Annotated in this window: 116 protein-coding genes, 2 tRNA genes, 1 pseudogene and 1 riboswitch (2 of these 120 cut by a window edge); of the genes and pseudogenes, 26 read left to right on the top strand and 93 right to left on the bottom strand. The window is 58.6% G+C overall.

What is annotated here, in order from left to right; all coding sequences use genetic code 11:
- Window positions 1–1187: the 3' portion of a M24 family metallopeptidase gene (locus LGT41_RS07225; RefSeq protein ID WP_274129443.1), read on the top strand. 4 nt of this gene lie to the left of the window's left edge; 1187 of the gene's 1191 nt are visible here — the last part of the coding sequence; its start codon lies beyond the left edge, outside the window; it ends in the stop codon at window positions 1185–1187.
- Window positions 1184–1942, top strand: a complete 759-nt coding sequence (locus tag LGT41_RS07220; RefSeq protein WP_274129442.1) for a maleate cis-trans isomerase family protein — start codon at window positions 1184–1186, stop codon at window positions 1940–1942. The genes LGT41_RS07225 and LGT41_RS07220 overlap by 4 nt, the downstream gene beginning before the upstream one ends.
- A gap of 29 nt (window positions 1943–1971) precedes the next feature.
- Here the strand turns inward: LGT41_RS07220 and LGT41_RS07215 are convergent.
- The 4 genes from LGT41_RS07215 to LGT41_RS07200 all read right to left on the bottom strand — a co-directional run bounded on the left by LGT41_RS07215 (window position 1972) and on the right by LGT41_RS07200 (window position 5663).
- Window positions 1972–2048: transfer RNA gene (locus LGT41_RS07215), tRNA-Arg, on the bottom strand.
- A 43-nt stretch (window positions 2049–2091) separates the two neighbouring features.
- The gene (locus LGT41_RS07210) at window positions 2092–3462 is read right to left on the bottom strand and encodes a sensor histidine kinase (protein ID WP_337993030.1); all 1371 of its coding nucleotides are present in this window, start codon (window positions 3460–3462) and stop codon (window positions 2092–2094) included.
- 114 nt (window positions 3463–3576) lie between these two features.
- Complete coding sequence (locus LGT41_RS07205) at window positions 3577–4944, bottom strand: dihydrolipoyl dehydrogenase family protein (protein WP_274129440.1); 1368 nt, start codon at window positions 4942–4944, stop codon at window positions 3577–3579.
- Window positions 4941–5663, bottom strand: a complete 723-nt coding sequence (locus tag LGT41_RS07200; protein WP_274129439.1) for a TVP38/TMEM64 family protein — start codon at window positions 5661–5663, stop codon at window positions 4941–4943. The genes LGT41_RS07205 and LGT41_RS07200 overlap by 4 nt, the downstream gene beginning before the upstream one ends.
- A 323-nt stretch (window positions 5664–5986) precedes the next feature.
- Between LGT41_RS07200 and rpmH the strand changes: the two genes are divergently transcribed.
- The 11 genes from rpmH to LGT41_RS07145 all read left to right on the top strand — a co-directional run bounded on the left by rpmH (window position 5987) and on the right by LGT41_RS07145 (window position 13911).
- Window positions 5987–6121 (top strand): 50S ribosomal protein L34, encoded by a 135-nt coding sequence (rpmH, locus tag LGT41_RS07195; protein WP_274129438.1) that lies wholly within the window; start codon window positions 5987–5989, stop codon window positions 6119–6121.
- 122 nt (window positions 6122–6243) lie between these two features.
- Window positions 6244–6606: a ribonuclease P protein component gene (rnpA, locus tag LGT41_RS07190; RefSeq protein ID WP_337993029.1), complete on the top strand. Its 363-nt coding sequence runs from the start codon at window positions 6244–6246 to the stop codon at window positions 6604–6606.
- On the top strand, window positions 6603–6857 hold the full coding sequence (gene yidD, locus LGT41_RS07185) for a membrane protein insertion efficiency factor YidD (RefSeq protein WP_274129436.1): 255 nt from the start codon (window positions 6603–6605) through the stop codon (window positions 6855–6857). Before rnpA ends, yidD begins: the two co-directional genes overlap by 4 nt.
- Entirely contained in the window at window positions 6850–7725 is an 876-nt protein-coding gene (gene ttcA, locus LGT41_RS07180) for a tRNA 2-thiocytidine(32) synthetase TtcA (RefSeq protein ID WP_274129435.1), read from the top strand. Before yidD ends, ttcA begins: the two co-directional genes overlap by 8 nt.
- A gap of 70 nt (window positions 7726–7795) precedes the next feature.
- Window positions 7796–9637: a membrane protein insertase YidC gene (gene yidC, locus LGT41_RS07175; protein ID WP_274129434.1), complete on the top strand. Its 1842-nt coding sequence runs from the start codon at window positions 7796–7798 to the stop codon at window positions 9635–9637.
- A 2-nt stretch (window positions 9638–9639) separates the two neighbouring features.
- Window positions 9640–10392 (top strand): MOSC domain-containing protein, encoded by a 753-nt coding sequence (locus LGT41_RS07170; protein WP_274129433.1) that lies wholly within the window; start codon window positions 9640–9642, stop codon window positions 10390–10392.
- Window positions 10389–11036, top strand: a complete 648-nt coding sequence (gene yihA, locus LGT41_RS07165) for a ribosome biogenesis GTP-binding protein YihA/YsxC (RefSeq protein WP_274129432.1) — start codon at window positions 10389–10391, stop codon at window positions 11034–11036. The genes LGT41_RS07170 and yihA overlap by 4 nt, the downstream gene beginning before the upstream one ends.
- Window positions 11037–11089: 53 nt before the next feature.
- Window positions 11090–11953, top strand: coding sequence for an acetylglutamate kinase (gene argB / locus LGT41_RS07160; RefSeq protein WP_274129431.1), 864 nt, complete (start codon window positions 11090–11092; stop codon window positions 11951–11953).
- A gap of 43 nt (window positions 11954–11996) precedes the next feature.
- Entirely contained in the window at window positions 11997–12782 is a 786-nt protein-coding gene (locus LGT41_RS07155) for a sterol desaturase family protein (protein WP_274129430.1), read from the top strand.
- Complete coding sequence (locus LGT41_RS07150) at window positions 12779–13408, top strand: ferredoxin (RefSeq protein ID WP_274129429.1); 630 nt, start codon at window positions 12779–12781, stop codon at window positions 13406–13408. The genes LGT41_RS07155 and LGT41_RS07150 overlap by 4 nt, the downstream gene beginning before the upstream one ends.
- Window positions 13405–13911, top strand: coding sequence for a SixA phosphatase family protein (locus LGT41_RS07145; RefSeq protein WP_274129428.1), 507 nt, complete (start codon window positions 13405–13407; stop codon window positions 13909–13911). Before LGT41_RS07150 ends, LGT41_RS07145 begins: the two co-directional genes overlap by 4 nt.
- Window positions 13912–14027: 116 nt before the next feature.
- Here LGT41_RS07145 and LGT41_RS07140 read toward each other — a convergent pair whose 3' ends face one another.
- From LGT41_RS07140 to secE, 49 genes are all read right to left on the bottom strand, one after another.
- A complete protein-coding gene (locus tag LGT41_RS07140; RefSeq protein ID WP_274129427.1) occupies window positions 14028–14807 on the bottom strand; it encodes an amino acid ABC transporter ATP-binding protein in 780 nt (259 codons plus the stop codon).
- Between the two features lie 15 nt (window positions 14808–14822).
- On the bottom strand, window positions 14823–16097 hold the full coding sequence (locus LGT41_RS07135) for an amino acid ABC transporter permease (RefSeq protein ID WP_274129425.1): 1275 nt from the start codon (window positions 16095–16097) through the stop codon (window positions 14823–14825).
- 1 nt (window position 16098) lies between these two features.
- Window positions 16099–17349, bottom strand: a complete 1251-nt coding sequence (locus LGT41_RS07130; RefSeq protein WP_274129424.1) for an amino acid ABC transporter permease — start codon at window positions 17347–17349, stop codon at window positions 16099–16101.
- Window positions 17350–17480: 131 nt separating this feature from the next.
- Window positions 17481–18497: an amino acid ABC transporter substrate-binding protein gene (locus tag LGT41_RS07125; protein ID WP_274129423.1), complete on the bottom strand. Its 1017-nt coding sequence runs from the start codon at window positions 18495–18497 to the stop codon at window positions 17481–17483.
- 446 nt (window positions 18498–18943) lie between these two features.
- The gene (locus tag LGT41_RS07120) at window positions 18944–19420 is read right to left on the bottom strand and encodes a PaaI family thioesterase (RefSeq protein WP_274129422.1); all 477 of its coding nucleotides are present in this window, start codon (window positions 19418–19420) and stop codon (window positions 18944–18946) included.
- A complete protein-coding gene (locus LGT41_RS07115) occupies window positions 19420–20130 on the bottom strand; it encodes an ATP12 family chaperone protein (RefSeq protein ID WP_274129421.1) in 711 nt (236 codons plus the stop codon). The genes LGT41_RS07120 and LGT41_RS07115 overlap by 1 nt, the downstream gene beginning before the upstream one ends.
- 2 nt (window positions 20131–20132) lie before the next feature.
- On the bottom strand, window positions 20133–20804 hold the full coding sequence (locus LGT41_RS07110) for an HAD-IA family hydrolase (RefSeq protein ID WP_274129420.1): 672 nt from the start codon (window positions 20802–20804) through the stop codon (window positions 20133–20135).
- Window positions 20801–21832, bottom strand: a complete 1032-nt coding sequence (locus tag LGT41_RS07105) for an RluA family pseudouridine synthase (protein WP_274129419.1) — start codon at window positions 21830–21832, stop codon at window positions 20801–20803. Before LGT41_RS07105 ends, LGT41_RS07110 begins: the two co-directional genes overlap by 4 nt.
- On the bottom strand, window positions 21829–22203 hold the full coding sequence (gene crcB / locus LGT41_RS07100) for a fluoride efflux transporter CrcB (RefSeq protein ID WP_274129418.1): 375 nt from the start codon (window positions 22201–22203) through the stop codon (window positions 21829–21831). Before crcB ends, LGT41_RS07105 begins: the two co-directional genes overlap by 4 nt.
- A 65-nt stretch (window positions 22204–22268) precedes the next feature.
- The gene (locus tag LGT41_RS07095) at window positions 22269–23570 is read right to left on the bottom strand and encodes a replication-associated recombination protein A (protein WP_274129417.1); all 1302 of its coding nucleotides are present in this window, start codon (window positions 23568–23570) and stop codon (window positions 22269–22271) included.
- 125 nt (window positions 23571–23695) lie between these two features.
- The gene (gene rplQ, locus LGT41_RS07090; protein WP_274129416.1) at window positions 23696–24121 is read right to left on the bottom strand and encodes a 50S ribosomal protein L17; all 426 of its coding nucleotides are present in this window, start codon (window positions 24119–24121) and stop codon (window positions 23696–23698) included.
- 116 nt (window positions 24122–24237) lie between these two features.
- Window positions 24238–25254: a DNA-directed RNA polymerase subunit alpha gene (locus LGT41_RS07085; RefSeq protein ID WP_274129415.1), complete on the bottom strand. Its 1017-nt coding sequence runs from the start codon at window positions 25252–25254 to the stop codon at window positions 24238–24240.
- Window positions 25255–25360: 106 nt separating this feature from the next.
- Complete coding sequence (gene rpsK / locus LGT41_RS07080) at window positions 25361–25750, bottom strand: 30S ribosomal protein S11 (RefSeq protein WP_274129414.1); 390 nt, start codon at window positions 25748–25750, stop codon at window positions 25361–25363.
- A gap of 12 nt (window positions 25751–25762) precedes the next feature.
- Window positions 25763–26131 (bottom strand): 30S ribosomal protein S13, encoded by a 369-nt coding sequence (gene rpsM, locus LGT41_RS07075; RefSeq protein WP_274129413.1) that lies wholly within the window; start codon window positions 26129–26131, stop codon window positions 25763–25765.
- 213 nt (window positions 26132–26344) lie between these two features.
- On the bottom strand, window positions 26345–26998 hold the full coding sequence (locus LGT41_RS07070; RefSeq protein WP_274129412.1) for an adenylate kinase: 654 nt from the start codon (window positions 26996–26998) through the stop codon (window positions 26345–26347).
- Window positions 26995–28347, bottom strand: coding sequence for a preprotein translocase subunit SecY (gene secY / locus LGT41_RS07065; RefSeq protein WP_274129411.1), 1353 nt, complete (start codon window positions 28345–28347; stop codon window positions 26995–26997). The genes LGT41_RS07070 and secY overlap by 4 nt, the downstream gene beginning before the upstream one ends.
- 114 nt (window positions 28348–28461) lie before the next feature.
- Entirely contained in the window at window positions 28462–28923 is a 462-nt protein-coding gene (gene rplO, locus LGT41_RS07060) for a 50S ribosomal protein L15 (RefSeq protein WP_274129410.1), read from the bottom strand.
- Window positions 28924–29081: 158 nt separating this feature from the next.
- The gene (gene rpmD / locus LGT41_RS07055) at window positions 29082–29282 is read right to left on the bottom strand and encodes a 50S ribosomal protein L30 (RefSeq protein ID WP_274129409.1); all 201 of its coding nucleotides are present in this window, start codon (window positions 29280–29282) and stop codon (window positions 29082–29084) included.
- Window positions 29283–29285: 3 nt separating this feature from the next.
- The gene (gene rpsE, locus LGT41_RS07050) at window positions 29286–29867 is read right to left on the bottom strand and encodes a 30S ribosomal protein S5 (RefSeq protein WP_274129408.1); all 582 of its coding nucleotides are present in this window, start codon (window positions 29865–29867) and stop codon (window positions 29286–29288) included.
- Between the two features lie 13 nt (window positions 29868–29880).
- Window positions 29881–30240: a 50S ribosomal protein L18 gene (gene rplR, locus LGT41_RS07045; protein ID WP_274129407.1), complete on the bottom strand. Its 360-nt coding sequence runs from the start codon at window positions 30238–30240 to the stop codon at window positions 29881–29883.
- A gap of 11 nt (window positions 30241–30251) precedes the next feature.
- Window positions 30252–30785 carry a 50S ribosomal protein L6 gene (gene rplF / locus LGT41_RS07040; protein WP_274129406.1) on the bottom strand — a complete coding sequence of 178 codons (534 nt, stop codon included), beginning with the start codon at window positions 30783–30785 and terminating at the stop codon, window positions 30252–30254.
- 10 nt (window positions 30786–30795) lie between these two features.
- Window positions 30796–31188, bottom strand: coding sequence for a 30S ribosomal protein S8 (rpsH, locus tag LGT41_RS07035; RefSeq protein ID WP_274129681.1), 393 nt, complete (start codon window positions 31186–31188; stop codon window positions 30796–30798).
- Between the two features lie 22 nt (window positions 31189–31210).
- Window positions 31211–31516, bottom strand: a complete 306-nt coding sequence (gene rpsN / locus LGT41_RS07030; RefSeq protein ID WP_274129405.1) for a 30S ribosomal protein S14 — start codon at window positions 31514–31516, stop codon at window positions 31211–31213.
- A gap of 16 nt (window positions 31517–31532) precedes the next feature.
- On the bottom strand, window positions 31533–32084 hold the full coding sequence (rplE, locus tag LGT41_RS07025; protein WP_274129404.1) for a 50S ribosomal protein L5: 552 nt from the start codon (window positions 32082–32084) through the stop codon (window positions 31533–31535).
- Complete coding sequence (gene rplX, locus LGT41_RS07020; protein WP_274129403.1) at window positions 32077–32391, bottom strand: 50S ribosomal protein L24; 315 nt, start codon at window positions 32389–32391, stop codon at window positions 32077–32079. Before rplX ends, rplE begins: the two co-directional genes overlap by 8 nt.
- Window positions 32391–32759 carry a 50S ribosomal protein L14 gene (gene rplN, locus LGT41_RS07015; RefSeq protein ID WP_274129402.1) on the bottom strand — a complete coding sequence of 123 codons (369 nt, stop codon included), beginning with the start codon at window positions 32757–32759 and terminating at the stop codon, window positions 32391–32393. The genes rplX and rplN overlap by 1 nt, the downstream gene beginning before the upstream one ends.
- Before the next feature lie 73 nt (window positions 32760–32832).
- Entirely contained in the window at window positions 32833–33063 is a 231-nt protein-coding gene (gene rpsQ / locus LGT41_RS07010; protein WP_274129401.1) for a 30S ribosomal protein S17, read from the bottom strand.
- A gap of 11 nt (window positions 33064–33074) precedes the next feature.
- Entirely contained in the window at window positions 33075–33278 is a 204-nt protein-coding gene (gene rpmC, locus LGT41_RS07005) for a 50S ribosomal protein L29 (RefSeq protein ID WP_274129400.1), read from the bottom strand.
- Window positions 33279–33509: 231 nt separating this feature from the next.
- Window positions 33510–33923: a 50S ribosomal protein L16 gene (rplP, locus tag LGT41_RS07000; RefSeq protein WP_274129399.1), complete on the bottom strand. Its 414-nt coding sequence runs from the start codon at window positions 33921–33923 to the stop codon at window positions 33510–33512.
- Between the two features lie 28 nt (window positions 33924–33951).
- Entirely contained in the window at window positions 33952–34653 is a 702-nt protein-coding gene (gene rpsC / locus LGT41_RS06995; protein ID WP_274129398.1) for a 30S ribosomal protein S3, read from the bottom strand.
- Complete coding sequence (gene rplV / locus LGT41_RS06990) at window positions 34653–35039, bottom strand: 50S ribosomal protein L22 (RefSeq protein ID WP_274129397.1); 387 nt, start codon at window positions 35037–35039, stop codon at window positions 34653–34655. Before rplV ends, rpsC begins: the two co-directional genes overlap by 1 nt.
- A 3-nt stretch (window positions 35040–35042) precedes the next feature.
- Window positions 35043–35321, bottom strand: coding sequence for a 30S ribosomal protein S19 (rpsS, locus tag LGT41_RS06985; protein WP_274129396.1), 279 nt, complete (start codon window positions 35319–35321; stop codon window positions 35043–35045).
- A 2-nt stretch (window positions 35322–35323) separates the two neighbouring features.
- Window positions 35324–36160, bottom strand: coding sequence for a 50S ribosomal protein L2 (rplB, locus tag LGT41_RS06980; protein ID WP_274129395.1), 837 nt, complete (start codon window positions 36158–36160; stop codon window positions 35324–35326).
- Between the two features lie 94 nt (window positions 36161–36254).
- Window positions 36255–36551: a 50S ribosomal protein L23 gene (locus LGT41_RS06975; protein ID WP_274129394.1), complete on the bottom strand. Its 297-nt coding sequence runs from the start codon at window positions 36549–36551 to the stop codon at window positions 36255–36257.
- Window positions 36548–37168 (bottom strand): 50S ribosomal protein L4, encoded by a 621-nt coding sequence (rplD, locus tag LGT41_RS06970; protein WP_274129393.1) that lies wholly within the window; start codon window positions 37166–37168, stop codon window positions 36548–36550. The genes LGT41_RS06975 and rplD overlap by 4 nt, the downstream gene beginning before the upstream one ends.
- Window positions 37165–38001: a 50S ribosomal protein L3 gene (gene rplC, locus LGT41_RS06965; RefSeq protein ID WP_274129392.1), complete on the bottom strand. Its 837-nt coding sequence runs from the start codon at window positions 37999–38001 to the stop codon at window positions 37165–37167. Before rplC ends, rplD begins: the two co-directional genes overlap by 4 nt.
- A 12-nt stretch (window positions 38002–38013) precedes the next feature.
- On the bottom strand, window positions 38014–38322 hold the full coding sequence (gene rpsJ, locus LGT41_RS06960; protein WP_274129391.1) for a 30S ribosomal protein S10: 309 nt from the start codon (window positions 38320–38322) through the stop codon (window positions 38014–38016).
- A gap of 77 nt (window positions 38323–38399) precedes the next feature.
- Window positions 38400–39575, bottom strand: coding sequence for an elongation factor Tu (tuf, locus tag LGT41_RS06955; protein ID WP_274129365.1), 1176 nt, complete (start codon window positions 39573–39575; stop codon window positions 38400–38402).
- 46 nt (window positions 39576–39621) lie between these two features.
- A complete protein-coding gene (fusA, locus tag LGT41_RS06950) occupies window positions 39622–41745 on the bottom strand; it encodes an elongation factor G (protein ID WP_274129390.1) in 2124 nt (707 codons plus the stop codon).
- A 21-nt stretch (window positions 41746–41766) separates the two neighbouring features.
- Window positions 41767–42237 carry a 30S ribosomal protein S7 gene (gene rpsG, locus LGT41_RS06945; RefSeq protein WP_274129389.1) on the bottom strand — a complete coding sequence of 157 codons (471 nt, stop codon included), beginning with the start codon at window positions 42235–42237 and terminating at the stop codon, window positions 41767–41769.
- A gap of 12 nt (window positions 42238–42249) precedes the next feature.
- The gene (gene rpsL / locus LGT41_RS06940) at window positions 42250–42621 is read right to left on the bottom strand and encodes a 30S ribosomal protein S12 (RefSeq protein ID WP_274129680.1); all 372 of its coding nucleotides are present in this window, start codon (window positions 42619–42621) and stop codon (window positions 42250–42252) included.
- Between the two features lie 430 nt (window positions 42622–43051).
- Entirely contained in the window at window positions 43052–47269 is a 4218-nt protein-coding gene (gene rpoC / locus LGT41_RS06935; RefSeq protein ID WP_274129388.1) for a DNA-directed RNA polymerase subunit beta', read from the bottom strand.
- A gap of 45 nt (window positions 47270–47314) precedes the next feature.
- Window positions 47315–51448, bottom strand: coding sequence for a DNA-directed RNA polymerase subunit beta (gene rpoB, locus LGT41_RS06930; RefSeq protein WP_274129387.1), 4134 nt, complete (start codon window positions 51446–51448; stop codon window positions 47315–47317).
- Window positions 51449–51687: 239 nt separating this feature from the next.
- Complete coding sequence (rplL, locus tag LGT41_RS06925; protein WP_274129386.1) at window positions 51688–52062, bottom strand: 50S ribosomal protein L7/L12; 375 nt, start codon at window positions 52060–52062, stop codon at window positions 51688–51690.
- A gap of 76 nt (window positions 52063–52138) precedes the next feature.
- Window positions 52139–52654, bottom strand: a complete 516-nt coding sequence (rplJ, locus tag LGT41_RS06920) for a 50S ribosomal protein L10 (RefSeq protein WP_274129385.1) — start codon at window positions 52652–52654, stop codon at window positions 52139–52141.
- A gap of 230 nt (window positions 52655–52884) precedes the next feature.
- Window positions 52885–53583 (bottom strand): 50S ribosomal protein L1, encoded by a 699-nt coding sequence (rplA, locus tag LGT41_RS06915; protein ID WP_274129384.1) that lies wholly within the window; start codon window positions 53581–53583, stop codon window positions 52885–52887.
- 2 nt (window positions 53584–53585) lie between these two features.
- A complete protein-coding gene (gene rplK / locus LGT41_RS06910; RefSeq protein WP_274129383.1) occupies window positions 53586–54014 on the bottom strand; it encodes a 50S ribosomal protein L11 in 429 nt (142 codons plus the stop codon).
- Window positions 54015–54117: 103 nt separating this feature from the next.
- Window positions 54118–54651: a transcription termination/antitermination protein NusG gene (gene nusG / locus LGT41_RS06905; RefSeq protein ID WP_274129382.1), complete on the bottom strand. Its 534-nt coding sequence runs from the start codon at window positions 54649–54651 to the stop codon at window positions 54118–54120.
- Between the two features lie 161 nt (window positions 54652–54812).
- Window positions 54813–55031, bottom strand: a complete 219-nt coding sequence (gene secE, locus LGT41_RS06900; protein ID WP_420720203.1) for a preprotein translocase subunit SecE — start codon at window positions 55029–55031, stop codon at window positions 54813–54815.
- Between the two features lie 136 nt (window positions 55032–55167).
- On the opposite strand from secE, the gene LGT41_RS06895 reads away from it, so the two are divergent.
- Window positions 55168–56304 (top strand): aminotransferase class V-fold PLP-dependent enzyme, encoded by a 1137-nt coding sequence (locus LGT41_RS06895; protein WP_274129381.1) that lies wholly within the window; start codon window positions 55168–55170, stop codon window positions 56302–56304.
- 54 nt (window positions 56305–56358) lie between these two features.
- Here the strand turns inward: LGT41_RS06895 and LGT41_RS06890 are convergent, their stop codons facing one another.
- From LGT41_RS06890 to LGT41_RS06855, 6 genes are all read right to left on the bottom strand, one after another.
- Entirely contained in the window at window positions 56359–57966 is a 1608-nt protein-coding gene (locus LGT41_RS06890; RefSeq protein ID WP_274129380.1) for a glycoside hydrolase family 43 protein, read from the bottom strand.
- Window positions 57967–57975: 9 nt separating this feature from the next.
- The gene (mgrA, locus tag LGT41_RS06885; protein WP_274129379.1) at window positions 57976–59001 is read right to left on the bottom strand and encodes an L-glyceraldehyde 3-phosphate reductase; all 1026 of its coding nucleotides are present in this window, start codon (window positions 58999–59001) and stop codon (window positions 57976–57978) included.
- Between the two features lie 157 nt (window positions 59002–59158).
- Window positions 59159–59234, bottom strand: a tRNA-Trp gene (locus tag LGT41_RS06880).
- 39 nt (window positions 59235–59273) lie between these two features.
- The gene (locus LGT41_RS06875) at window positions 59274–61802 is read right to left on the bottom strand and encodes a glycosyltransferase (RefSeq protein ID WP_274129378.1); all 2529 of its coding nucleotides are present in this window, start codon (window positions 61800–61802) and stop codon (window positions 59274–59276) included.
- A complete protein-coding gene (locus LGT41_RS06870; RefSeq protein WP_274129377.1) occupies window positions 61799–62872 on the bottom strand; it encodes a DUF6212 domain-containing protein in 1074 nt (357 codons plus the stop codon). The genes LGT41_RS06875 and LGT41_RS06870 overlap by 4 nt, the downstream gene beginning before the upstream one ends.
- A gap of 644 nt (window positions 62873–63516) precedes the next feature.
- A complete protein-coding gene (locus LGT41_RS06855) occupies window positions 63517–64611 on the bottom strand; it encodes an IS630 family transposase (protein WP_274129376.1) in 1095 nt (364 codons plus the stop codon).
- 64 nt (window positions 64612–64675) lie between these two features.
- Here LGT41_RS06855 and LGT41_RS06850 point away from each other — a divergent pair.
- Window positions 64676–65772: pseudogene (locus LGT41_RS06850) on the top strand (IS3 family transposase).
- Window positions 65773–65870: 98 nt separating this feature from the next.
- On the opposite strand, the gene LGT41_RS06845 reads toward LGT41_RS06850, so the two are convergent.
- From LGT41_RS06845 to LGT41_RS06825, 5 genes are all read right to left on the bottom strand, one after another.
- Window positions 65871–66958 (bottom strand): IS3 family transposase gene (locus LGT41_RS06845; RefSeq protein ID WP_274129375.1). Its coding sequence is split into 2 segments (ribosomal slippage): window positions 65871–66697 and window positions 66697–66958, totalling 1089 coding nucleotides; the frame shifts between segments, so codons are not numbered across the junction.
- Window positions 66959–67237: 279 nt separating this feature from the next.
- Window positions 67238–68389 carry a polysaccharide pyruvyl transferase family protein gene (locus tag LGT41_RS06840; protein WP_274129374.1) on the bottom strand — a complete coding sequence of 384 codons (1152 nt, stop codon included), beginning with the start codon at window positions 68387–68389 and terminating at the stop codon, window positions 67238–67240.
- 34 nt (window positions 68390–68423) lie between these two features.
- Window positions 68424–69665: a glycosyltransferase gene (locus LGT41_RS06835; RefSeq protein ID WP_274129373.1), complete on the bottom strand. Its 1242-nt coding sequence runs from the start codon at window positions 69663–69665 to the stop codon at window positions 68424–68426.
- Window positions 69658–71259, bottom strand: coding sequence for a hypothetical protein (locus LGT41_RS06830; protein ID WP_274129372.1), 1602 nt, complete (start codon window positions 71257–71259; stop codon window positions 69658–69660). Before LGT41_RS06830 ends, LGT41_RS06835 begins: the two co-directional genes overlap by 8 nt.
- A gap of 132 nt (window positions 71260–71391) precedes the next feature.
- The gene (locus tag LGT41_RS06825; RefSeq protein WP_274129371.1) at window positions 71392–71940 is read right to left on the bottom strand and encodes a hypothetical protein; all 549 of its coding nucleotides are present in this window, start codon (window positions 71938–71940) and stop codon (window positions 71392–71394) included.
- 126 nt (window positions 71941–72066) lie between these two features.
- Here LGT41_RS06825 and LGT41_RS06820 point away from each other — a divergent pair, with 126 nt between their 5' ends.
- Both LGT41_RS06820 and LGT41_RS06815 read left to right on the top strand, forming a co-directional pair.
- Window positions 72067–74340 carry a glycosyltransferase family protein gene (locus LGT41_RS06820; RefSeq protein WP_274129370.1) on the top strand — a complete coding sequence of 758 codons (2274 nt, stop codon included), beginning with the start codon at window positions 72067–72069 and terminating at the stop codon, window positions 74338–74340.
- A 67-nt stretch (window positions 74341–74407) separates the two neighbouring features.
- Window positions 74408–75757 carry a tetratricopeptide repeat protein gene (locus tag LGT41_RS06815; protein ID WP_274129369.1) on the top strand — a complete coding sequence of 450 codons (1350 nt, stop codon included), beginning with the start codon at window positions 74408–74410 and terminating at the stop codon, window positions 75755–75757.
- 3 nt (window positions 75758–75760) lie between these two features.
- Here LGT41_RS06815 and LGT41_RS06810 read toward each other — a convergent pair whose 3' ends face one another.
- The 4 genes from LGT41_RS06810 to tuf (LGT41_RS06795) all read right to left on the bottom strand — a co-directional run bounded on the left by LGT41_RS06810 (window position 75761) and on the right by tuf (LGT41_RS06795) (window position 79747).
- Entirely contained in the window at window positions 75761–76465 is a 705-nt protein-coding gene (locus LGT41_RS06810) for a hypothetical protein (protein WP_274129368.1), read from the bottom strand.
- A 29-nt stretch (window positions 76466–76494) separates the two neighbouring features.
- Window positions 76495–78204 (bottom strand): hypothetical protein, encoded by a 1710-nt coding sequence (locus LGT41_RS06805; protein WP_274129367.1) that lies wholly within the window; start codon window positions 78202–78204, stop codon window positions 76495–76497.
- Between the two features lie 39 nt (window positions 78205–78243).
- Entirely contained in the window at window positions 78244–78420 is a 177-nt protein-coding gene (locus LGT41_RS06800) for a hypothetical protein (protein ID WP_274129366.1), read from the bottom strand.
- A gap of 151 nt (window positions 78421–78571) precedes the next feature.
- Window positions 78572–79747: an elongation factor Tu gene (tuf, locus tag LGT41_RS06795; protein WP_274129365.1), complete on the bottom strand. Its 1176-nt coding sequence runs from the start codon at window positions 79745–79747 to the stop codon at window positions 78572–78574.
- Window positions 79748–79896: 149 nt separating this feature from the next.
- On the opposite strand from tuf (LGT41_RS06795), the gene LGT41_RS06790 reads away from it, so the two are divergent.
- Window positions 79897–81108, top strand: a complete 1212-nt coding sequence (locus LGT41_RS06790) for an MFS transporter (protein ID WP_337993028.1) — start codon at window positions 79897–79899, stop codon at window positions 81106–81108.
- A gap of 55 nt (window positions 81109–81163) precedes the next feature.
- Window positions 81164–82879 (top strand): methionine--tRNA ligase, encoded by a 1716-nt coding sequence (gene metG / locus LGT41_RS06785; protein WP_274129363.1) that lies wholly within the window; start codon window positions 81164–81166, stop codon window positions 82877–82879.
- On the opposite strand, the gene trpA is transcribed toward metG, so the two are convergent.
- Both trpA and LGT41_RS06775 read right to left on the bottom strand, forming a co-directional pair.
- Window positions 82876–83667 (bottom strand): tryptophan synthase subunit alpha, encoded by a 792-nt coding sequence (gene trpA, locus LGT41_RS06780; protein WP_274129362.1) that lies wholly within the window; start codon window positions 83665–83667, stop codon window positions 82876–82878. The genes metG and trpA overlap by 4 nt on opposite strands.
- A gap of 108 nt (window positions 83668–83775) precedes the next feature.
- Complete coding sequence (locus tag LGT41_RS06775; protein WP_274129361.1) at window positions 83776–83982, bottom strand: hypothetical protein; 207 nt, start codon at window positions 83980–83982, stop codon at window positions 83776–83778.
- Between the two features lie 145 nt (window positions 83983–84127).
- On the opposite strand from LGT41_RS06775, the gene LGT41_RS06770 reads away from it, so the two are divergent.
- The 4 genes from LGT41_RS06770 (at window position 84128) to LGT41_RS06755 (ending at window position 88329) form a co-directional block, all read left to right on the top strand.
- A complete protein-coding gene (locus tag LGT41_RS06770) occupies window positions 84128–84397 on the top strand; it encodes a MoaD/ThiS family protein (RefSeq protein ID WP_274129360.1) in 270 nt (89 codons plus the stop codon).
- A 1-nt stretch (window position 84398) separates the two neighbouring features.
- A complete protein-coding gene (locus LGT41_RS06765) occupies window positions 84399–85478 on the top strand; it encodes a WD40/YVTN/BNR-like repeat-containing protein (RefSeq protein ID WP_274129359.1) in 1080 nt (359 codons plus the stop codon).
- Between the two features lie 177 nt (window positions 85479–85655).
- The gene (gene ychF / locus LGT41_RS06760) at window positions 85656–86753 is read left to right on the top strand and encodes a redox-regulated ATPase YchF (RefSeq protein ID WP_274129358.1); all 1098 of its coding nucleotides are present in this window, start codon (window positions 85656–85658) and stop codon (window positions 86751–86753) included.
- Window positions 86754–86847: 94 nt separating this feature from the next.
- A complete protein-coding gene (locus LGT41_RS06755) occupies window positions 86848–88329 on the top strand; it encodes a calcium-binding protein (protein ID WP_274129357.1) in 1482 nt (493 codons plus the stop codon).
- On the opposite strand, the gene LGT41_RS06750 is transcribed toward LGT41_RS06755, so the two are convergent.
- Window positions 88330–89505, bottom strand: a complete 1176-nt coding sequence (locus LGT41_RS06750; protein ID WP_274129356.1) for an alpha-hydroxy acid oxidase — start codon at window positions 89503–89505, stop codon at window positions 88330–88332. It abuts the gene before it with no gap.
- 164 nt (window positions 89506–89669) lie between these two features.
- Between LGT41_RS06750 and LGT41_RS06745 the strand changes: the two genes are divergently transcribed.
- The 3 genes from LGT41_RS06745 to LGT41_RS06735 all read left to right on the top strand — a co-directional run bounded on the left by LGT41_RS06745 (window position 89670) and on the right by LGT41_RS06735 (window position 92133).
- The gene (locus LGT41_RS06745; RefSeq protein WP_274129355.1) at window positions 89670–90302 is read left to right on the top strand and encodes a 50S ribosomal protein L25/general stress protein Ctc; all 633 of its coding nucleotides are present in this window, start codon (window positions 89670–89672) and stop codon (window positions 90300–90302) included.
- A 98-nt stretch (window positions 90303–90400) separates the two neighbouring features.
- Entirely contained in the window at window positions 90401–91090 is a 690-nt protein-coding gene (pth, locus tag LGT41_RS06740; protein ID WP_274129354.1) for an aminoacyl-tRNA hydrolase, read from the top strand.
- Window positions 91087–92133, top strand: a complete 1047-nt coding sequence (locus tag LGT41_RS06735; RefSeq protein WP_274129353.1) for a DUF2332 domain-containing protein — start codon at window positions 91087–91089, stop codon at window positions 92131–92133. The genes pth and LGT41_RS06735 overlap by 4 nt, the downstream gene beginning before the upstream one ends.
- Here the strand turns inward: LGT41_RS06735 and LGT41_RS06730 are convergent.
- The 22 genes from LGT41_RS06730 to LGT41_RS06625 form a co-directional block, all read right to left on the bottom strand.
- On the bottom strand, window positions 92130–92963 hold the full coding sequence (locus LGT41_RS06730; protein ID WP_274129352.1) for a sulfotransferase: 834 nt from the start codon (window positions 92961–92963) through the stop codon (window positions 92130–92132). The genes LGT41_RS06735 and LGT41_RS06730 overlap by 4 nt on opposite strands.
- 78 nt (window positions 92964–93041) lie before the next feature.
- Window positions 93042–93386: a YodC family protein gene (locus LGT41_RS06725; protein ID WP_274129351.1), complete on the bottom strand. Its 345-nt coding sequence runs from the start codon at window positions 93384–93386 to the stop codon at window positions 93042–93044.
- 89 nt (window positions 93387–93475) lie between these two features.
- Window positions 93476–94021: a helix-turn-helix transcriptional regulator gene (locus LGT41_RS06720; protein ID WP_274129350.1), complete on the bottom strand. Its 546-nt coding sequence runs from the start codon at window positions 94019–94021 to the stop codon at window positions 93476–93478.
- Between the two features lie 53 nt (window positions 94022–94074).
- A complete protein-coding gene (locus LGT41_RS06715; RefSeq protein ID WP_274129349.1) occupies window positions 94075–94575 on the bottom strand; it encodes a hypothetical protein in 501 nt (166 codons plus the stop codon).
- Between the two features lie 163 nt (window positions 94576–94738).
- Window positions 94739–95959: a tryptophan synthase subunit beta gene (gene trpB / locus LGT41_RS06710; RefSeq protein WP_274129348.1), complete on the bottom strand. Its 1221-nt coding sequence runs from the start codon at window positions 95957–95959 to the stop codon at window positions 94739–94741.
- Window positions 95960–95980: 21 nt separating this feature from the next.
- A complete protein-coding gene (locus LGT41_RS06705) occupies window positions 95981–96421 on the bottom strand; it encodes a GNAT family N-acetyltransferase (protein ID WP_274129347.1) in 441 nt (146 codons plus the stop codon).
- Window positions 96418–97050, bottom strand: a complete 633-nt coding sequence (locus LGT41_RS06700; protein WP_274129346.1) for a phosphoribosylanthranilate isomerase — start codon at window positions 97048–97050, stop codon at window positions 96418–96420. Before LGT41_RS06700 ends, LGT41_RS06705 begins: the two co-directional genes overlap by 4 nt.
- The gene (locus LGT41_RS06695) at window positions 97051–97389 is read right to left on the bottom strand and encodes a lipopolysaccharide assembly protein LapA domain-containing protein (RefSeq protein WP_274129345.1); all 339 of its coding nucleotides are present in this window, start codon (window positions 97387–97389) and stop codon (window positions 97051–97053) included.
- 19 nt (window positions 97390–97408) lie between these two features.
- A complete protein-coding gene (ihfB, locus tag LGT41_RS06690) occupies window positions 97409–97690 on the bottom strand; it encodes an integration host factor subunit beta (RefSeq protein WP_274129344.1) in 282 nt (93 codons plus the stop codon).
- Window positions 97691–98010: 320 nt separating this feature from the next.
- A complete protein-coding gene (rpsA, locus tag LGT41_RS06685; RefSeq protein WP_274129678.1) occupies window positions 98011–99678 on the bottom strand; it encodes a 30S ribosomal protein S1 in 1668 nt (555 codons plus the stop codon).
- A 234-nt stretch (window positions 99679–99912) separates the two neighbouring features.
- Complete coding sequence (cmk, locus tag LGT41_RS06680) at window positions 99913–100542, bottom strand: (d)CMP kinase (protein WP_274129343.1); 630 nt, start codon at window positions 100540–100542, stop codon at window positions 99913–99915.
- A gap of 85 nt (window positions 100543–100627) precedes the next feature.
- Window positions 100628–101977, bottom strand: coding sequence for a 3-phosphoshikimate 1-carboxyvinyltransferase (gene aroA, locus LGT41_RS06675; protein WP_274129342.1), 1350 nt, complete (start codon window positions 101975–101977; stop codon window positions 100628–100630).
- Between the two features lie 16 nt (window positions 101978–101993).
- Window positions 101994–102446, bottom strand: coding sequence for an NUDIX hydrolase (locus tag LGT41_RS06670; protein WP_274129341.1), 453 nt, complete (start codon window positions 102444–102446; stop codon window positions 101994–101996).
- Window positions 102439–103176: a tRNA (guanine(46)-N(7))-methyltransferase TrmB gene (trmB, locus tag LGT41_RS06665; protein WP_274129340.1), complete on the bottom strand. Its 738-nt coding sequence runs from the start codon at window positions 103174–103176 to the stop codon at window positions 102439–102441. The genes LGT41_RS06670 and trmB overlap by 8 nt, the downstream gene beginning before the upstream one ends.
- Before the next feature lie 136 nt (window positions 103177–103312).
- On the bottom strand, window positions 103313–104479 hold the full coding sequence (gene metK, locus LGT41_RS06660; RefSeq protein ID WP_274129339.1) for a methionine adenosyltransferase: 1167 nt from the start codon (window positions 104477–104479) through the stop codon (window positions 103313–103315).
- 3 nt (window positions 104480–104482) lie between these two features.
- Window positions 104483–104530, bottom strand: a riboswitch (SAM-SAH riboswitch).
- A gap of 86 nt (window positions 104531–104616) precedes the next feature.
- Window positions 104617–106101, bottom strand: a complete 1485-nt coding sequence (gene lnt, locus LGT41_RS06655; RefSeq protein ID WP_274129338.1) for an apolipoprotein N-acyltransferase — start codon at window positions 106099–106101, stop codon at window positions 104617–104619.
- Complete coding sequence (locus LGT41_RS06650) at window positions 106098–106988, bottom strand: hemolysin family protein (RefSeq protein WP_274129337.1); 891 nt, start codon at window positions 106986–106988, stop codon at window positions 106098–106100. Before LGT41_RS06650 ends, lnt begins: the two co-directional genes overlap by 4 nt.
- A 41-nt stretch (window positions 106989–107029) precedes the next feature.
- Window positions 107030–107515 (bottom strand): rRNA maturation RNase YbeY, encoded by a 486-nt coding sequence (gene ybeY / locus LGT41_RS06645; RefSeq protein ID WP_274129336.1) that lies wholly within the window; start codon window positions 107513–107515, stop codon window positions 107030–107032.
- Complete coding sequence (locus LGT41_RS06640) at window positions 107508–108524, bottom strand: PhoH family protein (RefSeq protein ID WP_274129335.1); 1017 nt, start codon at window positions 108522–108524, stop codon at window positions 107508–107510. The genes ybeY and LGT41_RS06640 overlap by 8 nt, the downstream gene beginning before the upstream one ends.
- Before the next feature lie 84 nt (window positions 108525–108608).
- Window positions 108609–109931 carry a tRNA (N6-isopentenyl adenosine(37)-C2)-methylthiotransferase MiaB gene (miaB, locus tag LGT41_RS06635; RefSeq protein WP_274129334.1) on the bottom strand — a complete coding sequence of 441 codons (1323 nt, stop codon included), beginning with the start codon at window positions 109929–109931 and terminating at the stop codon, window positions 108609–108611.
- 80 nt (window positions 109932–110011) lie between these two features.
- Entirely contained in the window at window positions 110012–110452 is a 441-nt protein-coding gene (locus LGT41_RS06630) for a Ros/MucR family transcriptional regulator (protein ID WP_274129333.1), read from the bottom strand.
- Window positions 110453–110658: 206 nt separating this feature from the next.
- A protein-coding gene (locus LGT41_RS06625) for a M3 family metallopeptidase (protein ID WP_274129331.1) crosses the window boundary here: on the bottom strand, window positions 110659–111807 show its 3' portion. The gene runs 873 nt beyond the window's last position; 1149 of the gene's 2022 nt are visible here — the last part of the coding sequence; its start codon lies off the right edge, out of view — the gene reads right to left on this strand; the stop codon is at window positions 110659–110661.

The following is a 111807-nucleotide window of genomic DNA, read 5'->3' as shown; positions in this document are numbered from 1 at the left end:
CCCCGCCGCGCGGCTTTGCATATCAGGAGTTCGAGGCGCGCACCGCCCGCGCCCAGGCGGCAATGGCCAGGCGCGGCGTCGAGGGTGTTTTGCTGACATCCGAGGCCGAAATCCGCTATTTCAGCGGTTTTCACACGCTGTTCTGGCAAAGCCCGACCCGGCCCTGGTTTCTTTATCTGCCCGCCAGCGGCAAGCCCATTGCCATCATCCCCGAAATTGGCGCAGCCCTCATGCGGCGCGGCTGGCTAAAGGATATTCGCACATGGGCCGCCCCCTGCCCGAAAGATGACGGCATTTCGCTGCTGGTCGACCTGCTGGCGCCACTGGCGGCGCGCGGTGCAACGCTGGGGCTGATGATGGGGCATGAAACGCATTTGCACATGCCGCTGGCGGATTATCAGCGCCTGCTTGAAGCCCTGCCGGGGCTGAAACTGGCCGATGTTACGGGCGAGGTTCAGGCGCTGCGCTGGGTCAAATCGCCCGCCGAAATTGCCAAAATCGCGCATATTTGCGGCATTGCCGGGCAGGCCTTTGCGCAGGCCGATGCGCTGTTTCATGAAGGCCAGCCGCTGGATGAGGCCTTTGCCGCCTTTCGCATTGCCTGCCTGAAGTTGGGGGCCGATGATGTGCCCTATCTTGTGGGCGGTGCGGCACAGGGCGGCTATGATGATGTGATCTCGCCACCCACCGCCGCCCCGCTGCGGGCCGGCGATGTGCTGATGCTCGACACGGGCGCCACATTCGATGGCTATTTTTGCGATTTTGACCGCAATTTCGCGATGGCCCGCGCCGATGATGCCAGCCGCCGCGCCTATGATGTGCTGTTTGCGGCAACCGAGGCGGGGCTCGATGCCGCCCGCCCCGGTGCAACCTGTGCGGCGGTTTTTGCCGCCATGCAGCGCGTGATTACCCGCCACAGCCCCGATGCAGGCGCGGTCGGGCGGTTGGGCCACGGGCTGGGTATGCAGCTGACCGAACAGCCCTCGCTTGCCGGGTTTGATACCGGCATTTTGCAGGAAAACATGGTCATCACGCTCGAACCCTCGCTCAGCTATGGCGCTGGCAGGATGATGGTGCATGAGGAAAATATTGTCGTGCAGAACGGCGCGCCCCGGCTGCTGAGCCCGCGCGCGCCCGCCGCGCTACCAATAATCGGGGGGCGGGCAATAATCGGGGGGCGGTCATGAAGCTGGCCTTTTCGCTGGACAAGGGCAGCGGCGCGCGCGCCCGTTTCGGGCTGATCGTGCTGCAGGCCGATGAGACGATCGAGCCGGAATTTGCCCGCATGTTGGGCGCACCGGGCGTGGCCCTGCACCATACGCGCATTCGCATGGCCCCGAATATCACGACAGAGTCGCTGATCACCATGCAGGCTGAAATTCCGCTGGCGGCAGCCATGCTGCCGGCCACGCGCTTTGATGCGGTCGGCTATGCCTGCACATCGGGCGCCACGGTCATTGGCCCCGAAAACGTGGAAACAGCGGTTAAGGCAGGCTGCGATTGCGCGCATGTTTCCGACCCGCTCAGCGCCAGCATCGCCGCGCTGCACCACATTGGAGCGCGCAAGATTGCCTATATCAGCCCCTATGTCGAAACGGTCACGGCACTGATGCGCGCGCGGCTGTCTGCGGCCGGACTTGAGGTTGCGACCTTTGCCTCGTTCGAGGAAAGCGATGATCGCATCGTCTCGCATATCAGCCAGGCCGATCTGCTGCAGGCCATTGTGCAGATCACGGCAAAAGCCCGTGTGGATGCGGTGTTTGTCTCCTGCACCAACCTGCGCGTTCTGGACATTCTGGCCGAGGCCGAGGCGCTGACCGGCAAGCCGGTCGTTTCCTCCAACACCGCGCTGGCATGGCATATGTGCAGGCTTGCAGGGCTTGGCGCCATGCCCATCGGGCCGGGGCGGCTGTTGCAGCGCCGCGCAAAAGAAAAGGGCTAAACGCGGTTGCGTCTAGCCCGGAATTCGAGTGGCGGACTGGGGAGGATTCGAACCCCCGACCCCTTGATTCGTAGTCAAGTGCTCTATCCAACTGAGCTACCAATCCACTGTGTGGGGTATTTAGCGAGGCGACGGGCGGAGTGCAAGGGTCAATTTCCGCCCTTGGCCATTGAATCGGCGGGCAGGCTCAGGCGGAAGGTGGTGCCGCTTGCGCCGGTCTCGATCAGTTCAAGCGTGCCGCCATGATTGCGGCTCAATTCTGCGGCGATGGCCAGGCCAAGCCCGGTGCCGCCCTTGCGCGCCGAACCCTCGAACGGGCGAAAAAGCTTGTCCCGCGTGCGCAGCGGCAGGCCGGGGCCGGTATCGGTCAGAAAAATTTCGGTCATCGCGCCGTTTTGCGCGGCTTTGATGGTAATGCGCCCCGGCTGGCCGGCATTGACAATCGCTTCGCAGGCATTGCGCACAAGGTTGGACAGGATGCGGAAAAGCTGCTCGGAATCTGCATTCACCCGCAAACCTTCATCAATTTCGGCGCTGATAACCAGATTATCCGGCGCGTGCAGCGATTCTGAGGAAACAACCTCGTCCACCAACGGCGCGAGCGCGACCAGCCTGAGCCTGGGGGCGGGCTCTTCGGCGCGGCCATAGGTAAGCGTGTGTTCGCACAGGTTGATGGCGCGGCTGAGCGAGGCCAGCAGCTTGGGGCTGACACGGGCAACGGTCGGGTCTGCGCTCTGCTCCAGCCTGTCGGCAAGAAGCTGTGTGGTGGTCAGGATATTGCGCAGATCATGGCTGACGCGGGCCACCGCCCCGCCAAGCTGAGCCAGCCGCTCTTTCTGGCGCAGCAACTGGCTGAGCTGGGTTTGCAGCTCGCACAGGCTTGACTCAGCCTCGCGCAGCTCGATCACTGTCGAGCTTGGCGAAATCAGCAGGCTTTGGTCTTCGGGGTTTTCGCGATAGGCGCGCATATTTGCCACGACACGGCGGATGGGCCGCACCATCAGGCTGCGCACGGCCCAGAACAGCAGGCCCGCCGTCATCAGCGAAATGGCGAGCGACAGCAGGAACACGTTCCAGCCATAGGTCAGCATGGCGGCGCGCAGGGGCGCTTCGCGCAGGGTTGTTTCAATCTCGTAGCCCGCATTCTTGACGGGCTGGCCGATGATGCGGATTGTCCGGTCCTGCCCGATGAACATTATGCGCATGGCATCGCGGATCAGGGTAATCGCGCCCGGATCGCGAATATCGAAGGTTTCGTCGATCGGGTCGGTCATCGGCGAGGACAGGATGAGTTCGCGCAGATCATTGCGCCGCAGCACGATATTCATCACCTCGGCATTGGCGAGCAACTCATCGGCCAGTTCGGGCGCGACCATTTCATCGGGCGTGGCGAGCAGCGCAAGCGTGGCAAGCTGGGCAAGTTCAAGCCGGCCCTGCAGGTAGGTCAGGCGAAATCGCGCGACCGATGGCACGAAAATAAAGACCTCGGCCAGCATGACAAAGCCGATTGTCAACAGCAAGAAACGGCCTGTAAGCGTGCGGAACAAATGGCTAACCCGGATTATTTCGCACCAAGCGTAAAGCGCACAGCCCATGCGCACAAGACATGGCTGAAAGCCGACCCTGTGTTTGGCTTAAAACCGCTGCACAAGGCGCACGATGCGCTTGACCCATTTGCTTTCAAACAGGCGGGGGGTAAAATACGCCCCGGCTGCGCGCTTGTTCAATTCGCCCAGCGTTGGATAGGGTGAAACCATGCCCGCAACCGCCGACAGCTTGAGCTTGGCAGACATGGCCAGCGCCCAGACATTGATAAGCTCGCCCGCTTGCGCCCCGGCCACCGCCGCCCCGACCGGCCGGCCCTTATAGGCGAAAACCTTCAGCAGCCCTGCCGTCTGGCCCGTGGCGCGGGCGCGGTCATTCTCGGCATATGGCGCACGCAATATTTCAAGTTTGTCGCCATATTTTTCGCGCGCCTCATCCTCGCTCAGCCCGACGGAAGCCAATTCGGGCGAAGTATATGTCGCTTTGGGGATATGCGCCGTGCTGGCGCGCACCGGCAGGCCAAACAGCGCCGCACGGATGACAAGCCCGGCATGATAGTTCGCCACATGGGTGAATTGCAGCCCGCCCGCCACATCGCCAATGGCAAAAACGCGGCGGTTGGTGCTGCGCAGCCCCGTATTGACCACGATCGCGCCGCTGGCGGTGTCTATGCCCGCCGCCGCAAGGTTCAGCCGGTCGATATTGGCGCGGCGCCCGACGGCCACCAAAAGCTGGTCGCCCTGAAAGCTGCGGCCGTCTTCAAGCCTCAGCGTGATCGCGCCCGCCTTGCCCGACACTTCGGCGACCTTGGCATCTTCAATAATGTCGATACCTTCGTCTTTCAGCGCGCCAAGCACGATGGCGGCCAGTTCGCGGTCATCCCGGCCCAGTGCCTTCAGCCCTTCAAGCACGGTCACCTTGCTGCCAAGGCGGCGATGCGCCTGTGCCATTTCCATGCCGATCGGCCCGGCCCCGATGATCAGCAGGTGCCTGGGCTGGGTTCTGTCCTTGAAAAGCGTTTCATTGGTATGGTGGGGCACATTTTCCAGCCCCTTGATCGGCGGCACAAAGGGTGAAGACCCCGTGGCCAGCACGAAGCGACGCGCGCGGATGGTGTAGCCACCCGCCTGCATTTCGCGCGGGCCGGTAAAGGCGGCATAATCCTCGATCACCTGCACGCCCAGCCCTTGAAAGCGTTCTACCGAATCATGCGGGGCAATGCTGGCGATGACCTTTGCAACATGGTCCTTGGCGGCGGCGAAACCCATGCCCGGCCGCGCGGCGGCAGATAGCAGCGCCTTGGAGGGCACGCAGCCGTAGTTCAGGCAGTCTCCCCCCATTTTATGGCCCTCGACCAGCACAACCGATGCCCCCATCTGCACCGCCCCCGCCGCAACCGAAAGCCCGCCCGAGCCACCGCCGACAACGCAGATATCTGGCGTCAGAAGTTTGCTCATAGCGGCGCCTCTTTGCTGCGGAAACCGCGCAATATGGCCGGCAGTGCCGCCAGCGCCGCCAGCGCCAGAAGCGGGCCCAGCACCGGCCAATCAAAGATGATCCCCAGATTTGGTGTTTCGCCACGGGCAAACACTTCGCCCAGACCCACGCCCACCGAGGTGTAGACCGCCGTGCCGGGGATGATACCCAAAAAGGTGGTGATGAAATAGTTGCGATAGCCTACGCCTAGCAGCGCCGGGGTCAGATTGGCCACAAAGAAAGGCACAATGGGCACAAGGCGCATGATGAACAGGAATGAGATTTCGTTCTGGCGCAGACCCTTTTCAAACCTTGCAATCATGCCATCATTTCCGGACAGCCGCGCATGAAACGCATCGCCAAACCCAAGCCTGACGGCAAAATAGATGGCCGAAGCCCCGAGCGTTGCGCCAAGCACCGTAAGCGCAGTGCCGGCAACCAGCCCAAACAGGAACCCGCCCGCAAGCGTTATGAACACACCGCCCGGAATGGAAAAGCCGACCACCAGAATATAGAGCCCGATATAGACCAATGCCGCGACCAGATAGTTCTGGTCGCGCCAGCCGATCAGTGATTCGCGGTTGTCGGCAAGCGTTTGAAAGCTGAGATAGCCGCCAAACTGCCACCAGGCGAAAACCGCGCCTGCAAGCAAAAGCAGCAAGGGCAGCACGCGCTTTGGAAATCCAGACTTGGGGGCCATTTTCATCCTTGAAATCGTGTTTGGGCAATCTTGTTTGGGCAATCTTGTTTGTCATGTCGGCGTGTTTGGCATGTCGGGCCTAGATTGCCGATATTTCGGGCGAATACAAAGGGGTCTCACGCCGGGTTGATCGGCAGTGCGCAAATGTTTCAGTTTGGCACGGGCAGGCGCAGAAACTTTGGCCGGGGCGAAAGAATTCGCGCGCAATCCGTTGACTTCATGCGCCAGCGCGCCTAAAGACCGGGTTCTGAATTTCTGGTTGCGAATCCCAAGGTTTGGCAGCCCGCCGCGCGTGTTGTGTGGCACGATCTGGAGATACGAGTATGAAACGCACTTTTCAGCCGAGCAACCTTGTTCGCAAACGTCGCCACGGTTTCCGTTCGCGCATGGCCACAAAGAATGGCCGTATCATCCTGGCCCGTCGCCGTGCGCGCGGCCGCAAATCGCTGTCGGCTTAAGGCCGAACCGTCGATCTGACATGACAGAACCGGCGCGGCGGAGGGCTGACCTGCAAGGGGCGGCTGCATCCGCGGCGCCGGTTTTCGCTTGCCCAAAAAACCCAAAACCCCAAAAACCCAGCGTGCTTAAAAAGCGCGCCGATTTTCTGGCCGCATCGCGCGCCCGCCGCCAGGCCAGCCGCGCCTTCGTGCTGCAGGCCCGCAAGCGCGGCCTTGATGACACATCCCCGCAAGATGCGCTGCGCATCGGCTATACCTGTTCCAAAAAGGTTGGCAATGCCGTGGCGCGCAACCGCGCCAAGCGCCGCCTGCGCGCGGCCGCCCAGGCGGTTCTGGCCTGTCACGCCCAGCCGGGTTGGGATTATGTGCTGGTGGGCCGACGCGATGAGACCGCCGCGATTGAATTTGCGCAGCTTTGCGACGATCTGCGCACAGCCCTTGGCAAAATCCACGCGCCGCGCCCGCAAAAGCCGCAAAACGCATGAGCCCGCTGGCCTATATCATCAGCCTGCCGGTGCGCGCTTACCGGCTTGTCGGCAGCCCCTGGGTGGGGCGCAACTGCCGCTACCAGCCCACATGTTCGGCCTATGCACTGGAAGCACTGGCCCGGCATGGTGGCCTTAAGGGCAGCTACCTTGCCGCGCGCCGCATTGGCCGCTGTCACCCCTGGGGCGGGCATGGATATGACCCTGTGCCGGGCAGCGATGAAGACCATGAAAGGGAAAGCGATGCTTGATGACGAGTTTGAGGACGGATCGGAAACCGGCGCCGCCATCCACCCGCTTTTCGCCAATGCCCCCGCCAGCACCGAATTCAGGAAACTGCGCAAACGCATCATCCGCCAGGTGCGCGAGGCGGTGGACAGCTACGGTATGGTCGAGCGCGGCGCGCGCTGGCTGGTCTGCCTGTCGGGCGGCAAAGACAGCTACACCCTGCTGGCAGCCCTGACCGAATTGCAATGGCGCGGCCTTTTGCCGGTCGAAATTCTGGCCTGCAACCTTGATCAGGGCCAACCGGGCTTTCCGGCCACGGTTCTGCCGGAATTCCTGAACAAAATGGGCGTGCCGCACCGGATCGAGTATCAGGATACCTATTCGATCGTGATGGATAAGATCCCCGCCGGGCGCACGTTTTGTGCGCTATGTTCGCGGCTACGGCGCGGCAATCTTTACCGTATCGCGCGCGAGGAAGGCTGCTCTGCCGTTGTGCTTGGCCACCACCGCGACGACGCTTTGGAAACCTTTTTCATGAACCTGTTTCACGGTGGCAAGCTTGCCTCGATGCCGCCAAAACTGGTGAATGACGAGGGTGATCTTTATGTCTATCGCCCGCTGGCCCATGTGGCCGAGGTGGATTGCGAGAAGTTCGCAACCGCGCTGAACTACCCGATTATCCCCTGTGATTTATGCGGCAGCCAGGATGGCTTGCAGCGCCAGCAGGTCAAAGCCCTGCTTGATGAATGGGAGGCGCGCAGCCCCGGGCGGCGGCAGGTCATGTTCAAGGCGCTGACCAATGGCAACCCCAGCCACCTGCTCGATGTGAATATGTTCGATTTTGCCGGATTAACCCGGCCAAATCCGCCCGAAAACCCCAAAACAGCTTGACCTTTCGCGCCCACACCTGTTGAACCAGCCCCAGCAATTTAGACATGCGCACGCCCGTTTGGAGACGAAAATGGAAGACCAGAGCCAGACCCGAAATATGATCCTTGCCGCAGTGCTTAGCCTTGCGGTTATCATTGTCTGGACCATCATGTTCCCCCCGGTTCCTGCTGAAGCTCCGCCCGCGCCCACAGCCTCTGTTGCCGCCGATGGCACGCCGGTTGTGCCGGGGGCCACGGGCACGGCCACAGCACCTGTGATTGCCGCCGACCCCGAAGCCACGCGCGATGTGGCGCTGGCACGTTCCGAACGTTTGCCGATTGTGACCGCCAAGCTGAACGGCTCGATCTCGCTCACCGGCGGACGGATTGATGATTTGCACATGACCGATTACCGCGAAACGCTCGACCCGGGGTCGGATACGGTGACGCTGTTCTCGCCCGCAGGTTCGCCCCGGCCTTACTATGCGGTTTATGGCTGGGCGCCCGGTGCAGGCACCACCCAGCCCCTGCCCGATGCCAACACGGTCTGGAGCGTGGAAAGCGGCGAAACCCTGAGCGAAGATAGCCCGGTGACGCTGGTTTGGGACAATGGCAGCGGCCTTATTTTCCGCCGTGTGATGTCGGTTGACGAAAACTATATGTTCGACGTGGTGCAAACCGTGGAAAACACCACCGATACCGCCGTTCGGATGATGCCCTATGGCATTATTGCCCGCACCGGCACGCCGGAAACCATTGGCTTTTACATTCTGCACGAGGGCGTTGTGCGCGCCCAGGATGGCACGATTGAAGAAATCAACTATTCCGATATGCCCGATTTTACGCAGGTGCCGGGCGATGGCGCTGTCGACCGCGTTGAAGTGGCCGAGAACGGCTGGATCGGCTTTACCGATAAATACTGGATGGCCGCGCTGATCGCCGCCCCCGGCCAGGGCTTTTCCTCGGTCGCCAAATACACCGCCGGCAACGACACCTACCAGACCGATATGCGCCTGCCGGTCATGGAAGTCGCCCCCGGTGCCACGCTGTCCAGCGCCAGTTCGCTGTTTGCCGGCGCCAAGGTCGCCAACACGATCCGCGATTACCAGAATGACCGTGGCATCGCCAATTTCTACGATTCGATCGACTGGGGCTGGTTCTACTTCCTGACCAAGCCGATGTTCTGGCTGCTGACCCAGATTCACAACCTCGTGGGCAATATGGGCCTGGCCATTATCGGCCTGACCTTCGTGATCAAATCGCTGGTCTTCCCGCTGGCCTATAAATCCTATGTTTCCATGTCGCGCATGAAAAAGCTCCAGCCTGAAATGGAAAAGCTGAAAGAGCGTGTGGGCGATGACCGTCAGGCGATGCAAAAGGAAATGATGGCGCTTTACAAGCGCGAAAAGGTGAACCCCGCCTCGGGCTGTTTGCCGATATTGGTGCAGATCCCTATCTTTTTCTCGCTCTACAAGGTGCTGTTCGTCACCATCGAAATGCGCCATGCGCCCTTCTTCGGCTGGATCAAGGACCTGTCCGCGCCCGACCCGAGCAGCTGGCTGAACCTGTTTGGCCTTCTGCCCTATGATGTGGCCTGGGCGCCAACGATCATTTCCATCGGTGTGTTCCCCATCCTGATGGGTGTGACCATGTGGATGCAGCAAAAGCTGAACCCCGCCCCCACCGATAAAACCCAGGCCACGATTTTTGCCTGGATGCCCTGGGTCTTCATGTTCATGCTGGGCACATTCGCCTCGGGCCTTGTGATTTACTGGGTGGCCAACAACACGCTGACCTTCCTGCAGCAGTATTTCATCATGCGCAGCCAGGGCGTGAAGCCCGATATCTGGGGCAATATCCGCAAAAAACCGGCCACGGCAGCAGCAAACTCGCCCGCCAAACCGAAAGAGCGCAAACCCACGGTGCGCAAGTAACAATGGCAAAGCTGGCCCATATCTGGCGCCACCCGATCAAAAGCCACGGGCATGAGGCGGTTGAACGCGCCAGCCTGAAGCCGGGCCAGGGCCTGCCGATGGACCGCGTCTGGGCGGTTATCCACGCCAGTTCGGCTGTGGATGCCGCCGCGCCTGTCTGGGCCTCTTGCCGCAACTTCGTCATCGGGGCGGATGTGGCGGGGCTTGGCGCGATTTCGGCTGCAACCGGCACAGATGGGCGCATCACACTGCGCCACCCGTCGCTGGCTGCCATCACGCTTGATCTGGATGATGCCGCCGACCAGGCCCGCCTGCTGGACTGGAGCCAGCCGCTTATCCCCGCCGCGCGGCCCAAAGCCACCAATGTTGTGCGCCTGCAAACGCATGGCGTTTTCGACACCGACTTCGCCTCGATTTCGCTCAACAACCTTGCCTCGCTAGCAGCCCTGTCTGCAAAGGCTGGGCAGATGATGGATATGCGGCGTTTTCGTGGCAATCTGTGGATTGAGGGTTTGGAGCCCTGGGCCGAACATGGCTGGCCTGGGCGCCAGTTGCGCATTGGCGCGGCCAGCTTTGAAGTGGTGGAACCCATCGCGCGCTGTGCGGCCACAACCGTGAACCCCGAAACCGCGCTGGCCGATGTTGAAACCCCCTATCTTTTGCGCAAGCATTGGGGGCATCGCGATTTTGGCGTTTACCTGCGCGTGATTGCTGCGGGCGATATTGCCCTGAACGATGAACTGGTGCTGCTATGAGCCTGCCCTTCCCGCTTTCCACCGTATCGCCCGCCGATACCGAAGCCGGCCGCCTGCTTTTTGCCGGCGAGGTTGAATTCCTGAAAGGCGTGGTCGCCATGTCGGGCCTGCCCGCCGCCGACCGGCTGGAAGTGTGCTTTGCAGGCCGCTCGAATGTGGGCAAATCCAGCCTGATCAACGCGCTGACCGGGCGCAAGGCGCTGGCGCGGGCCTCCAACACACCGGGGCGCACGCAAGAGATCAACTATTTCACCCTGGGCGATTTTTGCTATCTGGTCGACCTGCCGGGCTATGGCTATGCCAAGGCACCTGTTGCCGTGGTTGCCAAATGGCAGGCGCTGTTGAAAGACTATCTTTCCGGCCGCCCCACGCTGCGCCGCGTTTTCCTGCTGATAGACGGGCGCCACGGTGCCAAGGCCGTGGATGAGGAGATCATGACCATGCTCGGCCGAGCCGCTGTCAACTTTCAGGTGGTCATCACCAAGGCCGACAAACCCGGTGCCGCCGATCTGGCGCGCGCGCTGGATGCCACACGCGCCGTGCTGGCCCGCCACCCCGCCGCCTATCCGGAAATGATCCTGACATCGTCGGATAATGGCGAAGGGCTGGATGTGCTGCGCGCCACGATTGCCGCCATCCGCTAGGCATGGGCGCGTATTTGCCCTAAACCGGATAATGCCGTTTTCTGGAGAGACCAATGGAGAAATCATCGAGCATGAATCGTGACTGGATCGCCACCGCGCGCACATTGTCAGAGGCCCTGCCCTATTTGCAGCGCTATGATGGCGCGACGATTGTCATCAAATTCGGCGGCCATGCCATGAGCGATGCCAAGGCTATGGCCAATTTTGCGCGCGATATCGTGCTGATGCGCCAATGCAATATCAACCCGATCGTCGTGCATGGCGGCGGCCCGCAGATCAACGAAATGCTCGAACGGCTCAGCATCAAAAGCGAGTTTGTGCGCGGCAAGCGTGTGACCGATGCCGCCACGGTTGAAGTGGTTGAAATGGTGCTGGCGGGCAAGATCAACAACCAGATCGTGCAGGCCATCAACGATATGGGCGGCAAGGCTGTCGGCCTGTCGGGCAAGGATGCCAAGCTGATGATCTGCGATGCCGCCAACCCCGAGCTTGGCTTTGTGGGCGATCCGGTCGAGATCAACCCCGGCGTTCTGCAATCGCTTGCCGCATCGGGCTATATTCCGGTTGTGGCCCCCATCGGCATGGGGCGCGGCGGGGAAACCTACAATATCAACGGCGATAATGCCGCCGGCGCAATCGCGGCCGGCATGAAGGCCGACCGGCTGATGCTGCTGACCGATGTGTCCGGCGTAAAGGATGCGGCGGGCGATGTGATTACCCAGCTCAGCCCCGACGATATTGAACGGCTGACCGCCGAGGGTGTGATTGCTGGTGGCATGATTCCCAAGACCGAAACCGCGCTGGCTGCGGTGCGTGGTGGCGTGCGCGCCGTGGTCATCATGGACGGGCGGCGCGCCCATGCGCTTCTGCTGGAGCTTTTCACCGCCCACGGTGCCGGTAGCCTGATCCGCGCCTGATTGCCGCGCTTGCACCCGCGCGCGCGGCACGGCACCATGCGGCATGGAGAATGAAAGCACGATTCGTCTGGCCATATTCCTGGGCCTGTTCGCAGCACTTGCGCTGGCCGAATGGGCATGGCCACAGCGCCATCGGGTTGAAAGCCAGCCTCGCCGCTGGCTGACCAACTGGGCCATGTCGCTGCTCAACACCGGATTGTTGCGCCTGCTGGCCTTCATATTGCCCGCGCTGGCCGTGGGTGCGGCGGTGGATGCGCAATCGCTTGGCATCGGGCTGTTCAACTGGCTTGACTGGCCGCTCTGGCTGGAAGGTCTGGTGGCGGTTCTGGCGCTCGATTTCGCCATCTGGCTGCAACATCTGATTACCCATAAGGTGCCGCTACTGTGGCGGCTGCACCGGGTGCATCATGCTGACCGCGACCTCGATGTAACAACCGCCATCCGCTTTCATCCCGTTGAAATCGGCCTGTCGATGCTGCTGAAAATCGGGCTGGTCTATGCGCTCGGCCCGCATTTCGTGGCGGTGATCGTGTTTGAAATCCTGCTCAACGGCACCGCGCTGTTCACCCATGCCAATCTGCGCCTGCCCAAGCGGGTGGATGCAGCATTGCGGCTGGTGCTGGTCACGCCTGATATGCATCTCATCCATCATTCCACCAAACGCGCCGAGCATGACAGCAATTACGGCTTTGCCCTGTCGGTTTGGGACCGGATTTTTACCACCTACCGCGCGCATCCGGCACCCGATTTCACGACCGGGCTGCAATGGCAAGACGCGCGCCCGGCCAAACTGGGTTTCAGCCTGCTCCTGCCATTCTTGCGAAAATGACGGCGCTGGCGGCCGGGCTTGCGGCGCAAAAGCTGGTGGTTCTGGGCGGGTTTCACCTCACACCCAAAGACAATTTGCCGGGGCAAACCCTGCTTTTGATCGGCCCAGGCGCCGGATTCTGGCCATATTTCACCAAAAGCCCGGAATGGGCCGATGGCGCGGACAACCCGATAGACCGCTGGTCGTCGCGCATTCTGGGCGGAATCGCGGCGGCGCATGGTGGCGCGGCGCTGTTTCCCTTTGGCGGGCCGCCCTATCATCCCTTCTATCAATGGGCCTTGCGCTCGGGCCAGGCCTGGGCTTCACCCGTGGCATTGCTGGTTCACGCCACACAGGGGCTGTTCGTGTCTTACCGTGGGGCGCTGCTGCTGCCCGAAGCTCTGCCGCTGCCCGCGCCCGCCGCGCCCCCCTGTGACACATGCGCAAAGCCCTGCCTTGCGGCCTGCCCTGCTGCCGCACTGACCAAAAAAGGCTATGATGTGCCGCGCTGTCATGACCACCTGAACACGCCCCAGGGCCGTGACTGTATGGAACGGGGCTGCGCGGTGCGTCGCGCCTGCCCTGTTGGGGCAGAGCTGCGCAGCACCGCAAAATCCGCCTATCATATGCAAAGGTTTCATACATGAGTGTTGCGCTGATCCTGACCCGCCATGCCAAATCCGATTGGGACGACCCTGCCGCGACCGACCATCTGCGCGCCCTGAATGCACGCGGGCGCGCGGCGGCCACGGCTTTGGGGCGCTGGCTGCGGATGAAGGGCTGGCAGCCGGATGAAGCCCTGGTGTCGGATGCCACGCGCACGGCAGAAACCTGGATGCTGATGGCGTCTGAATGGGACAGCCCGCCGCAGGCACGTTTCATGCGCAAGCTCTATCTGGCCTCGCCCGAAACCCTGCTTGGCGCGCTGCATCATGCCAAGGCGGCGCGGCTGCAAATGCTCGCCCATAATCCGGGCATTGCCATGCTCGCCGAAATGCTTTGCGCAACGCCGCCGCAACATGCGCGGTTTACGGATTATCCGACCGGCGCAAGCCTTGTGCTGCGCTTTGATGTTGCCCGTTGGGCCGATGTCAGGCCTGGCACCGGGATTGTGCAGGACTTTGTCACCCCGGCAGATTTGCAGGCATGAAAAAGGGCGCGTTCTGCAACGCGCCCTTGGTATATTTCTGCGCCGCCCCGGACTTGATCCGGGGCCTCGACCAGCATGGCAAGCGGCCCCGGATCAAGTCCGGGGCGGCGCAGCGCCTAATGCCCGAGAATCTGGCTCAGGAACAGTTTGGTGCGCTCGTTCTGCGGATTCTTGAAGAACTCTTTGGGTTCGTTCTGCTCGACAATCTGGCCCGCATCCATGAAGATCACGCGGTTGGCCACGGCCTGGGCAAAGCCCATTTCGTGGGTGACGCAGATCATCGTCATGCCTTCTTCGGCGAGCTGGATCATGGTGTCCAGCACCTCTTTGATCATCTCCGGGTCCAGCGCCGAGGTCGGCTCGTCAAACAGCATGATGCGCGGCTTCATGCACAGCGAGCGGGCAATCGCCACACGCTGCTGCTGACCGCCTGAAAGCTGGCCGGGATATTTATGGGCCTGCTCGGGGATTTTTACCTTTTCAAGGAAATGCATGGCAATTTCATCGGCTTCCTTTTTGGGCGTTTTACGCACCCAGATCGGGGCCAATGTGCAGTTTTCAAGAATGGTCAGATGCGGGAACAGGTTGAAATGCTGAAACACCATGCCCACTTCGCGCCGCACCTTGTCGATGTTCTTGAGGTCCGAGGTCAGCTCGGTGCCATCAACAATGATCTGGCCTTTCTGATGCTCTTCCAGGCGGTTCACGCAGCGGATGAGCGTGGATTTGCCTGAACCCGAAGGACCGCAGACCACGATCCGCTCGCCCCGGTTCACTGTCAGGTTGATATCGCGCAGCACATGGAACTCGCCATACCATTTGTTCATATTGCTGATCTGGATGGCGATCTCGTCGCTGACCTGCATTTTTGAAGTGTCGATTGCAGCTTCACTCATTGGATAGCTCCTAACTTAGTGTCCGGTCTGGAGCTTGCGCTCGAGATACATGGAATAACGGGACATGGAGAAACAGAAGATAAAGAAGACCAGGGCGATAAAGCCGTAGAGCTCCCAAATGATGCCGTTCCAGGCTTGGTTGGCGCGAATGGCCGAGCTGAGGCCCAACGGGTCGAGCAGGCCGATGATGGACACAAGCGTGGTATCCTTGAACAGGCCGATGAAGGTTGAAACGATACCCGGAATCGAGATCTTCAGCGCCTGTGGCATGATGATCAGCCGCTGCGCCTGCCAGTAGTTCAGGCCAAGCGCATCTGCCGCCTCGTATTGGCCGCGCGGCAGGGCCGCCAGACCGCCGCGAATAACCTCGGCCATATAGGCAGAGGCAAACAGCGTCACCATGATCATCACGCGCAGCACAATGTCAAAGGTGGTGCCTTTGGGCAGGAAATAGCCCAGCAGCAGCGATGCGGTGAACAGCAGGGTGATCAGCGGCACACCGCGAATGAACTCGATGAAGCCCACGCACATGATCTTCACAATCGGCATATCCGACTGGCGGCCAAGCGCCAGCACAATGCCGATGGGGAAAGACAGCGCGATGCCGGTCATCCCGATGATGATGGACAGCATGAAGCCGCCAAGCTGGTTCGAAGTCACCTCGACAAAGCCGATATCGGCAATGCTGATGAACACATCAGACACCGGGACCACCGCGTAAAGCCACCAGAACAGCGCGGCAAGCACGGCGATGATGATGGCGGCAAGCGTGCCGGCCAGCTTGTCGACAACGCTAAAGACAACGGCGCTAACCACAAACCCGGCAAGCACGAATATCGGCGGCCAGATCGACCCGCCCCAGATGAGCAGATACATGATGGCCGGATAGACCGCCGTTAACAGCAGCAGTTTTTTGGGCACCGTGTCGATCAACACGGGTGCCAGCGCAATGAGCAAAAGCACGAAGGCCAGGACAGGCCGCCAGTAAAGCTCGGACGGGTAAAAGCCGAACATCAGCTGGTTGAAACGCTCGTTGATCACCGCAAAACATGCCCCATCGGCAATTTCACGGCATTCGCTCAGGCTGCTGGCATTCCAAATGGAATTGGTGAACCAGGGCAGAATTTCATAGGCAAGAAAGATGATTACCGCCGCTGAAACAATGGTCAGGATCGTATTGAACGGGCCGGAAAACAGGTTCTGGCGCAGCCAACCCACCACACCAACCTCGCCGGGGGGCGGGGCTTGCTGGGGCAGCATCTCGGTGCGGACATATGTGATGTTGGTCATATCAGCGCTCCTTCAGGGAAACTGATGAATTGTAGATATTCATCGCGAGCGAGATCAGCAGGCTGATCACCAGATAGATGAACATCATCAACAGCATACTTTCGAGTTCACGCCCGGTCTGGTTCATCGTGATACCGCCGATCGTGCCCTTGATATCCATATAGCCCACCGCAATCGCCAGTGACGAGTTTTTGGTCAGGTTCAGATATTGCGAGATCAACGGCGGAATGATGACCCGCAGCGCCTGTGGCAGAATAACCAGCTTCATCACCCGACCGGGGCGAATGCCCAGCGCGGCTGCGGCCTCGCTCTGGCCCTTGGAAATGGCCATGATGCCTGCACGCACGTTTTCCGCGATGAAGGCGCCGGTATAGAGCGCCAGCGCCAGCCATAGCGCGATGAGTGAGTTCAGAAGATGAACGCCACCCTGAAAGTTGAACCCCTTAAGCTCGGGCTTGCCCAGATACAGGCCCAGAATGAACATCAGCGCGACTATCGGCAGAATGGAGACGGCCAGGCGTTGCAGAAACGTTGCGGGGCGCACCCCGGTAGCATTTTGCACCTTGTCCGCATGGCGCTTGATGCGCGCGCTGATCCATGCGCTGGCGAACAGCACCGCAAGAATGGCCAGCAGATCATTGCTGATCTTGAAATAGTAAAGGTCAAGATTGCCAAGCGAGCGCGCGAAAAGCGGCTCGGGGAAATAGGTGCCGCGGTTGGTAACGGCCATCGAATCCCAAAGGAACATGCTGGCCGTGGGATTGTCGCCGCGAAAGGCGTTGGGGGCGGGGGTAAGCTCGGTCAACACGGCAAAGAAGGCGATGATCCACAGCAAGACCGGCACGTTACGAAAGCCTTCGATGTAAACGGTCATCAGGCGCGCGACGAGCCAGTTTTTCGACAGGCGTAACACGCCGACAAGCACACCGATAACCGTGGCCAGCAAACAGCCAAGCGACGCGACGAGCAGTGTATTCAGAATGCCAACCACCGTGGCGCGCCCATGCGTGCTGTCATTGGTATATTCGATCAGCACCTGGCTGATATCATAGCCCGCGCGGCTGGAAAGAAAGCTGAAGTTGAAGTCCTTGCCGGCTATGGCAAGATTTTCGACCGTGTTGTTGACGAGCCAGGCGACCAGCGCCAGAAATCCCAACAATGCAAAAACCTGAATTGTCATCGAGCGATAGCGTGTATCGTAGATGAGCATACTCAGGCGGAACGCCCGCGGCTCTTCCGTCAGGGTGGTCATGCCACGCCTCCTTCAACCTGTTGTGAGCTGCACATGTGATGCGACACGGTTTTTCCGGCCTGCTTGCGCACTCTGTTTATGGGTAGAGTCAATCAGGGCGCGGAAATCCGCGCCCTGATCATGAACAGTTCTTAACGGAACGGCGGTGTGTAGATCAGACCACCCTGGGTCCACTGTGCGTTCAGACCGCGCGCAATACCGATCGGGGTGCCTTCACCAATGTTGGTGGCGAAGATTTCGCCGTAGTTACCACCAGCGGCAATGGCACGTTTGGCCCATTCAGCGTCGAGGCCGAACATTGCGCCAAGATCACCTTCGTTGCCCAGAAGACGGTTGATTTCCGGGTTGTTGGTGCCCGCAGCCATTTCTTCGAGATTGGCCGAAGTGATGCCCAGCTCTTCAGCGGCGATCAGCGCATTCAGCGTCCAACGGGCGATATCGGCCCACTGGTCGTCGCCCTGGCGCACAAGCGGACCAAGCGGCTCTTTGGAGATGATTTCCGGCAGCAGCATATGTGCGTCGGCATCTTCAAAAGTGGCGCGGGTCGAAGCAAGGCCCGAAGCGTCGGTGGTGTAAACGTCGCAAGCGCCGGCCAGATACTGGGCCTGGGCTTCGGCGTTGGTTTCAATCGGCACCGGCTGATACGACATGTTGTTGGCTTTGAAATAGTCAGCCAGGTTCAACTCGGTCGTGGTGCCGGTCTGGATGCAAACGGTCGCGCCATCAAGTTCGGTCGCCGAGCTGATGCCCATATCCTTGCGGATCATGAAGCCCTGACCGTCATAGTAGTTCACGCCAACAAAGGTGAACTTCAGGTCAACGTCACGGCTGAACGTCCAGGTGGTGTTACGCGCCAGCAGGTCGATCTCGCCCGAAGCCAATGCGCTGAAACGGGTCTGGCCCGTGGTCGGCACAAAGGTTACGGCGTTGGAATCGCCCAGAACGGCAGCGGCGACCGCGCGGCAAACTGCCACGTCAAAGCCCTGCCACTGGCCGTTTGCGTCGGGTGCTGCAAAGCCGGCCAGGCCGGTGGTCACGCCGCAACGCAACGTGCCTGCAGCCTGGACATCTTCCAGCGTCGCCGCAGCAGCGGCGCCAGCCATCAAGCCAGCGGCTGTCAGCGTCCCAAAAAACAATGATTTTTTCATTTGAACCTCTTCCCTATGGTCTCAGCCCGCTCATCGCGTTTCGCGGCGAACTGGCACACTTGTTTTGCAGCCCCTTGAGGGAGTGCTGCGCGTATCTTGAAATATATGAGTAGCATAGGTCAAGACACCTATTCCAAGCGGAGAATGGTCCTATCACGGATTTTATGACAGTATTTATTACCTATATCGGCGATTTGCGCGCATGGCGTGTAAAATATCGCCCTTTTCACATTTACCGCTGGGTTGCGCCGCGCCCGTGGCAACGGATTTATCCCTTGCGACACAGGGTTGGATTTGTGCAAAGCGGGTGCTGGAATACACTGTGTATTATGCGCTTGCGAAGTGTGGATTATACACATTAAAAGGTCATTAACTGCGACCTATATGCAGATATGGCGCAGAAAATCATTCCGCCGTTTGCGTAAAAAAAACCTGCAAAATTTCCGTCAGACGCCGGGTATCGCGAATATCGAGCAGGTTGTGGTGCCAATGGCATAGGTCTTGCCGTCGTCGATGCCGCACAGCACCGATTCTGCCACACCCGTTGTGCGGCCGACATGAAGCGCACGGCCGGTTGCGCGCATCTGTTTGCCATTGGGCTGCAAGGGGCGAATGATGTTAATCTTGTATTCCAGGGTGGTATACATCTGCCCGGCCTTCAGGCGTGACTGCACCGCGCAGCCAAGGGCCGAATCAAGGATCGCCCCAAACCAGCCGCCATGCGCAAAGCCGAACGGGTTCAGCGCGCTTTCCGGCACCTGGCCTTCAAAAACAACCTCTCCCGGTTCGGCGCGCACCAGCCCAAAGCCAAGCGTTCCGGCTATGCTGGGGCCGGGGAAAGTGCCGTCGATTATTCCGTGCAAGAAGCGAATACCGTCCATTTGCGCGGCATCTGCATGGGTCAGTTTCAGATCATTCGGCATCAGGCTTCTTTCAACAGGTCCAGCATATGTGCGGCGGCGCGCATGTCGCGGCGGTGGTTGGCGGCAGCGCGCTGCGCCTCGTCATCCTCGCCCCACAAATTTGCCTGCCATGCCGCATCGAGCCGCGACAGATCAAACGCCTCATCCGCGTTCAGCCGCCCGCGCAAAACCGCAAGACCAAGCACAAGCGAGCCCGAAATCGTCACCAGATCGTGCAGCGCCGTCAGATGAAACGCATCACAGGCCGCCACGGCAGCGCCAAGCCGGACAACACTGTCGGGCGGCTGCTCGATAGGCATAACCCCGGCTTGAACGCGCAGCCTTGCGCCAAATTCCTGCGCCGCCCAGTGCAAATGCGCATCCCAATGGGCCGCCTGATGCGCGATCAGATCTTCGGGCTGCGCGGCACGATAGCACAAAAGATCGGTCGCGCCATATTCGGCCAGCATATCGGCCACGGCCTTGTGCTGCGGCGTAACCTTGTCTATGGCAGAGTTTGCCGCGCGGGTCAGCGGCATATCGGCCGGGTTCACCTTTTCAGCAACCGCGTCCCATTCCGCCGCAATGCCCTGCGCCAGAGCCTTTGTTGGCAATAGCAAGGGCGCGCGGCCCGGGGTCATCAGCCCGCGTTTGTCGAGATATACGGCAAAGCCCGCATCTTCCGGCTGCACAAAGACCGAGGTCCAGACACGTTTGTTGAACTGCGCCATGCCTAGCCCCAAAGCCGTTGCAGGGCATCATCGAGGCCCGCAAAATCATCGATCAGAAAATCGGGTTGCGCGGCTTCAAGCCGGGCGCGGCCATGATAGCCCCAAAGCACGCCGATTGTCGCAAATCCGGCATTTCGGCCCATCATAATGTCAAACTCGGTATCGCCAACAATCACACCGCGCGGCACCCCGCATTCCACCGCCGCGCTGTGCAGCATGGAAGGGTGGGGCTTGGAGGGGTGATTATCGGCGCATTGCAGCGTGGTGAAATACGCGCCAAGGTCGTGATGGTGCAGCGCATGGTCCAACCCGCGCCGCGCCTTGCCGGTGGCCACACCCAGCAGCACGCAAGGGTCGGCCGACAGCCGGTCTAGTGCTGCGCGCGCGCCGGGGTAAAGCGGGGCCGCGGCCTCGCCGCCAGCCTGTGCCCGTTGCAATACAAAAGCATCGCGGTAAGCATCAACCAGCGCGTTCAGGGCTGGCACGGCAAGCCTGGGGCGCAGCGTTTGCATCGCCTCAAAAAGCGAAAGGCCGACAATAGACAGTGCCTCGGCGGGGGGCGGGGCGGGCAGTTCGCAGGCGGCAAACGCATGGTTCATGGCAGCAAGAATGGCGGCCTGGCTGTCAATCAGCGTGCCGTCCATATCGAACACAACCAGGCGGTTTTCGCTCATTCGAACACCTTGAACGGGTCTTTCGGCGCCCATTTCAGGTTCCAGCCGAAATAGTCAAAGCTCTTTTGCATATGGTCGGGCAAGGGCGCTTCAAAAAACATCTGCTTGCCCGAAAACGGGTGCGTAAATTCGATTGAACGCGCATGAAGGTGCATTTTCCGGCTGATATCGCCGCCCAGAATGGCGCCCCAGCCATCGCCCATATTTTCCTGACCGCGCCCGCCATATTTGCCGTCACCCACGATCGGGCAGCCGATTTCGGCCAGATGCGCGCGCAATTGGTGTGTGCGCCCCGTGATGGGCGACAGGCCCAGCCAGGCGGCGCGGGTGCCGATTTTCTCGATGGTCGCAAAATCGGTGGTGGCGCGTTTGGCGCCGGGGGTTGCATCCACCTCATCGGGGTGGATGCAGGTCATCCGCTCAACCCCGATTCCGCCCTGTTTTACAAGCCCGTAGCGGATGGTGCCTGCCGCATCGACCGGGCAACCGGCCACAAGCGCCCAGTAAATTTTGCGGGTTTCCTTGGCCTGAAACGCCTTGGTCAGCAGGGCCGCAGCGCGCCCCGAGCGCGCTAAAAGCAACACGCCCGATGTATCGCGGTCGAGCCGATGCACAAGGCGCGGCTTTTCCTCAAGCTCGAATTTCAGCGCATTGGAAAGCATGTCGATATGCCGCGTTTGCCCGGTGCCACCTTGCGTGGCCACGCCCGCGGGCTTGTTCAGCACGATCAGGTGTTCGTCTTTGTAGATCACCGAATCCTGCATCAGCCTGATGTCGTCATCGCTCAGAACAACCTCGCGCGGGGTGGTTTGCGCTTCGGGCTCCGGCAGCGGTGGAATGCGGATGGTCTGGCCCGCTTCAAGCCGCGTGGCTGGCTTCACCCGCCCGCCATCGACACGGATTTCGCCCTTGCGGCACAGTTTTTCGATGCGGATTTGCGTGACATGCGGGAAATTGTTGCGAAACCAGCGGTCAAGCCGCATGTCCTGCCCATCGTCACCGACATCGCGCATCTGCACACCGCTCATGCCATTGCCCGCATCATCAGCGCCCCCAGAACCAAAGCCATGATCGACAGGATGACCGAACCGCCGATATAGCCGCCCGCCGCCAGAATGCGGCCGCGCTCGATCAGTGCAACCGCATCCAGCGAGAAGGCAGAAAACGTGGTGAAGCCGCCCAGAATGCCGGTCAGCAGGAACAGGGCGGCGCGCGGCGATTGCCCGGCCCGCTGGCTGAGCGCCACGGCCAGAGCGCCCATAAGAAAGCTGCCAATCACGTTGACGGCCAGCGTGCCCCAGGGGAAGCCCGCGCCAAACCAGCGCGCCACGGCCAGGCCGGTGCCATAGCGCCCGGCTGCCCCCAGCGCCCCACCGGCTGCGACAATCAGAAAATTCATTGCATGTTCCTTTGTTGCCGCCTGCATCGCCAATTCAGCAGCAAAAGGCAAGCCCCGGCGCCATTTTAGCCCTTGTTGCGCTGGCTGCGCAGCTTGGCAAAATAGTCGAGCCGCTTTTTAAGCTCGCGCTCGTGGCCACGCTCGACCGGCAAATAGTAAATGCCGCGCTTCATGGTTTCGGGAAAGTAGTTCTGCCCCGAAAACCCGGCCTCGGCATCATGGTCATATTCATAGCCCGCACCAAAGCCTTGGTCCCTCATCATGCCGGTTGGGGCATTCAGAATATGTTTGGGCGGTGGTTCCGAGCCGAATTTCCTGGCCGCCGCCAGTGCATTCTTGTAGGCGGCATAGGCGGCGTTCGACTTGGGCGCGAGCGCCAGATACAGCACAGCCTGAGCCAAAGCCAGCTCACCCTCGGGGCTGCCAAGCCGTTCATAGGTTTCCCAGGCATCAAGGCATTGGCGCTGTGCAGCAGGGTCGGCAAGGCCGATATCTTCAACCGCCATGCGGGTGATGCGCCGTGCGAGATAACGCGGGTCTTCGCCCCCCGTAAGCATCCGGGCGAGCCAGTAAAGTGCTGCATCCGGGTCGGACCCGCGCACCGATTTATGCAATGCCGAGATCAGGTTGTAATGCTCATCGCCCGATTTATCGTATTTTGCAGCACGGCGCGCCAGCCGCTTGGCCATCTCCTCGGGGCTGGCCACGTCTTTCCAGGTGAAGATCTGCTCCATCAGGTTCAGCAGCGCGCGGCCGTCGCCATCGGCCATGTCCAGCAACTGGCTGCGCGCCTCAGGCTTCAGTGGCAAGGCGCGGCCCATATCCTTTTCGGCGCGGGCTGCAAGCTGCTCAAGCGCCTTTGGCTCCAGCCGGTTCAGCACCAGAACCTGCGCGCGCGACAGCAGCGCGGCATTCAGCTCGAAGCTCGGGTTTTCGGTGGTCGCGCCGACGAGCAGAATCGTGCCATCTTCCATATGCGGCAGAAACCCGTCTTGCTGGGCCTTGTTGAACCGGTGGATCTCATCAACAAACAGCAGCGTGCCCTTGCCATTCTGGCGGCGGATGCGCGCCGCCTCGAACACCTTGCGCAACTCCGGCACGCCGGTGAATATCGCGCTGATCTGCACGAAATGCAGGTCGGTTTCATCGGCCAGCAGCCGCGCAATGGTGGTTTTACCCACGCCCGGCGGCCCCCAGAACACCAACGATGGCAGGTTGCCGCCATCCAGCATGGTGCGCAAGCTGCCTCCCTTGCCCAATAAATGCGCCTGCCCGATGACATCCGCCAGCTTGGCGGGGCGCAGCCGGTCGGCCAGCGGGCGTGGCGCTGAACTTGAAGCGCCGGGTTGGTCAAACAGGTCAGCCATTGATGCGCCAAACAGAGATTGGGGGGGCAGACATTGGCCCACGATTTGCGCCAAGTCTAGCACGGCGCCAAAAACAAAAAACCCCGGATCGATGACCCGGGGTTTTCCTGTGCAACCGGGGTTGCCTATTCGTCGTCGTCCATTGTCATTTCTTCGGCAAGACGAGCCTTGTCGGCGGCACCCTTGGCGGCCGGATCACGGTCGACCAGTTCGATGATCGCCATCGGCGCCATATCGCCATAGCGGAAACCGGCTTTCATCACGCGGCAATAACCGCCCGAACGTTCGGCATAGCGCGGGCCGAGTGTGCCAAACAGTTTGGCAACGGGCGCTTCTTGCTTGAGCTGTGCGAAAGCCTGACGGCGGGCGTGCAGATCGCCACGTTTGCCAAGGGTGATCAGCTTGTCGATGATGCGCTGCATCTCTTTGGCTTTGGGCAGGGTCGTCTTGATCTGCTCATGCTCGATCAGCGAATTTGCCATATTGGAGAACATCGCCTTGCGGTGTTCGTGGGTGCGGTTGAGGCGGCGGTAGCCGTTTCCGTGGTTCATTTTGCGTTTCCTTACAGTGCTTTATACTTTGTCCGGCGATGCTGCGTGTGCGTCGCTCTCCTTGGGGCGGAATGCCCGGTCGTTTGGGGGCGGTTGCCCGCCCCCGTTCTGAAAACCTAGAAATGGTCTTCGAATTTCTTGGCCAGATCTTCGATATTCTCGGGCGGCCAATCAACAATATCCATACCCAAATGCAGGCCCATTGCCGACAGGACTTCCTTGATCTCGTTCAAGGATTTGCGGCCAAAGTTGGGGGTGCGCAGCATTTCGGCTTCGGTTTTCTGAATCAGATCGCCAATATACACGATATTGTCGTTCTTGAGGCAGTTTGCCGAACGCACGGAAAGTTCCAGCTCGTCGACCTTCTTGAGCAGGAGCGGGTTGAATTCCAACTCGTCCTCATCATCGGCACGGCCAGCGGCTTCGGGCTCGTCGAAGTTCACAAAGACCGAAAGCTGGTCTTGCAGAATGCGCGCGCCATAGGCGATTGCGTCTTCCGGCGTGATCGACCCATCGGTTTCAACGGTCAGGGTCAGCTTGTCATAGTCAAGCACCTGGCCTTCGCGGGTCGGTTCAACCTTGTAGGAGCATTTCTTGACGGGAGAAAACAGCGCATCAACCGAAATCAGGCCAATCGGCGCATCTTCGGGGCGCAGTTTTTCGGCGGCCACATAGCCCTTGCCGGTGTTCACGGTCAGCTCCATGAACAGGCTTGCGCCATCATCGAGGTGGCAGATCACATGGTCACGGTTCAGCACTTCAATACCGTTGGTTTCGGCAATGTCGCCAGCGGTGACAACGCCGGGGCCGGTTGCGTTGATCGCAACGCGCTTCGGGCCTTCGACTTCCATTTTAAGCGACACGCCCTTGAGGTTCAGCACGATGTCGGTCACGTCTTCGCGCACACCGGCAACCGAGGAAAACTCGTGCAGCACATTGTCGATCTGCACCGAAGTAATCGCTGCACCTTGCAACGAGGACATCAGCACACGGCGCAGGGCGTTGCCCAGCGTCAGGCCAAAGCCACGCTCCAGTGGTTCGGCAATGGCGGTTGCAATGCGCTTGGGGTCTGCGCCGGCTTTAATGTCCAACTGCTGTGGACGAATAAGTGTCTGCCAATTCTTGTGGATCATCTTTGGCCTCCATTCTTGTCAGCGCCCGATCCGGAAGGGTGCCAACGCCCGAGGTAAACGACCATCCGGCGCACAAACTGCGCACCGGATGGCAAATCAGAATTGCTTAAACGCGGCGGCGTTTCGGCGGACGGCAGCCGTTATGGGCCATCGGCGTAACATCGCGGATGGAGCTGATCGTCAGACCAACCGCAGCCAAAGCGCGCAGCGCGCTTTCACGGCCCGAACCGGGGCCCTGCACTTCAACTTCCAGCGTCTTCATGCCGTGTTCCTGTGCCTTTTTGCCTGCATCTTCAGCCGCCATCTGCGCCGCATAGGGCGTGGATTTACGCGAGCCCTTGAAGCCCATCGTGCCTGCCGAAGACCAGGAAATCGCGTTGCCCTGGGCATCGGAGATCAGGATCTTGGTGTTGTTGAAGCTGGAGTTGATATGCGCAACACCAGAGGAGATATTTTTGCGTTCTTTACGCTTCGTCCGAACTTTTTCGCGTGCCATATGCCCTACCCCTTATTTCTTCTTGCCGGCAATGGCGACAGCTTTACCCTTGCGGGTGCGCGCATTGGTATGCGTGCGCTGGCCACGAACAGGCAGACGGCGGCGGTGGCGCAGGCCGCGATAGCAACCAAGGTCCATCAGGCGCTTGATGTTCATCTGGGTGTCGCGGCGCAGGTCGCCTTCCACCATCAGGTTGCCATCGATATGCTCGCGGATGGACAGCACTTCGGCATCCGACAGATCATTCACGCGGCGGTCCTGGGCAATGCCAACAGCCTCGCAAATGTCTTGGGCGGATTTCAGGCCAATGCCGTGAATATAGGTCAGTGCGATATGCACCCGTTTATTGGTGGGGATGTTGACCCCGGCGATACGTGCCAAATCGGCTCTCCGTTCTTTCGTTTGCGGTTCCGTAGTGCCGGAACCTTTTTTCACAATAGAACCCGCCGGGCCAAAGGCCGTGGCGGGCCGCCCCGCTACCGGGGCCGAAAGGATAGCAACCAGATTTGGGCGCAACCTTTGATTCTCTGCCATGCAGAAGAAGCGCGGAGTATAGAAACCCGCGCGCGATCGTCAAGGCCGAAATATTCGGGCTTAACGGGTGAGTATTTCGTCTATTTCACCGGCAACAGCGTCGATGCTGCCCAGCCCGTCAACCCGGTCCAACAGGCCCTTGGCATAGTAATAACCGATCAGCGGAGAGGTATCGCGGTAATAGGCCAGCAGGCGCGTGCGCAGGCTGTCTTCGTTATCGTCCTTGCGGCGGGTGAACTGCTCGACCGCGCCGCAATTGTCGCAGACATTGTGCTTCTTTGTCGGCTTGGTTTCGTCATGATAGACCGCGCCGCAATTGCTGCAGGTAAAGCGCCCGGTGATGCGGGCCACCAGCGCATCGTCATCAACGCGCATTTCGATGACATGGTGCAGCTTCAAACCCTTGCTGTCGAGCAATGCGCCCAAAGCATCGGCCTGGGCCAGCGTGCGGGGAAAGCCATCAAAGATGAAGCCCTTGCCATCGAGCGCGGGGTTGGAAAGCTGCTCGTCAATCAAGCCAATGACGATTTCATCGGTCACCAGATTGCCGGCATCCATGACCGCGGCCACGCGCTTGCCCATTGCCGTGCCGGAACTGCGCGCCGCGCGCAGCATGTCACCGGTCGACAATTGAATCATATCACGCTCGGCCACCAGACGATGCGATTGCGTGCCTTTTCCGGCACCCGGTGGTCCTAGCAGTATGATATTCATTGACGCGTTGTCCTTGCCTTGTTGCGGCTCTTGCCACGCAGTTTCGACTTTTCGATCAGCCCTTCATACTGATGCGCCAGCAGGTGCGACTGAATCTGTGTGATCGTATCCATTGTGACAGAAACCACAATCAGCAACGACGTGCCGCCAAAATAGAACGGAATTGCGAATTGTGAACGCAAAATCTCGGGCAAAAGGCTTACCGCAGCAAGATAGGTCGAGCCCAGAACCAGAATGCGCGTAACGACGTAATCCAGATATTGCGCGGTTTTTGCACCGGGGCGAATACCGGGCACAAAGCCGCCCTGCTTCTTGAGATTGTCGGCCACGTCTTCGGTTTTGAACGCCACATTTGCGGTATAGAAATAGGCGAAGAAAATGATCATCACCGCGTAGAACAGCAAATAAAGCGGCTGGCCCGGCCCCATATAGGCGGCAAGCGTTGCCCAGAAGCCCGTGCCGGATTCCGCGAAAGTGGTGGCGGTGGTAGGCAGCAGCAGCAACGAGGTTGCAAAAATTGCCGGAATAACGCCTGACGGGTTGATCTTGATCGGCAGGTGGCTCGATTCCCCGCCATACATTTTCTGCCCGACCTGGCGGCGCGGATACTGGATATGGATCTTGCGCAAGGCGCGCTCGACAAACACCACAAGCGCCATGACCGCAACGACCATGACAATCACCGCCAGTATGACCGGGGTGGAAATCTGGCCCGAGCGGCCCGAGGCCAGGAATTGCGCGATTGCGGCGGGCAGTTCGGCCACGATGCCGACAAAGATGATCAGCGAAATGCCATTGCCGATGCCGCGCGCGGTAATCTGCTCGCCCAGCCACATCAGGAACAGGGTGCCGCCGACCAGCGTGATCATGCAGGCGGCCTGAAAATACAGGCCCGGATCAACCGCAAGCCCCTGGCTCTCAATCCCTCGGGCAATGGCGTAAGATTGGAATATTGCCAGCAATACCGTGCCGAAACGGGTGTATTGGTTCAGCTTCTTGCGGCCCTGCTCGCCCTCTTTCTTCAACTGTTCCCAGGCGGGGATCATCGAGGCCAGAAGCTGCACGATGATCGAGGCCGAGATATAGGGCATGATGCCGAGCGCGAAAATCGCCATACGCGACACCGCACCGCCGGTAAACATGTTGAGAATGCCGCCAATGCCCGATTGCTGGCTTTCAAAGAAGGTCTTGAGTTGCACCGCGTCGATGCCGGGCACCGGAATGAATGTGCCGATGCGATAAACGATCAGCAATCCAATCGCAAAAAGAATGCGCTGCTGCAATTCCTTGGCCTTGCCAAAGGTGCCCCAGCTCATGTTTGCGGCCATTTGTTCAGCTACCGATGCCATTCAGGCTCTCCCATGATTGCGCCGCCAAACCCCGGTTGGGATGTGACGGCGCATAAATGCTTCTCACGATGTAAGCCTTGCAGGCCCGGCCTGCAAGGCATGGCGCGCCGTATGTTAGGCGGCAGGCAGGTTCACCTTGCCGCCAGCCTTCTCGACAGCCTCGACCGCAGCCTTGGAGGCGCCGGTCACTGTAATGTCGAGTTTCGCCTTGATCTCGCCCTTGGCAAGCAGGCGGATGCCGTCGAGCTTGCGGCGCACAAGGCCGCTTTCCACCAGCAGATCTTCGGTGATCGCCGCTTTGGCGTCAATCTTGCCAGCGTCGATGAATTTCTGCAGGATCGACAGGTTCACCACCGCGAAATGCTTGGCATTGGGCTTGTTGAAGCCACGCTTGGGCAGACGCTGGTAAAGCGGCATCTGGCCACCCTCGTAGCCACCAATCGCCACACCCGAACGGGATTTCTGGCCCTTGATGCCACGACCGGCGGTTTTACCCTTGCCCGAACCGGGGCCACGGGCTTTGCGCTTCTTGGATTTGGATGCACCGTCATTGTCGTGCAATTCGTGAAGTTTCATGTCGCTTCTCCTCTGCCGGAACTACCCTCCAGCGACGGAGCGGGCAAACACGGCGTTAAAACTGAATCTGGCGGGCCATAATGGCCCAAAACAGGTGGTGGCGGGCCATGATGGCCCAAAAAAGTGGTGGCGGGCCATGATGGCCCGCCGGGCGGGCCTTAGCCCTGTTCTTCGATGATTTCAACCAGATGCGGGATCTTGTTGACCATGCCGCGCACGGAAGCTGTGTCTTCCAGAATGCGGGTTTTGTGCATCTTGTTCAGACCAAGACCAACCAGCGTTGCGCGCTGATCGGCGGGGCGGCGGATTGGCGAGCCAATCTGCTTGACCGTGATGGTTTTTGCTTTCGCTTTTGCCATGATTTAGGCCTCCGCAACTTCGGGCGCAACTTCAGGCGCAGATGCCCCCTGCTGACCACGGGTCAGGATATCGGCCACCTTTTTGCCGCGACGCTGCGCAACCAAACGGGGGCTGGTTTCCTTTTCCAGGCCATCGATCGTGGCGCGGATCATGTTATACGGGTTCTGCGAACCGGTTGATTTCGCAACCACATCCTGCAGGCCCAGCATTTCAAAAACCGCACGCATCGGACCACCGGCGATGATGCCGGTCCCCGCCGGGGCGGTGCGCATGACCACTTTACCGGCGCCGTGACGGCCCTCGCTATCGTGGTGCAATGTGCGACCCTCGCGCAGCGGCACGCGGATCATCTTGCGTTTGGCCTGCTCGGTGGCCTTGCGGATAGCTTCGGGCACTTCTTTCGCCTTGCCCTTGCCATAGCCGACGCGGCCCTTCTGATCGCCAACAACCACCAGTGCCGCAAAACCAAAGCGTTTACCGCCTTTTACCGTTTTGCTGACGCGGTTGATCGCCACAAGGCGGTCTGCGAATTCCGGTGTTTCCTCGCGGTCGCGACGATCCCGGCGATTATCTTCTCTTGCCATTATCGTGCTCCTCTTAGAATTTCAGGCCGCCTTCACGGGCAGCATCGGCCAAAGCCTTTACCTTCCCGTGAAAGAGAAACCCACCACGGTCGAAATAGACCACTTCGACGCCCTTGGCTTTGGCGCGTTCGGCAATCGCGGCGCCAATTTTCGTGGCCGCCTCGATGTTGTTCTTGCCAACCACACCCAGCTCTTTTTCGAGTGTCGAGGCCGAAGCCAGGGTAACACCCTGGGCATCGTCGATCAGTTGCACCGAAATGTTCTTGGAAGAACGATGCACCGACAGGCGCGGCCGGCCATCGGCCGACTTGCGCAGTTTGTTCCGGACGCGCAGGCGGCGTTTCAGGAACAAGTCTCTTTTGTTGTTCGCCATCTATCGCATCCTTACTTTTTCTTGCCTTCCTTGCGGAAGATATACTCGTCTTTGTATTTGATACCCTTGCCTTTATAGGGCTCGGGCTTACGCCATTCGCGGATATTCGCCGCAACCTGGCCGACAAGCTGTTGATCAATCCCTTCAACGGTAATTTCCGTCGGCTTCGGGACAGTTACGGTCACACCTTCGGGAATGTCGAAATCCACGTCATGGCTGTAGCCAAGCGCAAGTTTCAGGGTCTTTCCCTGCAGGGCGGCACGATAACCAACACCGTTGATTTCAAGCTCTTTCTTGAAACCGGTGGTAACGCCGGTCACCAGATTTTCGATCTGGCTGCGTGACATGCCCCATTGCTGGCGGGCGCGCTTGGATGTGCCGCGAGGCTTCACCGTGACCGCACCACCATCAACGGTGATTGTTACATCGTCAGTCGCCTGAAAATGCCGGGTGCCCTTCGGCCCCTTCACTTCAACCTTCTGGCCGCTCAGCGAAGCGGAAACACCGCTTGGCAGTGGAACGGGCTTTTTGCCGATACGTGACATCAGAACCCTCCTAGAAAATTGTGCACAGGACTTCGCCGCCAATATTGGCTTGGCGCGCCTGCGCATCAGACATGACACCTTGCGATGTCGACACAATCGCCAACCCCAGGCCCTGACGGACCAGCGGGATATCGGCCGCACCCGCGTAAACGCGACGGCCGGGCTTTGATACGCGCTTGAGTTCCTTGATCACGGGAACGCCATCAAAGTATTTCAGCGACACTTCAAATTCGGGGCGACCTTCGGCCGAGGAGACTTCCTCATAGCCGCGGATATAGCCCTCGGACAGCAGCACATCCAAAACCCATTTGCGGAGTTTGGAGGCCGGGGTCCGGGTGGTCGAGCGATTGCGCATCTGCGCGTTGCGGATACGTGTCAGCATATCGCCGAGAGGATCGTTCATCATGGACATTTTCTTCCCTCCCTTACCAGCTGGACTTGACCATGCCCGGAATCTCACCGCGCGATGCAAGATCGCGAAGCGCAATGCGGGACATTTTCAGTTTACGGTAATAGGCTTTCGGGCGACCCGACACCTGGCACCGGTTGTGCAGGCGCGTGGCCGAAGAGTTGCGCGGCAGGTCGGCCAGTTTCAGACGCGCCTTGAAACGCTCTTCCATCGGCAGGTCCTGGTTTGCAGCAATCGCTTTCAACTCGGCACGCTTGGCGGCATATTTTTCCACCAAAGCCTGACGACGCTTTTCGCGATTGATCATAGATACTTTTGCCATCTTGTCTCTCCCGCGATCAGTTGATGAAAGGCATGTTGAATTGCTTCAACAGGGCTTTTGCTTCGGCGTCTGTCTTGGCGGTCGTCGCCATGACAATATCCATCCCGCGCATGTCTTCAACTTTGTCAAAGTCGATTTCGGGGAAGACGAGATGCTCTTTCAGACCCATTGCATAGTTGCCGCGGCCATCAAAAGCATTGCCCTTTACACCGCGAAAGTCGCGAATACGCGGCATGGCGATGTTGATCAGACGGTCGAGGAATTCATACATGCGCGCACCGCGCAGGGTCACCTTGACACCCAGGGGCATATCTTCACGCACCTTGAACCCGGCGATCGACTTGCGGGCCTTGGTCACAACCGGCTTCTGGCCGGCAATGGCCATCATGTCGGCTTCAGCCGCACGAATTTTCTTGCTGTCGGCAACAGCCGCGCCAACGCCCATATTCAGGACGATCTTTTCAAGGCGCGGAATCTGCATATCGTTCTTGTAGCCGAACTCTTCTTTCAGAGCGGCGCGCACCGTTTTCATGTAATGCGCTTTAAGACGTGGTGTGTAATCAGCCATTGATCACTTCCCCCGATTTCTTGGCAAAGCGCACTTTCTTGTCGCCTTCCATACGGAAACCTACGCGGGTCGGGCCACCGTCTTTGGGGTCGATCAGCGCGATATTGGACAAGTCGATCGGCGCTTCTTTACGAAGGCGACCGCCCTGGCTTGTCTGGCTTTGTTTGGTGTGGCGCACAACTTCGTTGATGCCGGTCACGATGGCCTTGCCATCTTTGGGCATCACAGCGGCGATCTCACCCTCACGGCCCTTGTCCTTGCCTGCAAGCACAACAACCTTGTCACCTTTGCGGAGTTTGGCAGCCATTACAGCACCTCCGGCGCAAGCGAGATGATTTTCATGAAGTTTTTGGCCCGCAATTCGCGCACAACCGGCCCGAAAATACGTGTGCCAACCGGCTCACCCTGATTGTTCAGGATGACGGCGGCATTGCCATCAAAACGAATGGAGGTGCCGTCTTCACGACGGACTTCCTTGGCGGTGCGAACAACAACGGCTTTACGCACGTCGCCCTTCTTCACCTTGCCGCGCGGAATGGCTTCCTTGACCGACACCACAATGATGTCGCCCACGGAGGCATACCGACGGTGTGAACCGCCCAAAACCTTGATGCACTGAACACGGCGCGCGCCGCTATTGTCAGCCACATCCAGATTGGTCTGCATCTGGATCATAATGTTACTCCCGACCTGTGGAGACCCTTTGCAGATCTGGCCCCACGGTTTCGATTAAGCTGGAAAAGCCCGATTACTCGGCGAAAACTTCCCAACGTTTCGTCTTCGAAATCGGCGCGCATTCGCGGATGCGAACCTGATCGCCAATCTTGAATTCGTTCTTCGGATCATGCGCATGATATTTTTTCGACTTGCGCACAACTTTCTTGAATAGCGGGTGGGTGAAGCGGCTTTCGACCAGAACCGTGATGGTCTGCTCGGATTTATCGCTGGTCACTGTGCCCTGAAGGATACGACGCGGCATCTAGTTCACCCCTATTCAGCAGCCGCAGCAGCGGCTTTTTCGTTCAAAACGGTTTTGACGCGCGCAGCGTCACGGCGCACGGTTTTCACGCGTGCTGTGTTTTCCATCTGGCCGGTGGCCTTCTGGAAGCGCAGGTTAAACGACTCTTTTTTCAGCGTCTCAAGCTGCTCGCGCAGTTGGTCCGGTGTTTTGTCGCGCAGTTCGGCGGCTTTCATTTCACATCAGTCCTTTTCAACATCACCGGAGGGCCACGAGGTCACCCTGATTCCCGATGGAGTATGTGGTGAAGCTGGCCGTATAGGCGTCACGCCCCTATTTGGCAAGCTCTAAATTGGTATTGGCCGCCCTGCCCCCGGCTCACACAGGGTGAGTTGGCGCAGCTTGGCCTTTGGTCGTAGAAAAACCCCGCCGTTTAACGGGCGGGGTTTGTCGATAGGTTTGCCGAATTACCAGTCTTCGCGGGTAATGAAGCGGCATTTGATGGGCATCTTCATGGCCGCAAGGCGCAGGGCCTCACGGGCAACCTCTTCGGTCACACCATCAATTTCGAACATCACACGGCCGGGTTTGACCTTGGCGACCCAACGGTCGACCGAGCCCTTGCCCTTACCCATACGCACTTCGATGGGTTTGGCGGTTACCGGCACATCCGGGAAAATCCGGATCCAGACACGGCCCTGGCGTTTCATGTGGCGCGTCAGGGCACGACGTGCAGATTCGATCTGGCGCGCGGTTACACGCTCGGGTTCTGTCGCTTTCAGCCCGTAATGGCCAAAGTTCAATTCGGACCCGCCCTTGGCTTCACCGTGGATACGGCCCTTGAACTGCTTACGGAATTTTGTGCGCTTCGGTTGGAGCATCTTTTCTCTCCTTCAAGAGATTCGGTTCTCAGCGACGCTGCTGAGAACGCGAACCACCTTCTTGCATTTCGGACTGGCGACGATCACGTGCCTGCGGGTCGTGCTCCATGATCTCGCCTTTGAAGATCCAGACCTTGACACCGATGATGCCATAAGCGGTCAGGCTTTCAGCCAGCGCATAATCAATATCGGCACGCAGCGTGTGGCGCGGAACGCGGCCTTCGGCGGCCCATTCGGTGCGGGCAATCTCGGCGCCGCCCAAACGGCCAGCCACTTCAACACGAATCCCAAGGGCACCCATGCGCATTGCATTCTGGATCGAGCGTTTCACCGCACGGCGGAACGACACACGGCGCTCCAACTGCTGGGCGATATTCTCGGCGACCAGGGCGGCATCGATCTCGGGCTTGCGCACTTCAACGATGTTGAGATGCAGTTCCGAGCTGGTGAACTCCGAAAGTTGCTTGCGCAGCGTTTCGATGTCGGCACCTTTTTTGCCGATGATCACGCCGGGGCGCGCTGCATGGATCGACACGCGGCACTTGCGGTGCGGACGCTCGATGATCACGCGCGAAATACCAGCCTGTGCGCAGGTTTTCTTGACGAAAGCGCGAATGGCCAGGTCTTCGTGCAGCAGGTTGCCGAAATCTTTGGTATCGGCAAACCAGCGGCTGTCCCAGGTGCGGTTGATCTGCAGGCGCAGACCGATCGGGTTGATCTTGTGTCCCATTACGCTTGCTCCTCGGCTGCATTCTGGCGAACTTTGATGGTGAGCTGGCTGAACGGCTTCAGAATCTTGCCGTAGCGACCACGGGCACGCGGACGGCCACGTTTCATCACCAGGTTTTTGCCGACATAGGCTTCGGCAACGACCAGTTCATCAACATCCAGACCGTGGTTGTTTTCCGCATTGGCAATCGCCGACTGCAGGCACTTTTTCACGTCAATCGCGATACGGCGCTTGGAGAAGGTCAGATCGGCCAAAGCCTTGTCAACCGGCTTGTTGCGGATCATCTGAGCCACTTCATTCAGCTTCTGGCCGGAACCGCGCAACATTCGCAGGGTTGCAATTGCTTCATTATCCGCGGCGCGGCGGGGGTTTTTTTCTTGTCCCATGATCTACTTCCGCTTCGCTTTTTTGTCCGCGGCGTGCCCGTAATAGGTGCGCGTTGGGGAATATTCACCGAATTTCTGGCCGATCATGTCCTCGGTCACATTGACCGGGATATGTTTCTTGCCGTTGTAAACACCGAAGGTCAGGCCAACGAATTGCGGCAGAATGGTCGAACGGCGCGACCAGATCTTGATCACTTCGTTGCGGCCGGATTCGCGCGTTTTCTCGGCTTTCTTCAGAATATGGGCCTCGACGAACGGGCCTTTCCAGATAGAGCGTGCCATGATTACCGACCCTTCTTCGCATTGCGCGAGCGCAAGATATACTTGTCGGTCGCTTTGTTGGTGCGGGTTTTGTTGCCCTTGGTGCCTTTACCCCAGGGGGTAACGGGGTGGCGGCCACCGGATGTGCGGCCTTCACCACCACCATGCGGGTGGTCGATCGGGTTCATGGCAACACCGCGCACCGAGGGGCGGATGCCTTTATGGCGGTTACGACCGGCTTTACCAAGGTTCTGGTTGCCGTGGTCGGGGTTGGAGACTGCGCCAACCGTTGCCATGCATTCCTGGCGCACAAGGCGCAGCTCGCCCGAGGCCAGACGGATCTGCGCATAGCCGCCATCGCGGCCGACAAACTGTGCATATGTGCCGGCAGCGCGGGCCAACTGGCCACCCTTGCCCTGCTTCAACTCGATGTTATGCACGATCGTGCCAATCGGCATCCCGGTGAAGGGCATGGCGTTGCCGGGCTTCACATCGGCCTTGGCCGAGGCAATTACCGTATCACCAAGCGCAAGGCGCTGGGGTGCAAGGATATAGGTGGCGACACCGTCCTCATAGCGGATCAGCGCGATGAACGCGGTCCGGTTCGGGTCATACTCAATGCGCTCGACGATTGCGGGCATGTCAAACTTCGTGCGTTTGAAATCCACAATACGATACAAGCGTTTCGCGCCGCCGCCTTTGCGACGCATGGTGATCCGCCCGGTATTGTTCCGTCCGCCATTCTTGGACAAACCCTCGGTGAGGGATTTGACCGGGCGGCCTTTCCAAAGCTCCGAACGGTCGATCAGAACCAGTCCGCGCTGGCCAGGCGTTGTCGGTTTATACGACTTCAATGCCATCTTGCTGTCTTCCGTGTGCTTAGGGCTCTATGCGAGCCCGGTTTAGTAAATGCAACACGGCCCCGTTGTCGGGGCCGTGATTCGTGGTCTTCTATCAAAGGCCGGTGGAAACGTCGATGGTGTTCCCGGCTTCCAGCGTCACATAGGCTTTCTTGACATCCTTGCGGGTGCCGAGCTTGCCTTTGAAGCGCTTGACCTTGCCTTTGGTCACGGCAGTATTCACCGCCTTGACCTTGACGTTGAACAGCGTTTCAACCGCTTCCTTGATCATCGGTTTGTTCGCATCCATCGCAACTTCGAACACAACGGCGTTGTATTCCGATGCCATAGTCGCTTTTTCCGTGATGATCGGCTTGCGGATCACGTCGTAAAGTTCGGCTTTCGTGGTCATTTCAGACGTGCCTCCAGAGCTTCCACACCGGCCTTGGTCAGCACCAGCGTGTTGGATTTCAGAATGTCATAGACATTCGCACCCATCGACGGCAGCACATTCACGCCGTCAATATTGCGGGCCGCCTGCACAAAACCCTGATCGAGATCGGCGCCGTCAATGAACAGAACCTTGCTCCAGCCCATCGACTTGATGATGGTGGCCAGATCCTTGGTTTTGCCCGAAGCCAGCGTCGCTGCATCCAGAACCACCAGCTCGCCGGCGCCGGCTTTGGCCGAAAGCGCGTGCTTCAGGCCCATAGCGCGGATCTTCTTGGGAAGATCGATGGCGTGGCTGCGCGGGGTCGGGCCCTTATAGACACCACCCTTGCGGAAGATCGGCGCCTTGCGCGAGCCGTGGCGTGCGCCACCGGTGCCTTTCTGGCGGTAGATCTTCTTGGTCGAATAGCTGACCTCCGAGCGGCCAAGCACCGAATGGGTGCCCGCCTGGCGTTTGGCCAGCTGATAGCGCACGACGCGGTGCAGAATGTCTGCACGCGGCTCAAGCGCGAAGATGTCGTCAGACAGGTCGATCGACCCGGCTTTCTTGGCATCTAGTTTGATGACATCGGCTTTCATTCTTCAGCGCCTCCCTTGGGGGCTTCATTCGATGCGGCCTCTTCACTGGCAGCCTCGATTGCGGCCTGCTCAGCTGCGGCTGCGGCTTCGGCTGCGGCGGCTTCTTCGGCGGCAAGCGCCGCTGCTGCGGCTGCGGCGGCGGCCTCATCGGCCTTGGCTGTAGAGCGCAGTGCCGCTGGCAAAATCACATCTTCGGGCGCAGCTTTCTTGACCGCATCCTTGATTGTGACCCAGCCGCCCTTGGTGCCGGGCACAGCGCCCTTGACCATGACAAGGCCGCGCTCGGCATCGGTGCGCACGATCTGCAGGTTCTGCGTGGTCACCCGCACAGCCCCCATATGACCGGCCATCTTCTTGCCCTTGAACACTTTGCCAGGCTCCTGGCACTGACCGGTCGAACCATGCGAACGGTGCGAAACCGACACACCATGCGATGCACGAAGCCCGCCGAAGTTGTGACGCTTCATCGCACCGGCAAAGCCTTTACCGGTCGAGGTGCCAGCGATGTCCACGAACTGACCGGGCAAGTAATGATTGGCGGTGATCTCTTCACCAACGTCAATCATGTTGTCCGGGCTGACGCGGAACTCGGCAACCTTGCGCTTGGGCGCAACATTGGCGGCGGCAAAATGCCCACGCATAGCTTGGCTTGTGCGTTTGGCCTTGGCATTGCCCGCGCCAAGCTGAACAGCCGAATAGCCATCCTTCTCGGCGGTGCGCTGCGCGACAACCTGCACGTTTTCCATTTGAAGCACGGTCACCGGAACCTGGCGGCCATCCTCCATGAACAACCGGGTCATGCCCAGTTTTTTCGCGATTACTCCAGAACGCATGTTTCTTGCCCCTTAGAGTTTGATTTCGACATCGACACCGGCGGCGAGGTCGAGCTTCATGAGCGCGTCCACGGTCTGGGGTGTCGGATCGACGATATCGAGAAGACGCTTATGCGTCCGGATTTCGAACTGTTCCCGCGACTTCTTGTCGATGTGCGGGCCACGCAGAACGGTGAATTTTTCGATCTTGTTGGGCAGCGGAATGGGCCCGCGCACGGTGGCGCCGGTCCGTTTAGCTGTCGAAACAATTTCCGCAGTGCTTGCATCAAGCACGCGGTAATCGAAGGCTTTCAGCCGGATGCGGATATTCTGACTCTGCATTTGAATGCGCCTCTTGGGCTGGCAGGTTTCAAACAATCGTGGCCGGGGGGAATACCCCGACCACGCTTACACGGCCCTTAGGCGTGAATTTTCGATACGACGCCTGCGCCGACGGTGCGGCCGCCTTCGCGGATGGCGAAGCGCAGGTTGTCTTCCATTGCGATCGGGGCGATCAGTTCAACGTCGAACTTCAGGTTGTCGCCCGGCATCACCATTTCCGTGCCTGCCGGAAGAATGACCGTGCCGGTCACATCCGTCGTGCGGAAGTAGAATTGCGGGCGGTAATTCGCAAAGAACGGCGTATGGCGGCCACCCTCTTCCTTGGTCAGGATATAGGCCTGAGCCTCGAATTTGGTGTGCGGCATGACCGATTTCGGCTTGCACAGAACCTGCCCGCGCTCAACGCCCTCGCGGTCAATCCCGCGCAGCAACACGCCGACATTGTCGCCAGCCTCACCACGATCCAGCAGTTTGCGGAACATTTCCACGCCCGTGCAGGTGGTTTTCTTGGTGTCGCGGATGCCGACGATTTCAATCTCGTCGCCAACATTCAGCACGCCACGCTCGATACGGCCGGTGGCAACCGTGCCGCGACCGGAAATCGAGAACACATCCTCGATCGGCATCAGGAAGGGCTGGTCAACCGGGCGCTCGGGCTGCGGAATATAGTCATCAACCGCCTTCATCAGCGCGCGGATCTGGTTCTCGCCAATCTCCGGATCACGGTCTTCAAGCGCGGCAAGGGCCGAGCCTGCGATGATCGGGATATCGTCGCCGGGGAATTCGTAGCTGGACAGCAGCTCGCGGATTTCCATTTCAACCAGCTCAAGCAATTCGGCATCGTCAACCTGGTCAACCTTGTTCAGGAAAACCACCATCGCCGGAACGCCAACCTGCTTGGCCAGAAGAATATGCTCGCGGGTCTGCGGCATCGGGCCATCGGCGGCGTTCACCACCAGAATGGCACCGTCCATCTGCGCCGCGCCGGTGATCATGTTCTTCACATAGTCGGCATGGCCGGGGCAATCCACATGCGCATAGTGGCGCTTCTCGGTCTCATATTCGACATGCGCGGTCGAAATCGTGATCCCGCGCGCCTTCTCTTCCGGGGCCGCGTCAATCTGGTCATAGGCGCGGTAGTCACCAAAATATTTGGTGATCGCCGCCGTCAATGACGTCTTGCCGTGGTCAACGTGACCGATCGTTCCAATGTTGCAATGCGGCTTATTCCGCTCAAACTTTGCCTTCGCCATCTTGGCCTCCATTCAATTTTGGTCAGGCACCTGACCTGGTTACAGATCAGGCGAATTTCGCCTGAATTTCATCCGAGATATTCGACGGCACTGTATCGTAGTGGTCGAACTGCATTGAGAACTGCGCGCGGCCCGAAGACATTGAACGCAGGGTATTGATATAGCCGAACATGTTGGCCAGCGGCACCATCGCGTCGATCACGTTGGCATTGCCGCGGCTGTCCTGGCCCTGAACCATGCCACGACGGCTGGTCAAGTCACCGATCACACCACCGGTATATTCTTCCGGGGTCACAACCTCGACCTTCATGATCGGTTCGAGCAGTTTCGCACCGGCCTTTTTCAGACCTTCGCGCATGGCGGCACGGGCCGCAATTTCGAAGGCCAGAACCGAAGAGTCGACATCGTGGTAGGCACCGTCGATCAGCTGCACCTTGAAGTCGATCACGGGGAAGCCGGCCAGCGGGCCGCTATCCATAACCGATTTGATGCCCTTTTCAACGCCCGGGATATATTCCTTGGGCACCGAACCACCAACGATTTTCGATTCAAACGAGTAACCCTCGCCCGGCTCGGTTGGCATGATAACCATTTTGACGCGCGCAAACTGACCCGAACCACCCGACTGTTTCTTGTGGGTGTAGTCAATTTCCGCATCGCGGCTGATGGTTTCGCGGTAAGCCACCTGGGGTGCGCCGATATTCGCCTCGACCTTGAATTCGCGCTTCATGCGGTCAACCAGAATATCGAGGTGAAGTTCACCCATGCCCTTCATGATGGTCTGGCCCGATTCAAAATCGGTTTCAACGCGGAAGGACGGGTCTTCGGCGGCCAGACGGGCCAGCGCAATACCCATTTTTTCCTGGTCAGCCTTGGTCTTCGGCTCGACGGCGATTTCGATCACCGGATCGGGGAAGGTCATGGTTTCCAGAACGACCTGATTGTTCGGGTCGGACAGGGTGTCACCGGTCGTGGTTTCCTTCAGACCGGCCAGCGCGATGATGTCGCCCGCAAAGGCTTCTTCGATCTCTTCGCGGTTGATGGCGTGCATCATCATCATACGGCCAACGCGCTCTTTGCGCCCCTTGGTCGTGTTCATCATCTGATCGCCCTTCTTCAGCACGCCCGAATAGATGCGTGTGAAGGTCAGCGACCCGACGAAGGGATCGTTCATGATTTTGAAAGCCAAAGCCGAGAAGGGCTGCTTGTCATCGGCCGAACGGGGCTGGTCACGGGTCTCTGTCTCGTCGCCAGCCTTGAAGCCCATATAGGCGGGCACATCAAGCGGCGATGGCAGATAATCGATAACCGAGTTCAACAGCGGTTGAACACCCTTGTTCTTGAATGCCGAACCGGCCGTTACCGGAACGAAGGTCAGCGACAGGGTGCCTTTGCGGATGAGCTTGCGCAGGGTCGCCTCATCGGGCTCGTTGCCCTCCAGATAGGCTTCCATAACCGCATCATCGAGTTCGACAACGATCTCAAGCAGATTGTGGCGCCATTCTTTGGCCAGTTCCTGCAAATCGGCACGGATCGGCTTGCGCACCCAGGCTGCGCCCAGGTCTTCGCCTTCCCAAACCCATTCTTCCATCTTGATCAGGTCGACGATGCCTTCCAGCTTGTCCTCGGCCCCAATCGGCAAGGCGATCGGCAGCGGGGTCGCGCCGGTGCGGTCCTTGATCATTTTGACGCAGTTGTAAAAATCGGCGCCGATCTTGTCCATTTTGTTCACGAACACGATGCGCGGAACTTTGTAGCGGTCGGCCTGGCGCCAAACGGTTTCGGTCTGCGGCTCTACACCGGCATTGGCGTCGAGCAGACAGATTGCGCCATCAAGCACAGCCAGCGAACGCTCAACTTCAATGGTGAAGTCAACGTGGCCCGGCGTGTCGATGATGTTGAACCGGTATTTGGTGTCCGAAGTGCCTTCGGTGGTCGGGTCTTCCTGACGCTGCCAGAATGTCGTGGTTGCAGCCGAGGTGATCGTGATGCCACGCTCCTGCTCTTGCTCCATCCAGTCCATCGTGGCGGCACCGTCATGCACTTCGCCGATTTTGTGCGACTTGCCCGTGTAGAACAGAATCCGCTCGGTCGTCGTGGTTTTACCCGCGTCGATATGGGCCATGATCCCGATATTGCGGTATCTGTTCAGTTGATATTCGCGCGCCATTTTCTCGTCCTGACCTGTAACTTACCAGCGGTAATGGCCGAACGCTTTGTTCGCGTCTGCCATTTTGTGGGTGTCTTCGCGTTTCTTCACGGCAGAGCCGCGCGAGTTGACTGCATCGACCAGTTCACCGGCCAGACGCTCTTCCATCGTTTTTTCGTTGCGCGCACGGCTGGCATTGATCAACCAGCGGATTGCAAGTGCTTCGCGGCGCTCGGGGCGCACTTCAACAGGCACCTGATAGGTGGCGCCGCCAACGCGGCGCGAGCGCACTTCAAGCGAGGGCTTGATATTCTCGAGCGCTTCATGGAAGGCCTCGATCGGGGCACGCTTCAACTTGCCTTCGACACGATCAAGCGCGCCGTAGACAATACCTTCAGCGATGGATTTCTTGCCATCGAACATCAGGTTGTTCATGAATTTTGTCAGCACGGTATCGCCATATTTGGCGTCCGGCAGAATTTCGCGTTTCTCGGCGCGGTGACGACGGGACATCTCTGTCTCTCCTTATTTCGGACGCTTGGCGCCGTATTTCGAACGACGCTGGCGACGATCTTTCACGCCCGTGGTATCCAGCACACCGCGCAGGATGTGGTAGCGCACACCGGGAAGGTCTTTTACGCGACCGCCGCGGATGAGGACTACGGAGTGTTCCTGCAGGTTGTGGCTTTCACCAGGGATATAGGAAATGACCTCAAAACCATTGGTCAGGCGCACTTTGGCAACCTTACGCATGGCCGAGTTCGGCTTTTTCGGCGTCGTTGTATAGACGCGCGTGCAAACGCCGCGCTTCTGCGGGCAACCCTGCATATGCTGCGACTTCGAGCGCTGGACTTTAGGCTGCCGCGGTTTGCGGATCAGCTGTTGGATCGTTGGCATGCGGCAATAACCCCGTTCAACCCGTTTCATTCGTCAAGCATCCGCGCGATTCGCGGAATGCCAAAAGTGCCGCCCTCGGCCCGAAGACGGGGCCGGCGCGGCTAAATTCCAGAGGATCGGGGCCTTCGCCCGGATCATGACCACCAGTATGTGGCTATAAGCCCAAGGTCACATACCGACCCCAAGCGGGCGGAACCTAGGAGGAGTCGGCCCCATTGTCAACAGCCAAAAACCTGGCCACGAACAGCACGTTTTCGTGCAATTTTTTGACGCGATCAGGCTGTTTTCCGCAATATTCGGCACACAGACTTTCCAACCGATCGGCCGCGTCCTGCTTTCGCAAAAATATACACGGCGCCGCCGGTCGATCCGGCAGCGCCGCGTGTTTTTTTGAGTCGGCACACGGAATGGCGCGCGCCGATTCGTCAGATCAATCGAAATCGGCCTCGCCGGTTTCGACTGTTTCGGCTTCGCCGACGCTCATCGCATCGCTGACAAGCTGCGCTTCGGCGCGGCGGTCGGCAATGACCTTGGCGTCGCGGGTTTGCGCCACACGCTTGATCTCGTGTGTCGCACGGCCCGTGCCTGCCGGAATGAGGCGGCCGACGATGACGTTCTCCTTCAGGCCCACCAGCTTGTCGCGCTTGCCTTGCGTTGCCGCTTCGGTCAGCACGCGGGTGGTTTCCTGGAAGGAGGCCGCCGAGATGAAGCTGCGGGTCTGCAGGCTGGCCTTGGTGATGCCCAGCAGGATCGGGCCGCCTTTGGCAGGTTCGCGCCCCGCGGCAACAGCCTTTTCGCATTCGGCATCAAACTCGGCCTTGTCAACCTGCTCGCCTTTCAGCAGAACGGTGCCGCCGCTTTCGGAAACCTCCCATTTCTGCAGCATCTGGCGCACGATCACTTCGATATGCTTGTCGTTGATCTTCACGCCCTGCAGACGATACACCTCTTGCACCTCGTCGATCATGTAGTCAGCCAAGGCCTCGACACCCAGAATTTGCAGGATGTCATGCGGCGCGGGGTTGCCGTCCATGATGTATTCGCCCTTGCCGACAAAATCACCTTCCTGAACAGGAATATGCTTGCCCTTGGGCACGAGGTATTCGACCGGGTCCAGACCCTCTTCGACGGGCTCGATGGTGATGCGGCGCTTGTTCTTGTAGTCTTTGCCAAAGCGCACGTAACCGTCGATTTCGCAGATCAGCGCGTGGTCTTTCGGGCGGCGGGCTTCGAACAATTCGGCCACGCGGGGCAGACCCCCGGTAATGTCCTTGATCTTGGCACCTTCGCGCGGAATACGCGCCAGCACATCGCCCGCCTTCACGTCCTGCCCGTCTTCGACCGACAGAATCGCGTCAACCGACATGGGGTGAACTTCGGGGTTGCCATTGTCCAGACGCATCGGCTCGCCGGTTTTCGGGTCCATCACGATGATTTCGGGCTTGATCTCGTTGGCCTTGGGGGCCGAACGCCAATCCGAAACGATCTTCTGGGCGATACCGGTCGCATCGTCTGTTTCCTCACGCACCGACAGGCCGGAGGTGAGGTCGACAAACTTCGCCTGCCCGTCACGCTCGGCAATGATCGGCAGTGTATACGGGTCCCACTCGAACAGCTTCGCGCCACGCTCGACCTGCTGGCCGTCTTTGACGATCAGCTTGGTTGCGTAGGTCAGCTTGTGATGCGCGCGTTCAACGCCATGCTCATCGATGATCGCCAGTTCCATGTTCCGGCTCAGAACGATCTGCTCACCTGCGGAGTTGGTCAGAATGTTCGGATTGCGGAATTCAACACGACCTTTCTGGCTTGCCTCCATGAAGGATTGCTGACCACCCTGCGCGATACCACCAATGTGGAAGGTCCGCATGGTAAGCTGCGTGCCGGGTTCACCGATGGACTGCGCGGCAATGATGCCGACAGCCTCGCCGGGGTTCACGCGGGTGCCACGGGCCAGGTCGCGGCCATAGCACTGCGCACAGATCCCGTCTTCGGCTTCACAGGTCAGTGGCGAGCGCACCTGAACCTGCAACAGGCCAGCGGCCTCCAGCTCTTCGGATGCACGTTCGTCAAGCAGCTGGTCGCGATGCGCCAGCACTTCGCCGGTGGCCGGGTCAAGCACGTCTTCGGCCACAACGCGGCCAAGAACACGCTCGGCCAGCGAGGCAACCACCTCACCATCATTGATGGCTGGGCGCACGGTGATCGAGCGATCGGTGCCGCAATCGTCGATCTTGACAATGCAGTCCTGCGCCACGTCAACCAAACGCCGTGTCAGGTAGCCCGAGTTCGCGGTTTTCATCGCGGTATCGGCCAGACCTTTACGCGCACCGTGGGTCGAGTTGAAATACTCAAGCACGGTCAGGCCTTCCTTGAAGTTCGAGATGATCGGCGTTTCGATGATCTCACCCGACGGTTTGGCCATAAGGCCGCGCATACCGCCAAGCTGCTTCATCTGCGCGGGCGAACCACGCGCACCGGAATGGCTCATCATGTAAACCGAGTTCGGCTCTTCCTGAACGCCGGCATCCGAGGTCCGCATCGCCGAGATATCCGCCATCATGGCATCGGCCACACGGTCGGAACATTTCGACCAGGCATCAACCACCTTGTTGTATTTCTCACCGGTGGTGATCAGACCATCCATGTATTGCTGTTCGTATTCCTTCACCTGATTGCGGGTGTCGTTCACCAAATCCCATTTGGTATCGGGAATGACCATGTCATCCTTCCCAAAGGAAATACCGGCTTTGAACGCTTCGCGGAATCCCAGCGTCATGATCTGGTCGCAGAAGATGACCGATTCTTTTTGCCCGCAATGGCGGTAAACGGTGTCGATGACCTCGCCCACTTCCTTTTTGCGCAGCAGGCGGTTCACAATGTCAAACGGTGCCTTGAAGTTCTTCGGCAGCATCGAGCCAAGGCGCATCCGGCCCGGCGTGGTTTCAAACCGCTTCAGAACCGTGTTGCCCTCTTCGTCGATCTGTTCGATACGCGCCTGGATCTTGCTGTGCAAATGCACAATGCCGGCATCCAGCGCATGTTCAACCTCTTCGAGCGAGCCAAAGACCATGCCTTCGCCCTTCAGGCCCTCACGCATCAGCGACACGTAATAGAGGCCCAAAATCATGTCCTGCGAAGGCACGATGATCGGCTTGCCGTTGGCCGGTGACAGCACGTTGTTGGTCGACATCATAAGCACGCGGGCTTCCAACTGGGCTTCCAGCGAAAGCGGCACGTGAACGGCCATCTGGTCGCCATCAAAGTCGGCGTTGAAGGCCGAACAGACGAGCGGGTGAAGCTGGATGGCCTTACCCTCGATCAGCACGGGCTCAAATGCCTGAATGCCCAAACGGTGCAAGGTCGGCGCACGGTTCAGCAGCACGGGATGTTCGCGGATCACTTCGTCCAGAATATCCCACACTTCGGGGCGCTCTTTTTCCACCAGCTTCTTGGCCTGCTTCACGGTCGAGGACAGGCCCTTGGCTTCAAGGCGGCTATAGATAAACGGCTTGAACAGTTCGAGCGCCATTTTCTTGGGCAGCCCGCACTGGTGCAGCTTCAACTCCGGCCCGGTCACAATTACCGAACGGCCCGAAAAGTCGACGCGTTTCCCCAGAAGGTTCTGGCGGAAACGGCCCTGCTTGCCTTTGAGCATGTCCGAAAGCGATTTCAGCGGGCGCTTGTTGGCACCGGTGATCACGCGGCCACGGCGACCATTGTCAAACAGCGCATCGACCGATTCCTGCAACATACGCTTTTCGTTGCGGATGATGATATCGGGCGCGCGCAGCTCGATCAGCCGTTTCAAACGGTTGTTCCGGTTGATCACGCGGCGATACAGGTCGTTGAGGTCGGATGTCGCGAAGCGGCCACCATCCAGCGGCACCAGCGGGCGCAGCTCGGGCGGAATAACCGGAATCACGGTCAAAATCATCCATTCCGGGCGGTTGCCCGATTCACGGAATGATTCAACCAGCTTCAGGCGCTTGATGATCTTCTTGGGCTTCAATTCGCCAGTGGCGACAGCCAGATCGGCGCGCAACTGCTCAACTTCGGCTTCAAGGTCGATCGCGGCCAGCATTTCACGAATGGCTTCAGCACCGATACCGGCGGTGAAGGCATCTGCGCCATACTGGTCTTCCGCGTCGAGGAATTCTTCCTCGGTCATCAGCTGGCCATGCTTGAGGTCGGTCAGGCCGGGCTCGATCACCACATACTGCTCGAAATACAGAATGCGTTCCAGATCGCGCAGCGTCATGTCCAGCATCAGGCCGATCCGGGACGGAAGCGACTTCAAAAACCAGATATGCGCCACGGGCGCGGCAAGCTCGATATGGCCCATACGCTCGCGGCGGACCTTTTGCAGCGTGACTTCCACACCACATTTTTCGCAGGTCACACCGCGGTATTTCATGCGCTTATACTTGCCGCACAGGCACTCATAATCCTTGACCGGCCCGAAGATACGGGCGCAGAAAAGACCGTCACGTTCCGGTTTGAACGTGCGATAGTTGATGGTTTCGGGCTTTTTGATTTCCCCGAAGGACCACGACAAAATCCGCTCCGGCGAGGCGAGCGAGATTCGAATCTCGTCAAACGCCTTGACTGGCTGGACCGGATTGAACGGGTTCATGACTTCCTGGTTCATTGGATGTTCCTTGATCTCGTTTCTGGGGGAGTGGGCGCGGACGCCCTACTCCTGCTCCGAATCCTGCAGCTCGATATTCAAGCCGAGCGAGCGGATTTCTTTAATCAACACGTTGAACGATTCGGGAATTCCGGCTTCGAAATTATCCTCGCCCTTCACGATGCTCTCATAGACCTTGGTGCGGCCGGCCACGTCATCCGATTTCACGGTCAACATTTCCTGCAAGGTGTAGGCGGCGCCATAGGCTTCAAGCGCCCAGACCTCCATCTCACCAAAGCGCTGGCCACCGAACTGCGCCTTACCACCCAGCGGCTGCTGGGTAACCAGGCTGTAAGGCCCGGTCGAACGCGCGTGGATCTTGTCATCCACAAGATGGTGCAGTTTGAGGATGTATTTCACACCAACGGTGACCTTACGGGCAAACTGCTCGCCGGTGCGGCCGTCATAAACGGTCGACTGGCCCGACGTATCAAGCCCGGCGCGGGTCAGCGCATCGTTCACGTCCACTTCGCGCGCACCGTCAAAGACGGGGGTTGCGATGGGAACGCCGCGGGTGACGTTTTCCGAAGCCTCAAGCAGTTGCTCGGTGGTCATGGAGCGGAAGGCCGATTCATAGACCTCTTCGCCGTAAGCCAGTTTCAATGAATCATTGAGCGGGGTCATATCGCCCGAACGGCGGTATTCCTTCAAGGATTCATCAATCGCGCCACCAAGGCTGCGTGCCGCCCAGCCCATATGGGTTTCAAGGATCTGCCCCACATTCATGCGCGAAGGCACACCCAGCGGGTTCAGCACAACATCGACAGGCGTGCCATCGGCCAGGAAGGGCATGTCTTCTTCAGGCACAACCTTGGAGATAACACCCTTGTTGCCGTGACGGCCGGCCATTTTATCGCCCGGCTGCAACTTGCGCTTCACCGCCACGAAAACCTTGACCATCTTCATCACGCCCGGTGGCAAATCATCACCACGGCGGACCTTTTCAACCTTGTCTTCAAAGCGCGCATCAAGCTGCTTTTTCTGCAACTCATACTGGCCGTGCAGCGCTTCCATCGACTGTGCGTCAGTGTCATCGCCCAGGGCAAGCTGCCAATACTGGCCGCGCGACAGGGTTGCGAGCAGTTCTTCGGTAATCTCCGAACCGGGCTTCACGCCTTTCGGGCCTTTGACAGCCTTCTTGCCGATCAGCAGGCTGCGCAGGCGCGAATAGATGTTACGCTCCAGAATCGCCAACTCGTCATCGCGGTCACGGGCAAGGCGTTCAACCTCCTCACGCTCGATCTGCAGGGCACGCTCGTCCTTGTCCACGCCGTGGCGGTTGAATACCCGCACCTCAACCACGGTGCCAAAGTCACCCGGTGGCAGGCGCAACGAGGTGTCGCGCACGTCCGAGGCTTTTTCACCGAAGATGGCGCGCAGAAGTTTTTCTTCCGGCGTCATCGGGCTTTCGCCCTTGGGGGTGATCTTGCCAACCAGAATATCGGCAGGCCCGACTTCGGCGCCGATATAGACGATGCCCGCCTCGTCGAGATTGCGCAAAGCTTCTTCACCCACGTTCGGAATGTCGCGGGTAATTTCCTCTGGCCCGAGGCGCGTGTCACGCGCGGAAACTTCGAATTCCTCGATATGGATCGAGGTGAACACATCGTCTTTCACAATGCGCTCGCTGATCAGGATCGAGTCTTCGTAGTTATAGCCATTCCACGGCATGAAGGCGACAAGCACGTTTTTACCCAGCGCCAGTTCACCAAGGTCGGTCGAGGGGCCATCGGCCACAACTTCGCCCTTGTGAACGCTGTCGCCCACCTTCACCAGCGGGCGCTGGTTGATGCAGGTCGACTGGTTCGACCGCTGGAATTTGCGCAAGCGATAGATGTCAACGCCGGGGTCGCCGGGCGCAAGGTCTTCGGTGGCGCGCACAACGATACGCGTCGCATCCACCTGATCGACCACACCGGCGCGGCGCGCGGTGATGGCAGCACCGGAGTCGATGGCCACAACCTCTTCCATGCCGGTGCCCACAAACGGGGCTTCGGCGCGCAGAAGCGGCACGGCCTGGCGCTGCATGTTCGAGCCCATCAATGCGCGGTTGGCGTCGTCATTTTCCAGGAAGGGAATAAGCGAGGCCGCAACCGAAACCAGCTGTTTTGGCGAAACGTCGATCAGATCGACGCTGGACGGCGGGTTCAGCATGTATTCGCCCGATTTGCGGGTCGACACCAGCTCGTTCTGGAACTTGCCGTTCTCATCGAGCTGCGCGTTGGCCTGCGCAACGGTATGGCGCATTTCTTCGGTGGCCGACATATAGATGACCTCATCGGTCACCGTGCTGTCGACAACGCGGCGATAGGGGGTTTCGATGAAGCCGTATTTGTTCACCTTGGCAAAGGTCGCCAGGCTGTTGATCAGCCCGATATTCGGCCCCTCGGGCGTTTCAATCGGGCACATGCGGCCGTAATGGGTGGGGTGAACGTCGCGCACCTCAAAGCCGGCACGTTCCCGCGTAAGCCCGCCCGGCCCAAGGGCTGACAGGCGGCGCTTGTGGGTGACTTCCGACAAGGGGTTGGTCTGGTCCATGAACTGGCTAAGCTGCGACGAGCCAAAGAATTCGCGCACCGCCGCCGAAGCCGGCTTGGCGTTGATCAGGTCTTGCGGCATCACGGCGTCGATCTCGACGCTGCTCATGCGTTCCTTGATCGCGCGTTCCATGCGCAGCAGGCCAACGCGATACTGGTTTTCCATCAACTCGCCAACCGAACGCACACGGCGGTTGCCCAGATGGTCGATATCGTCGATCTCGCCCTTGCCATCGCGCAGATCAACCAGCGCGCGGATCACGGCGATAATATCGTCATTGCGCAGCGTGCGCATGGTGTCGGGTGCATCAAGCGCCAGACGCATGTTCATTTTCACGCGGCCAACGGCCGACAGATCATAACGCTCGCTGTCAAAGAACAGCCCGTCGAACATCTGGCTTGCCGCTTCAATGGTCGGCGGCTCGCCCGGGCGCATGACACGATAAATGTCGAGCAAGGCGGTTTCGCGGTTCAGGTTCTTATCCACCTGCATGGTGTTGCGCATGTAAGCGCCGACATTCACGCCGTCGATATCCAGCACCGGAATATCGGTCACGCCGTTATCGAGCAGGGTTTTCAGCGTGCCGCCGGTCACTTCACCGTCTTTGCCAAGCTCCCATGTCAGCTCGTCACCGGCTTCGACCCAGATCTCGCCGGTTTTTTCGTTGATCATGTCTTTGGCCGCGAAACGGCCGATCAGCGCATCAAACGGCACGAGGATTTCGGCAACATCACCAGCGTCGATGAGTTTTTTCACATCGCGCGGGGTCATCTTCTTGTTGGCTTCGGCCACAACCTTGCCGGTTTTGGCATCGACAATGTCAAAAGCAGGCTTCTGGCCGCGGAACCGTTCCGGGAAGAACTTGGTCGCCCAGCCTTTTTTCTTGATCTGGCGGAAGTTTACCGTGTCGTAATAGGCATTCATAATGCCTTCCTGGTCCAGCCCCAGCGCATAAAGCAGGGTGGTTACAGGCAGTTTGCGGCGGCGGTCGATGCGCGCGAAGACAAGGTCTTTGGCGTCGAATTCAAAGTCGAGCCAGCTGCCGCGATAGGGGATGATGCGGCTGGTGAACAGCAATTTGCCGCTGGAATGGGTCTTGCCGCGGTCGTGGTCGAAAAACACGCCCGGGCTGCGGTGCATCTGGGAAACGATAACACGCTCTGTCCCGTTCACAACGAATGTGCCATTGCCGGTCATCAGGGGCATGTCGCCCATGTAAACGTCTTGTTCCTTGATGTCCTTGACCGATTTGTTGCCCGTATCCTCATCAATTTCAAACACGATCAGGCGCAGGGTCACGCGCAGCGGGGCGCCATAGGTCATGTCGCGCTGCTGGCATTCTTCAACATCGTATTTCGGCGGGTCGAGTTCGTATTTCACGAATTCCAGAATCGCCGTTTCGTTGAAATCCTTGATCGGGAATACCGATTGGAAAACCGCGTTCAGCCCTTCGCCATCGGCATGGGTGGGGGCATCGCCGGAATTCAGGAACAGATCATAGCTGCTCTTTTGAACTTCAATCAGGTTTGGCATTGCCGCAACTTCGCGGATGCTGCCATAAAATTTGCGGATACGCTTGTGGCCGGAATGGGTCTGCGCCATGTGTAGTCTCACCTTTTTCTGCACGCAGGAACCAGCGGCGGGGAACGCGGGTTCTGCCTTGCGAGGACGTCCCCTTCAATGCTTGCGCGGCTTCCCAGTTCCGCGCTTCCGAAGGGCTCGTGCCTGTCAGGATGCCGTGGCGTAAAGGCACGCCACCCTGAGAGACACAAGAAGCCGGACCCGCGATTGCGCGGATCCAGCCGTTTTTTCAAATCCGGCAGGCCGAAACCTGCTGCGGATTACTTCAGCTCAACCTTGGCGCCAGCGGCTTCAAGTTTCGCCTTGATGTCTTCGGCTTCGGCTTTGGAAGCCTGTTCCTTGACAGCTTTGCCACCGGCTTCAACCAGGTCTTTGGCTTCTTTCAGGCCAAGACCGGTGATGGCACGGACTTCCTTGATGACGTTGATTTTCTGCGCGCCGGCTTCAACGAGGATCACGTCGAATTCGGTTTTTTCTTCCGCAGCTTCGGCGGCAACAGCCGGACCAGCGACTGCAACAGCAGCACCGGCGGCAGGCTCGATGCCATATTCGTCTTTCAGGATGTTTTTCAGTTCTACAGCTTCCAGAAGGGTCAGACCCACAATCTGTTCAGCCAGTTTTTTAAGATCAGCCATTTGTTTTCTTCCGTATCAGGTTAAGATGGTTTCCGGTATGTGCCTTTGCACAACGTCGGTCACTTTTGCTAAGATGTTATGCCGCTTCGCGTTCTTCGAGGGTCGAAAGGATCCCCGCAATATTCGAAGCAGGCGCGCCAATTGCACCAGCGATGTTGGAGGCAGGCGAACCAATGCAAGCCGCGATTGAGGCGATAACCTCTTCGCGCGACGGCATGGCTGCAACGGCCTTGACACCGGCAGCGTCCAGAGCGGCAGCACCCATCGAACCACCAAGAACCACCAGTTTGGCGTTGTCCTTGGCATAGTTGTCCACGACTTTCGCCGCGGCAACCGGATCGACCGAATATGCAAATACCGTCTGGCCCTCGAGCAGCGCGGCCATGCTTTCGCAGGGCTGGCCTTCCAGGGCGATTTTGGCGAGCTTGTTTTTGGCAACACGAACCCCGCCGCCTGCTTCACGCATACGGTTACGGAAATCCGTCATCTCGGCAACTGTGATTCCGGCGTAGTGTGCAACCACAACAACACCAGAGTCCGCAAAGATCTGGCCGAGTTCAGCGACCACTTCTTCCTTTTGGGCTCTATCCACAGGTTTGCTCCATATTAGAAAGGGTTGCCCCTTCCAGCTCATTTTGCCGGGTTGCCCCGACGCTTAGGTCCATTACGGAACCAGCCAAAACCACCCGAGGTTCCCCTCGCAAAGTCCTGATCCGTTCCGTCTCAAGCAGGGTATTAAGGCCAGATGGCCACCCACCGTCTCGGACAGAGACGGGCCACCGTGGCAGCCCGCCAAACCACCGGGTCACCCCGGCAGAATTCTTATTCGCCAACCGCGCTGGCAACATCCAGCGCAACACCCGGGCCCATCGTGCTGGATAGCGCGATTTTCTTCATATAAGTGCCCTTGGCGCCCGCGGGCTTGGCTTTGTTCACAGCCGAAACAAAGGCCTTGATGTTTTCAGCAAGCTTGGCTTCGTCGAACGACATTTTGCCAATACCGGCATGAACAACGCCGCCTTTTTCAGCTTTGAACTGCACTTCGCCGGCCTTCGCGGCTTCAACAGCAGCTTTGACATCCATCGTTACCGTGCCAACGCGGGGGTTGGGCATCAGGTTGCGCGGGCCAAGGATTTTACCGAGGCGGCCCACAATCCCCATCATGTCGGGGGTTGCGATGCAGCGGTCAAAATCGATCTTGCCAGCCTGGATGGCTTCCATCAGGTCTTCGGCGCCAACGATATCGGCACCGGCAGCGGTTGCTTCATCGGCTTTTTCGTTGCGGGCGAACACGGCCACGCGAACGGTTTTGCCTGTGCCGTTGGGCAGGGCGCAAACACCACGAACCATCTGGTCGGCATGGCGCGGGTCAACACCCAGGCTCAGCGCGATATCCAGCGTTTCGTCAAACTTGGTTTTGGCATTGGCCTTGATCAGTGCGACGGCCTCGGCAACCGACAGGTTGTTTTTGCCTTCGAATGCGGCGCGAGCAGCCGCGGTGCGTTTTCCAGTTTTTGCCATGATCAGCCCTTCACCTCGATGCCCATCGAGCGCGCCGAACCCGCGATGATCAGCATCGCAGCGTCGATATCATTGGCGCTCAGGTCTTTCATCTTGGCTTCGGCAATCGCGCGCACCTGTGCGGTTGTTACCGAACCGGCGGTTTCCTTGCCGGGCGTCTTGGAGGCCGAAGCCAGACCAGCCGCCTTTTTGATGAGGAACGACGCGGGTGGCGTCTTGATCTCCATCGTGAAGGATTTGTCGGTGTAATAGGTGATGAGCGTCGGGCAAGGCTGGCCGGCTTCCATCTCCTGGGTTTTGGCGTTGAACGCCTTGCAGAATTCCATGATGTTCAGGCCGCGCTGACCCAGCGCCGGACCAACCGGCGGAGAGGGGTTCGCTTTGCCTGCGGGGACTTGCAGCTTAAGCTTGCCCGCTACTTTCTTGGCCATGTCGGCCTCCTTTGTTTCACCGCCCGCCAGAACGCGATCTGGGAGCCATTGTATAGTGGTGCGGTCCGGGCGCGCGTGCCCTCGCCTCCCACAGCGACATCACTCAGGCGACCTTGGCCACCTGTGTGAATTCCAACTCGACCGGGGTGGCCCGGCCAAAGATCGACACCGACACTTTGAGGCGCGAATGCTCGGGATCCACATCCTCGACCATGCCTGCAAAACCCTCGAACGGGCCGTCGGTTACATTCACCTGCTCGCCGATTTCAAAGATGATCAGCGAACGCGGCGCCTCGGCGCCTTCTTCAACCTGGTTCAGAATGCGCGCCACTTCCGAATCACGCATCGGCGAGGGTGTGTTCTGCGCGCCCAAAAATCCGGTCACCCGGTTGATGCTCGAAATCATGTGATAGGCGCGGTCGGTCAGTTCCATACGCACAAGCACATAGCCCGGCATGAAGCGGCGTTCGGTCTGCACCTTTTTGCCGCGGCGCACCTCGATCACCTCTTCGGTGGGCACAAGAACCTGTTCGATTTCGTCTTCCAGCCCGCGCTGAACGGTCAACTCGCGAATTTGCTCGGCGACCTTTTTCTCGAAATTCGACAGAACGCTAACCGAATACCAACGTTTAGCCATGCTGCCTACATCCTCAATTCAATTCGGCCAGGGGCCGTTTATTGTATATTTTTCAGCAGCTTATCGCCACCGACCGCCTAAACAGCACAAAGGGCGCCGCCGAATCGCTAGGCACCCGTTATGTCTGGAAGCGTCGCGTATAGCCCCAGATCGCCCTTTGATCAAGAGGCGAGCGACAAAATCCCCTCAAGCCCGTAACGGATCAGAATGTCGATGAGCGAAAAGAATATGGCCAGCACGGTTGCCATCAGAAAAACCATGACCGTGGTCAGCGTGGTTTCGCGGCGCGTGGGCCAGACGACCTTGGCAATCTCTGCCCGGGTCTGCTGCACAAATTTCATCGGGTTGACCATTGCACGCTCCTTTAGTGCGGCGCGCATCGGGCACGCCAGCGGGGCACACATACTGACAAGTGCTGCGGGTTTCAAGCGCCCAGCGCATCAAGTTCCGATTTCGTGACCACTGGACAAGCGCGGCGCGCGGCGTCACCAATGGGAAAAAAGCAAAGGAAAGCCCATGAAAGCCCTGCATAGTGATGTCGATGCCGACGGTCTGCGCGAATTTTCGGTCGTGTTCACTGACCGTTCGGTGAATCATATGAGCCAGAAATTCCAGGCCGCGATGCGCCAGATCTCGGAAAAGCTGCGCGGCGTCTACAAGGCCGACCATATTGCGCTTGTGCCGGGTGGCGGCACCTTCGCAATGGAAGCTGTCGCGCGGCAGCTCGCCGGTGGCCAGGATGTGCTGACCATTCGCAACGGCTGGTTCTCTTTCCGCTGGAGCCAGATTCTGGATGCCGGTGGCTTTCACAAAAGCCACAGCGTGCTGAAGGCCCGCCAAACCAGCCCCGCAGCCAAGGCCCCGTTTGCACCTGTGCCAATAGACGAAGCGGTTGCCGCGATTGCCGAACAGCGCCCCGGCGTGGTCTTCGCCCCGCATGTGGAAACCTCGTCCGGCATCATCCTGCCCGACGACTATATCGCCGCGCTGGCCATCGCGACCCATGATGTGGGCGGCATTCTGGTGCTGGATTGCATCGCCTCGGGCTGCATCTGGGTGGATATGGCGGCACTGGGCGTCGATGTGCTGATTTCGGCGCCGCAAAAAGGCTGGTCCTCAACCCCCTGCGCGGGGATTGTCATGCTCAATGATCGTGCCGAGTCTCTGGTGCAAAGCCGCGCCTCCTCCAGCTTTGCCGGAGATTTGCGCACATGGCTGAAAATCATGAAAGCCTATGAAGGCGGCGGCCATGCCTATCACGCCACCCTGCCCACCGAAGGGCTGCTGATGCTGCGCGACGCGATCATCGAGGCAGAGGCCGTGGGCTTTGATCGGCTCAAAGCGGCGCAAGCCACGCTTGGCCGCCGTGTGCGCGAGGCCTTGGCGCAACGAGGCATCGCCTCGGTCGCCGCCCAAGGGTTTGAAGCGCCCGGCGTTGTCGTCAGCTATACCGATGCGGCCGATGTGCAGAACGGCAAGCGCTTTGCGGCCAATGGGCTGCAAATTGCTGCCGGTGTGCCGCTGCAATGCGACGAGCCGGCAGGGTTTTCAACCTTCCGCCTTGGCCTGTTCGGGCTGGACAAACTGGCCGATGTCGAAGGCACGGTCGCCACGTTGCAAACCGCGCTCGATGCAGCCGGCCTCAACGGTTGAACCCGCGCAACGGCGCGGCGCGGCGCGGGTGCTGTGTCGCGGTGGGGGCTGCGCTCAACGCGCCGCCTTGCTGGCCTTTGGGATATAGTTGAAATGGCTGAACCGGGCGGGCAGCCCCTGCCCGGTTACATCAAACGCCACCATGCCCACAAAAGCGCCGGTAAAGCTGGCATGTTCACCGCGCCCGCCTTCATCGGAAATCAGGCTTGCATCCAGCGCCGGGCCAATCGCCTGCCAGTCTCCGCCCTGACGCCAGAAAAACTGCTGGCTGGCATGATCAACCTCAACCGCCAGCTCCACCGGCCCCGCGCCCAGCGCAACCGGTGCCGCCAGCGCAAAGCTCAGCGCGCCTTCGGGCCAATCCCCAAGGCATGACATGATGCTCAGCACCCGCCCCTGCCCCGGCTCATGCGTGACCATCAGCGCGTGGAACTTGCTGCGGTTGTAATATGTCGTCAGCCCCGCCGCCTGCTGATAGGCTTCAGGCGCAAATTCAACCCGCGTTTCGGCACGATACTGGAAATGCTCTTGCCGCCGCGCCACCAGCGCCTGTTCAAACCAACTGCCAATGCTCTCGCGGCCAAACAGCGAAAGCGCGCCGTCGCCCAGCGCAAAAATGCGGCTTGGCTCCGGCGTGCGCAGCCATTGGAACGCATCCGGCAGCCGCGACCCGTCAAACACATCGCGGCTTGCGGTTTCTGGCGCGGGCATGGCATCGGTTGGGCTTGGCACTTCAAGGCGCGCCAAGCGGCCCCCGGCTTGCAGATACAGCCAATCATCATCGCCCCAAACGCAGCGCTCTATCCCCGTTTCGCGCCCCATCGGGCAGAATCGGCCCGGCAGGGGGCGGCCCATCAGGAAGGTGTGATAGGTCTCGCCCCAATGGGTTTCAACAATCTGCCCATGCCCCGTGCGCTGGATCGGGTGGTCCGGCGCATCGGCGGCGCACAGCAAATGCCCGTCGGGCTGGGTTTCATAGGGCCCCCAGATGTCGCGTGACCGCGCCATCGTCACCGCATGGTCATAGCCCGTGCCGCCCTCGGCCACGGTCATATAATACCAGCCCTTGCGTTTGAAGATATGCGGCGCCTCGCTCAGCCCGCGCGGCGAGCCTGCATAGACATTGCGTACCGGGCCGAACAGACCGCGCGCCGCGCTCCATTCCTGCAGCAATATCCCGTCGAAGCTGGCATGTTTCGGGTTGCCGCCCGTGCCCTCGCCCCGATGGTTCCACTGCATATTCATGAAGTATTTGCGCCCGTCATCATCGTGAAACAGTGACGGGTCAAAGCCGGATGAGTTCACATAGATCCGGTCGCTCCAGTCGCCATCAATCGTGGTGCAGGTGGTGATGTAGTTATGCGCATCCTTGAACGCGCCATCCAGCCGTTTTACATCGGTATAGACCAGCCAGAACCGGCCATCGGCATGGCTAAGGCACGGCGCCCAGATGCCGCAACTATCGGGGTTGCCGCGCATATCAAGCAGCCCGGCGCGGTTCAGCGGGCGCGCCACAAGCCGCCAGTTCACCAGATCGCGCGAATGATGGATCTGCACCCCCGGATACCATTCAAAGGTCGAGGTGGCGATATAGTAATCCTCACCCACACGGCAGATGGACGGGTCGGCATTGAAGCCCGGCAGAATGGGGTTTCTGATCATCCTGCGTGCCTATTCCGACGACTTTGCCCAAAGGTTGATGTTTTCCTCATCGGCATAGGTGTCGATCAGCGCCAGTTCTTCGGCGGTAAAGTCGAGATTGTTCACCGCACCCGCGCAATCCACCACCTGCGAAGGCCGGCTCGCCCCGATCAGCGCGCTGGTAATGCCACCATCGCGCAGCACCCAGGCAATTGCCATTTGCGCCAGCGTTTGCCCGCGGCTTTCTGCAATTTCATTCAGCTTTCTGATATTGGCAATCGCCCTGTCCGACAGCATTTTCTGGTCGAGCGATTTATCCTGCGCCGCGCGGCTATCCTGCGGCACACCGTTTAAGTATTTTCTGGTCAGCATTCCCTGGGCCAGCGGTGTAAAGGCAATCGAGCCGATGCCAAGCTCGGCAAGGGTCTCCTTCAGCCCGTCGCGCTCTACCCAGCGGTTCAGCATGTTATAGCTTGGCTGGTGAATCAGGCAGGGCGTGCCAAGCTCTTTGAGTATAGCGGCCGCCTTGCGGGTAGTCTCGGAATTATACGATGAGATTCCCGCATAAAGCGCGCGGCCCGAGCGCACGATATAATCAAGCGCACCCATCGTTTCTTCCAGCGGCGTGTCGGGGTCAAACCGGTGGGAATAGAAAATATCGACATAGTCGAGCCCCATGCGTTTGAGCGACTGATCACAAGACGAAACCAGATACTTCCGGCTGCCCCATTCGCCATAGGGGCCATCCCACATTTCATAGCCCGCCTTGGAGGAAATGATCAGCTCGTCCCGGTAAGGTGCAAAATCTTCCTTCAAGATCGAGCCAAAAGCATGTTCGGCCGAACCCGGTGGCGGGCCGTAGTTATTGGCAAGGTCGAAATGCGTGATGCCCAGATCGAACGCCGCATGGCACATGGCTCGCTTGGTGTCATGCGGGGTGTCGCCGCCAAAATTATGCCAAAGCCCAAGCGAGATTGCAGGCAGTTTCAGCCCGGAACGCCCAAGACGGCGATAATGCATGTTTTCATAACGGTTTTCGGCGGGTGTATAGCGCATTCATGGCTCCTGTAACGATACAGCAGTTAACGCGCAACGCGGCGCGGCATTCAAGGGAAAACTTCGAAACAGCGGATTTTGGCGGTGAGCGGGATTCACGCGCCGCAAGCACAAGGCGCTTCGGGCTAAAATCGGGAAGAATTGCGGGCCAAACCATTGGCAGGGGCTGAGGGACTCGAACCCACGACCCTCGGTTTTGGAGACCGATGCTCTACCAACTGAGCTAAACCCCTATGCCGTATGGTAGGCACCGATTAGCGCAACGCTTGCATCTATGCAAGAGGGGCAAGGCCCAGGGCGGCTAAAAGATTCCGTGCATTTTCCGCCCAGCGATCCTCGGGCACGGGTGCAGTTGCCAGCCGGTGCAGCAGGTCGCGGTCCCGCGCCAGCAGCCTGAGCGCCGCTATCGCATCGCCAACCACGGCATCCGGAGCAAGCAGGATTCCGTTTTCGCCATCTTTTACCGCCTCATCCACTGCACCGACCCTGCTGATGACCGGCACAGCCCCTGCGCGCTGCGCCTCCAGCACCGCAAGCGGCAGGCCCTCGGCGCGCGACGGCATAAGAAGTATATCCAGCCGCGCATAGGCCTCGGACAGTTCCGCGGGCGTGCGGGCCAGCGCGCGCCGCGTGATCCAGCCGGGAATATTCACGCCATCCGCCTCGACAACCGCCTCGACAACCGCCTCGCCAACCAGCGAAAATTCAAAGTCGGGACCACGCAGCGCTTGCGCGATTTCGATAAATCGATCCACCCCTTTCTGCCGGTCCAGCCGGCCCATGAACCCAACGCGCAAAGGCAGGCGGCCATCGCGCATGGCGCGGTGCCTGCGTTCATCAGGAAAGCCGGGGCCGTTGGGAAGGGGGAGGAGTTTGCCACGAGAAACGCCCATACCGGCAAGCCAGTTTGCTAGTTGTTCCGAACAGGTGATTATCAGATCATAAGCCGCTTCATTACTGAGCGCTAAGTAGGGTGTGCCGTTTGGGCGCCCAAAATCTGTTTCTTCTACTAAATGTTCCCAAGTCACGGTTTTTATTCCAGAGCGCCGCAAGTCGCCAATTCCTGAATTGACGGGACCACATCCTGCATTGACGACAATATCCATCGCAGTAAGTGGACCAAAGACTCTACCGGCCAACCATTGGCTTGGCGCACGGCCATCGGCCGTGCCCAGATAGCGCGCACCCGACCAATCGCGAAGTTCACTTCGAGTAATCTGATGGATCGCCTCGAACGGTGCGCATAACCAGGTTTCGGCTTGCACCGCTTGATCACCATACAGAAATAGATGTGGAACAGCGCCTAGATCGCGAAGCGAAGCTGCTAGCGCCACTGCACATTTTTCTACTCCGCCAAAGCGCAATATAGGCAGTATGATGCCAATATTTCTGCCTGTCTTAATCTGCCCAGGTAAATGAAACCCGCCAAAGTTCAATGCCTTAACTTCAGCAAACAAGTCGCGAGCGCTAGGAATGCTTGCGGGCTTGCGCCACTGCGCCACGTTCCCGATCATAGCATAATTGTAGCCTGATTCTGAGATCCGCCCAACAAAATCTGTCGCGGCTTCAACCGCTTGTGTGCCAAAATTTTCGGCCTTAGGCGCCTGTACCTCAAGCGGCGAAATCGTTCCGCGTGACATGAGCCGGGTCATGACATCCATGAGATCATGACCCTGTAGAGCAAACTCAATGTGCTGGGCGGGCAATGCCAAGAGTGCTGCGTTGGCGATTCGCTCCCACCCCTTATCGGAATGGCGCATTTCAGGAACGAGTGCGATGCTGTTTGAGGCACGAAATCGAACCGCGCCTATGTGCCCGTCGGCGGCGCTTGCTTCAAGCTCGAGCAGGACCGATTCCAAACGCCTGACCTGCTTCAAATAAGCTATTGCCTCAGATGATCCAAACACCCAGGTCTGCGGGCGGCGGCTCTCAAATGAATTGATTTGGTCAATGAACCATCGCCTTTCCATTTCTTCTGCCGCAAGCAGATTTCCCCTTGGATAATCTCCAATTTCTGCCTGGCTGTTTCGCAACACGAAAGCAAATCTTGACCATTCCTGCGCATATATTTCTGCCAAACGCCCAGAACCAAACAACCACCTGTGCCGCATGCGCAATGACTGGATGTTTGTCTGCCCTTGCGCATGCGCAGCACTCAACATTGAATGTCCACGCTTGCGGTAACGGAAAAACGCCATCGGCACCGCGTAACCACGAAACCCAAGCTTGGCGGCGCATAACCAAAAATCCCAATCTTCAAATCCGTTGCGCAACTCTGGCGCAAATCGGACTCCGGCTTCAAATACACGCCGCCGAACTAGTGATCCGGCATCGCACATGTTTGAAACAGCCATCCGCGAAAGTGACCATGCACCACCATGATGCTGCGGCCCATCAAGACCAAACATGTCGAAATTCGGGTAAAACCAGTCTTGCTCTGGATGCGCATGGCTAAGTGAATCAAGTAACTGCAAGGCATTCGGGTCGAGCCTGTTATCTGCATCCAAAAAGAATATCGCCGATACGTCACCATCACGCAGTGCATATTCAATTCCAGCGTTCCGCGCCGAAGAAAGCCCGTCATTCGCCTGGGTAAGCAAAGTAATTTTCTCGGGCGCGCGTTGTCGCCATGCTTCCAATGCAAGCGCCGTTTCTCGGTCTGGGCAGCCATCGTTTACGATAATCAAGTTCCAATTAATCTCGCCGCGCTGATTAAAAAGTGTCGTAATTGCTTCATCTGCAAACCCGGCCTGTCGCCAAACCGGCAGAACAATTGCGAATTTCGTAACCTCGACGCTCATACTCTGCTGCGAGATAACTTCAACGCCCACAATTTTATGACAGAACCAGGATGGGCATTTTCCAAGCGCAGAACTATATCGACTTTCGGACTACGAGCGTGATCTGCCAAACGGGTTAACTGCGTTGCATTTATGAAACTGCCCTGTGGTAAGCGGTAACTATCCGTTCCAACTTTAATAACGCCCGGCAAAGTAGTTGAGAAGGTCGCGACGGCACCATCGTCGCCAAGAAACTGCAAAAACGCTTCAATGTCACAATCCGTTTCCAACGATACGTTGCGCATAACAACGAGTGCCTTGCCGCTCGGCTCGGGTCGCAACTCAATGCTGCCTTGTTCCTGAATTGTGGTATAACTGCCAATCAGTGCAAGCGGAACCGGTAGGTCGACAGAGGTGAGGTATGATATCTGCGACGCAGCCAAAGCTGCAGAAACTTTGCCGATTTTTGGCAAGCCCACGCCGGGCAAACCGCCCCAGATTTTTAACGCAAGGGGCGCTGCAAGCTCACAGCCATTCTTAAAGGCACGCAAATGATTAAATGGCACAGGTAGCGCAAGCCCTATTTCCGCATCACCCGATACACACCGAAGATCAACAGAACAGTCTTCGTCATCGCCAGATACCCCATGTGGCAAACGCAGCCGTGCCCAACCGCATTTTTCTGTCAATGCGATGTTATCAAACGCTGCAATACATTCGCCATTCCACCGCACCAGTTGCGCGGACAGCTCGCACCTGCCCAGGCCGTCCTTCACCCCAGCATAGATGTCGACCGCCGCCAAGCCACGGCTACTGCATGGTAGGGCTAGCCGAATCGTCTGGCCAACCTGCAGCTGTATGTAACCACTGCCTCGTGGAAATTCCCGCACAAGGCTGAACTTTGGCGCAAGCATTGCGTTCAACCATGACTCGGTTTCAACAAAGTTTCGCTGCACCAGCTCCTGCTGGAAACGAATCTCGGCGAGTGATTTGCGCGCACCTCCTAGTTGTTCAGTAGCTGATTCCAACGCATCAATTGCCCAACGAACAGCAAGCGCCGCAATATCTAATCCGTCTACCAATTTCTCCAACGGTAGCCTTGCCGCTTCTATGTTGGCTCGCGTTGCGGCAGGCAGCTTCGTGATATCGCGTTCATTCAGGATAAACCCAAGTGGTAACGGGGAGACAAGTGTGCCTGCGTTACATCTCAACCAGACATTAAAGTTGCAACACGGAATATAGTCTAGAGTCCCTGCGCTTACAACAATATACCCGCGGTTCATCAATGTACTTGGTTCGCGATCCATGCCTGCCAATTATTCCAAATCAAGGTCCAGTCAAGAATGACGCCCTAATCGATGTGAAGCAAGCGCATTCCTCTAGGCTCAGGACCCATTAAACTGCTTGCTCGATCACGGATTGATAGATTCATTGGCAGCATGCGGAGGTGTTCCGTTGAGCGAATTGTTTTGGCCGAGCGCAACGCAGATGCGTCGGATTGAACCCCGATTTCCGCTGTCTCATGGTGTGCCGCGCATCGATGACCGGCGGGTGGTGAGCGGTATTCCCCTCCACATTCGACAAACACACCTACAAATGGCGCCATCTTGTCGAGAATTTCTTCGGAAAACTCAAGGAAAACAGAGGTATCGCAATGCGATCATGCAAAACGGACCAAAGCTTCAAGGCCTTCATTTCAATCGCCGCAGTCATCATTCAAACTAGTCACCTGAATCTAAAGTTCGCCGCATAGGGTTTGCTGGGTTCTCTGGCAGAACCTCTTGACGGAGGCGAGGATTTCGTCGGCGGGTTTGACCCATTTGTATGGCTTTGTGTTCTCATTGTGGGCGTCGATAAATGCGGCGATATCGGCCTCGAGTTCCGCCGTTGAACGGTGGACGCCGCGTTGCAGTTGCTTGCGCGTCAGTTCGGCGAACCAGCGTTCGACCTGATTGATCCATGACGCAGAGGTCGGCGTGAAGTGGACATGCCAATGCGGCCTGCGCGCCAGCCATGCCTTGATCTTCGGGGTTTTGTGGGTGGCGTAATTATCCATGACGATATGCACGTCCGGACCTGCGGGCATGTGCTGGTCGATCCGCTTCAGAAAGTCCAGAAACTCGGTCGCGCGATGCCGTTTGTAGCATTTTCCGATCACGACGCCGGTGGCGATATCCAGCGCCGCAAAGAGCGAGGTCGTGCCGTGGCGGATATAGGTATGGGTTCTGCGCTCGGCGACACCAGGGGCCATGGGCAGGACGGGTTGTTCGCGGTCAAGAGCCTGGATTTGCGATTTCTCGTCCACACACAATACGATAGCCCGGTTCGGCGGCGACATGTAGAGGCCAACGATATCCTGCACCTTGTCCACAAACAGCGGATCGGTCGACAGCTTGAACGTCTCGCTCCGATGCGGTTGCAAGCCGAACGCATTCCAGATCCGCCGCATTGTCGTGTGAGACAGCCGCGTCTCAGCCGCCATCGAGCGGATCGACCAATGCGTGGCATCCTTGGGCGTGGTGTTCAACGTGCGCTCGATCACTTCGGCCACCTGCTCATCGGCGACCGTGCGCGGGCGGCCCGGGCGGTATTCATCTGTGAGGCCCTCAATCCGATCCCGGACAAAACGCCTGCGCCACTTTCCAACTGTATGTTCATGCACCCCAAGCTGCACCGCCACTGCCTTGCTCGGCAAGCCTTCGGCGCACAGCAAGATCATCCGGCAACGGTCTGACAGCGAACGTGGCGCTTTGTGCCGCCGAACCTGACCCTCAAGAAACCGCCGCTCCTCCTCACTCAGCACTACCGCGTCCGCAACCCGTCCCAACATCTGACCTGACCCCCTGAAACTCCTCCGGTTTGATGTAGAGTCCGCCCAACCAAAGGACGGACAAATGAAAGCACGGTTCACGGACGAGCAGATCATTGCGATGATCAAGGAGTAGGAAGCTGGTGAGAAGACCGCCGATGTATGTCGGCGGCATGGGATCAGCTCGGCGACGTTCTACAAATACAAATCGAAGTATGGCGGCATGGAACCCTCGGATGCCAAGCGACTGCGGGCGCTGGAAGATGAGAACGTGAAGCTGAAGAAGTTGCTGGCGGAACAGATGCTCGACAATGCCATGCTGCGAGACATCAATTCAAAAAAGTGGTGACGCCCGAAGCGAAGCGACAAGCGGTGGTTCACCTGTGCGAAGCGCACGGCGTGAGCCAGCGGCGGGCGTGTGATGTGCTGCAGATTGATCGATCGACGGTTCGATATCAGTCGATCCGTGACGATGATGGCGATCTGCGTGAGGTCATAAAACGGGTTTCTCGTGAACGGCGCCGGTTTGGATATCGGCGCATCCACGTCATGATCGCGCGCGAGGGCCACATCGTGAATCATAAGAAGTTGAGGCGCATTTATGTCGAGGAGAAGTTGCAAGTGCGCCGTAGGGGTGGTCGGAAACGGGCCTTGGGCACAAGAAAGCCAATGGTGCTGCCGGATGGCCCAAACCAACGCTGGAGCCTGGATTTCGTGTCTGATGCGCTGACAGACGGTCGTCGCTTCCGCATCTTGGCGGTCGTTGATGACTTCAGTCGTGAGAACTTGGAGCTGGTGGCTGATACATCGCTGTCAGGTCACCGCGTTGCCCGTGAGTTGGATCAGATCATCGCCGAACGCGGCATGCCTACGACAATCGTGTCAGATAACGGGACCGAGTTCACCAGCATGGCTATCCTCAAATGGGTTCAGAAGACCGGGATCGACTGGCATTACATCGCGCCCGGCAAGCCTCAGCAGAACGGTTTCATCGAAAGCTTCAACGGTAAGTTGCGCGATGAATGCCTCAATGAAACGCTGTTTGGCACCTTGCGCGAGGCCCGAGAAACGCTGGCAACATGGCAGGAGGATTACAACTGGCAGAGGCCCCATTCAGCCTTAGGCAACCTGACGCCAATGGAATTTGCTGAGAAAATGAGCATGGACAAACTGGCAGCCTAGCGCCATCAATTTAACACCACGGACTCCGCGCAAAGCTGGAGGGAACTTGGGGCGCAGGTGGTAATCTCCCCGTTTTTAACGGGGTGCGTCCGTAGAACTTACGCGGCCATTTTCAGTTTCTGGGCGGGTGTGATGCCGCCTATGCCCATGTTCGGGCGGTCATTGTTGTATGTCCATAGCCATTGCGTGGCGTGATCTTGCGCCTCCTCTATGCTTTCGATGATGTATTGATCCAGCCACTCATGCCGGACCGTGCGGTTGTATCGCTCGATGTAGGCATTCTGTTGCGGCTGGCCAGGTCGGATGTGCTGGATGGTAACCCCTTTTTCCTCGGCCCATTCCATCACCTTTCCGCTGATGTATTCCGGGCCGTTGTCGACTCTTATGGTGCCGGGCTTGCCGCGCCATTCGATGATGCGGTTGAGGCTCCGGATGACCCTTTCGGCGGGCAAGGAAAAATCAACCTCGATACCCAATCCCTCGCGGTTGAAGTCGTCCAGCACGTTCAAGAGCCGGAATGCACGACCGTCCCCAAGACGATCGGCCATGAAGTCCATCGACCAAGTCACGTTCGGTGCCTCTGGCACCGCCAGCGCATCGGGTTTGTCCCGTTTCAACCGTTTCCGGGGTTTGATCCGCAAGTTCAGCTCAAGTTCGCAGTAGATCCGGTAAACCCTTTTGTGATTCCATGGATGGCCTTTGACGTTGCGCAAATGCAGGAAGCACAGCCCAAATCCCCAAGTCTTCCGGGCCTCGGTCAACCCAACAAGCAGATCGGCTATCTGCTCGTTCTCATCCTTCAGCTTCGGGCTGTAGCGATAGCAGGTCTCGCTGACCCCGAAGGTGCGGCAGGCCAGCGCAATGCTGACTTTTCGCCGTTCCACCACCGTTTCGGCCATCTCACGGCGTTGAGATGGCCCCGTCACTTTTTTCCAAGGGCTTCCTTCAACAACTCGTTCTGCATGCTGAGTTCGGCGAACATCTTCTTCAGCCTGCGGTTCTCATCTTCCATGGCCTTCATCTGGCTGATCATGGACGCATCCATCCCGCCATACTTCGCCCGCCATTTGTAGAACGACGCGTTGCTCATGCCATGCTCACGGCAAAGCTCTGCCACCGGTACTCCGCCTTCGCCCTGGCGCAGGATCGCGATGATCTGTTCCTCTGTGTATCTGCTTGTCTTCATTCAGAATCTCCTCATGCATCTTGCCGAGAAAATTCTACTTATGCAGCCCCTTACTTTCGGGGGGGATTACCAGGTCACATCGTATCATCTCCTGAAAACCAGTTCAGACAATGATACGAATTACAGTTCCGGGTGACTAGGTGAACGTCAACAGACCCTAGAAGAAATTGGATGGCGCACGTGTTGGATCAGCGAACAGAACATCACGCGCAAGGTCAAGGGATGACCAAAACTCGTATGGCCAATATATTTTGAGTCTACCAGGCGCAAAATATACGCCTAGCCTGCCGCGATCTCTTTTAGGAATGCCTTTGGTTTAAGCTGGTTGGCTTCTAGGAAGTTGACATAGTTACGCGCGCGTTCGCTGCGGAACTCGTCATATTTGTCGGCGTCAAACTGAATGAGCGAACGCAGCGATGAACGCACCAATGGCCGGGTGCAATCCTGAACACGAATATATGGAATGCCGGTCTGCTGGCACATTTCCTCGGTACGCGTGTCGATCGTGATGACAACGCCCATCCGTTCAGCCTGAAGCGCCAACGCAATTCCGTGATAGCGTGGTCCTATGGCCAGATCGTAACGGCGCAGCGAGTCCATCCAAGCCGGAACATCATAAAATGAATAGACATAGTTGAGACAGAATGCCCTGAACTCATCATCGGTATAGTGGGGCACAATATGATTTTTGAGTCTTTGAAAAACCTCGGGTTCAATGGTGTCAAAATCGCCACGCGAAATCTTAACCATGTCGGTCATCGACTGCACAATATATTGCCCTGTGCAAGCCGGATCGAACAATAGCCCGACGAGTTGCTGTTCTATTTCTCGCACTTCGGCCCAGCTTTGATGGCCGGCACAGACAGAAATTTTCCTGACTTGCTGAATCTCATTCCAGCTATGCGCAATTTTTTGCCCCAAATCTACGGCTGGATGTATAAAATGTGATGGGCAACCGCCTGTGCAAGTTCCGTTTACCCCGAGCTTTTTAAGCTGTGATGTGGTATACGGCCCCCGCGTATAAAGATTCGATACTCCGGGGTCAGGACGATGGACATCAAGCTGTCGCACCCATTCAAGTGTGCCGGGGTCAAGCACTACATCTTGTGAAAAATCTTTAGCTTGCGCCCCAATCCCAATGCCAACCACCGGAGTTTTCAACCGAGACAGGTTTTCAGCCAGTCCGCCAAGCTTTGTGTGTGGCCCCAATTGATTGGCACAGGGCAGCACGATAATATCCGAAATCTCGTCGAGATATTCGGACTTCGCGTGCCACGGTGCAAAAGTAATATCAGCATCAATTTGCGATTGGATTGCATATACAAATGCAAGATTACCGTTGTTGTGGCCAACATTCTTATAAAGTAAATCAAATTCATGGTTCGAATACAAACCAGAGTCAAACGTCTGCCAAAGAATCGTTACACGCATCTTAATCTGTCCCTAATATAGTCGAAATTCAAGACTATGCCTTTCGCGCAGGTGTATTGTAAACAATATCGGTCCACAAATCGCAAAACGTCTCCAAGCTCAGCGGCGCGGTCATCTTCTGCCGTGCTTTCGTCAACGCGTCATCATTGCCTGCAAGCTCTAACATTTTATGACCAAGCGATATAGGGTCCCCAACTTCGAACAAATGGCCCCAGCCTTCGACTTTTTCTTTCATGCCGCCAATATTTGAAGCAATCACTGGTGAATTAGCAAGCCGCGCCTCTTGAATGACCACCGGAGAATTCTCCCACCAGACCGAGGGTATTACAATCCAACCGTAACGCGCCATCAGATCAACGGCATCGGCAGCCTGATAACGACCATGAAAGTTAAGTATATTCGGTGGGAGTGTTTCGTCTGGCCAAATTTCCTCGAAGCCTTCCTTTGTAACCCCAAAAACGTCAATGGTTAGATCCTTATTATCCGGTGACGCCGCAATCCACTGTGCTGCGCGCACAAGAATATCCAGACCTTTGGTTGGCGTTGCTTGACCAAAGAACGCAAAGCGCCGACTTAACGTTCCCAGTGGTGTTTCGATAATGTCAACATCTCCGCGCGGCGCAATACCGTTTTCAATGACACAGATGCGTCCTTCCGGCACGCCCCAAGCTTGGAACCGGCGCGCCAAGAACGCGCTTGGTGCAAAAAGCGTGTCAAATTGAGCCATGAGTTCAATCATCCGGCGTTTACGTAGCACAAAGTCTAACGCGTTGCGGTCTGGAAAGCAGCCAGCACAGGCAAGTGGGCTGGATTCATTGCAAAGTTCGCGGCCATTTGTTTTGATCATCTGACCATGATTGGCACAAATAGCCGTGAACTCATGAAGCGTGCAGACCAGGCGCGCTTCTGGTCGCAATGCGCGCAGGCGACGAATGACCCCTGCACCGATATTCCAAAAATGGTGAAAATGATAAACATCTGCCTCGAGCGAAAGAAGTAGCGCCAGAACCGCATCTTCATCTACTGCCCGCGCATGTTCCATAGTGAATGAATCCATGCCCGTTGCGCGCAAACAATAGTCACGCTCGCCAAGCTGCAAAACAATTTGATCAGGTGCAAACACCGCTTCAATCGTTTTAGGGTCGAACGCAACACCGACAAAGAACACATCACATTTAGCCACGCGCAAATGCTGAAACTGACGATAAGCCGCAACTTCACCACCCCCACTTTTGAGCAGCGGATGGGAATGGGAGATGATCGCGACCCTACTCATATTCAACCCCTGCAAACGCGTATGCGATCGCCTCGGAATCCAGACTCAGAAGGTCATAAAAAATCTTTCTACCATGCTCTTCATCGACCTGGCGGCCAGCCATACCGTCAAAGAACTGGGCTGGCGTTGCGAGCGTTACCTGCGCGCGCTTAGCCTTCCACATCGATAGGATAAGCAACCTCATTTGCGCATCAACCGAATTTAGACCCGCAAAATGCCCTGGTTCCGCTGGGAGGTTGGACATGTTGATCATGGCAATCATCGGCATGCGTCGCGCCGCGAGATTCTTCGCCAACTGAGCCATATTTGGCTTTGTGGCAATGGCAAGAATCGGATCATGCACTATTACCGTTGCGCTAACTTTTGCCAATTTAAGCACCTTAATGTCCGGAAACGGTGCAAGCTGAATAATTGATGAGCTTCTAGCAAAAACGACAATCTCGCCTCGAATATTCCATCGATCAATCGGATGGTCCGGCGCATAACAAGACACAATCATGTCAGTGTAGGCCGCCTCGTTCTGATAAGCAGCAATTGCGCGCTTTGTCGCCTTGCTCAGACTGGTATTAATTACAATCAAGTCAAACCCATGTCCAAACTCTTGGTGACAATGCCTTAGGACGTCACGAATGTCACTGTCCTGGCCGTCATGCTCCAACACAAGTGTAACGCGGCTGTCATTTATTGTGCGCGTGAAATCTGTGTTAAGTTCGATAGCTTTAATATTGGGGCGCAATGCTTCGCGTATATCAGCGTTGAATTCAGGTGAAGAAAGCTGCCCTTCAATTTGACGCACCACAACTAGCATTCGCGCGAAAGACACATCTTCAACCTCTCGCGCCAACACAAACTGGCCACGGCGATACCGGGCACTCACAACAAGCGTTTCAATCTGACCATGATCTGGATTCGTATGCACAGTCCCGACATAGCCTTCACTACCGGTCAGGCTGAACCTGTCGCCAAATGTATTTAGATCCGGTCGTAAATGGCAATCCCAATGCATTTTAAGCGGCACAAGCGCGTTTTCACATAGCGCAAAGCCGGCGCGCCGAAGTGGATGATCGGAGGTATTTGCGCGATCGGACGCTGTCCAACCGCACAACAACGCCACATTGCTGGCCTGAGCAGCCACGGCTAGATCCATTCCGCCGGCCATTTTTTGCGTTTCAGCATAATTGCCAATCATGCTTTTAATACGTGGACGCATCACAGAGACCAGTGCCGCGCCTGCAATCGAAATCTCTCCACAGCCGACTTGCAGGCAGAAATCCCAAAACGTTTCATCGACAGATTTGCTCACGAAAAGTCCGAAATTTTCGGCTACGTCGTCAATGGGAAACAGGCTGCCTTCACCCTCTGCCCGAAACTCATATCGTTGCAGGTCGCTCTGCGCCTTAACCTCGAATATCGCAATAAATCCCCGCAAGTCATTCGAACGTAGGTCTCGTCGGGGGTGGTCGGAAACCAAGAGCGGAAAAATGATATGGTCATCGCCCTGTAAATATAGCCCATTCAAACATTCTGTGTCGCACCAACCCACAACGACATGCCGGGTAGGTTCAATCCGAAAGTCGAAATCAAGGTGCAACATGTGGCTCTCATCCAAACAGGTTTACGCGCAACAAGGGCTTATTCGTATGTTAGTGGGGGCCATGCAGCCTCATTTGCACCGCTAGGTCAATAGTTTGCGTACAGGTCGCGCGTGATATGCACAAAACTTACTTCAAACGGTGTAAATCGCGAGTTGATGAACTTTGATTTGCCCGATCGGTTGACGCAAATGGATAATCAGTCGCGCGCGCTTGGCAGCAAATGCATTTTCCGGTGCTTCCATTAAATGCACACAAAGCCCATCGGCGCTGATCGGCCAAAATGCAGATGCGAGGTCTGTTGGCTCACCCGCATTATTAAATATGCGCAAAAAAACATCGGCATAGAGCGCATAATCCGAATGCACTTCAGCCTCTAACACAATCATTCCTTTGCTTTCCAAGATGCGAATGTCCGATTCCAAGGTCAACCAATCACAGCCTTCTACTTCCAGGCTCAACGGCACGGCTTCGCCTCCACCTACGAGCACATCAGCTGTCTGTGTGGTGCAAACGGCTAGTTTTTCAGTGAGTTGGCTGAAACCGGGCTTAAGCTTTGTACGACGGCCGACTGTAAAGTGTTTAGACAGCCCTTCAAGCAGGTCCATTCTGCTCGAGGTTAGTGAGTCGAGGTTTTTTGCTGCGCTCAGGAACAAATTGCGCGCGTTCGAAAGGTAGTTCATTCGCTTTGCCTTCCCAATTCTGTTGGCCTTGCTTGACCTGGGTGGCAAGCTCGAATCATGTTATGGGAGTATGTATGAAACATTAGCCGCTAGGTCTATCTAGTCGGCAAGCAAGGCTAAAAAATATTGCATATTTGCTACATTGGTAACGAGCTCTATCCAGTTGATCGCGGCGGCATTGCGCGGCTCATTCACAACATGGCGCTGCAGGTGTTGAATGAACTGCCAGATGCACATGTGCATATTTTACTGCCAGTTGAATATGCGGACCGGATCGACGGCATTGCAGCCCATTTTCCGAACCGCATTCATTTATGGTGCTGCCCAAATCAAGCCGAAGTCAAAAAACGGCTCGGCGGCGCAGAAGATAGTCAGTTGAATGGAATAGGTCGGCACCCCCAGTTATTTTGTGAAGCGGCGGCATTTTTGTTTGGCGCTTTGGATATTGAAACCGCGATCGGTGCTAAGCTAACCCATATCGAGGTGCCAGATCATCTGGGGTATGGAAACCTCATACTAACGGCACGCGAATGTGGCCTTGCATTTCAGACTGCAGAAATTGCCTGCCGCATCCATTCGTCGTTTTCTGAATTGTTGCGCTTCGAGCCTGACTACTATCCAACTGATAGCTGGCACGCGGCGCGTATTGATATGGAGGCGGAATGTCTAAGGCTTGCCGACCGCATCATCGCACCTCTCGAAGCTATTGCGACGATTGTTGAAGAGAGCGCAGTATTTCCAGCCGGCAAACAGGTTGAAATCAATTTCCCTGCTGTGTTGTCTAAGGCGCCAGATCCAGAACCTTTACCAGAAAACCATGCCCCGGATTTTGTATTTGCGTCTCGGTTTCAACCATTCAAACGCCCCGACCTCTTCATTCGCGGCGCGGTACAGTTCCTTGATAGAAACCCCGATTATTTGGGGAAACTTCGGCTGATGGCCTACGCCTTCGAACCAATGTATCTAGCAGGGCTGCGAATGATGGTGCCCCAACGTTACAGTGCAAAAATCCTGTTTGAAACTGACCTTTCTGAACAAGCGCGCCACGCACGTTTGGCAAGCTCGATTGTGGTGCAGCCATCTGCCTATGAATCGCTCTGCCTTCTCGCCTATGAGATTGGTGCAAAACAACGACCGATTTTACTTGCAAAAGACTGTGCAGCCTTCGCAAACGAGCCCCGCTGGAGTCACAAAAATAATTGCCTTCTATTTGACCCATCCCCAGATGGGTTGGCCGACACCATGCAGACCGCGCTAAGGTGGCGACCAACAGCATTAGTATCGAGCAACCCTGACCAGGTTTGGATGCAAAATGGTGAGAGCCCACGCAAATCACCAACTAATGCCTCAGCAGGTGCAGTTCTTGTTGGCCCAGTTTCCGACCCTTCACAAATTCCAAAAATACGCACACTTTCCCACCGTATTCCCGCCAATTGGGCGCTTCATGTATATACGATTGGCGTTGACTTGCAGGATGCGTTTGATAACCCCGAAATCACCTGCCATGTTGCAGATGCCAGTCACCAGCAAAGCAAGTTTGTTGAGCGTATCTTAAGCACGCTCCATGACGATGTTGTTTGCCTAACGACACCCGATGCTCTGCCACACTCAAATCTGCTTGAAGCCGCTTGCCGATTAGATGCAGCGACAGTGCTTTCGGCTTTGACGACTCAGAGCGGAAACCTCAACTGCTTCGCGGGCCGAGCACCAACTCTTGCACTTCAAGACTCACGTCTGGCGCCAAGCTGCCTGTGTTTGCATCGCAATGAGGCGCTGCGACTGCTCGCCAAACTAAACAACGCGCGGCGGATAGTGGCTAATCTTGTAATGGCGCTTCAGAATGACAGGCTCAACCTAGTCATTGCGCCACAGGTTTGGATCGACCAAGAAGCTTCGCCGTTTAAAAATCCCGAAGATATACGTTTGCATGGAACTCAGCTTCGGCACGCGCAGCGACGTATTGATCCTGCCAGGACGCTTGGCATGGTCGATAGGGCCAACGGCACATCGCTACCCCTCCTGAACGAGGCACCAGTCGAACTTACTCTCGCTTCCGATGACACGCCGATTGGCGATAAAATTGATCTGACAATTCCTGCTGGAGTGACAACCATCGCGCTGCAAAGCAATACCCCTCTTTGGGGGCATATGCTGCGTTTTACCGTTGTGCCAGGCGGTGACGTGCCATCCCAACCCATTTCGCTTTCACTTACTTCGCGTGACGGCACCGCTTCAATAGGCGACACACAAATTCTCTCGCTCGCGTTGAACCGCCATCAACTCATTCTGGCTGGCCCGTTTTATGAGACTGCCGAGCTTGAATTCACCTTTGAAAGGTCGGCCGAAGTTGCGCCAGTGAGCTTTTCGCTGCGTCGCATTAAACGACTGTCGCCCGCCTAGGGTAGGCGCCTTGCAATGGCCGCATTGTGCCGATAGCATCCGGCGTCTTTAAAGGATGAAGAACCAGATGGACAAATATATTCTTCGCAAGGCTCCAAATGGATACTTGGTTTTTTCGGTGCGCGAAATGGGTCGTAAACAGCTAGTTGGCCAAGTGGATCAAAAAGGAAAATTTGATTTGAATGATGATTCAACCGCACCGGCAGACCTCGAATTGGCCTTGAAAAATCGCTTGACGCTGGAGGCAGAACTGAGCGCCACCGACACTCAATCACGCTTGCTCGCGCTTGCCGACTTGATCGGTGAAACCTGCCAATTAATTGATGACGATACATTGAGGCTGAGCGACGCATCGGCAGATATGCTAATTAAAGCTGCCTACGATCTACGCAGCGCCGTCGTTTCAGCAAACATCAACCAACAAATTGAAAGCGGCAACTCTGTAGCGCAAACCCCGGAATACCACCTGGATTCTGCCTTGCATTTGGTGCGCCAAAACAAAAATTCCGAAGCGCTCGCTGCGCTAAAGCAGGCTGAAATGGCAGGCTATAGCAATCGTGCCTACCTCAACGAAATCAAAGCAGGAATACATCTTAGCCTGAACGATATTGACGCAGCGTTCGATGCGCTCAGCCTTGCCTGCGCCGCACATGCAAGCCCTGCTCGGCCGGCGCGCGCGCTACTGTCGCGGTTCTTGAAGAAGGGACATAGCGCGTTTTTTGCGGGTTGGCTCACGGCATTTGCCGACGGTATCGAGCAGTCTTGGGTGCATGGCCTGCAGGCGCAGATTGCTCTGCATGAAGGCAACGAGTCCAAAGCGATTGAAGAATACAAAACTGCACTTACGCTTGACCCAACCAACTTGAACTCGGCGCGCGCCTTAGTTGATATGGCGTTTCGCACAAATGATATGGCACTTGCACGCAAAGTCTTTGAAATTGCAGATCAAACCGTGACCGAAGCCGCGCATATGCAAAACGCGCTCGCCCGGTTGCGGATGGATGAAAAAGACTTCGAATCCGCCATGAACGCCACGGCATCGGCAGTGGAACAAGAGCCTGACAATTCAAACTTCTGGTTCGTTCGGGGCGTTTCGCTGCGACGAGGCGATAAGTTGACCGAGGCACTGGCGGCCTTTGAAACCGCTGTGAACCTCAACCCAAACGCGGCGTTTTCTTTTTACAATCTAAGCCTATGCGCGGCCCAATTGGTTATGAAGGACCGCGCGCTAAGCGCAGCAAAGCGCGCTGTCGAACTGGCGCCTGAGAACACCATTTTTGTCACCAATCTTGTCGCCCTTGGCGGTAAGGAGCCAACCGTTTCGCAAGCAGCATCAAAGCCCAGCAAGACAATCAAGACAGTGCCAAAAGCAAAGCCTCAAACGGTGAAGAATGCCAACTGGCCCCGTCTCGGCTAAAAGTTAGCCCGCACCATAGAGTCTCTCCTTAAGCCAATGACAAATTTTACTGGCGTCGAGCTCCATATCGAACAGATGCGCCTGCCGGTCATCAACATCGCGTTTTTCGCCAGCAAACTCACGTTCAGCCACAAGGAACTCGGGTAGCATAATACCCTCGGATTCCCATGTGCCGGGCCGCCTCATTACATCCAACTGCGCAACAGCCGACGAGATATAAACTAGTTCTGGTCCTTTCGTGAACCAACCAACTTTGGGCTGTGTTGTGCCGAGCGGCGTTACATAAGCGTCGGTTTCGCGCGCGATCAAGATTGTTTCTGGCAAGCTGACGCCGGAAAGATTAAGAACGTCACTGGGCTTTGAAACAGCCACGATAATCCGCGCGCACATTCCGTCCAAACGGGTAAAAGCATTCCGCCAAACCGGAGGTACGCTTGGCTGGTTGGCTGACAGCGAAAATGCGTCAAGAACACAGACCACATCATCAAACTCTGCCTGCAAGAAGCGGATCACCTCGATCAGCCCAGTTTCCTGCCCAAGCCAACTTTTGTCGCCTGCTCTCAGGCCAAACCAGACGACACGGCCGCCTCCCTGAACTTTCGCAAGCCGCGTGATCGCCGCCGTGTTGGTCTGCACATGCGAGGCACAAACACGTGCGATGCGATCTTGCAAAGGTTGCGAAATAAAGTAGCCGCCCACGGTCAGCAAGAGTGCGTCAGGATCAAATGGCACCGAGTCTACATTGCCCTCAATACGCTCGGCTCCCAACGGAATATGAGCAACTTCAGGAAAATATCTCGCAAGGCTCCGAAGAACTCCGTTCCAGCAATGTGCATTGCGGCGGCATTCGCCATCGAGCCAAAGCTCAATTGCCGTTCCAAGCCGGTGTAGAAGTTCCAAACATGATGCGCGAAATTTTCCGCCGTGTTGATATTCAGAGTTATCTTGCGGGGGGCAGTATTTTTGTCGTCGCGCTGGCGAACAGTTTGCCGTGATGCGTTGTAAGCTGTCGCATTCGCTGCGAGTCGGGTGATATACCTACTGAGCAGGTTATTCATATGAAAGTCGTCAAGCATATGGCCAAGCCGCGCGCCAAGATCAACGATCAGATTTTCGCCGGGATAATACAACATAAACGGTCGTGACCCAGCACCAGCTGTAACAAAAATGAAGGGTGACGCTGCTGCAAATGTAAAAACATTGCGACCATTGGTATAAAAGCTGTCAACAACCCCTACATCCCGCCCATCACCTTCCAGATCAGGTAGGTCGAACTGGCCGGAATTAATAATTCTGTTTTGAAAACAACATTCTGTCTCGCGCTGTAATACAGTTTTCTTCGCTCGCTCATTAGGGTATTTTGCGCCTTCAAGATAAGCACCCCAATCGCCGTCTATCGCCTGTGCAAGTGAGCTGTGCAACTTGCGCAATGATTTCGTTTCAATCCCGGTAGATTTCATTAGCGCGCGATCTTGCGCCCAAATTCGCGCGATATTGACCCGGGTGACACTATTCATAAGCCTGATGACGAAGATCTTCACCGTATTGTTGTCGGGCGGGACAATCTCGGGAAGCGGAGAGCCTGCGACATACGCATTCCAAAGTGCTTCGCAATCGCCATAGGCGGGCATGCTCATTTCGATTTCAAATTGACGCTCGTAGCGTTTCAGCAAGGTTTCTAGCGGTTCATGCGCACGCAATTCAAAAAAGATTGTAAGAATTATTCTTTCGTGAAATCTCTGAATGCGATCCAACTCGCGTGAAAGATTAGCTTCGGGCGTTACGCACGGTATCTCAGCTTTGGGCGCCTCGAGCGACAAACGGTTGTTTGGATTGTGAATGACCGCTTTTGAAAATGCGTCAAGCCGTCGCGAAATACTGTCATCGTCAGCTGGAATTTCTGAGTAGTAGGTTGCAATTTCATTCCAAGCTGTCCCAAGATCGCTCACACCAATTTCGAGCGCGCGCTCAAGTGCGGCAATGGCCATTTCTGACCTGCCTAAGCCGTGAAGGGCTTTCGCCCGTGCGCGATGGAAGCCCGCGACAAGCGCTAGGCGTTCCTGTTCTGCATCTAAAAGCTCATGCCATTCAAGCGCAGTTTGTGGTTGGATCCAGCCCTCAATACCCGCCCAAATTTCGCCACTCAGGTTTGGCGCCGAGATCAGTCGCCCATAGAGCGCCCAAGTCGCAGTATTTGGATTTGTGTAATCGAGTAGGCTAGTCTTCAAGTATAAGCACTCGGTGAAGCCGAGCTTATACCCATCTTCTAAAACTGCATCAGCCTGTTCTTGGTCATTCTGTCGCAAAAACAGTTTATACATCCTATGATACAGTGCTCCCGTCATTGCGATGCGTTGGCTATGCGTCGTATTAGCAGAAATTGCTAGTTTACAGATCTCAGCGGCGCGCGCATCGCTAAGCGCGTTGATACTCCAATACGCCATCATACGTGTCCAACGCGGATACATTGCAGGAAAATCCGGTAGTTAACCAAGCAAATACTCTACCGCGTCCGCATTACCCTTTATAACCCGAAGATTGTAAGCGACCTCTTCCACCAGCGGCCGCCGCGCAGCCAAGTTCGCATCGCTTGTGATGAACTCAATCGCCTCGGCATGCGCTCCAATTTTGTAAAGTTGCCCTGCTTTTTGAAGCGGAGTCATGCCGGTCATATCCAAATGGGAAATTATTTAGCTTCGTTTCTACTATCCAGTTTGTACACTATCGAAAAACGATGAACACTGCGGCAATTTTATCATTAAGAAGGGGCTGCGCCCAACTTTGGACGCAGCCCCATACTAAGCAATCCCGCCCTTAGGCGTGAATTTTCGATACGACGCCTGCGCCGACGGTGCGGCCGCCTTCGCGGATGGCGAAGCGCAGGTTGTCTTCCATTGCGATCGGGGCGATCAGTTCAACGTCGAACTTCAGGTTGTCGCCCGGCATCACCATTTCCGTGCCTGCCGGAAGAATGACCGTGCCGGTCACATCCGTCGTGCGGAAGTAGAATTGCGGGCGGTAATTCGCAAAGAACGGCGTATGGCGGCCACCCTCTTCCTTGGTCAGGATATAGGCCTGAGCCTCGAATTTGGTGTGCGGCATGACCGATTTCGGCTTGCACAGAACCTGCCCGCGCTCAACGCCCTCGCGGTCAATCCCGCGCAGCAACACGCCGACATTGTCGCCAGCCTCACCACGATCCAGCAGTTTGCGGAACATTTCCACGCCCGTGCAGGTGGTTTTCTTGGTGTCGCGGATGCCGACGATTTCAATCTCGTCGCCAACATTCAGCACGCCACGCTCGATACGGCCGGTGGCAACCGTGCCGCGACCGGAAATCGAGAACACATCCTCGATCGGCATCAGGAAGGGCTGGTCAACCGGGCGCTCGGGCTGCGGAATATAGTCATCAACCGCCTTCATCAGCGCGCGGATCTGGTTCTCGCCAATCTCCGGATCACGGTCTTCAAGCGCGGCAAGGGCCGAGCCTGCGATGATCGGGATATCGTCGCCGGGGAATTCGTAGCTGGACAGCAGCTCGCGGATTTCCATTTCAACCAGCTCAAGCAATTCGGCATCGTCAACCTGGTCAACCTTGTTCAGGAAAACCACCATCGCCGGAACGCCAACCTGCTTGGCCAGAAGAATATGCTCGCGGGTCTGCGGCATCGGGCCATCGGCGGCGTTCACCACCAGAATGGCACCGTCCATCTGCGCCGCGCCGGTGATCATGTTCTTCACATAGTCGGCATGGCCGGGGCAATCCACATGCGCATAGTGGCGCTTCTCGGTCTCATATTCGACATGCGCGGTCGAAATCGTGATCCCGCGCGCCTTCTCTTCCGGGGCCGCGTCAATCTGGTCATAGGCGCGGTAGTCACCAAAATATTTGGTGATCGCCGCCGTCAATGACGTCTTGCCGTGGTCAACGTGACCGATCGTTCCAATGTTGCAATGCGGCTTATTCCGCTCAAACTTTGCCTTCGCCATGACCAAAATCCTTATTCTGCGAATGCCCCCGGGCGGGGGCGGTCAATTGTCGGGGGTCAGATAGTCGTCCTTGGCAGAAAAATCAATGCCCAATTGCAAGCGGGCTTGCCCGTGTCAAGCCGATCTGCCAAGCCTTGCACATGCGGATCATGATCTCATTTGCGGCCCTGCTGCTTTCGGTTACGCTTTTGCAGCTGCATTCGGGCGCAATGGGGCCGCTGGATGCTTTGGCCGGGCTTGGCTATGGCTTCAGCTCAACCCAGGTCGGCCTGCTCGGTTCGGCGCATTTCGTCGGGTTTTTCATGGGCTGCTGGTGGGCGCCACGCCTGTTGGGTGCGGTTGGCCATACGCGCGGTTTTGCGGCCTTTGCCGCACTTGGCACGATCGGCGCATTGGCACATCCGATTTTTGTTGGCCCCTATGCCTGGGCCTTGCTGCGCGTCATGACCGGGCTGGCCGTTGCCGGCTGTTTTACCATTGTCGAGGCCTGGCTGCACGCCAAGGTGACCAACGCCAACCGCGGCCGTGTGCTGGGCGCCTATCGCGTGGTGGATATGGGCGCGTCGTTTGTGGCGCAACTGCTGATCGGTGTCCTCGATCCTCTGTCCTATATTTCCTACAATATCATGGCCATTCTGAGCAGCGCGGCGATCTTGCCGCTCATGCTCACCCGCTCGGTGCCGCCAAGCCTGCCCGAAGCGCCGCGGCTGCGCCCGATCAAGACGATATTGCTGTCGCCGCTTGCGGCTGCCGGTGTTGTTGTGGCGGGCATCACATCGCCGGCCTTTCGCATGGTCGGGCCGGTTTACGGGCAGGAAGTGGGGCTGCGGGCCGATCAGATTGCCCTGTTTCTGGCAACGGCCGTGGCAGGCGGGGCACTCAGCCAGATACCGGCTGGCTGGCTTGCCGACCGTTTCGACCGCCGCCATGTGCTGATCGGCATTTCGCTGGCGGCGGTGGCGGTGTGCCTGGCCACCGCGTTCTTCGGGCAGGTCAGCCCGGGCATTGTCTTCGTTGCCGCCTTTCTGTTCGGCGTCACAACATTTCCGATCTTCTCCATCTCATCGGCCCATGCCAGCGATTTTGCGTCCGTGGAAGACATGGTCGAGGTCGCCTCGTCGCTGATGTTTCTGTATGGCATCGGCGCGATTGCCAGTCCGCTGCTGGCCTCGGTGCTGATCGACAATTACGGGGCCAGCAGCCTGTTTTTGATGATGGCGGTGGCCCATATCTTCCTGTCGCTCTTCGGGCTTTACCGAATGCGCAGCCGCCCGACCCGCAAGCGCAGCGCCTATAGCTATGTGCCGCGCACAAGCTTTGTGCTGGGTCGCCTGTTCAGGCGGCGAAATGGCGACCAATAGGCTGGAATGCCGCCACGCCTTGCGCTAAAGCAGCCCAAACCCTGAAGGATTCACCATGACCCGCACGCTTATCACTTCGGCCCTGCCCTATATCAACGGCATCAAGCATCTGGGCAACCTGGTTGGCAGCCAATTGCCATCCGATGCCTATGCCCGCTACATGCGCGCGCGTGGCCATGAGGTGATGTTCATCTGCGCAACGGATGAACATGGCACCCCCGCCGAGCTGGCCGCCGCCAAGGCGGGCAAACCGGTCGATGAATTCTGTGCCGAAATGTGGCAGGTGCAAAAGGACATTGCCGATGGGTTCCGCCTGTCATTCGACCATTTTGGCCGCTCGTCATCCACCCGCAACCGCCACCTGACCCAGCATTTTGCCGGTCGTCTGGCCGATGCAGGGCTGATCGAGGAGGTCAGCGAAAAGCAGGTCTATTCCCACGCTGATGGCCGTTTCCTGCCGGATCGCTACATCGAAGGCACCTGCCCGAATTGCGGCTTTGAAAATGCGCGGGGCGACCAGTGCGAAAACTGCACCAAGCAGCTTGACCCGACCGACCTGATCAACCCGCGCAGCGCGATTTCGGGCAGCACCGACTTGGAAGTGCGCGAAACAAAGCACCTGTATCTGCGCCAATCCGCCATGCGCGCCAAGCTCACCGAATGGATCGAGACCAAGAAAGACTGGCCGATCCTGACCACCTCCATCGCCAGGAAATGGCTGAATGACGGCGACGGCTTGCAAGACCGTGGCATTACCCGCGATCTGGCCTGGGGTGTGCCGGTGAAGCGCGGCACCCAGGACTGGCCGGGGATGGAGGGCAAGGTCTTTTATGTCTGGTTCGATGCGCCCATCGAATATATCGCCGCCACCGCCGAATGGGCCGATGCGCATGGGCAGGATGATGCCGCTTGGCAGCGCTGGTGGCGCAACGATCTGGGCGCCGATGATGTGCGCTATGTCCAGTTCATGGGCAAGGATAACGTGCCCTTCCACACCCTGTCCTTCCCCGCCACGATCATGGGCTCGGGCGAGCCTTGGAAGCTGGTCGACTATATCAAAAGCTTCAACTGGCTGAATTACGAGGGCGGCAAATTCTCCACCAGCCAGGGGCGCGGTGTGTTCATGGATCAGGCACTCGAGATCATGCCGTCCGATTACTGGCGCTGGTGGCTGCTATCGAACGCACCAGAATCCAGCGATGCCGATTTCACCTGGGAAAGCTTTCAGGCAGGTGTGAACAAGGATCTGGCCGATGTGCTGGGCAATTTCGTCAGCCGTGTGACCAAATTCTGCAACAGCAAATTCGGCCCTGCCGTGCCGGGCGCTGGCAGCTATGGGCCGGCCGAGGCGGCGCTGATTGCCGAGCTTGAAACCCGGCTCACTGCCTATCAGGGCCATATGGATGCCATCGAAATTCGCAAAGCCACGGCCGAGCTGCGCGCCATCTGGGCGGCGGGCAACGAGTATTTGCAGGCCGCCGCCCCCTGGACGCTGTTCAAGACCGACCCGGACGGCGCGGCGGCAATCATCCGACTCGCGCTGAACCTGATCGGCCTATATGGCGCCCTGGCAGCGCCCTTTGTGCCAGATGCGGCGGCGACCATACAGGCCGCGCTCAACACTTCGGGTGCCTGGCCGGCCAATGTAAAATCCGCAGTTTCGGCCCTTCAGCCCGGCCACGAATTTACCGTGCCCGACGTGATGTTCGCCAAGATATCCGATGAGGCGCGTGCAGCCCTTGAAGCCCGGTTTGCAGGCGAAAACGCCTAGGCGCGATGCGCGCCCGCGGCCAGTTCGGCCACAAACTCCAGCACCTTGGCGGTGGGTTCACCATCGCCGATCTTGCTGACAATGGCCGAGCCGACCACCGCGCCATCGGCAACCTCGGCAATCGCCTGCGCGCCCGCGGGGGTTCTGATACCAAAGCCGACGCAAACCGGCAGATCGGTCGCGGCCTTGATGCGCGCCACTTCGGGCGCCACGGCAGAGGCATCGGCCTCGGCCGCCCCGGTAATGCCGTTGATCGACACATAGTATATGAAGCCAGAGGTGTTTTTCAGCACGGCGGGCAGGCGGGCATTGTCGGTTGTGGGTGTGGTCAGGCGAATGAAGTTCAGCCCGGCAGCCTGCGCGGGCAGGCACAGCTCGCTGTCTTCTTCGGGCGGCAGGTCTACCACGATCAGCCCGTCGACGCCCGCTTCAACCGCTGCGGTGACAAAACTTTCCACGCCCATCGCGAAAATCGGGTTGTAATAGCCCATCAGCACGATCGGTGTGGCATCATCGCCCGCACGAAAGGCGCGCACCATGTCAAGCACGCGGTGCAGGGTCATGCCTGCATCGAGCGCGCGCTGGCCGGCAAGCTGAATGGCGGGGCCATCGGCCATCGGGTCGGTGAAGGGCATCCCAAGCTCGATAATATCCGCCCCCGCGGCGGGCAGGCCTTTTACAAGCTCCAGCGAAGCCTCGTAGCCCGGATCGCCCGCCATCACGAAGGTCACAAAGGCCTTGCGGTTCTGGCTTTTCAATTCGGCAAATCTGGCATCAATCCGGGTCATGGGCGGCTCCTGTCTGTTGAAAACGGGTTTGGCCCAATGCAAACGGGAAATCAACTTGCATTTGGCGATTTCCGAACGATTACGCCATGTGCAATCCAGGATCCGACTTCAGGTGCGCTTAATGACCTTTTGTTCTTTGCCGCAGTCCTCGCATATTCCAATTCCGCGATCAAAATCGCTTGTTGTTTCCAAGGCCATCGTTACGCGGTTTGCCTGTTGGTGCCGAATTTCAAGCGAAGCGGCGATACAAGCGTCGCAAATCGCTTCCGGGTAACGCCCTGAAATGTAGCTGTTAACTTTGTATGCAAGATGCATGTCATTTCCTGTTGGCTATTCTTATGGCCCATAGTGCGAGCTGCGCCACAAAGGATCAAGATTCTCCTGCGGTTCCCGAACGGTTTTCCAGACTGATTGCGCGAATCGCCCGGTTTGGGGCAAGCTGGGCCAAAGGAGCCGCCCTATGGCGACCATCCGCTTCACAGCAAACCTCGCCCGCCACCGCCCGGTGCCAGAACTGCTCGCCAGCGGTGAAACCCTGGCCGCAGCCCTGCAAAACGCCCTCAAAGACGACCCGCTGCTCGCCGGCTATGTGCTTGATGAGCAGGGGCGGTTGCGCAAGCATGTAAACATCTTCATCGATGGCGCGTTGCTGGCCGACCGCGTCAAACTGTCAGACCCGCTGCAACCCGACGCCGAAATCTACATCATGCAAGCCCTTTCAGGAGGATGAGATGAGCGACCGTTTACATGTTGGCACCCGCAAAGGGCTGTTTCACTACACGCGCGGCGCAGATGGCTGGCAGCTTGCCGGTCCGCCCGCCTTTCTGGCCGGGCCGGTCACGGCCTTCATGGTCGACCCGCGCGACGGGGCGCAATATGTGGCGCTACAGCATGGGCATTTCGGCTGCAAATTCCACCGCAGTCAGGACAATGGCAAAAGCTGGCAGGAATTTCCCACCCCCGCCTACCCGGCTTCCGATGCGCCCGACGCGCCCGCGCTGGACATGATCTGGGTGCTTAGCCCCGGCGGGGCCGACCAGCCGGGGCTGATCTGGGCCGGCACCCTGCCCGGCGGCTTGTTCAAATCCGCCAACCGTGGTGAAAGCTGGGAACTGGTCGAAAGCCTGTGGGCACGCCCCGAACGCGCCAAATGGTTCGGCGGCGGCTACGACCATCCCGGCATCCATTCCATCATCACCGATGCGCGCGACAGCCAGCACATAACGCTGGGCGTGTCTTGCGGTGGCTGCTGGCACAGTTTTGATTGCGGGCAAAGCTGGGCGCAGGCGGGCCACGGGTTCAACGCCGCCTTCCTGCCCCCCGAACAGGCGAGCGACCCAACCTCGCAAGATCCGCATTTCATTGCCGCCTGCACCAATGCGCCCGACCGTGTGTGGTGCCAGCACCATTGCGGCGTCTATCGCTCCGATGATGGCGGCATGAACTTCACCGAGTTGCACAACGTGCCGCCATCGAACTTCGGCTTTGCCGTCGCCGCCCATCCGCATGAGCCGGATACCGCATGGTTTGCACCGGCGGTGAAAGATGAATGCCGCGTGCCGGTCGATGGTAAATTCGTCATCACCCGCACCCGCGATGGCGGGCAAAGCTTTGAAGTGCTGGACAATGGCCTGCCCAGCGCCCCCAGCTACGACCTTGTCTATCGCCATGCGCTGATCGTCGATGAAACCGGCAACAGGCTGGCCACGGGCTCGACCACCGGCAACCTGTGGCTGAGCGAGAATATGGGCGATAGCTGGCAACAGCTTTCCAGCACCCTGCCGCCCATCGCCACGCTGGCCTTCAGCTAGGCGACAGGCGAAACGCTGCAACGCGGCGCGGGCGCGCCGTTTCAACTTGTGCAATAGCACCGCGCCGCCACCGATGGCGTTCGCGCAATTCCGGCTTTGCCCCTTGACCAAAACCACCCCTCGCCCCTAGATGCGCCCCAGGTTTAGTTGCGCACAAATTGGCAAGGGGAAGTGGAAATGGGTTTCAAGACCGGAATCGTGGGCCTGCCGAATGTTGGCAAATCGACCCTGTTCAACGCGCTGACCCGCACGGCTGCTGCGCAGGCCGCCAACTTCCCCTTTTGCACGATCGAGCCGAATATCGGCGAGGTTTCGGTGCCCGATGCGCGGCTCGACACGCTTGCTGCCATTGCAAAATCCAGGCAGATCATTCCCACACGTATGACCTTTGTCGATATTGCGGGCCTTGTGCGCGGTGCGTCGAAGGGCGAAGGGCTGGGCAACCAGTTCCTGGCCAATATCCGCGAATGCGACGCCATCGCCCATGTGCTGCGCTGCTTTGAAGATGACGATATTACCCATGTCGAAGGCCGGGTTGACCCGGTCGCCGATGCCGAAACCATTGAAACCGAGCTGATGCTCGCCGATCTGGAAAGCATCGAGCGCCGCCTTGCCAATATGCAGCGCAAGCTGCGCGGCGGCGACAAGGAAGCCGCCGAACAGGCCGATTTGCTGGCGCGCGCCAAGACGGCACTGGAAGAAGGCCGCCCGGCGCGCACTGTCCGCATTGGCGCGGATGAAGAAAAATCGTGGCGCATTTTGCAGCTTCTGACAGCCAAGCCGGTGCTGTTTGTCTGCAATGTGGAAGAAGCCGCCGCCGCCAAGGGCAATCGCCAATCGGCCCGTGTGGCGGAAATGGCCGCCGCGCAAGGCGCGGGCTGCGTTGTCATTTCTGCGGCCATCGAGGAAGAAATCAGCCAGCTTGATGCTGACGAGCGCAGCCTGTTCCTTGAAGAACTTGGCCTGCACGAGGCCGGGCTCGACCGGCTTATCCGCGCGGGCCACGACTTGCTTGGCCTGCAAACCTATTTCACCGTTGGCCCGAAAGAGGCGCGCGCCTGGACCATTCCGCAAGGCGCAACCGCCCCACAGGCAGCGGGCGTCATTCACGGTGATTTCGAGCGCGGCTTCATCCGCGCCGAAACCATCGCCTATGACGATTTCATCGCCCATAATGGCGAAACAGGCGCGCGTGAGGCCGGAAAGCTGCGCGCCGAGGGAAAGTCCTACATCGTCAAAGACGGCGATGTGTTGCATTTTCTGTTTAATACCTAGCCGTTAACCATCTCTACATCTGCGTTAACCACAGATTTCAGCCAAGCCTTAACGCCTGCCCTTCACCCTGATCCTCGGGTGAAGGAGCAAGTAAATGCGAGCAAGCGTAACACGTTTGTCCGCGCAGTTGGATTCTGCCGCGCGGCAATTGCTGGGGTGCAACAGCCTTGAAGTTTTAACCATCGGCACGCGCAGTTTTGTGATTGCGGCGGGCGAGGCGGATGGCGGGCTTTCAAGCTACGAGATCATGGCCAATGGCAGCTTGCAGCCCCGCGCCGATGTGCTGCTGAGCGCCACATCGGGCACGCAATCGGTGCGCGGCCTGTCAAGCTATACGGTCGATGGGGTGAGCTTTGTCATTCCCGCCGGGCGCTATGATGACAATACCACCATTTATCGGGTCGAGGGCAATGGCATCCTGACCCCGACGGCAAGCTATAATTTCGCCAATCTTGTCTCCACCTATGGCACCAGCACCGAAGCGGGAACCTTTGTTTATACCGTTACCAGTGCCGGGGGTGGTGTGGGTGTTTCGCGGCTGAACAGCAACGGCACCCTGTCAAATATCAGCTTCATGGCAGATAGCTACGCCTATGCGCTGAATGATGTTTCGGCCATGTTCAGCGCCAGGCTGCATGGCAAAGACTTCATGTTCGCCGCATCGACCTTTGATGCCGGGGTGCAAAGCTTCATACTTGGCGCACAGGGCAATGCAACACCAGCCATGCTGCGCGATGACAGCGAGATCGGGTTTTTCAACCCCTCCGCAATGGTTGCGGTGCAAATCGGGCCACGCGGCTTTCTGGTCATGGGCTCGGCGGGCACTGACGAATTGATCGTCATGCGGGTGTCGCAGGGCGGCAAGATGAAAGTGGTCGATCGGCTGGTCGATACCAATGACACACGGTTTGAACAGGTCAGCACCATGAAACTGTTCCAGTATGAGGGAAAGAGTTTCATACTTGCAGGCGGCAGCGATGACGGGTTTTCGATCTTGCAAATCGACTATCGCGGCCGGCTGCATCTTGTCACCACCGTCGCCGATGATTTTGACACGACGCTCAACAATATCGACGATATCGAGATTGTTGAAATCGGCGGGCGCATCTTCATTTTTGCAGCCAGTGCGGCTGAACATGGCTTTACCCAGTTCGAGCTTACGCTTGATATTGGCGAAACCATCAATGGCGGGCGCGGGCGCCAGACGCTCGTCGGCACGGCGGGCGATGACATCATCAACGGCTTTGGCGGGCGCGACATTCTGGATGGCGGGGCCGGCAATGACATTCTGATCGACGGGCGCGGCCGCGACAGTCTGACCGGTGGCGACGGGGCCGATATTTTCCAGTTCCGCGAAGACGGCCAGCGCGATGTCATCACCGATTTTCAGATCGGCATCGACCGGATCGACCTGTCAGATTTTTCCATGTTCTATTCGATCTATGATATCGGGTTCAAAAGCCTGAAAAACGGCATCATGCTCACCGTCAACAATGACGAGATCCGCGTCATGACCGACGATGGTTCAAGCCTGACAGCAAGCGACTTTTTGGCCGATGACTTTATTTTTCTCTAGCTAGGCGGCTGGCCCCATCCAGGGGTTCAGCACTTTGGCTGGGTCGATCAAATCATCGCGGCCCACATTCTGAATGTCGTTATGGCCCATCAGCGCCATAGTGACATCCAATTCCTTATGCATGAAGGCGAGCATTTTTTCCACGCCGCGCTGGCCTTCTGCGCCGAGGGCATAAAGGTAGGGCCGCCCGATAAAGGCGCCTTTCGCCCCCAGGGCCACGGCTTTCAGCACGCTCTGGCCCGAGCGGATTCCGCCGTCAAACAGCACTTCGATCTTGTCGCCGACCGCATCAACAATTTGCGGCAGCATTTCAATAGAGGATACCGCCCCGTCCAACTGCCGCCCGCCATGATTGGAAACGATAATCGCATCCGCCCCGGTTTCCACGGCCTTCCTGGCGTCTTCGACGTTCAAGATGCCCTTCAGGATCATCTTGCCGCCCCATTTTTTCTTGATCGCCTTGACCTTCTCCCAGTCGAGCGCAAGGTCGAACTGGTCGCTCGTCCATTCCATCAGGCTGTTCATATTGGTCACGCCCTTGGCATGGCCGACGATATTGCCGAATGTGTGCCGTCTGGTGCCCAGCATCCCCATGCCCCAGCGCCATTTGGTGCTGAGGTTGATCAGGTTCTTCACCGTCAGGCGCGGCGGTGCGGTCAGATCGTTCTTCAAATCATTATGGCGCTGCGCCAGAAGCTGAAGGTCGAGCGTGACAATCAGCGCCGAACACTTGGCGGCGCGCGCGCGCTCGATCAGCCGGTCGGAAAATTCCTGATCACGCATCACATAAAGCTGGAACCAGAAGGGTTTGCCGGTTTCGGTGGCCAGATCTTCGATGGAGCAGATCGACATGGTCGACAGGCTGAAAGGCACACCAAACGCGTTGGCAGCCCGTGCGGCCTTGATCTCGCCATCGGCGCATTGCATCCCGCACATGCCCACAGGGGAAAAGGCCAGCGGCATGGAAACCGGCGCGCCCAGCATTGTGCTGGCAAGGCTGCGGGTTTCAAGGTTGACAGCCACCTTCTGGTTCAGGCGGATGCGCGCAAAATCCTGCTCGTTGGCGCGGTAGGTCTGCTCGGTCCATGAACCCGAATCGGCATATTGGTAAAACATGCGCGGCACGCGGCGGCGCGCGAGGTTCTGCAAATCGGCGATATTGGTGATCACGGGCATATAGTTCTCCTTGTCCGGCCCGATAAATTTACCGAAACGGCGATAATGGCAAGCCCTGCAACGCGGTTTTGGCTGGTCATGGGCCAATAAATCGACTATTAGCCACGCTTCCGCGATGCTTACACCCTTGGAGGATCACGCGGAGCTAACTTTTGGAGACGAACATGACCGAGAACACAATCGACGTGATGGTGCGCGAGAACAGCGGCAAGGGGGCCGCCCGGACTGCGCGCCGCGAAGGGCTGGTGCCCGGCGTTATCTATGGCGGTGGCAAAGACCCCGTCAGCATCAACATCCCATTCAATGCGCTGTTTACCCGTTTGAAGGCAGGCAAGTTCCTGTCGACCCTGCTGACGGTAAATATCGACGGCAAGAAGGAAAAAGTCATTTGCCGTGGCGTGCAGCGCCATGTTGTCAAAGACCTGCCGACCCATGTCGACTTTCTGCGCCTGTCGGACAAGTCGCGCATCAACCTGTTCATTCCGGTTGTGTTCGAAAACGAGGAAACCTGCCCCGGCCTGAAAAAGGGCGGCACGCTCACCGTTGTGCGCAACGAGGTGGAACTTAAGGTCACCGCGAACAACATTCCCGACCACCTGACCGTGGACCTGGCAGAAGCGCAAATCGGCGATGTGATCCACATTTCCGATATCGAACTGCCCGCGGGCACCACGCCCGTTATCACCGGGCGCGACTTCGTGATCGCGAATATCGGCTCGCCCTCCAGCCTGCGTTCGGCAGATGCCGAGGAAGAGGCCGAAGCCGCTGAAGACGAGGCCGAGGCCAAAGACGAATAAGACCCGCGCAACCGCGTTGAGCGCGCCGCTGTCTGCCCGACAGCGGCGCGTTTTCTTTTGCCGGATGCCATGCTAGAAGCGGGCCAAAAGGGGGCGCTATGCAGCTTTGGGTCGGGCTTGGAAATCCGGGCGCTAAATATGCCAGAAACCGGCACAATATCGGCTTTATGGCGCTGGACCGTATCGCCGCCGACCACGGCTTTTCGCCCTGGCGCAGCAAGTTCAACGGACAGGTGAGCGACGGGCGGCTGGGTAACGCGCGCATCACCCTGCTCAAGCCCGAAACCTTCATGAACCTGTCGGGCCAGTCGGTTGCGGCGGCACTTGGGTTTTTCAAGCTCGCGCCCGATGCGCTGACGGTGTTTCATGACGAGCTGGACCTTGCCCCCGGCAAGATACGGCTGAAATCGGGCGGTGGCCATGCCGGGCATAACGGCCTGCGCTCGATCCATGCGCATTGCGGCGAGGCTTACGGCCGCGTGCGCATTGGCATTGGCCACCCCGGCAACAAGGCGCAAGTGTCCAACTATGTGCTGGCCGATTTTGCCAAGGCCGAGGCCGAGGGGCTGGATGATATGCTGCGCGGCATGTCCGAAGGTGCCGCAAAGCTCGCCGATGGCGACGGGCCGGGGTTTTTGAACGCGGTTGCGCTGCGGCTGAACCCGCCGCGCGCCGGCACCAAGCCAGAAACGCCACCGATAGCGCCGCTAAAGCCCGCAGCACAGCCCGAAACCAGTGCGCCGCCGGGCAGCAAATTGCGCCAGCTTCTGGAGAAATTCAGCAAATGAGCCTTGCCGATATTCAAGCCGCCTTTCGCGCACAGGCCATTCACTGCAACGATCTCGGCTCGCCTTTTACCGCGCGGCTCTGCACGCTTCTGGCCGACAGGTTGGGCGAAAGCGGCGCCGTTGCCCACCACCTTGCCAACTGGCCCGGCACTGCATCACACCGTGCCGATGCCGTGCCGCTGCGCCTTGCCGGCGGGCTTCATGCGCTGGTGCTGCAAGGGCGCGAGTCTGCCCTGCAGGCCGCCTATCCACCGCATATGGTGGATGACGATACGCTGTGGGCGGCCATTGCGCGCGCGCTTGATCGCCACGCGCCCTTCCTGCTTGATTGGCTCAAATCGCCGCCACAAACCAACGAGGTGCGGCGCGCATCGGCGCTGATTCCGGGCTTTCATCTGCTTGCCAGCCAGCGCGACCTGCCCTTTGTGACCAGCGAAATCGGGGCCTCGGGCGGGTTGAATATGGGCTGGGACCATTTCGCGCTGCATATCGCGGCGCAAGTCTGGGGGCCGGCCGGCAGCCCCGTGCAGCTTACACCCGACTGGACCGGCCCCACCCCGCCGCGCCAGGATGTGCAGGTGATCGAGCGCGCGGGCTGCGATCTGAACCCGCTCGACGCGAATGATCCTGCCGACAAGCTGCGCCTGCGCGCCTATCTTTGGGCCGACCAGCCCGACAGGCTGACCCGCACCGATGGTGCCATCGAGGTGCAAACCAGCTTTGCCCTGCCCAAAGTGGCGCGGATGGATGCACTGGATTTTCTGCGCGCCCGTCTCAGCGCCGCGCGCCCCGGTGCCTGGCATGTCATCTATCACACGATCATGTGGCAATACCTGCCCGAAGCGGCGCAAAAAGCGGGCGAGGCGTTGATTGCAAGCGCGGGCGCACGCGCGAGTGCCGAAGCCCCGCTGGCATGGCTGCGCATGGAAGCTGACGGGAAAGGCGAAGGGGCGGCTGTTACGCTCACAACCTGGCCAGAGGGTGAGACCCGCCAAATTGCCCGCGCCGATTTTCATGGCCGCTGGCTGCGGTGGCAGGGCTAGATTTCGGCGCAGAAATCCGCGCCGAAGCGTTCAAGCAAATAGGCTGACTGGCGCGCGGCAATCTGTTCAATCCGCTGCAAAACACCCGCGGCAAGGCCCTCGGCAGGCGGAAAACTGTTATGAACCTGTGCCGGGTTCTCATAGCCGCCAAAGGACTCCAGGCCGATATGCGCCTCAACCTCGGCCAAAACGTCGCGCGGCGCCGTTCTGATGCGCCCAAAGGGGATATAGCGCACCTGATCGCCAAAGATATGGTCCCAGATGGGAATATGCGCCGCATAGTTTCCGCGTTCCTGAAACTGCCAGTTTTCCAGAATGCGCATGGGAATGCGGCCGGGATTGCGCGCCATGCTCATCGCCAGGCCCGACGTCATGCGCGATTGCGGGTCGCGCACCAGAATAATCACGCGCAGATTGGGCGACAGGCGTTGAACATGCTGCACACCCCGCAGACCAAGGCACAGATAGGCCGGCGTTATATCGCCCGAAAATTTGCCGCCGCGCTGCGCGAAAAGACGGCGATACCAACCATCGTCGGGCGCATCGCAGCCTTGTGCAATTGCCCGAAAGTCTGCCGCCTCCGCGCCTTTGAGCTTTGCAGCACAGGCAAGTGCCGCTTCGCGATGCTGGTCTACATTTGTGGGGATATCCGTGCCCAGATAGAGCCTGTCAAAATAATGCACCTCTTTGACGAGGGGCATTTTGACCTGCGGGTGCTGGCCAAGATTGGCCCAAAGCCATGTTGTGCCCGCCTTTTGCGCCCCGGCGCATAAAAAGTCACAGGCGTCGGCCTTGGTTCGGGGGCGCTTCTGGGCTGAAAAAATGGTCATAGGTTGCGCAGCCTTTGGGTTTGGCCAAAGGTTAGCACCCTCGGGGCTGGCGGTTCAACCAAGCCCCGATGGATAGGCTCAGTCCTTGCGGAAGAATTTATTCTCGCGCGGCTTGCCATCCCAGCCGGTCTTGCCACGCGGCTTGTCATCGCGGCCCCGGTCATCGCGGGGCTTGTCATCAAACTTGCGCGCGCCGCCGTCCCGGTCGCCACGATAGGGCTTGCCGCCGCCAAAGCCGCCACGCGGGCTGCTTTCTTCGCGCATTTCCCACTTTTTCAGCAGTTTTGCGTCAAACGCGTCACGGCCAATCTGACCCTCGTGGCACCAGACGGTGGAAATTTTCGTGCCTTCAACGGCCTCGACATTCATGCGCGGCGAGCCTGCCGTCAGCACCACAATATCACCTACTGAAAAATCTGACATACCGGCCTCCTGCGCCTGTTGCCGCGCCATTGCGCAAAGCGTTGCAATAGACCTGCACCAGCCCAATGTCTAGGGCCATGTCGTTCAGGCTATTGCGAAATCTCGGCGGCTGCGGCGCGCATTTCGCCCGGTTTGGCATTCATCAAGACCTCGATGAAATACGAGATGAGCTGCGCGCGCCCGTTTACCCCTGCTTTGCGAAACACCGCGTTCAGCTGCGCCTTGATCGTTGCCTCGCTTTTGTCGCGCAGCGCGGCAATTTCGGCGTTTGACATGCCCTTGATGGCAAAAATCGCGACATCGCGCTCGGCGGGGGAAAGCGCCCAGCGTGTCAGGCAATCATCCAGCATCATCTGGAACTCGCCCGAGGCGGCCTGCAACTGGTGCTGAACGCGGCGCATTTGCCGCAACACATGGCGCAGCAAAAGCCCGCCGGTGACAGAGCCGATGACCAGCCCGAGGCTTGCGAAAACCTGTAGCACCTCGCGCCATGCAAACGGCAAGGCCCAACGGCGCAAGCCGAACACCTCGGTCACAAATTCGGTAACAAAAAATATTGCGCAGAGAAGCTGCACAACAAACAACAAAGCCAATAGCCAGATCGTGCGGCGTCGCAGATAAAAAATCGACATCATTCACCCCCTGAAGCAATGTGGCCCGGAACGCGCCGGGCCACGCTGCCATGCACTTAGTTGCCGATCGAGATGGAGACGCCACCCGAAGCCGAGCCACCGGCGCTGCCGCCATTCGAGCCGCCCGAGGCCGCGCCCGATGCGCCAAGGTTGATGTCGACACCCACGCCCAAGCCCTCATTGCCCGATGTTTCTTCATCTGTCGCGGCGGGCTGGTTATTGTCGTTCTGGGCGAAAACAGAGACGACAACGTCGCTCATCACCTCGCCCGTGCTGCTGGAAACAACCACTTCGCGCATATGAATCTGGTTGCGGGCTTCAATCTTGACCCGGCCAAGCCAGGTGCGCGAAACGTTGATGACCTCATAGCCGCTGGCTTCAAGCTGCGCCATGACATCGATATAGGTTTGCGTTTGCGCAACGACGGTTTCACCGGCGCTAAAGCTGGTATTGCCCTGGCTTACAACGCTGGCTGACTGCGCCAGAGCCGTTTGCCCGCTTACCCCAAGTGCCAGGCCGGTAAGTGCGATTGCGAATGCGTTTTGCTTGCGGTTCATGTTCTTGTCCTCGTGTTATGGCCCAAAGGCCGTTTCGATGGCTCAAACAAACATATTCCTGGTCGGTTCACCTATGCGCCGCTGGGTGTAAAACCACCGGTTTCATCCCGCAGTTTGCCGCACTTAAACCCCGGGTTTTATGGTTTCAAGGCCGATTTAAGCCTTAGGTCTTAAAGCCAAGCGCCTTGGCAACGGTGAAAATATCCTTATCGCCGCGCCCGCACATATTCATCACCAGCAAATGGTCGGCCGGCAGGGTTGGCGCAAGCTTGATGACATGGGCCAGCGCGTGGCTCGGCTCCAGCGCGGGGATGATTCCCTCGGTCGCGCAGCACAGCTGAAACGCCTCCAGCGCCTCGTCATCGGTCACGCTGACATATTGCGCGCGGCCCATATCGTGCAGCCAGCTATGTTCGGGCCCAATGCCGGGATAGTCGAGCCCGGCGGAAATGGAATGGCCTTCCAGAATCTGCCCATCGGCATCTTGCAGCAGATAGGTGCGGTTGCCGTGCAGCACGCCGGGGCGCCCGCCGGTGAGGCTGGCGCAATGTTCCATGCGCTCGTCAACCCCGTGGCCACCGGCCTCGACGCCAACAAGATTGACCGATTTATCATCGAGGAATGGGTGGAACAGCCCCATCGCGTTTGAACCACCCCCGATGGCGGCCACCAGCGTATCGGGCAAACGGCCCTCGGCCTCCATCATCTGCTCGCGGGTTTCATTGCCGATGATCGCCTGGAAGTCGCGCACCATTGCGGGGTATGGATGCGGGCCAGCCACCGTGCCGATGCAGTAGAACGTATCGGCGACATTGGTCACCCAATCGCGCAAGGCTTCGTTCATCGCATCCTTGAGCGTGCCGCGCCCGGCGGTAACCGGCACCACCTCGGCACCCAGCAATTTCATGCGAAACACATTGGGTGCCTGCCGCTCGACATCGGTCGCGCCCATGAACACCACGCATTTCAGCCCGTAGCGCGCACATACCGTGGCGGTGGCCACACCGTGCTGGCCTGCACCGGTTTCGGCAATAATGCGGGTTTTGCCCATGCGGCGGGCCAGCAGGATTTGCCCAAGCACATTGTTGATTTTATGGGCTCCGGTATGGTTCAACTCGTCGCGCTTGAGGTAAATCTTTGCACCGCCCAAATGTTCTGTCAGGCGCGGGGCGTGGTAAAGCGGGCTGGGGCGGCCCACATAATGCTTCCACATGAAATCCATCTCGGCCCAGAAACTGTCATCGGTCTTGGCGCGCTCGTATTCGGCCTCGAGCGACAGAATCAGCGGCATCAGCGTTTCAGACACAAACCGCCCGCCAAACTGGCCAAAGCGCCCGTTCTCATCGGGGCCGGTGCGGAATGAATTCAGGATATCAACGGACATGTATGGCCCTTTTGTGGAATGCTACAGTTTGCGTTTAAAGCCTAGGTGGCTGCGGGTAAAGCCAAGCCGTTCATAAAACGCATGGGTCTTGAGGCGCGCGGCGTTCGACATCATCTCCATGAACTGCGCGCCATTGGCGCGGGCGCGCGCCATCGCGTCCTCCATCAGCCTATGCCCAAACCCCCGGCCGCGCAAATGCGCGGCAACGCGCACGCCTTCAACCTGTGCGCGGCGCTGGCCACGGGCGTTCAGCCCGTCAAGGATGATCAGATCATAGCAGGCAACAAGCTGGCCATCTGCTTCGCCGACGATAAGCTGGCAGCGTTCATCCATGCGCGCAAAGGCAGCAAGGTAGTCTTCCAGCGGGGCGGTTTCGCGGGCACCGCCAATATCATCATCGGCCAGAAGCGCCACAACGCCCGGCACATCGGCCAGAACGGCGGGGCGGAACACTGGCGTCATGCCGATGCTGCGTCGATAAAGGCGCGGATGCGCGCCGGGTCTTTCACGCCCGCAGCACTTTCCACGCCCGAGGATACATCAACCTGCCTGGCCCCGGTCAGGCGGATCGCCTCGGCGACATTATCAGCTGTCAGCCCACCGGCCAGCATCCAGGGCACAGGCCAGCGGCGGTTGGCAATCAGCCGCCAGTCAAAGGCCAGCCCGTTACCACCGGGCAAAACCGCGTCTTTCGGGGGTTTGGCATCAACCAAAAGCTGGTCGGCCACCGCGCCATAGCTGGCAAGGCTGGCAAGGTCGCTTTCCTCGGCCACGCCCACGGCTTTCATGATCGGCAGGCCATAGCGGGCGCGCAAAGCGGCAATACGCGCAACGTTTTCCTGCCCGTGAAGCTGGAGCATATCCAGCGGCACGGCGGCGTTGATCGCATCAAGATAAGCGTCATCGGCATTCACTGTCAGCGCCACCTTGGCAACGCCTTCGGGCACCGAAAGCGCCAGCGCCCGTGCGGTTTCAATTTCCACATGGCGGGGTGATTTGGCAAAAAACACAAAGCCGACATAGCGCGCGCCAGCCTCCAGTGCCACGCGCAGCGTGGCCGCATCGCGCAGCCCGCAGATTTTGACGTTCATCTAGTTGAGCAGGGCAAGAACGTCATCCTCGTCCTTGCCGCCCTCGGCCTTCAACCGCTCCACCTCGCCGGCCAGTTGGCTGGCCTCACGGCGCGACTGGCTGGCCGCGCGGCGGAGTTTGTGTTCGCGGAAATATTCAATGAACATGCCCAGAAGCAGGCCCAGCAATAGTGCTGCGAAGACGATCAGAAACAGCGGAACGGTCAGCTTCAGGCTGTCGGCCAGCGGCAGGCCCGCGGGCAACAGCGCCACGTCAACCGCCCCACGATTGGCCAGCGCCAATAGCACAAGCACCAAAAGCACAAGCCCAAGCACGGCCAGGCGGATCATTCGGATCATGTTGTTTCGGCCTTTGTAATCAGGATTCGTTCAGCCGGTCACGCAGCAGCTTGCCCGCCTTGAAGAACGGCACATGCTTTTCTTCCACGGCGACAGATTCGCCGGTGCGCGGGTTTCGGCCCTGGCGCGCATCGCGCTTTTTCACCGAAAATGCGCCGAAACCGCGTAGTTCTACGCGGTTTCCTTCGGCCATTGCATTGATGATCGTGTCAAAGATGGTTGTGACGATACGTTCGACATCGCGCTGATAGAGATGCGGATTTTCATCTGCGATTTTCTGAACCAGTTCTGATTTGATCATTGGTTGCATCCTCTCATCGCCCCGCTGTGCGCGGGCTATACTGCGCCGATTTTCGGCAAAACGCTACTTGGGGTATTTTGACAGGATTTTTGGCGCGATGGAATAGCGGCTTGTTCCATGCGTCGCAATTATGCGCGAATCTGCCGATCGCAACACATCTAACGCCGGGTCATCGCATCTGAATCTGTAGAAACCCATGCGCCAAATCGAATCCGGGCACTGTTACCTAAAGGTTGATTGGTGATTCGTCTCAAGAAACGGGGCCACATCAAATGATGCAGCCCCGGATTACTTGCAAAGCGCGAAGTCAAGCGCAGTGCTTACTCGTCGGTTTTGCCTTTCAGCGCAGCGCCAAGAATGTCGCCCAGCGATGCACCGGAATCCGAGCTGCCGAACTGTTCGACGGCTTCTTTTTCTTCGGCAATTTCGCGTGCCTTGATCGACAGGCCAAGCTTGCGCGATTTCGCGTCGATATTGGTGACACGCGCATCAATCTTGTCGCCAACCGAGAAGCGCTCGGGGCGCTGGTCGCCACGGTCGCGGCTCAGGTCCGAACGGCGGATAAAGGCTTTCATGCCTTCATATTCCACCTCGATCCCGCCGTCTTCAATGGCGGTCACGGTTACGGTGACAACCGCACCACGTTTTACGCCACCGGTTGCATCGGCGAACTTGTCACCTTCAAGGCCCTTGATGGACAGCGAGATACGCTCTTTTTCAACATCGACATCGGACACCACGGCCTTGACCATGTCACCTTTGCGATAATCCTTGATCGCTTCTTCGCCGGAACGGGTCCAGTCCAGATCGGACAGGTGAACCATGCCGTCAATATCGCCTTCAAGGCCAATGAACAGACCGAATTCGGTGATGTTCTTGACTTCGCCTTCAACGATGGTGCCAGCAGGGTTGCCAGCGGCAAAGTTATCCCACGGGTTCCCCTGGGTCTGTTTCAGGCCAAGGCTTACGCGGCGTTTGGCCGTGTCGATTTCCAGAACGACAACTTCAACTTCCTGGCTGGTCGAGACGATCTTGCCGGGGTGAACGTTTTTCTTGGTCCAGGACATTTCGGAGACGTGAACAAGCCCTTCAACACCGGCTTCCAGCTCAACAAATGCGCCGTAATCGGTAATGTTGGTCACGCGGCCCGTATGGCGGCTTTCCAGCGGATAGCGGGCTTCGACATCGTCCCACGGATCGGCGGCAAGCTGTTTCATGCCAAGCGAAATGCGCTGGGTGTCTTTGTTGATCTTGACAACCTGCACCTTGACCGTTTCGCCAATCGCCAGAATTTCCGACGGGTGGTTCACACGGCGCCAGGCCATGTCGGTCACGTGCAGCAGGCCATCAACGCCGCCAAGGTCAACGAATGCACCGTATTCGGTGATGTTCTTGACAACGCCGTCAACCACATCGCCTTCGGCCAGTTTGCCAACGATCTCGGCGCGCTGCTCGGCACGGCTTTCTTCAAGAATGGCACGGCGCGACACGACGATGTTGCCACGGCGACGGTCCATTTTCAAAATCATGAAGGGCTGGGGAAGCTGCATCAGCGGGCCGGCATCGCGCACGGGGCGCACATCGACCTGGCTGCCCGGAAGGAAGGCCACCGCGCCACCCAGATCGACGGTGAAACCACCTTTGACCCGGCCAAAGATAACGCCTTCGCAGCGCTCTTCCTTGTCATAGGCTTTTTCAAGACGGTCCCAGGCTTCTTCACGGCGGGCTTTTTCACGGCTGAGAACAGCCTCGCCACGCGCGTTTTCAACCCGGTCCAGATAGACCTCGACAACATCGCCAACGGCGATTTCGGGGGTCTGGCCTGGGGCGGCAAATTCTTTGATGTCGACACGGCCTTCCATTTTATAGCCGATGTCGATGATGGCCTGACCGGCCTCGATGGCAACCACTGTGCCTTTGACGACTGAGCCCTCGTCGGGGGTTTCAAGTTCGAAGCTTTCGTTCAAAAGGGCTTCGAATTCTTCCATTGCCACGGATGCGGCCATATGTAGGTCCTTTCAAGTGTTTTTACGGGCCGAGCGGTTGTTTCCGCCGGTCTTTGGGGTTTCATGTTGCCAAGCGCCAAAAACACAAAGGGCCGGTGATTGTAATCCGACCCTGCCTGTTTGTTATTTTTGGTCTGTGCCCTGCAACGGGGCGTGGTTACACGCAATCCCTGCGGCAATCAAGCCTGATTCAGGGCCAAAGCGCCCGCAATCGGCCTATTTCAGCCGCTTTTGCACGGTTGCAATCGCGCTTTGGATGGCGGCTGCGATGCTCAGCGTCGACGTGTCGAGCAGTTCGGCATCATCGGCAGGCTGCAACGGGGCGATGGCGCGTTCGGCATCGCGCGCATCGCGCTGGGCCAGATCGCCAGCCACCTGCGCCACGGTCAGCGCGGGGTTGGTGGCTGAAAGCTCTGCAAAGCGGCGTTGGGCGCGCACGGCGTCCGATGCCGTCACAAACAGCTTCACCTCGGCATTGGGGCAAATCACCGTGCCGATGTCGCGGCCATCCAGCACGGCGCCACCCTCACGGCGCGCAAAATCCTGTTGGAATTTCAGCAATGCGCTGCGCACTTCGGGAATGGCGGCAACCTTGCTGGCCGCCTGCCCGGCCCGCGCGCTGCGCAAATCATCGCGCGCAAGGTCGGTTTCGCTGAGCGTTTTGGCCATAGTCACGGCCATATTCTCATCAATCACCCCGCGCGCGGCATCCAGCGTGGCCATGCCAACCGCGCGATACAGCAGCCCGGTATCCAGATGTGAAAAGCCGAAATGCGCCGCAACCGCGCGCGCGATCGTGCCTTTGCCCGCCGCTGCGGGGCCGTCTATGGCAACGGTGAAGGCCATGTCATTCCCTGTAACTTCAGCAAGTCATAACGATGTTTGGCCGTGGTTTACAGGCGCTATCTCGGCAATCGTTAATTCCGCACATTCAGCCATTACCGGCGTGAAAAACCGCGCCCAGGCCTTCCATCAGCGGCACAAAATCGGGGAAGGAGGTGGCAATCGCGCCCAGATCATCAATGGTAATGGGCTTTAGGCTCGCCATGCCAAGGCACAAAAAGGACATGGCAATCCGGTGGTCCAGATGCGTGGCCACCGTCGCCCCGCCCGCCACGCTTCCCGGCCCGCGCCCGTGGATGATGAGATAATCCTCACCCTCTTCCAGGGAAACACCGCAAGCCTCCAGCCCGCGCGCCATCGCGTCAATCCGGTCCGATTCCTTGACCCGCAATTCCTTGATGCCGCGCATCACGGTATTGCCCTCGGCAGTTGCCGCCAGTGCCGCCAGAATGGGGTATTCATCAATCATGCTTGCAGCGCGTTCGGGCGGCACGTCTATGCCTTTCAGCGGGCCAAAGCGCACGCGCAAATCGGCGGCGGGCTCGCCCCCCTCGCTGCGCGCATTCTCAAATGTAATATCGGCCCCCATGTCCACCAATGTGGTGAACAGCCCGGCGCGCGTGGGGTTCAGCCCGATATTCGGCACCAGAACCTGCGAGCCTTCAACCAGCAGCGCCGCACATACCGGAAAGGCGGCGCTGGACGGGTCGCGCGGCACGTCAATCTTCTGCGGCTTAAGCTCCGGCTGGCCCGTCAGCGTAATCATGCGGCCTTCATCGGTAACTTCTGTGACAATTTCCGCGCCAAACCCCGCCAGCATCCTTTCCGAATGGTCGCGCGTCGCTTCCGCCTCGATCAGCACGGTTTGCCCCGGCGCGTTCAGCCCCGCCAGCAGCACGGCCGATTTCACCTGCGCGCTTGGCACCGGCGAGACATAGCGCACCGGCACGGGGTTTTCCGCACCGACAATCGTCATCGGCAAACGGCCCCCGCTGCGGCCAAAAGCCTGCGCGCCAAACAGTGCCAGCGGGTCTGTCACCCGGCCCATCGGGCGTTTGCGCAAGCTGGCATCGCCGGTAAAGGTGGCGGTGATCGGCGTGGTGGCCATCGCCCCCATGATCAGCCGCACGCCGGTGCCGGCATTGCCGCAATCAATCACATCGGCCGGTTCGGCAAAGCCGCCCACACCCACGCCCTCGATGCTCCATTCACCGGGGCCGTGGCGCTCGACTTGCGCGCCAAAGGCTTGCATCGCGCGGCCTGTGCCCAGCACATCTTCGCCCTCCAGCAGCCCGCGCACCTCTGTGCGGCCAATGGTCAACGCGCCCAGAATGAGCGCACGATGGCTGATGCTTTTATCGCCCGGCACTGCGGCCGCGCCTTTCAGCGGGGGCGATTTGCGGGCGGTCAGCGGGCGCGGGGTTCCAGTGCCAGACATCGGTTATCCTTATGTTTCAGGGCCGCAGCGCGCGGGCACGCGCTATCATCCCGGCCATGTTCTCTGGGAAGTAGGTTTCGCTGGTTGTGGCCAGGTCTTCAAGCCCCCACCAGCGATGGTCTTGCATCACACGCCGCTCAAACGCATTCCAGCGGGTCTTGTCAATCCGCTCATGCGGGGCGAAGGCCGCGAAATAGCTTTCATGGGCGCGCAGCAGCTCGCCCGATTCGAGGCGGAAATCCACGGCGCGCGTGGCGATCACATCGCTCAGCGGCAGCTCAAAGCCGGTTTCCTCGCGCAATTCACGCGCGGCGGCGGCCTGCGGGCTTTCACCAGCCGCAATCCCCCCGCCCGGCGTTGCCCAGTGCCGCTGACCTGCCAGAATGCCGCGCTCATGCACGAAATGAAACATCAATGCCCGGTCATCCGGGTCCAGCAGGATAATCCGCGCCGTGGGCCGTTCACGCATGATCGGCCCGGATGAAGGTCATGTAATGCGGTGTGCGCCCGGCACGCAGCGCCTTTTGCTCGTATCGGGTGGAATGCCAGCCCTCCCAGGGCTCCAGCATCACCTCACCGCCGGTAAAATCGGGGCGGGGTGCCATATGGTCCTGCGTATGGCGCACATAATCCTCGATATCCGAGGCAATATGAAACTGCCCGCCGGGTTTCAGCACGCGCGCCAACGGGTCGATATTTTCGGGCTTCACAAAGCGGCGGCCGTGGTGGCGCTTCTTCGGCCAGGGGTCGGGGTAAAGCAGAAACGCCCGCGCAACGCTGGCATCGGGCAAAACATCCATCACGTCGCGCCCGTCGCCCAGATGCAGGCGAATGTTTTCAAGCGCGGCCACGCGCGGCAGCAGCGCCGCCATCCCGTTCAAAAACGGCTCGACACCAATGAAGCCGATATCGGGATTGGCGGCTGCGAGTGCCGCCAGATGCTCGCCACCCCCAAAGCCGATTTCCAGCCAGATGGGCCGGTCATCGCCGAACACCGCGCGCAGATCGATCGGCGCGCGCGTCGGGTTGAAATCCCACGACACGCCGGGCAGCGACAGGCGCGGCAGCGTATGTTCCATATGTTCCGCCTGCCCGGCGCGCAGCGGCTTGCCCTTGCCACGGCCATACAGGTTACGCCAAGGGGCGTTCGGGCGGGCAGCAGGGCGCGTATCACGGGGCTGGTCTGGCGTATCATTCATGGCGCTGCTCTAGTGTCCGGCGCGCAAACGGTCAACCCCGCCCCGGCGGGGTTCTGCGCCGCGCACACCCGCGTGTGCGCGGCCCGGCCCAACCGGCAATGGCGGGGCCTGCCCCGCCTGCGCCGGGCGGGAGCGCCTAGATCGCGGCTTTCAGCGCGGCGGCCAGATCGGTTTTCTCCCAGCTGAATCCGCCGTCGGCCTCGGGCGCGCGGCCAAAATGGCCATAGGCGGCGGTGCGTGCATAAATCGGCCGGTCAAGCTGCAAATGCGTGCGGATGCCGCGCGGCGTCAGGTCCATCGCGCGGGCCACGGCGCGTTCGATCTGCGCCTCATCCACCTGCCCCGTGCCATGCGTATCGGCGTAAATCGACAGCGGCTTGGCCACACCGATGGCATAGCTCAGCTGGATCGTGCAGCGCGTCGCCATGCCCGCCGCCACCACGTTTTTCGCCAGATAGCGCGCCGCATAAGCCGCCGAACGGTCAACCTTGGTCGGGTCTTTGCCGGAAAACGCACCGCCGCCATGCGGGGCGGCACCGCCGTAAGTATCGACAATAATCTTGCGCCCGGTCAGCCCGGCATCGCCATCCGGCCCGCCGATCACGAATTTACCCGTCGGGTTCACCCACCATTCGGTCGCCTCGGTCAGCCAGCCATCCGGCAGCACATCGCGGATGTAAGGCTCGACAATCGCGCGGATATCATCGCTTGTCTGCGCCTCATGCGCGTGCTGGGTCGACAGCACCAGCGATGTCACCTCGACCGGCCTGCCGCCCTCATAACGAAGGCTCAACTGGCTTTTGGCATCCGGCCCCAGAGTCGGCTCGGCCCCCGATTTGCGCGCCTCGGCCAGACGCCGCAAAATCGCGTGCGAATATAGGATCGGGGCGGGCATCAGTTCGGGCGTTTCATCAACCGCAAAGCCAAACATGATGCCCTGATCGCCCGCGCCATCACGGTCGACCCCTTGGGCGATATGCGCCGATTGGGCGTGCAGCAAGTTCTGCACTGTCAGCGTGTTCCAGTGGAACTTGTCCTGCTCATAGCCGATATCGCGCACGCAGTCGCGCACGATCCCGTCAATCCTGCCCATATAGGTTTCCAACCTGTCCCTGCTCGACAGCCCGACCTCGCCGCCGACAACGACATTATTGGTGGTGGCAAAGGTTTCACAAGCCACACGCGCATTCGGCTCTTCGGCCAGAAACGCATCCAGAATGGCATCGGACACACGGTCGCACACCTTATCGGGGTGCCCCTCGGATACGGATTCCGAGGTGAAAATATAGTTCTGACGGGACATAAACGCTCCATTGTTTAACCGCCGCACGCCAGGAAGCCGTTGTGCGCGGATGAATGCCCTGCTTTACCGATAGTTGTGGGGGCGGGTCAATGGGAAAGGCGGCGGGAAAGGCGGCGGGAAAGGCGGCGCGCCGCGCGTCAGGCTTTGGCGCGCGGGCGCCGTATTGCAAAGAATGCCGCAAGCAGGCTTAGCACAAGCGCCACGGGCCAATCGCCGGTGCGGCTGTAAAGCGTGGGCGGCAGCGCGCCGGGCAGGCGCACGTCAAGGGCTGCGACCTCGCCCAAATTGGTGCGGGCGCGGATATGGCCGCGCGCGTCGATCATGGCCGAAACGCCGGTATTGGCGGCGCGCGCCAGCGGCAGGCCCTGCTCGATGGCGCGCAGACGCGCCTGGGCAAGGTGCTGGTAGGGGCCAGAGAATGTGCCGAACCAGGCGTCATTGGTGATTTGCAACAGCCATGCGGGGCGCGGCTGGGTGCTGGCGGCTTGCGGGAAAATCGCCTCATAGCAGATCAGCGGCAGGAAGGGGGGCAGCCCATTTAGCGCGATCGGCCCGGTTTCCGTGCCCTTTTGCATTCCGCCACCGATCACATCGGCCAGGCCGGAAATGCCAAACCGGCTGAAAAAATCATTGAACGGCATGTATTCGCCAAACGGGGCAAGGCGCACCTTGTCATAGGCGGCGGCTATGCCAGCGCCGGAATCGATTGCGAACAATGTGTTGTAAACGCCGCGCGCATCGCGCCGCTGCGCCCCCAGAATGACCGGACTGCCGCGCCCGGCTGCCGCGACTTCCTCGCGCAATTGTGCATCTTCATCGGGCAGATAGGCAACGGCGGCTTCGGGCCATATCGTCAGATCGGGGGCCGCGCCCGCGCTGGTAAGCTGTATCTGGCGCAGATAGAAATCGTAAATACGCTCGGGCAGCCATTTTTCCTGTTGGCTGGCATTGGGCTGCACAAGGCGCAGGGTAACGCCGGGTTCATCCGGTGTTGCGCCCGCGTCGCGCATGATGCCGACCGAGCCCATGATCAGCAGCATCATCAGCCCGGCCAGAAAGCTTGTGCGATAGGCCAGTAGCCCCGCGCCCAGCATGACCATTGCACCCAGCCCCGGCGCACCGATATAGGCGACCCATTGCGCAAGCGGCGTATCGAGCAGGCCTTGCGCCAGCTGCGCCCAGGGAAAGCCGGTAAACACATAGCCGCGCGCCAGTTCAACCGCGCCCCAGATGACGGCCAGCGCCAGCGCATCGCGCGCCGTGCCCCTGGCCACGCGCACGGCAAAGCCAAAGGCCAGCCCCCAGAACAGCGCCATACCGCCCGCCATTCCAACCAGCCCAAAGGGTGCAAGCCAGCCCGTGCGCGCCGCATCTACCAGAAAGGGTTCAACAATCCAGTGCAGGGCGACGGCGAAATAGCCAAGCCCCACGAACCAGCCCAACCCGAAACCGCGCCAGAACCGCCCGCCTTGCGGGGCGAGCAGCGCCACAAGCGCCGGCAGCACCACCAGATTCACCACAGGCAGGTTGAAGGGCTGCAAGGCCAGCGCCAGCAGCGCGCCAAGCACAAGCGCAAGCAGCGCACGCCGCCAGCCGCGCTGATGCAGCAGCGTCTCGATCATTCGGCTGCGGTGCGTGCTGCACCGGAAAGCGTGATCCGGAGGCGTTTGATGCGGCGTGGATCGGCATCGACCACTTCAAATTCATGGCCCGCCTCGTCGCGCACAATCTCGCCGCGCACAGGCACACGGCCAGTCAGTTTGGCAACAATCCCACCCAAAGTGTCGATCTCCTCATCAAGCTCGGCGGGCAGCAGATCGACCCCGGCGGCCTCTTCAAACTCGTCCAGCGGTGCGCGGGCCTGGGCAAGGTAGACGCCGGGGCGTTCCTCGATCCACAATGCGGCCTCTTCCTCGTCATGCTCGTCGATGATGTCACCGACGATTTCCTCAAGAATATCCTCGATTGTCACCAGACCGTCGACACCGCCATATTCATCGATCACCAGCGCCATATGCACACGCTCGCTTTGCATTCGCTGCAACAGCACGGCGACAGGCATGGATGGAGGCGCATAGATCAGCGGACGGATCAGCGCGGCAAGGTCGAACTTGCCCGATTTGCCAAAACCGTGGGTCAGCGCCAGGTCTTTCAGGTGGATCAGGCCAAGCGGCTCGTCCAGCGTATCGGCAAATACCGGCAGGCGGGTAAGTGTGGAGTCGCGGAACACCTCGACAGTTTCGGCCAGCGTCGAGCTATTGGGAATGGCGATGATATCGGCCTTGGGCACGGCAATATCGTCAACCCGCCGCGAATGCAGCTTGCGCAGATTGCCCTGCATTTCGCGGGTCTGGGCCAGCGATTCGGCGGCACCCTCGGTTGGTTCTTCGCTGTCGCCGTTGCGCCCGAACAGGCGCTGAAACAGGCCGGGGCGGTAATCGTCGTCGAAACTGTAAGGCTCCGGGTCGTTGCCTTGTTCTGGTGGACTTGCGTCCGAATGACTGCTCATGACTCCCTAATCCGAAATGCGATGCACTTCCTACATCTGTCCTAATATGGATTTTGAATGCCCATGCTGGCAAGAGCCTTGATTTCAAGCCCCTCCATCAATGTCGCATCCGCATCCTCAATATGGTCGTAGCCCAATAAATGTAACACGGCATGAACGATCAGATGGGCCACATGGGCGGCAAATTCAATGCCCTGATCGCGCGCCTCGGCCTCGCAGGTTTCAAAGGCGATTGCAATATCACCCAGTTCCGGCCCTTCGGGCGCCAGCGGGGTTTCGCCCGCTGTGGCGGCGCCAAGCGCTTCAGCAGGCCATGAAAGCACGTTGGTGGGCACGGGTTTGCTGCGAAAATCGGCGTTGAGCGTGGCGATGCGCGCATCATCGCAAGCCATGACGACAACTTCCCAATCCTCGCCCTGCAGCCCTGCAATCGCCAAAGCTGCGCGGGTGGCACGCTCGGCAATGCTTGGCAAATCGCAAGCTTCCCAGCGGGCATCCTCGATCACGCAATCGGAAATGTCAGGCATTTCGGCGCAGGGCGGCAGCGTCATAGGCCTTGATGATGCGCGCAACCATCGGGTGGCGCACCACGTCATCGGCGGTGAAATGCGTCATCCCCACGCCTTTGACGCCGGCCAAAACCTGCTCGGCCTCGACCAGCCCGCTGGTCACGCCGCGCGGCAGGTCAATCTGGGTCGGGTCGCCGGTTATCGCCATGCGCGAACCCTCGCCAAGCCGGGTGAGGAACATTTTCATCTGCATGGTGGTCGAGTTCTGCGCCTCGTCCAGCACCACAAAGGCATTGGACAATGTGCGCCCGCGCATGAAGGCCAGCGGCGCAATCTCGATCTGCTTTTCCTCCATCATCCGGCCAAGCTGCTTGCCGGGAATGAAATCATTCAGCGCATCGTAAAGCGGCTGCATATAGGGGTCGACTTTTTCCTTCATGTCGCCGGGCAGAAAGCCAAGCCGCTCGCCCGCCTCAACCGCGGGGCGGCTTAGGATGATCCGGTCAACCCGCCCTTCCATGAACATCGACACGGCGGCTGCCACGGCCAGATAGGTTTTGCCCGTGCCCGCCGGGCCAAGGCCGAAAACAAGCTCATGATCGAACAGCGATTTGACATATAGTTTCTGGGTTTGCGTGCGCGGCTCGACAACGCGCTTGCGGGTGCGAATTTCCAGTGGGCCACCGGCGAACATTTCAATCTGCTCGGTGGTCATCGGCGCTTCAAACACCTCGCCCTGCATCCGGATGGCGGCATCCACATCGCCCGGTTCAACCGCGCGCCCGGCACGCAGCCGCGCATATAGCCCCTGCAAAGTCGCCGCTGCCATGCGCCGTGCCGCCGGTTCACCATAAAGCACAACCTCGTTGCCACGATGCACGATCTGCACATCATGGCCTTGCTCGACACGGGTAAGGTTTGAATCCAACTCGCCACACAGGTCGATCAGCAGCCGGTTGTCGGGGAATGTCAGCGCGGTTTCATCCGAAGCTGGCGGCGATTGAATCGACGTGTCATGCTGTGTCAAAGGCGGTTTGGTCCTTTTGCGAAATAAGGTCCAGCCTGCCTCAACATCCTGCGTCTGGCAAGTCGGAGTTTCATGAATATTGTGTTACTCGGCCCGACCGGTCAGCGAATTCTTCTCGCTGGCAACAATACGCACCGGCACTATCTGGCCAATAGATGTTGCGGGCGCTTCAAAATGCACGGCGTGCAGGTAGGGCGATTTGCCAATCACCTGCCCGGCCTTGCGGCCGCTCTTTTCCACCAATACCGGCAAAGTGCGGCCAATCATGCTGGTCTGAAAGGCAAACTGGTCGGCGGTAATCTGCGCTTGCAGGGTGAGCAAACGTTCATGCGCAACATCATCGGGCACCAATTCACGCCCAGCCGCCGGTGTGCCCGGCCGCGCCGAATATTTGAAGCTGAAGGCCGAGCCGTAGCCAACCTCTTTCACCAGCGCCATCGTATCGGCGAAATCTTCATCGGACTCCCCCGGAAAGCCGACAATAAAATCACCCGAAAGCGCCATATCGGGGCGGGCTGCGCGCATCCGCTCGATCACACGCATATAGGTTTCAGCCGTGTGGCGGCGGTTCATGGCTTTCAGAATCCTGTCGCTGCCCGACTGCACCGGCAGGTGCAAATAGGGCATCAGCTTGTCCAATTCGGCATGGGCTGCGTAAAGATCATCGCTCATATCATTGGGGTGGCTGGTGGTGTAGCGAATGCGCTCCAGCCCATCGAGCCTTGCCAACTCGCGCACCAATTGTGCCAGCGACCAGGCTTCGCCATCCGGCCCGGCCCCGTGATAGGCATTCACATTCTGGCCAAGCAAGGTCAGTTCGACCACGCCGCGCTCTACCAGATCACGCGCCTCGGCGATAATGCGCGCAACCGGGCGGCTGACCTCGGCACCGCGCGTATAGGGCACCACGCAAAAGGCGCAAAACTTGTCGCAACCTTCCTGCACGGTCAAAAACGCCGCCGGTGCGCGCCGTGCTTTCGGGCCGCGCGGCAGGCGCGTAAACTTGTCTTCCTCGGGGAACTCGGTATCGACAACCTTGGCGCCATTGCTGGAGCGCGCCACCATATCGGGCAGACGATGATAGGCCTGCGGGCCCACCACCACATCGACCATCGGCTGGCGGCGAATAATCTCGGCGCCCTCGGCCTGTGCCACACAGCCCGCCACGCCAATTTTCACATCGGGGCGCGCGAGCTTGTGTTCTTTCAGGCGGCCAAGCTCGGAATACATCTTCTCGGATGCCTTTTCGCGGATATGGCAGGTGTTCAGCAGAATCATATCGGCATCATCAGCCGACTCCGTCGCCTCATAGCCCGATGCGCCCATCGCCTCGGCCATGCGCTCGCTGTCATAGACATTCATCTGACAGCCCCAGGTTTTAACGAACAGCTTCTTCGGCGCAGACATGAGCTTTCCCAAAACAAAAACGGCGCAGGTTTTCCCGCGCCGCTCCTATACGCGCAAACTGCGCGCGGGGCAATTCCGCATCACTCTTTGGTTTTGCGCGGGCGCCCCTTGCCCTTGCGGCCAAGGCCGATTTTCTTGGCAAGCTGCTGGCGCAGTTCGGCATAGGCGGGCGCAACCATCGGATAATCGGCTTTCAAGCCCCATTTCTCACGATATTGCTCGGGCGTCATATCATAGGCCGACGCCAGGTGACGGCGCAGCATTTTCAGCTTCTTACCATCTTCCAGACAAATGATATAATCGCGCGTGATGGATTTCTTGATCGGCACGGCAGGCACAAGATCTTCTTGCGGCGCGCTCAACTCACCTTCGGCAAGCTGCTTGAACATGGCATAGACGCTGGCGATCATGTCGGGCACATCACCGGCGGCCATTTCATTTTTTGACGCGAAAGACACCACGACATCGGTTGTCATGGCCAGCAGTTCCAACGTGTCAGGAGCGCTTGTTTCTTCTTCCATTGTCACTGTCTCCTACAGTAATACCAATTTAGAGACGGGCACTGTTTTCTTACCACACTTACCAGACTAAGACCAATAATTACACGCATGAACACCTGCTCGCACCGCTATTTTTTAGTTTACTAAAACATCTAATGCAACGCGTAATTGCCTGATAACCCATGAAAATTTGTAGAACAGGCGGTTTTTAGACCAGTTGTCAGACTTCACTCAACCGGAAAGCCTCGTCCGCGCAGCAAGGCTTCAACCCCCGGCATACGCCCGCGAAACGCGATATAGGCGGCCTCGGCCGGGCCTGCACCCCCGGCTGCCAGAATATGCTTGCGCAGGCGTTGCGCGGTGGCGGGGTCGAACACATCACCGGCTTCCTCAAAGGCTTCAAACGCATCGGCATCCATCACCTCCGACCACATATAGGAATAATAGCCGCTGGCATAGCCATCACCGGCAAAGATATGCGCAAAATGCGGCAAGGCGTGGCGCATCCGGATCGCCGCCGGCATGGCCAGCCTGTCCAGCGTGGCGGCCTGGGCCTGCATCGGGTCGGCAGGGGGCGGGCCTAAATGCAGGTCAAGATCGACCATCGCGCTGGCAATAAACTCGACCGTTGCAAAGCCCTGGTCGAAATTTTCAGCCGCCTTGATGCGGGCAATCAGGTCTTCGGGCATGGCGTGGCCGGTTTTGTAATGACGGGCAAATTTGCGCAGAACCTCGGGCGTGGCCAGCCAATGCTCGAACAACTGGCTGGGCAATTCCACAAAATCCAGCGGCACCGAGGTGCCCGAAACGCTGGGATAGGTCACATCCGAGAGCAATTGGTGCAGCGCATGGCCGAATTCATGAAACAGCGTGCGCGCGTCATCAAAGGTCAGCAGCGCGGGGCTGCCCTTGGGCGGTTTGGCCGAATTGCAGACATTCACCACGATCGGGCGCTGCTGACCGTTCAGCGCCTGCTGGGGGCGAAAACGCCAGCACCATGCGCCCGAACGTTTGGAAGGCCGCGCGAAATAGTCACCGATGAACACTCCGATATGCCGCGCGCCCTCGCGCACCTCCCAGGCCCGCGCATCTGGGTGGTAAAGCGGAATTTCAAGCGGTGTGAACTCCAGGCCGAACAGCTTGTTGGCCACATCGAAACCCGCCTCGATCATTGCATCAAGCTGCAAATACGGCTTCACCTCGTTCTCATCGATATCGAAATCGCGCTTTTGCAAGCTGGTGGCGTAGCGCCGCCAGTCCCAGGGGCGCAGATCATCCTGCACACCATCGGCGGCCATCAGCTCTTGCAAGGCGTCGGCATCGCGCAGGGCGGCGCTGCGCGCAGGTTCCCACACGCGGGCCAGCAAGCCGCGCAC

The sequence above is a fragment of the Abyssibius alkaniclasticus genome (assembly GCF_020447305.1).
Classification (GTDB): Bacteria; Pseudomonadota; Alphaproteobacteria; order Rhodobacterales; family Rhodobacteraceae; genus Abyssibius; species Abyssibius alkaniclasticus.
The sequence above is the reverse complement of the archived record's forward strand: the minus strand, read 5'-3'. Positions and strand labels throughout refer to the sequence as shown.

What these genes read in the sequence shown, in the direction of transcription:
- LGT41_RS07220 (WP_274129442.1), top strand. Translation starts at nt 1,184, where the DNA reads ATGAAGCTGGCCTTTTCGCTGGACAAGGGCAGCGGCGCGCGCGCCCGT.
- LGT41_RS07205 (WP_274129440.1), bottom strand. Translation starts at nt 4,944, where the DNA reads ATGAGCAAACTTCTGACGCCAGATATCTGCGTTGTCGGCGGTGGCTCG.
- LGT41_RS07200 (WP_274129439.1), bottom strand. Translation starts at nt 5,663, where the DNA reads ATGGCCCCCAAGTCTGGATTTCCAAAGCGCGTGCTGCCCTTGCTGCTT.
- rpmH (WP_274129438.1), top strand. Translation starts at nt 5,987, where the DNA reads ATGAAACGCACTTTTCAGCCGAGCAACCTTGTTCGCAAACGTCGCCAC.
- yidD (WP_274129436.1), top strand. Translation starts at nt 6,603, where the DNA reads ATGAGCCCGCTGGCCTATATCATCAGCCTGCCGGTGCGCGCTTACCGG.
- ttcA (WP_274129435.1), top strand. Translation starts at nt 6,850, where the DNA reads ATGCTTGATGACGAGTTTGAGGACGGATCGGAAACCGGCGCCGCCATC.
- yidC (WP_274129434.1), top strand. Translation starts at nt 7,796, where the DNA reads ATGGAAGACCAGAGCCAGACCCGAAATATGATCCTTGCCGCAGTGCTT.
- LGT41_RS07170 (WP_274129433.1), top strand. Translation starts at nt 9,640, where the DNA reads ATGGCAAAGCTGGCCCATATCTGGCGCCACCCGATCAAAAGCCACGGG.
- yihA (WP_274129432.1), top strand. Translation starts at nt 10,389, where the DNA reads ATGAGCCTGCCCTTCCCGCTTTCCACCGTATCGCCCGCCGATACCGAA.
- argB (WP_274129431.1), top strand. Translation starts at nt 11,090, where the DNA reads ATGGAGAAATCATCGAGCATGAATCGTGACTGGATCGCCACCGCGCGC.
- LGT41_RS07155 (WP_274129430.1), top strand. Translation starts at nt 11,997, where the DNA reads ATGGAGAATGAAAGCACGATTCGTCTGGCCATATTCCTGGGCCTGTTC.
- LGT41_RS07150 (WP_274129429.1), top strand. Translation starts at nt 12,779, where the DNA reads ATGACGGCGCTGGCGGCCGGGCTTGCGGCGCAAAAGCTGGTGGTTCTG.
- LGT41_RS07145 (WP_274129428.1), top strand. Translation starts at nt 13,405, where the DNA reads ATGAGTGTTGCGCTGATCCTGACCCGCCATGCCAAATCCGATTGGGAC.
- LGT41_RS07140 (WP_274129427.1), bottom strand. Translation starts at nt 14,807, where the DNA reads ATGAGTGAAGCTGCAATCGACACTTCAAAAATGCAGGTCAGCGACGAG.
- LGT41_RS07135 (WP_274129425.1), bottom strand. Translation starts at nt 16,097, where the DNA reads ATGACCAACATCACATATGTCCGCACCGAGATGCTGCCCCAGCAAGCC.
- LGT41_RS07130 (WP_274129424.1), bottom strand. Translation starts at nt 17,349, where the DNA reads ATGACCACCCTGACGGAAGAGCCGCGGGCGTTCCGCCTGAGTATGCTC.
- LGT41_RS07125 (WP_274129423.1), bottom strand. Translation starts at nt 18,497, where the DNA reads ATGAAAAAATCATTGTTTTTTGGGACGCTGACAGCCGCTGGCTTGATG.
- LGT41_RS07120 (WP_274129422.1), bottom strand. Translation starts at nt 19,420, where the DNA reads ATGCCGAATGATCTGAAACTGACCCATGCAGATGCCGCGCAAATGGAC.
- LGT41_RS07115 (WP_274129421.1), bottom strand. Translation starts at nt 20,130, where the DNA reads ATGGCGCAGTTCAACAAACGTGTCTGGACCTCGGTCTTTGTGCAGCCG.
- LGT41_RS07110 (WP_274129420.1), bottom strand. Translation starts at nt 20,804, where the DNA reads ATGAGCGAAAACCGCCTGGTTGTGTTCGATATGGACGGCACGCTGATT.
- LGT41_RS07105 (WP_274129419.1), bottom strand. Translation starts at nt 21,832, where the DNA reads ATGAGCGGTGTGCAGATGCGCGATGTCGGTGACGATGGGCAGGACATG.
- crcB (WP_274129418.1), bottom strand. Translation starts at nt 22,203, where the DNA reads ATGAATTTTCTGATTGTCGCAGCCGGTGGGGCGCTGGGGGCAGCCGGG.
- LGT41_RS07095 (WP_274129417.1), bottom strand. Translation starts at nt 23,570, where the DNA reads ATGGCTGACCTGTTTGACCAACCCGGCGCTTCAAGTTCAGCGCCACGC.
- rplQ (WP_274129416.1), bottom strand. Translation starts at nt 24,121, where the DNA reads ATGAACCACGGAAACGGCTACCGCCGCCTCAACCGCACCCACGAACAC.
- LGT41_RS07085 (WP_274129415.1), bottom strand. Translation starts at nt 25,254, where the DNA reads ATGATCCACAAGAATTGGCAGACACTTATTCGTCCACAGCAGTTGGAC.
- rpsK (WP_274129414.1), bottom strand. Translation starts at nt 25,750, where the DNA reads ATGGCACGCGAAAAAGTTCGGACGAAGCGTAAAGAACGCAAAAATATC.
- LGT41_RS07070 (WP_274129412.1), bottom strand. Translation starts at nt 26,998, where the DNA reads ATGAATATCATACTGCTAGGACCACCGGGTGCCGGAAAAGGCACGCAA.
- secY (WP_274129411.1), bottom strand. Translation starts at nt 28,347, where the DNA reads ATGGCATCGGTAGCTGAACAAATGGCCGCAAACATGAGCTGGGGCACC.
- rplO (WP_274129410.1), bottom strand. Translation starts at nt 28,923, where the DNA reads ATGAAACTTCACGAATTGCACGACAATGACGGTGCATCCAAATCCAAG.
- rpmD (WP_274129409.1), bottom strand. Translation starts at nt 29,282, where the DNA reads ATGGCAAAAGCGAAAGCAAAAACCATCACGGTCAAGCAGATTGGCTCG.
- rpsE (WP_274129408.1), bottom strand. Translation starts at nt 29,867, where the DNA reads ATGGCAAGAGAAGATAATCGCCGGGATCGTCGCGACCGCGAGGAAACA.
- rplR (WP_274129407.1), bottom strand. Translation starts at nt 30,240, where the DNA reads ATGGCGAACAACAAAAGAGACTTGTTCCTGAAACGCCGCCTGCGCGTC.
- rplF (WP_274129406.1), bottom strand. Translation starts at nt 30,785, where the DNA reads ATGTCACGTATCGGCAAAAAGCCCGTTCCACTGCCAAGCGGTGTTTCC.
- rpsH (WP_274129681.1), bottom strand. Translation starts at nt 31,188, where the DNA reads ATGAACGATCCTCTCGGCGATATGCTGACACGTATCCGCAACGCGCAG.
- rpsN (WP_274129405.1), bottom strand. Translation starts at nt 31,516, where the DNA reads ATGGCAAAAGTATCTATGATCAATCGCGAAAAGCGTCGTCAGGCTTTG.
- rplE (WP_274129404.1), bottom strand. Translation starts at nt 32,084, where the DNA reads ATGGCTGATTACACACCACGTCTTAAAGCGCATTACATGAAAACGGTG.
- rplX (WP_274129403.1), bottom strand. Translation starts at nt 32,391, where the DNA reads ATGGCTGCCAAACTCCGCAAAGGTGACAAGGTTGTTGTGCTTGCAGGC.
- rplN (WP_274129402.1), bottom strand. Translation starts at nt 32,759, where the DNA reads ATGATCCAGATGCAGACCAATCTGGATGTGGCTGACAATAGCGGCGCG.
- rpsQ (WP_274129401.1), bottom strand. Translation starts at nt 33,063, where the DNA reads ATGCCGCGTCGTATCCTTCAGGGCACAGTGACCAGCGATAAATCCGAG.
- rpmC (WP_274129400.1), bottom strand. Translation starts at nt 33,278, where the DNA reads ATGAAAGCCGCCGAACTGCGCGACAAAACACCGGACCAACTGCGCGAG.
- rplP (WP_274129399.1), bottom strand. Translation starts at nt 33,923, where the DNA reads ATGCTCCAACCGAAGCGCACAAAATTCCGTAAGCAGTTCAAGGGCCGT.
- rpsC (WP_274129398.1), bottom strand. Translation starts at nt 34,653, where the DNA reads ATGGGACACAAGATCAACCCGATCGGTCTGCGCCTGCAGATCAACCGC.
- rplV (WP_274129397.1), bottom strand. Translation starts at nt 35,039, where the DNA reads ATGGGACAAGAAAAAAACCCCCGCCGCGCCGCGGATAATGAAGCAATT.
- rpsS (WP_274129396.1), bottom strand. Translation starts at nt 35,321, where the DNA reads ATGGCACGCTCTATCTGGAAAGGCCCGTTCGTCGAGGCCCATATTCTG.
- rplB (WP_274129395.1), bottom strand. Translation starts at nt 36,160, where the DNA reads ATGGCATTGAAGTCGTATAAACCGACAACGCCTGGCCAGCGCGGACTG.
- LGT41_RS06975 (WP_274129394.1), bottom strand. Translation starts at nt 36,551, where the DNA reads ATGACCACGAAAGCCGAACTTTACGACGTGATCCGCAAGCCGATCATC.
- rplD (WP_274129393.1), bottom strand. Translation starts at nt 37,168, where the DNA reads ATGAAAGCCGATGTCATCAAACTAGATGCCAAGAAAGCCGGGTCGATC.
- rplC (WP_274129392.1), bottom strand. Translation starts at nt 38,001, where the DNA reads ATGCGTTCTGGAGTAATCGCGAAAAAACTGGGCATGACCCGGTTGTTC.
- rpsJ (WP_274129391.1), bottom strand. Translation starts at nt 38,322, where the DNA reads ATGCAGAGTCAGAATATCCGCATCCGGCTGAAAGCCTTCGATTACCGC.
- tuf (WP_274129365.1), bottom strand. Translation starts at nt 39,575, where the DNA reads ATGGCGAAGGCAAAGTTTGAGCGGAATAAGCCGCATTGCAACATTGGA.
- fusA (WP_274129390.1), bottom strand. Translation starts at nt 41,745, where the DNA reads ATGGCGCGCGAATATCAACTGAACAGATACCGCAATATCGGGATCATG.
- rpsG (WP_274129389.1), bottom strand. Translation starts at nt 42,237, where the DNA reads ATGTCCCGTCGTCACCGCGCCGAGAAACGCGAAATTCTGCCGGACGCC.
- rpsL (WP_274129680.1), bottom strand. Translation starts at nt 42,621, where the DNA reads ATGCCAACGATCCAACAGCTGATCCGCAAACCGCGGCAGCCTAAAGTC.
- rpoC (WP_274129388.1), bottom strand. Translation starts at nt 47,269, where the DNA reads ATGAACCAGGAAGTCATGAACCCGTTCAATCCGGTCCAGCCAGTCAAG.
- rpoB (WP_274129387.1), bottom strand. Translation starts at nt 51,448, where the DNA reads ATGGCGCAGACCCATTCCGGCCACAAGCGTATCCGCAAATTTTATGGC.
- rplL (WP_274129386.1), bottom strand. Translation starts at nt 52,062, where the DNA reads ATGGCTGATCTTAAAAAACTGGCTGAACAGATTGTGGGTCTGACCCTT.
- rplA (WP_274129384.1), bottom strand. Translation starts at nt 53,583, where the DNA reads ATGGCAAAAACTGGAAAACGCACCGCGGCTGCTCGCGCCGCATTCGAA.
- rplK (WP_274129383.1), bottom strand. Translation starts at nt 54,014, where the DNA reads ATGGCCAAGAAAGTAGCGGGCAAGCTTAAGCTGCAAGTCCCCGCAGGC.
- nusG (WP_274129382.1), bottom strand. Translation starts at nt 54,651, where the DNA reads ATGGCTAAACGTTGGTATTCGGTTAGCGTTCTGTCGAATTTCGAGAAA.
- secE (WP_420720203.1), bottom strand. Translation starts at nt 55,031, where the DNA reads ATGCGCGCCGCACTAAAGGAGCGTGCAATGGTCAACCCGATGAAATTT.
- LGT41_RS06895 (WP_274129381.1), top strand. Translation starts at nt 55,168, where the DNA reads ATGAAAGCCCTGCATAGTGATGTCGATGCCGACGGTCTGCGCGAATTT.
- LGT41_RS06890 (WP_274129380.1), bottom strand. Translation starts at nt 57,966, where the DNA reads ATGATCAGAAACCCCATTCTGCCGGGCTTCAATGCCGACCCGTCCATC.
- mgrA (WP_274129379.1), bottom strand. Translation starts at nt 59,001, where the DNA reads ATGCGCTATACACCCGCCGAAAACCGTTATGAAAACATGCATTATCGC.
- LGT41_RS06875 (WP_274129378.1), bottom strand. Translation starts at nt 61,802, where the DNA reads ATGAGCGTCGAGGTTACGAAATTCGCAATTGTTCTGCCGGTTTGGCGA.
- LGT41_RS06855 (WP_274129376.1), bottom strand. Translation starts at nt 64,611, where the DNA reads ATGTTGGGACGGGTTGCGGACGCGGTAGTGCTGAGTGAGGAGGAGCGG.
- LGT41_RS06840 (WP_274129374.1), bottom strand. Translation starts at nt 68,389, where the DNA reads ATGCGTGTAACGATTCTTTGGCAGACGTTTGACTCTGGTTTGTATTCG.
- LGT41_RS06835 (WP_274129373.1), bottom strand. Translation starts at nt 69,665, where the DNA reads ATGAGTAGGGTCGCGATCATCTCCCATTCCCATCCGCTGCTCAAAAGT.
- LGT41_RS06830 (WP_274129372.1), bottom strand. Translation starts at nt 71,259, where the DNA reads ATGTTGCACCTTGATTTCGACTTTCGGATTGAACCTACCCGGCATGTC.
- LGT41_RS06825 (WP_274129371.1), bottom strand. Translation starts at nt 71,940, where the DNA reads ATGAACTACCTTTCGAACGCGCGCAATTTGTTCCTGAGCGCAGCAAAA.
- LGT41_RS06815 (WP_274129369.1), top strand. Translation starts at nt 74,408, where the DNA reads ATGGACAAATATATTCTTCGCAAGGCTCCAAATGGATACTTGGTTTTT.
- LGT41_RS06805 (WP_274129367.1), bottom strand. Translation starts at nt 78,204, where the DNA reads ATGATGGCGTATTGGAGTATCAACGCGCTTAGCGATGCGCGCGCCGCT.
- LGT41_RS06800 (WP_274129366.1), bottom strand. Translation starts at nt 78,420, where the DNA reads ATGACTCCGCTTCAAAAAGCAGGGCAACTTTACAAAATTGGAGCGCAT.
- tuf (WP_274129365.1), bottom strand. Translation starts at nt 79,747, where the DNA reads ATGGCGAAGGCAAAGTTTGAGCGGAATAAGCCGCATTGCAACATTGGA.
- LGT41_RS06790 (WP_337993028.1), top strand. Translation starts at nt 79,897, where the DNA reads ATGATCTCATTTGCGGCCCTGCTGCTTTCGGTTACGCTTTTGCAGCTG.
- metG (WP_274129363.1), top strand. Translation starts at nt 81,164, where the DNA reads ATGACCCGCACGCTTATCACTTCGGCCCTGCCCTATATCAACGGCATC.
- trpA (WP_274129362.1), bottom strand. Translation starts at nt 83,667, where the DNA reads ATGACCCGGATTGATGCCAGATTTGCCGAATTGAAAAGCCAGAACCGC.
- LGT41_RS06775 (WP_274129361.1), bottom strand. Translation starts at nt 83,982, where the DNA reads ATGCATCTTGCATACAAAGTTAACAGCTACATTTCAGGGCGTTACCCG.
- LGT41_RS06770 (WP_274129360.1), top strand. Translation starts at nt 84,128, where the DNA reads ATGGCGACCATCCGCTTCACAGCAAACCTCGCCCGCCACCGCCCGGTG.
- LGT41_RS06765 (WP_274129359.1), top strand. Translation starts at nt 84,399, where the DNA reads ATGAGCGACCGTTTACATGTTGGCACCCGCAAAGGGCTGTTTCACTAC.
- ychF (WP_274129358.1), top strand. Translation starts at nt 85,656, where the DNA reads ATGGGTTTCAAGACCGGAATCGTGGGCCTGCCGAATGTTGGCAAATCG.
- LGT41_RS06755 (WP_274129357.1), top strand. Translation starts at nt 86,848, where the DNA reads ATGCGAGCAAGCGTAACACGTTTGTCCGCGCAGTTGGATTCTGCCGCG.
- LGT41_RS06750 (WP_274129356.1), bottom strand. Translation starts at nt 89,505, where the DNA reads ATGCCCGTGATCACCAATATCGCCGATTTGCAGAACCTCGCGCGCCGC.
- LGT41_RS06745 (WP_274129355.1), top strand. Translation starts at nt 89,670, where the DNA reads ATGACCGAGAACACAATCGACGTGATGGTGCGCGAGAACAGCGGCAAG.
- pth (WP_274129354.1), top strand. Translation starts at nt 90,401, where the DNA reads ATGCAGCTTTGGGTCGGGCTTGGAAATCCGGGCGCTAAATATGCCAGA.
- LGT41_RS06735 (WP_274129353.1), top strand. Translation starts at nt 91,087, where the DNA reads ATGAGCCTTGCCGATATTCAAGCCGCCTTTCGCGCACAGGCCATTCAC.
- LGT41_RS06730 (WP_274129352.1), bottom strand. Translation starts at nt 92,963, where the DNA reads ATGACCATTTTTTCAGCCCAGAAGCGCCCCCGAACCAAGGCCGACGCC.
- LGT41_RS06725 (WP_274129351.1), bottom strand. Translation starts at nt 93,386, where the DNA reads ATGTCAGATTTTTCAGTAGGTGATATTGTGGTGCTGACGGCAGGCTCG.
- LGT41_RS06720 (WP_274129350.1), bottom strand. Translation starts at nt 94,021, where the DNA reads ATGATGTCGATTTTTTATCTGCGACGCCGCACGATCTGGCTATTGGCT.
- LGT41_RS06715 (WP_274129349.1), bottom strand. Translation starts at nt 94,575, where the DNA reads ATGAACCGCAAGCAAAACGCATTCGCAATCGCACTTACCGGCCTGGCA.
- trpB (WP_274129348.1), bottom strand. Translation starts at nt 95,959, where the DNA reads ATGTCCGTTGATATCCTGAATTCATTCCGCACCGGCCCCGATGAGAAC.
- LGT41_RS06705 (WP_274129347.1), bottom strand. Translation starts at nt 96,421, where the DNA reads ATGACGCCAGTGTTCCGCCCCGCCGTTCTGGCCGATGTGCCGGGCGTT.
- LGT41_RS06700 (WP_274129346.1), bottom strand. Translation starts at nt 97,050, where the DNA reads ATGAACGTCAAAATCTGCGGGCTGCGCGATGCGGCCACGCTGCGCGTG.
- LGT41_RS06695 (WP_274129345.1), bottom strand. Translation starts at nt 97,389, where the DNA reads ATGATCCGAATGATCCGCCTGGCCGTGCTTGGGCTTGTGCTTTTGGTG.
- ihfB (WP_274129344.1), bottom strand. Translation starts at nt 97,690, where the DNA reads ATGATCAAATCAGAACTGGTTCAGAAAATCGCAGATGAAAATCCGCAT.
- rpsA (WP_274129678.1), bottom strand. Translation starts at nt 99,678, where the DNA reads ATGGAAGAATTCGAAGCCCTTTTGAACGAAAGCTTCGAACTTGAAACC.
- cmk (WP_274129343.1), bottom strand. Translation starts at nt 100,542, where the DNA reads ATGGCCTTCACCGTTGCCATAGACGGCCCCGCAGCGGCGGGCAAAGGC.
- aroA (WP_274129342.1), bottom strand. Translation starts at nt 101,977, where the DNA reads ATGTCTGGCACTGGAACCCCGCGCCCGCTGACCGCCCGCAAATCGCCC.
- LGT41_RS06670 (WP_274129341.1), bottom strand. Translation starts at nt 102,446, where the DNA reads ATGCGTGAACGGCCCACGGCGCGGATTATCCTGCTGGACCCGGATGAC.
- trmB (WP_274129340.1), bottom strand. Translation starts at nt 103,176, where the DNA reads ATGAATGATACGCCAGACCAGCCCCGTGATACGCGCCCTGCTGCCCGC.
- metK (WP_274129339.1), bottom strand. Translation starts at nt 104,479, where the DNA reads ATGTCCCGTCAGAACTATATTTTCACCTCGGAATCCGTATCCGAGGGG.
- lnt (WP_274129338.1), bottom strand. Translation starts at nt 106,101, where the DNA reads ATGATCGAGACGCTGCTGCATCAGCGCGGCTGGCGGCGTGCGCTGCTT.
- LGT41_RS06650 (WP_274129337.1), bottom strand. Translation starts at nt 106,988, where the DNA reads ATGAGCAGTCATTCGGACGCAAGTCCACCAGAACAAGGCAACGACCCG.
- ybeY (WP_274129336.1), bottom strand. Translation starts at nt 107,515, where the DNA reads ATGCCTGACATTTCCGATTGCGTGATCGAGGATGCCCGCTGGGAAGCT.
- miaB (WP_274129334.1), bottom strand. Translation starts at nt 109,931, where the DNA reads ATGTCTGCGCCGAAGAAGCTGTTCGTTAAAACCTGGGGCTGTCAGATG.
- LGT41_RS06630 (WP_274129333.1), bottom strand. Translation starts at nt 110,452, where the DNA reads ATGGAAGAAGAAACAAGCGCTCCTGACACGTTGGAACTGCTGGCCATG.